Origin of the sequence: Nonomuraea sp. CA-143628, from assembly GCF_050942315.1 — a bacterium.
Lineage (GTDB): Bacteria > Actinomycetota > Actinomycetes > Streptosporangiales > Streptosporangiaceae > Nonomuraea.
In genome coordinates this window covers 1-88,628 of sequence record NZ_CP192073.1, presented here as the reverse complement: position 1 = coordinate 88,628, position 88,628 = coordinate 1, and the positions used below count along the sequence as shown (strand labels likewise).

Annotated in this window: 141 protein-coding genes; 30 read left to right on the top strand and 111 right to left on the bottom strand. The window is 67.4% G+C overall.

The genetic code is table 11. The features are described 5' to 3' along the window. Positions 1–517: 517 nt before the first annotated feature. From ACQP2T_RS64020 to ACQP2T_RS63850, 35 genes are all read right to left on the bottom strand, one after another. Positions 518–727, bottom strand: coding sequence for a DUF6011 domain-containing protein (locus ACQP2T_RS64020; RefSeq protein WP_433520121.1), 210 nt, complete (start codon positions 725–727; stop codon positions 518–520). Beyond that, positions 724–1,125 carry a hypothetical protein gene (locus ACQP2T_RS64015; RefSeq protein ID WP_433520120.1) on the bottom strand — a complete coding sequence of 134 codons (402 nt, stop codon included), beginning with the start codon at positions 1,123–1,125 and terminating at the stop codon, positions 724–726. The genes ACQP2T_RS64020 and ACQP2T_RS64015 overlap by 4 nt, the downstream gene beginning before the upstream one ends. After that, on the bottom strand, positions 1,122–1,367 hold the full coding sequence (locus tag ACQP2T_RS64010) for a hypothetical protein (protein ID WP_433520119.1): 246 nt from the start codon (positions 1,365–1,367) through the stop codon (positions 1,122–1,124). Before ACQP2T_RS64010 ends, ACQP2T_RS64015 begins: the two co-directional genes overlap by 4 nt. Beyond that, positions 1,360–1,635 (bottom strand): hypothetical protein, encoded by a 276-nt coding sequence (locus ACQP2T_RS64005; RefSeq protein ID WP_433520118.1) that lies wholly within the window; start codon positions 1,633–1,635, stop codon positions 1,360–1,362. The genes ACQP2T_RS64010 and ACQP2T_RS64005 overlap by 8 nt, the downstream gene beginning before the upstream one ends. After that, positions 1,628–2,065 (bottom strand): hypothetical protein, encoded by a 438-nt coding sequence (locus tag ACQP2T_RS64000; protein ID WP_433520117.1) that lies wholly within the window; start codon positions 2,063–2,065, stop codon positions 1,628–1,630. The genes ACQP2T_RS64005 and ACQP2T_RS64000 overlap by 8 nt, the downstream gene beginning before the upstream one ends. Continuing rightward, a complete protein-coding gene (locus tag ACQP2T_RS63995; RefSeq protein ID WP_433520116.1) occupies positions 2,062–2,424 on the bottom strand; it encodes a hypothetical protein in 363 nt (120 codons plus the stop codon). Before ACQP2T_RS63995 ends, ACQP2T_RS64000 begins: the two co-directional genes overlap by 4 nt. Next, positions 2,417–2,743, bottom strand: coding sequence for a DUF7701 domain-containing protein (locus ACQP2T_RS63990; RefSeq protein WP_433520115.1), 327 nt, complete (start codon positions 2,741–2,743; stop codon positions 2,417–2,419). Before ACQP2T_RS63990 ends, ACQP2T_RS63995 begins: the two co-directional genes overlap by 8 nt. Beyond that, a complete protein-coding gene (locus tag ACQP2T_RS63985; RefSeq protein ID WP_433520114.1) occupies positions 2,727–3,005 on the bottom strand; it encodes a hypothetical protein in 279 nt (92 codons plus the stop codon). Before ACQP2T_RS63985 ends, ACQP2T_RS63990 begins: the two co-directional genes overlap by 17 nt. Beyond that, positions 2,998–3,318 carry a hypothetical protein gene (locus tag ACQP2T_RS63980; protein ID WP_433520113.1) on the bottom strand — a complete coding sequence of 107 codons (321 nt, stop codon included), beginning with the start codon at positions 3,316–3,318 and terminating at the stop codon, positions 2,998–3,000. The genes ACQP2T_RS63985 and ACQP2T_RS63980 overlap by 8 nt, the downstream gene beginning before the upstream one ends. Beyond that, a complete protein-coding gene (locus ACQP2T_RS63975; RefSeq protein WP_433520112.1) occupies positions 3,305–3,574 on the bottom strand; it encodes a hypothetical protein in 270 nt (89 codons plus the stop codon). Before ACQP2T_RS63975 ends, ACQP2T_RS63980 begins: the two co-directional genes overlap by 14 nt. Next, positions 3,567–3,989, bottom strand: coding sequence for a DUF2493 domain-containing protein (locus ACQP2T_RS63970; protein ID WP_433520111.1), 423 nt, complete (start codon positions 3,987–3,989; stop codon positions 3,567–3,569). Before ACQP2T_RS63970 ends, ACQP2T_RS63975 begins: the two co-directional genes overlap by 8 nt. After that, positions 3,982–4,287 (bottom strand): DUF7701 domain-containing protein, encoded by a 306-nt coding sequence (locus ACQP2T_RS63965; protein ID WP_433520110.1) that lies wholly within the window; start codon positions 4,285–4,287, stop codon positions 3,982–3,984. The genes ACQP2T_RS63970 and ACQP2T_RS63965 overlap by 8 nt, the downstream gene beginning before the upstream one ends. After that, positions 4,280–4,639 carry a DUF4326 domain-containing protein gene (locus ACQP2T_RS63960; RefSeq protein ID WP_433520176.1) on the bottom strand — a complete coding sequence of 120 codons (360 nt, stop codon included), beginning with the start codon at positions 4,637–4,639 and terminating at the stop codon, positions 4,280–4,282. The genes ACQP2T_RS63965 and ACQP2T_RS63960 overlap by 8 nt, the downstream gene beginning before the upstream one ends. A 49-nt stretch (positions 4,640–4,688) precedes the next feature. Beyond that, positions 4,689–5,066, bottom strand: a complete 378-nt coding sequence (locus ACQP2T_RS63955) for an HIT family protein (RefSeq protein ID WP_433520109.1) — start codon at positions 5,064–5,066, stop codon at positions 4,689–4,691. Continuing rightward, positions 5,063–5,302, bottom strand: a complete 240-nt coding sequence (locus tag ACQP2T_RS63950) for a hypothetical protein (RefSeq protein WP_433520108.1) — start codon at positions 5,300–5,302, stop codon at positions 5,063–5,065. The genes ACQP2T_RS63955 and ACQP2T_RS63950 overlap by 4 nt, the downstream gene beginning before the upstream one ends. Positions 5,303–5,305: 3 nt before the next feature. After that, entirely contained in the window at positions 5,306–5,857 is a 552-nt protein-coding gene (locus ACQP2T_RS63945) for an NUDIX domain-containing protein (protein ID WP_433520107.1), read from the bottom strand. Positions 5,858–5,954: 97 nt separating this feature from the next. Then, on the bottom strand, positions 5,955–6,170 hold the full coding sequence (locus ACQP2T_RS63940; protein ID WP_433520106.1) for a hypothetical protein: 216 nt from the start codon (positions 6,168–6,170) through the stop codon (positions 5,955–5,957). A gap of 91 nt (positions 6,171–6,261) precedes the next feature. Beyond that, positions 6,262–6,462 (bottom strand): hypothetical protein, encoded by a 201-nt coding sequence (locus ACQP2T_RS63935; RefSeq protein ID WP_433520105.1) that lies wholly within the window; start codon positions 6,460–6,462, stop codon positions 6,262–6,264. A gap of 67 nt (positions 6,463–6,529) precedes the next feature. Further along, positions 6,530–6,898, bottom strand: a complete 369-nt coding sequence (locus ACQP2T_RS63930; RefSeq protein ID WP_433520104.1) for a hypothetical protein — start codon at positions 6,896–6,898, stop codon at positions 6,530–6,532. Between the two features lie 27 nt (positions 6,899–6,925). Then, positions 6,926–7,096 (bottom strand): hypothetical protein, encoded by a 171-nt coding sequence (locus ACQP2T_RS63925; protein ID WP_433520103.1) that lies wholly within the window; start codon positions 7,094–7,096, stop codon positions 6,926–6,928. Between the two features lie 80 nt (positions 7,097–7,176). Then, on the bottom strand, positions 7,177–7,608 hold the full coding sequence (locus ACQP2T_RS63920; protein WP_433520102.1) for a hypothetical protein: 432 nt from the start codon (positions 7,606–7,608) through the stop codon (positions 7,177–7,179). 115 nt (positions 7,609–7,723) lie between these two features. Then, positions 7,724–7,942, bottom strand: coding sequence for a hypothetical protein (locus tag ACQP2T_RS63915; RefSeq protein ID WP_433520101.1), 219 nt, complete (start codon positions 7,940–7,942; stop codon positions 7,724–7,726). A gap of 7 nt (positions 7,943–7,949) precedes the next feature. After that, complete coding sequence (locus tag ACQP2T_RS63910) at positions 7,950–8,315, bottom strand: hypothetical protein (RefSeq protein ID WP_433520100.1); 366 nt, start codon at positions 8,313–8,315, stop codon at positions 7,950–7,952. Next, positions 8,315–8,662, bottom strand: coding sequence for a hypothetical protein (locus tag ACQP2T_RS63905; protein WP_433520099.1), 348 nt, complete (start codon positions 8,660–8,662; stop codon positions 8,315–8,317). The genes ACQP2T_RS63910 and ACQP2T_RS63905 overlap by 1 nt, the downstream gene beginning before the upstream one ends. 120 nt (positions 8,663–8,782) lie before the next feature. Further along, the gene (locus ACQP2T_RS63900) at positions 8,783–9,058 is read right to left on the bottom strand and encodes a DUF397 domain-containing protein (RefSeq protein WP_433520098.1); all 276 of its coding nucleotides are present in this window, start codon (positions 9,056–9,058) and stop codon (positions 8,783–8,785) included. Further along, positions 9,055–9,528 carry a hypothetical protein gene (locus tag ACQP2T_RS63895; protein ID WP_433520097.1) on the bottom strand — a complete coding sequence of 158 codons (474 nt, stop codon included), beginning with the start codon at positions 9,526–9,528 and terminating at the stop codon, positions 9,055–9,057. Before ACQP2T_RS63895 ends, ACQP2T_RS63900 begins: the two co-directional genes overlap by 4 nt. Further along, positions 9,521–9,763 carry a hypothetical protein gene (locus ACQP2T_RS63890; protein WP_433520096.1) on the bottom strand — a complete coding sequence of 81 codons (243 nt, stop codon included), beginning with the start codon at positions 9,761–9,763 and terminating at the stop codon, positions 9,521–9,523. The genes ACQP2T_RS63895 and ACQP2T_RS63890 overlap by 8 nt, the downstream gene beginning before the upstream one ends. After that, a complete protein-coding gene (locus tag ACQP2T_RS63885; protein WP_433520095.1) occupies positions 9,756–10,658 on the bottom strand; it encodes a DUF5131 family protein in 903 nt (300 codons plus the stop codon). Before ACQP2T_RS63885 ends, ACQP2T_RS63890 begins: the two co-directional genes overlap by 8 nt. Next, the gene (locus ACQP2T_RS63880) at positions 10,655–10,921 is read right to left on the bottom strand and encodes a hypothetical protein (RefSeq protein WP_433520094.1); all 267 of its coding nucleotides are present in this window, start codon (positions 10,919–10,921) and stop codon (positions 10,655–10,657) included. Before ACQP2T_RS63880 ends, ACQP2T_RS63885 begins: the two co-directional genes overlap by 4 nt. Continuing rightward, positions 10,914–11,129, bottom strand: a complete 216-nt coding sequence (locus ACQP2T_RS63875; RefSeq protein WP_433520093.1) for a hypothetical protein — start codon at positions 11,127–11,129, stop codon at positions 10,914–10,916. The genes ACQP2T_RS63880 and ACQP2T_RS63875 overlap by 8 nt, the downstream gene beginning before the upstream one ends. Next, positions 11,126–11,284 (bottom strand): hypothetical protein, encoded by a 159-nt coding sequence (locus ACQP2T_RS63870; protein WP_433520092.1) that lies wholly within the window; start codon positions 11,282–11,284, stop codon positions 11,126–11,128. The genes ACQP2T_RS63875 and ACQP2T_RS63870 overlap by 4 nt, the downstream gene beginning before the upstream one ends. After that, entirely contained in the window at positions 11,281–11,583 is a 303-nt protein-coding gene (locus ACQP2T_RS63865) for a hypothetical protein (RefSeq protein ID WP_433520091.1), read from the bottom strand. Before ACQP2T_RS63865 ends, ACQP2T_RS63870 begins: the two co-directional genes overlap by 4 nt. After that, complete coding sequence (locus ACQP2T_RS63860; protein WP_433520090.1) at positions 11,580–12,158, bottom strand: zinc finger domain-containing protein; 579 nt, start codon at positions 12,156–12,158, stop codon at positions 11,580–11,582. The genes ACQP2T_RS63865 and ACQP2T_RS63860 overlap by 4 nt, the downstream gene beginning before the upstream one ends. Continuing rightward, positions 12,155–13,228 (bottom strand): hypothetical protein, encoded by a 1,074-nt coding sequence (locus ACQP2T_RS63855; RefSeq protein WP_433520089.1) that lies wholly within the window; start codon positions 13,226–13,228, stop codon positions 12,155–12,157. The genes ACQP2T_RS63860 and ACQP2T_RS63855 overlap by 4 nt, the downstream gene beginning before the upstream one ends. 91 nt (positions 13,229–13,319) lie before the next feature. Next, positions 13,320–14,603 (bottom strand): HNH endonuclease, encoded by a 1,284-nt coding sequence (locus ACQP2T_RS63850; RefSeq protein ID WP_433520088.1) that lies wholly within the window; start codon positions 14,601–14,603, stop codon positions 13,320–13,322. Positions 14,604–14,699: 96 nt separating this feature from the next. On the opposite strand from ACQP2T_RS63850, the gene ACQP2T_RS63845 reads away from it, so the two are divergent. Continuing rightward, a complete protein-coding gene (locus ACQP2T_RS63845) occupies positions 14,700–14,876 on the top strand; it encodes a type II toxin-antitoxin system prevent-host-death family antitoxin (RefSeq protein WP_433520087.1) in 177 nt (58 codons plus the stop codon). 46 nt (positions 14,877–14,922) lie between these two features. On the opposite strand, the gene ACQP2T_RS63840 is transcribed toward ACQP2T_RS63845, so the two are convergent. The 28 genes from ACQP2T_RS63840 to ACQP2T_RS63705 all read right to left on the bottom strand — a co-directional run bounded on the left by ACQP2T_RS63840 (position 14,923) and on the right by ACQP2T_RS63705 (position 29,289). Then, positions 14,923–15,744: a hypothetical protein gene (locus ACQP2T_RS63840; protein WP_433520086.1), complete on the bottom strand. Its 822-nt coding sequence runs from the start codon at positions 15,742–15,744 to the stop codon at positions 14,923–14,925. Then, positions 15,744–16,217 carry a WhiB family transcriptional regulator gene (locus ACQP2T_RS63835; RefSeq protein WP_433520085.1) on the bottom strand — a complete coding sequence of 158 codons (474 nt, stop codon included), beginning with the start codon at positions 16,215–16,217 and terminating at the stop codon, positions 15,744–15,746. The genes ACQP2T_RS63840 and ACQP2T_RS63835 overlap by 1 nt, the downstream gene beginning before the upstream one ends. Beyond that, entirely contained in the window at positions 16,210–16,638 is a 429-nt protein-coding gene (locus ACQP2T_RS63830; RefSeq protein WP_433520084.1) for a hypothetical protein, read from the bottom strand. Before ACQP2T_RS63830 ends, ACQP2T_RS63835 begins: the two co-directional genes overlap by 8 nt. Beyond that, a complete protein-coding gene (locus tag ACQP2T_RS63825) occupies positions 16,628–17,035 on the bottom strand; it encodes a hypothetical protein (protein WP_433520083.1) in 408 nt (135 codons plus the stop codon). Before ACQP2T_RS63825 ends, ACQP2T_RS63830 begins: the two co-directional genes overlap by 11 nt. 291 nt (positions 17,036–17,326) lie before the next feature. Then, complete coding sequence (locus ACQP2T_RS63820; protein WP_433520082.1) at positions 17,327–18,160, bottom strand: hypothetical protein; 834 nt, start codon at positions 18,158–18,160, stop codon at positions 17,327–17,329. Beyond that, a complete protein-coding gene (locus ACQP2T_RS63815) occupies positions 18,160–18,459 on the bottom strand; it encodes a hypothetical protein (RefSeq protein ID WP_433520081.1) in 300 nt (99 codons plus the stop codon). Before ACQP2T_RS63815 ends, ACQP2T_RS63820 begins: the two co-directional genes overlap by 1 nt. Then, positions 18,456–18,695, bottom strand: coding sequence for a hypothetical protein (locus ACQP2T_RS63810; protein WP_433520080.1), 240 nt, complete (start codon positions 18,693–18,695; stop codon positions 18,456–18,458). Before ACQP2T_RS63810 ends, ACQP2T_RS63815 begins: the two co-directional genes overlap by 4 nt. Beyond that, complete coding sequence (locus ACQP2T_RS63805) at positions 18,695–19,426, bottom strand: hypothetical protein (protein WP_433520079.1); 732 nt, start codon at positions 19,424–19,426, stop codon at positions 18,695–18,697. The genes ACQP2T_RS63810 and ACQP2T_RS63805 overlap by 1 nt, the downstream gene beginning before the upstream one ends. Next, positions 19,419–20,060 carry a hypothetical protein gene (locus ACQP2T_RS63800; protein WP_433520078.1) on the bottom strand — a complete coding sequence of 214 codons (642 nt, stop codon included), beginning with the start codon at positions 20,058–20,060 and terminating at the stop codon, positions 19,419–19,421. Before ACQP2T_RS63800 ends, ACQP2T_RS63805 begins: the two co-directional genes overlap by 8 nt. Next, a complete protein-coding gene (locus tag ACQP2T_RS63795) occupies positions 20,057–20,632 on the bottom strand; it encodes a hypothetical protein (RefSeq protein WP_433520077.1) in 576 nt (191 codons plus the stop codon). The genes ACQP2T_RS63800 and ACQP2T_RS63795 overlap by 4 nt, the downstream gene beginning before the upstream one ends. Further along, the gene (locus ACQP2T_RS63790) at positions 20,629–20,796 is read right to left on the bottom strand and encodes a hypothetical protein (RefSeq protein WP_433520076.1); all 168 of its coding nucleotides are present in this window, start codon (positions 20,794–20,796) and stop codon (positions 20,629–20,631) included. Before ACQP2T_RS63790 ends, ACQP2T_RS63795 begins: the two co-directional genes overlap by 4 nt. After that, entirely contained in the window at positions 20,793–21,083 is a 291-nt protein-coding gene (locus ACQP2T_RS63785; protein WP_433520075.1) for a hypothetical protein, read from the bottom strand. Before ACQP2T_RS63785 ends, ACQP2T_RS63790 begins: the two co-directional genes overlap by 4 nt. Before the next feature lie 79 nt (positions 21,084–21,162). Beyond that, positions 21,163–21,975: a hypothetical protein gene (locus ACQP2T_RS63780; protein ID WP_433520074.1), complete on the bottom strand. Its 813-nt coding sequence runs from the start codon at positions 21,973–21,975 to the stop codon at positions 21,163–21,165. Then, a complete protein-coding gene (locus ACQP2T_RS63775) occupies positions 21,972–22,703 on the bottom strand; it encodes a BRO family protein (protein ID WP_433520073.1) in 732 nt (243 codons plus the stop codon). The genes ACQP2T_RS63780 and ACQP2T_RS63775 overlap by 4 nt, the downstream gene beginning before the upstream one ends. Positions 22,704–22,789: 86 nt before the next feature. Continuing rightward, entirely contained in the window at positions 22,790–23,272 is a 483-nt protein-coding gene (locus ACQP2T_RS63770) for a hypothetical protein (RefSeq protein WP_433520072.1), read from the bottom strand. Beyond that, positions 23,269–24,348 carry an RNA ligase gene (locus tag ACQP2T_RS63765; RefSeq protein WP_433520071.1) on the bottom strand — a complete coding sequence of 360 codons (1,080 nt, stop codon included), beginning with the start codon at positions 24,346–24,348 and terminating at the stop codon, positions 23,269–23,271. The genes ACQP2T_RS63770 and ACQP2T_RS63765 overlap by 4 nt, the downstream gene beginning before the upstream one ends. A gap of 228 nt (positions 24,349–24,576) precedes the next feature. Next, entirely contained in the window at positions 24,577–25,071 is a 495-nt protein-coding gene (locus ACQP2T_RS63760) for a hypothetical protein (protein ID WP_433520070.1), read from the bottom strand. Then, complete coding sequence (locus tag ACQP2T_RS63755) at positions 25,068–25,412, bottom strand: hypothetical protein (RefSeq protein WP_433520069.1); 345 nt, start codon at positions 25,410–25,412, stop codon at positions 25,068–25,070. Before ACQP2T_RS63755 ends, ACQP2T_RS63760 begins: the two co-directional genes overlap by 4 nt. Then, positions 25,409–25,981: a hypothetical protein gene (locus tag ACQP2T_RS63750; protein WP_433520068.1), complete on the bottom strand. Its 573-nt coding sequence runs from the start codon at positions 25,979–25,981 to the stop codon at positions 25,409–25,411. The genes ACQP2T_RS63755 and ACQP2T_RS63750 overlap by 4 nt, the downstream gene beginning before the upstream one ends. Positions 25,982–25,998: 17 nt before the next feature. Next, the gene (locus ACQP2T_RS63745; protein ID WP_433520067.1) at positions 25,999–26,817 is read right to left on the bottom strand and encodes a hypothetical protein; all 819 of its coding nucleotides are present in this window, start codon (positions 26,815–26,817) and stop codon (positions 25,999–26,001) included. Then, the gene (locus ACQP2T_RS63740; protein ID WP_433520066.1) at positions 26,814–27,134 is read right to left on the bottom strand and encodes a hypothetical protein; all 321 of its coding nucleotides are present in this window, start codon (positions 27,132–27,134) and stop codon (positions 26,814–26,816) included. Before ACQP2T_RS63740 ends, ACQP2T_RS63745 begins: the two co-directional genes overlap by 4 nt. Further along, positions 27,134–27,430 (bottom strand): hypothetical protein, encoded by a 297-nt coding sequence (locus ACQP2T_RS63735; protein ID WP_433520065.1) that lies wholly within the window; start codon positions 27,428–27,430, stop codon positions 27,134–27,136. Before ACQP2T_RS63735 ends, ACQP2T_RS63740 begins: the two co-directional genes overlap by 1 nt. Continuing rightward, on the bottom strand, positions 27,427–27,834 hold the full coding sequence (locus tag ACQP2T_RS63730; protein WP_433520064.1) for a hypothetical protein: 408 nt from the start codon (positions 27,832–27,834) through the stop codon (positions 27,427–27,429). Before ACQP2T_RS63730 ends, ACQP2T_RS63735 begins: the two co-directional genes overlap by 4 nt. Then, positions 27,831–28,277, bottom strand: coding sequence for a hypothetical protein (locus tag ACQP2T_RS63725; protein ID WP_433520063.1), 447 nt, complete (start codon positions 28,275–28,277; stop codon positions 27,831–27,833). Before ACQP2T_RS63725 ends, ACQP2T_RS63730 begins: the two co-directional genes overlap by 4 nt. An 86-nt stretch (positions 28,278–28,363) precedes the next feature. Then, complete coding sequence (locus ACQP2T_RS63720; RefSeq protein WP_433520062.1) at positions 28,364–28,576, bottom strand: hypothetical protein; 213 nt, start codon at positions 28,574–28,576, stop codon at positions 28,364–28,366. Between the two features lie 10 nt (positions 28,577–28,586). Then, positions 28,587–28,715: a hypothetical protein gene (locus tag ACQP2T_RS63715; RefSeq protein ID WP_433520061.1), complete on the bottom strand. Its 129-nt coding sequence runs from the start codon at positions 28,713–28,715 to the stop codon at positions 28,587–28,589. Beyond that, a complete protein-coding gene (locus ACQP2T_RS63710; RefSeq protein WP_433520060.1) occupies positions 28,712–29,050 on the bottom strand; it encodes a hypothetical protein in 339 nt (112 codons plus the stop codon). The genes ACQP2T_RS63715 and ACQP2T_RS63710 overlap by 4 nt, the downstream gene beginning before the upstream one ends. Continuing rightward, positions 29,047–29,289, bottom strand: a complete 243-nt coding sequence (locus ACQP2T_RS63705) for a helix-turn-helix domain-containing protein (RefSeq protein ID WP_433520059.1) — start codon at positions 29,287–29,289, stop codon at positions 29,047–29,049. Before ACQP2T_RS63705 ends, ACQP2T_RS63710 begins: the two co-directional genes overlap by 4 nt. Before the next feature lie 203 nt (positions 29,290–29,492). On the opposite strand from ACQP2T_RS63705, the gene ACQP2T_RS63700 reads away from it, so the two are divergent. The 4 genes from ACQP2T_RS63700 (at position 29,493) to ACQP2T_RS63685 (ending at position 33,784) form a co-directional block, all read left to right on the top strand. Next, complete coding sequence (locus ACQP2T_RS63700) at positions 29,493–30,002, top strand: helix-turn-helix domain-containing protein (protein WP_433520058.1); 510 nt, start codon at positions 29,493–29,495, stop codon at positions 30,000–30,002. A 530-nt stretch (positions 30,003–30,532) separates the two neighbouring features. Beyond that, positions 30,533–31,303: a hypothetical protein gene (locus ACQP2T_RS63695; protein ID WP_433520057.1), complete on the top strand. Its 771-nt coding sequence runs from the start codon at positions 30,533–30,535 to the stop codon at positions 31,301–31,303. A 37-nt stretch (positions 31,304–31,340) separates the two neighbouring features. Then, positions 31,341–33,056, top strand: coding sequence for a hypothetical protein (locus tag ACQP2T_RS63690; protein WP_433520056.1), 1,716 nt, complete (start codon positions 31,341–31,343; stop codon positions 33,054–33,056). A 416-nt stretch (positions 33,057–33,472) separates the two neighbouring features. Next, positions 33,473–33,784, top strand: coding sequence for a hypothetical protein (locus ACQP2T_RS63685; protein ID WP_433520055.1), 312 nt, complete (start codon positions 33,473–33,475; stop codon positions 33,782–33,784). Here the strand turns inward: ACQP2T_RS63685 and ACQP2T_RS63680 are convergent. Together ACQP2T_RS63680 and ACQP2T_RS63675 are read right to left on the bottom strand one after the other, a co-directional pair. After that, the gene (locus tag ACQP2T_RS63680; protein ID WP_433520054.1) at positions 33,777–34,040 is read right to left on the bottom strand and encodes a winged helix-turn-helix domain-containing protein; all 264 of its coding nucleotides are present in this window, start codon (positions 34,038–34,040) and stop codon (positions 33,777–33,779) included. The genes ACQP2T_RS63685 and ACQP2T_RS63680 overlap by 8 nt on opposite strands. Positions 34,041–34,449: 409 nt before the next feature. Further along, entirely contained in the window at positions 34,450–34,860 is a 411-nt protein-coding gene (locus tag ACQP2T_RS63675) for a winged helix-turn-helix domain-containing protein (RefSeq protein ID WP_433520053.1), read from the bottom strand. A 131-nt stretch (positions 34,861–34,991) separates the two neighbouring features. Here ACQP2T_RS63675 and ACQP2T_RS63670 point away from each other — a divergent pair, with 131 nt between their 5' ends. Both ACQP2T_RS63670 and ACQP2T_RS63665 read left to right on the top strand, forming a co-directional pair. Then, the gene (locus ACQP2T_RS63670; protein WP_433520052.1) at positions 34,992–35,279 is read left to right on the top strand and encodes a hypothetical protein; all 288 of its coding nucleotides are present in this window, start codon (positions 34,992–34,994) and stop codon (positions 35,277–35,279) included. Next, complete coding sequence (locus ACQP2T_RS63665; RefSeq protein WP_433520051.1) at positions 35,276–35,863, top strand: hypothetical protein; 588 nt, start codon at positions 35,276–35,278, stop codon at positions 35,861–35,863. The genes ACQP2T_RS63670 and ACQP2T_RS63665 overlap by 4 nt, the downstream gene beginning before the upstream one ends. Positions 35,864–36,013: 150 nt before the next feature. On the opposite strand, the gene ACQP2T_RS63660 is transcribed toward ACQP2T_RS63665, so the two are convergent. The 5 genes from ACQP2T_RS63660 to ACQP2T_RS63640 all read right to left on the bottom strand — a co-directional run bounded on the left by ACQP2T_RS63660 (position 36,014) and on the right by ACQP2T_RS63640 (position 39,325). Then, positions 36,014–36,265, bottom strand: coding sequence for a hypothetical protein (locus ACQP2T_RS63660; RefSeq protein ID WP_433520050.1), 252 nt, complete (start codon positions 36,263–36,265; stop codon positions 36,014–36,016). Beyond that, positions 36,262–36,558, bottom strand: coding sequence for a DUF6247 family protein (locus ACQP2T_RS63655; protein WP_433520049.1), 297 nt, complete (start codon positions 36,556–36,558; stop codon positions 36,262–36,264). Before ACQP2T_RS63655 ends, ACQP2T_RS63660 begins: the two co-directional genes overlap by 4 nt. 67 nt (positions 36,559–36,625) lie before the next feature. Continuing rightward, entirely contained in the window at positions 36,626–37,435 is an 810-nt protein-coding gene (locus tag ACQP2T_RS63650) for a hypothetical protein (protein WP_433520048.1), read from the bottom strand. 128 nt (positions 37,436–37,563) lie between these two features. After that, positions 37,564–38,436: a protein phosphatase 2C domain-containing protein gene (locus tag ACQP2T_RS63645; protein WP_433520047.1), complete on the bottom strand. Its 873-nt coding sequence runs from the start codon at positions 38,434–38,436 to the stop codon at positions 37,564–37,566. A 13-nt stretch (positions 38,437–38,449) separates the two neighbouring features. Further along, complete coding sequence (locus tag ACQP2T_RS63640; protein ID WP_433520046.1) at positions 38,450–39,325, bottom strand: hypothetical protein; 876 nt, start codon at positions 39,323–39,325, stop codon at positions 38,450–38,452. Between the two features lie 254 nt (positions 39,326–39,579). On the opposite strand from ACQP2T_RS63640, the gene ACQP2T_RS63635 reads away from it, so the two are divergent. The 17 genes from ACQP2T_RS63635 to ACQP2T_RS63555 all read left to right on the top strand — a co-directional run bounded on the left by ACQP2T_RS63635 (position 39,580) and on the right by ACQP2T_RS63555 (position 51,831). Next, positions 39,580–40,059, top strand: coding sequence for a hypothetical protein (locus ACQP2T_RS63635; RefSeq protein WP_433520045.1), 480 nt, complete (start codon positions 39,580–39,582; stop codon positions 40,057–40,059). Further along, on the top strand, positions 40,056–40,283 hold the full coding sequence (locus ACQP2T_RS63630) for a hypothetical protein (protein ID WP_433520044.1): 228 nt from the start codon (positions 40,056–40,058) through the stop codon (positions 40,281–40,283). The genes ACQP2T_RS63635 and ACQP2T_RS63630 overlap by 4 nt, the downstream gene beginning before the upstream one ends. Continuing rightward, positions 40,280–40,450 (top strand): hypothetical protein, encoded by a 171-nt coding sequence (locus ACQP2T_RS63625; RefSeq protein WP_433520043.1) that lies wholly within the window; start codon positions 40,280–40,282, stop codon positions 40,448–40,450. Before ACQP2T_RS63630 ends, ACQP2T_RS63625 begins: the two co-directional genes overlap by 4 nt. Continuing rightward, positions 40,447–40,611 (top strand): hypothetical protein, encoded by a 165-nt coding sequence (locus ACQP2T_RS63620; RefSeq protein WP_433520042.1) that lies wholly within the window; start codon positions 40,447–40,449, stop codon positions 40,609–40,611. Before ACQP2T_RS63625 ends, ACQP2T_RS63620 begins: the two co-directional genes overlap by 4 nt. Before the next feature lie 67 nt (positions 40,612–40,678). Further along, positions 40,679–40,828 carry a hypothetical protein gene (locus ACQP2T_RS63615; RefSeq protein WP_433520041.1) on the top strand — a complete coding sequence of 50 codons (150 nt, stop codon included), beginning with the start codon at positions 40,679–40,681 and terminating at the stop codon, positions 40,826–40,828. A gap of 310 nt (positions 40,829–41,138) precedes the next feature. Further along, a complete protein-coding gene (locus ACQP2T_RS63610) occupies positions 41,139–42,689 on the top strand; it encodes a hypothetical protein (RefSeq protein ID WP_433520040.1) in 1,551 nt (516 codons plus the stop codon). Then, the gene (locus ACQP2T_RS63605) at positions 42,686–42,934 is read left to right on the top strand and encodes a hypothetical protein (protein ID WP_433520039.1); all 249 of its coding nucleotides are present in this window, start codon (positions 42,686–42,688) and stop codon (positions 42,932–42,934) included. The genes ACQP2T_RS63610 and ACQP2T_RS63605 overlap by 4 nt, the downstream gene beginning before the upstream one ends. 3 nt (positions 42,935–42,937) lie before the next feature. Continuing rightward, complete coding sequence (locus ACQP2T_RS63600; protein WP_433520038.1) at positions 42,938–43,294, top strand: hypothetical protein; 357 nt, start codon at positions 42,938–42,940, stop codon at positions 43,292–43,294. Continuing rightward, entirely contained in the window at positions 43,291–43,701 is a 411-nt protein-coding gene (locus tag ACQP2T_RS63595) for a hypothetical protein (RefSeq protein WP_433520037.1), read from the top strand. Before ACQP2T_RS63600 ends, ACQP2T_RS63595 begins: the two co-directional genes overlap by 4 nt. Beyond that, positions 43,698–45,845, top strand: a complete 2,148-nt coding sequence (locus tag ACQP2T_RS63590) for a hypothetical protein (RefSeq protein ID WP_433520175.1) — start codon at positions 43,698–43,700, stop codon at positions 45,843–45,845. The genes ACQP2T_RS63595 and ACQP2T_RS63590 overlap by 4 nt, the downstream gene beginning before the upstream one ends. Before the next feature lie 321 nt (positions 45,846–46,166). Continuing rightward, the gene (locus tag ACQP2T_RS63585; protein WP_433520174.1) at positions 46,167–46,925 is read left to right on the top strand and encodes a hypothetical protein; all 759 of its coding nucleotides are present in this window, start codon (positions 46,167–46,169) and stop codon (positions 46,923–46,925) included. Next, a complete protein-coding gene (locus tag ACQP2T_RS63580; protein WP_433520173.1) occupies positions 46,922–49,249 on the top strand; it encodes a DNA translocase FtsK in 2,328 nt (775 codons plus the stop codon). The genes ACQP2T_RS63585 and ACQP2T_RS63580 overlap by 4 nt, the downstream gene beginning before the upstream one ends. Positions 49,250–49,326: 77 nt before the next feature. Then, positions 49,327–50,037 (top strand): NUDIX domain-containing protein, encoded by a 711-nt coding sequence (locus ACQP2T_RS63575; protein ID WP_433520172.1) that lies wholly within the window; start codon positions 49,327–49,329, stop codon positions 50,035–50,037. Between the two features lie 104 nt (positions 50,038–50,141). After that, positions 50,142–50,459 carry a hypothetical protein gene (locus ACQP2T_RS63570; RefSeq protein ID WP_433520171.1) on the top strand — a complete coding sequence of 106 codons (318 nt, stop codon included), beginning with the start codon at positions 50,142–50,144 and terminating at the stop codon, positions 50,457–50,459. Positions 50,460–50,512: 53 nt separating this feature from the next. After that, on the top strand, positions 50,513–50,932 hold the full coding sequence (locus ACQP2T_RS63565) for a hypothetical protein (protein WP_433520170.1): 420 nt from the start codon (positions 50,513–50,515) through the stop codon (positions 50,930–50,932). Between the two features lie 96 nt (positions 50,933–51,028). Then, the gene (locus tag ACQP2T_RS63560; protein ID WP_433520169.1) at positions 51,029–51,541 is read left to right on the top strand and encodes a hypothetical protein; all 513 of its coding nucleotides are present in this window, start codon (positions 51,029–51,031) and stop codon (positions 51,539–51,541) included. 95 nt (positions 51,542–51,636) lie between these two features. After that, positions 51,637–51,831, top strand: coding sequence for a transposase (locus ACQP2T_RS63555; protein ID WP_433520168.1), 195 nt, complete (start codon positions 51,637–51,639; stop codon positions 51,829–51,831). A 13-nt stretch (positions 51,832–51,844) separates the two neighbouring features. Here ACQP2T_RS63555 and ACQP2T_RS63550 read toward each other — a convergent pair whose 3' ends face one another. Continuing rightward, the gene (locus tag ACQP2T_RS63550; protein ID WP_433520167.1) at positions 51,845–53,197 is read right to left on the bottom strand and encodes a hypothetical protein; all 1,353 of its coding nucleotides are present in this window, start codon (positions 53,195–53,197) and stop codon (positions 51,845–51,847) included. A gap of 258 nt (positions 53,198–53,455) precedes the next feature. Here ACQP2T_RS63550 and ACQP2T_RS63545 point away from each other — a divergent pair, with 258 nt between their 5' ends. The 4 genes from ACQP2T_RS63545 (at position 53,456) to ACQP2T_RS63530 (ending at position 57,035) form a co-directional block, all read left to right on the top strand. Then, complete coding sequence (locus tag ACQP2T_RS63545; RefSeq protein WP_433520166.1) at positions 53,456–54,328, top strand: aspartyl/asparaginyl beta-hydroxylase domain-containing protein; 873 nt, start codon at positions 53,456–53,458, stop codon at positions 54,326–54,328. Beyond that, on the top strand, positions 54,325–55,203 hold the full coding sequence (locus ACQP2T_RS63540; RefSeq protein WP_433520165.1) for a hypothetical protein: 879 nt from the start codon (positions 54,325–54,327) through the stop codon (positions 55,201–55,203). The genes ACQP2T_RS63545 and ACQP2T_RS63540 overlap by 4 nt, the downstream gene beginning before the upstream one ends. Before the next feature lie 188 nt (positions 55,204–55,391). Further along, positions 55,392–56,354: an aminoglycoside phosphotransferase family protein gene (locus ACQP2T_RS63535; RefSeq protein WP_433520164.1), complete on the top strand. Its 963-nt coding sequence runs from the start codon at positions 55,392–55,394 to the stop codon at positions 56,352–56,354. 135 nt (positions 56,355–56,489) lie between these two features. Beyond that, positions 56,490–57,035, top strand: a complete 546-nt coding sequence (locus ACQP2T_RS63530; protein WP_433520163.1) for a GNAT family N-acetyltransferase — start codon at positions 56,490–56,492, stop codon at positions 57,033–57,035. Between the two features lie 85 nt (positions 57,036–57,120). On the opposite strand, the gene ACQP2T_RS63525 is transcribed toward ACQP2T_RS63530, so the two are convergent. After that, complete coding sequence (locus tag ACQP2T_RS63525; RefSeq protein WP_433520162.1) at positions 57,121–57,405, bottom strand: hypothetical protein; 285 nt, start codon at positions 57,403–57,405, stop codon at positions 57,121–57,123. 176 nt (positions 57,406–57,581) lie between these two features. On the opposite strand from ACQP2T_RS63525, the gene ACQP2T_RS63520 reads away from it, so the two are divergent. Then, complete coding sequence (locus ACQP2T_RS63520) at positions 57,582–58,034, top strand: lamin tail domain-containing protein (RefSeq protein ID WP_433520161.1); 453 nt, start codon at positions 57,582–57,584, stop codon at positions 58,032–58,034. Between the two features lie 343 nt (positions 58,035–58,377). After that, a complete protein-coding gene (locus ACQP2T_RS63515) occupies positions 58,378–58,971 on the top strand; it encodes a helix-turn-helix domain-containing protein (protein WP_433520160.1) in 594 nt (197 codons plus the stop codon). A 257-nt stretch (positions 58,972–59,228) separates the two neighbouring features. Here the strand turns inward: ACQP2T_RS63515 and ACQP2T_RS63510 are convergent, their stop codons facing one another. From ACQP2T_RS63510 to ACQP2T_RS63320, 39 genes are all read right to left on the bottom strand, one after another. Further along, positions 59,229–59,468 carry a hypothetical protein gene (locus ACQP2T_RS63510; protein WP_433520159.1) on the bottom strand — a complete coding sequence of 80 codons (240 nt, stop codon included), beginning with the start codon at positions 59,466–59,468 and terminating at the stop codon, positions 59,229–59,231. A 157-nt stretch (positions 59,469–59,625) separates the two neighbouring features. After that, a complete protein-coding gene (locus ACQP2T_RS63505; RefSeq protein WP_433520158.1) occupies positions 59,626–59,991 on the bottom strand; it encodes a hypothetical protein in 366 nt (121 codons plus the stop codon). 9 nt (positions 59,992–60,000) lie between these two features. Continuing rightward, positions 60,001–60,552: a hypothetical protein gene (locus ACQP2T_RS63500; protein WP_433520157.1), complete on the bottom strand. Its 552-nt coding sequence runs from the start codon at positions 60,550–60,552 to the stop codon at positions 60,001–60,003. A gap of 319 nt (positions 60,553–60,871) precedes the next feature. Continuing rightward, the gene (locus tag ACQP2T_RS63495) at positions 60,872–61,678 is read right to left on the bottom strand and encodes a CHAP domain-containing protein (RefSeq protein WP_433520156.1); all 807 of its coding nucleotides are present in this window, start codon (positions 61,676–61,678) and stop codon (positions 60,872–60,874) included. After that, complete coding sequence (locus tag ACQP2T_RS63490; RefSeq protein WP_433520155.1) at positions 61,675–61,821, bottom strand: hypothetical protein; 147 nt, start codon at positions 61,819–61,821, stop codon at positions 61,675–61,677. Before ACQP2T_RS63490 ends, ACQP2T_RS63495 begins: the two co-directional genes overlap by 4 nt. Further along, a complete protein-coding gene (locus tag ACQP2T_RS63485; protein WP_433520154.1) occupies positions 61,818–62,465 on the bottom strand; it encodes a hypothetical protein in 648 nt (215 codons plus the stop codon). Before ACQP2T_RS63485 ends, ACQP2T_RS63490 begins: the two co-directional genes overlap by 4 nt. A 3-nt stretch (positions 62,466–62,468) precedes the next feature. Beyond that, on the bottom strand, positions 62,469–62,789 hold the full coding sequence (locus tag ACQP2T_RS63480) for a hypothetical protein (protein WP_393322641.1): 321 nt from the start codon (positions 62,787–62,789) through the stop codon (positions 62,469–62,471). A gap of 98 nt (positions 62,790–62,887) precedes the next feature. After that, a complete protein-coding gene (locus tag ACQP2T_RS63475; protein WP_433520153.1) occupies positions 62,888–63,385 on the bottom strand; it encodes a C1q-like domain-containing protein in 498 nt (165 codons plus the stop codon). 50 nt (positions 63,386–63,435) lie between these two features. Further along, on the bottom strand, positions 63,436–63,972 hold the full coding sequence (locus ACQP2T_RS63470; RefSeq protein ID WP_433520152.1) for a hypothetical protein: 537 nt from the start codon (positions 63,970–63,972) through the stop codon (positions 63,436–63,438). Next, on the bottom strand, positions 63,973–64,521 hold the full coding sequence (locus tag ACQP2T_RS63465; RefSeq protein WP_433520151.1) for a hypothetical protein: 549 nt from the start codon (positions 64,519–64,521) through the stop codon (positions 63,973–63,975). It abuts the gene before it with no gap. Between the two features lie 13 nt (positions 64,522–64,534). Then, positions 64,535–66,412 carry a hypothetical protein gene (locus tag ACQP2T_RS63460; RefSeq protein WP_433520150.1) on the bottom strand — a complete coding sequence of 626 codons (1,878 nt, stop codon included), beginning with the start codon at positions 66,410–66,412 and terminating at the stop codon, positions 64,535–64,537. Beyond that, the gene (locus ACQP2T_RS63455; RefSeq protein WP_433520149.1) at positions 66,409–69,921 is read right to left on the bottom strand and encodes a hypothetical protein; all 3,513 of its coding nucleotides are present in this window, start codon (positions 69,919–69,921) and stop codon (positions 66,409–66,411) included. The genes ACQP2T_RS63460 and ACQP2T_RS63455 overlap by 4 nt, the downstream gene beginning before the upstream one ends. Next, on the bottom strand, positions 69,908–70,243 hold the full coding sequence (locus tag ACQP2T_RS63450; RefSeq protein WP_433520148.1) for a hypothetical protein: 336 nt from the start codon (positions 70,241–70,243) through the stop codon (positions 69,908–69,910). Before ACQP2T_RS63450 ends, ACQP2T_RS63455 begins: the two co-directional genes overlap by 14 nt. Beyond that, positions 70,222–70,719, bottom strand: a complete 498-nt coding sequence (locus ACQP2T_RS63445) for a hypothetical protein (protein WP_433520147.1) — start codon at positions 70,717–70,719, stop codon at positions 70,222–70,224. Before ACQP2T_RS63445 ends, ACQP2T_RS63450 begins: the two co-directional genes overlap by 22 nt. Further along, a complete protein-coding gene (locus tag ACQP2T_RS63440) occupies positions 70,716–71,201 on the bottom strand; it encodes a hypothetical protein (protein ID WP_433520146.1) in 486 nt (161 codons plus the stop codon). Before ACQP2T_RS63440 ends, ACQP2T_RS63445 begins: the two co-directional genes overlap by 4 nt. After that, a complete protein-coding gene (locus tag ACQP2T_RS63435) occupies positions 71,201–71,509 on the bottom strand; it encodes a hypothetical protein (protein ID WP_433520145.1) in 309 nt (102 codons plus the stop codon). Before ACQP2T_RS63435 ends, ACQP2T_RS63440 begins: the two co-directional genes overlap by 1 nt. A gap of 11 nt (positions 71,510–71,520) precedes the next feature. Further along, complete coding sequence (locus ACQP2T_RS63430) at positions 71,521–72,024, bottom strand: hypothetical protein (protein ID WP_433520144.1); 504 nt, start codon at positions 72,022–72,024, stop codon at positions 71,521–71,523. Between the two features lie 15 nt (positions 72,025–72,039). Further along, entirely contained in the window at positions 72,040–72,465 is a 426-nt protein-coding gene (locus ACQP2T_RS63425) for an HK97 gp10 family phage protein (RefSeq protein WP_433520143.1), read from the bottom strand. Further along, positions 72,465–72,926, bottom strand: coding sequence for a hypothetical protein (locus tag ACQP2T_RS63420; protein ID WP_433520142.1), 462 nt, complete (start codon positions 72,924–72,926; stop codon positions 72,465–72,467). The genes ACQP2T_RS63425 and ACQP2T_RS63420 overlap by 1 nt, the downstream gene beginning before the upstream one ends. 16 nt (positions 72,927–72,942) lie before the next feature. Beyond that, positions 72,943–73,782 (bottom strand): hypothetical protein, encoded by an 840-nt coding sequence (locus ACQP2T_RS63415; RefSeq protein ID WP_433520141.1) that lies wholly within the window; start codon positions 73,780–73,782, stop codon positions 72,943–72,945. A gap of 1,094 nt (positions 73,783–74,876) precedes the next feature. Then, the gene (locus ACQP2T_RS63410; protein WP_433520140.1) at positions 74,877–75,197 is read right to left on the bottom strand and encodes a hypothetical protein; all 321 of its coding nucleotides are present in this window, start codon (positions 75,195–75,197) and stop codon (positions 74,877–74,879) included. A 3-nt stretch (positions 75,198–75,200) separates the two neighbouring features. Beyond that, positions 75,201–75,668 carry a hypothetical protein gene (locus ACQP2T_RS63405; protein ID WP_433520139.1) on the bottom strand — a complete coding sequence of 156 codons (468 nt, stop codon included), beginning with the start codon at positions 75,666–75,668 and terminating at the stop codon, positions 75,201–75,203. A gap of 13 nt (positions 75,669–75,681) precedes the next feature. Next, positions 75,682–76,371: a hypothetical protein gene (locus ACQP2T_RS63400; RefSeq protein WP_433520138.1), complete on the bottom strand. Its 690-nt coding sequence runs from the start codon at positions 76,369–76,371 to the stop codon at positions 75,682–75,684. A 57-nt stretch (positions 76,372–76,428) separates the two neighbouring features. Next, positions 76,429–77,328, bottom strand: coding sequence for an NAD-dependent epimerase/dehydratase family protein (locus ACQP2T_RS63395; RefSeq protein ID WP_433520137.1), 900 nt, complete (start codon positions 77,326–77,328; stop codon positions 76,429–76,431). Then, positions 77,325–77,882, bottom strand: coding sequence for a hypothetical protein (locus ACQP2T_RS63390; protein WP_433520136.1), 558 nt, complete (start codon positions 77,880–77,882; stop codon positions 77,325–77,327). Before ACQP2T_RS63390 ends, ACQP2T_RS63395 begins: the two co-directional genes overlap by 4 nt. Beyond that, on the bottom strand, positions 77,879–78,610 hold the full coding sequence (locus ACQP2T_RS63385) for a glycosyltransferase family 2 protein (protein WP_433520135.1): 732 nt from the start codon (positions 78,608–78,610) through the stop codon (positions 77,879–77,881). Before ACQP2T_RS63385 ends, ACQP2T_RS63390 begins: the two co-directional genes overlap by 4 nt. Beyond that, complete coding sequence (locus ACQP2T_RS63380; RefSeq protein ID WP_433520134.1) at positions 78,607–79,362, bottom strand: hypothetical protein; 756 nt, start codon at positions 79,360–79,362, stop codon at positions 78,607–78,609. The genes ACQP2T_RS63385 and ACQP2T_RS63380 overlap by 4 nt, the downstream gene beginning before the upstream one ends. A gap of 5 nt (positions 79,363–79,367) precedes the next feature. After that, positions 79,368–79,622: a hypothetical protein gene (locus tag ACQP2T_RS63375; RefSeq protein WP_433520133.1), complete on the bottom strand. Its 255-nt coding sequence runs from the start codon at positions 79,620–79,622 to the stop codon at positions 79,368–79,370. An 87-nt stretch (positions 79,623–79,709) separates the two neighbouring features. Then, positions 79,710–81,173, bottom strand: a complete 1,464-nt coding sequence (locus ACQP2T_RS63370) for a phage major capsid protein (protein ID WP_433520132.1) — start codon at positions 81,171–81,173, stop codon at positions 79,710–79,712. Then, complete coding sequence (locus tag ACQP2T_RS63365; protein WP_433520131.1) at positions 81,173–82,075, bottom strand: HK97 family phage prohead protease; 903 nt, start codon at positions 82,073–82,075, stop codon at positions 81,173–81,175. The genes ACQP2T_RS63370 and ACQP2T_RS63365 overlap by 1 nt, the downstream gene beginning before the upstream one ends. After that, positions 82,072–83,502 (bottom strand): phage portal protein, encoded by a 1,431-nt coding sequence (locus tag ACQP2T_RS63360; RefSeq protein WP_433520130.1) that lies wholly within the window; start codon positions 83,500–83,502, stop codon positions 82,072–82,074. Before ACQP2T_RS63360 ends, ACQP2T_RS63365 begins: the two co-directional genes overlap by 4 nt. Continuing rightward, entirely contained in the window at positions 83,499–83,738 is a 240-nt protein-coding gene (locus tag ACQP2T_RS63355) for a hypothetical protein (RefSeq protein ID WP_433520129.1), read from the bottom strand. The genes ACQP2T_RS63360 and ACQP2T_RS63355 overlap by 4 nt, the downstream gene beginning before the upstream one ends. 12 nt (positions 83,739–83,750) lie before the next feature. Beyond that, complete coding sequence (locus tag ACQP2T_RS63350) at positions 83,751–85,319, bottom strand: terminase TerL endonuclease subunit (protein WP_433520128.1); 1,569 nt, start codon at positions 85,317–85,319, stop codon at positions 83,751–83,753. Further along, positions 85,309–85,839 (bottom strand): hypothetical protein, encoded by a 531-nt coding sequence (locus tag ACQP2T_RS63345; protein WP_433520127.1) that lies wholly within the window; start codon positions 85,837–85,839, stop codon positions 85,309–85,311. The genes ACQP2T_RS63350 and ACQP2T_RS63345 overlap by 11 nt, the downstream gene beginning before the upstream one ends. A gap of 321 nt (positions 85,840–86,160) precedes the next feature. Then, positions 86,161–86,499 carry an HNH endonuclease gene (locus ACQP2T_RS63340; RefSeq protein WP_433520126.1) on the bottom strand — a complete coding sequence of 113 codons (339 nt, stop codon included), beginning with the start codon at positions 86,497–86,499 and terminating at the stop codon, positions 86,161–86,163. A gap of 58 nt (positions 86,500–86,557) precedes the next feature. Next, positions 86,558–86,725 carry a hypothetical protein gene (locus ACQP2T_RS63335; RefSeq protein ID WP_433520125.1) on the bottom strand — a complete coding sequence of 56 codons (168 nt, stop codon included), beginning with the start codon at positions 86,723–86,725 and terminating at the stop codon, positions 86,558–86,560. 126 nt (positions 86,726–86,851) lie between these two features. Further along, entirely contained in the window at positions 86,852–87,127 is a 276-nt protein-coding gene (locus tag ACQP2T_RS63330) for a hypothetical protein (RefSeq protein ID WP_433520124.1), read from the bottom strand. Between the two features lie 87 nt (positions 87,128–87,214). After that, positions 87,215–87,358, bottom strand: a complete 144-nt coding sequence (locus ACQP2T_RS63325; protein WP_433520123.1) for a hypothetical protein — start codon at positions 87,356–87,358, stop codon at positions 87,215–87,217. 568 nt (positions 87,359–87,926) lie between these two features. Further along, on the bottom strand, positions 87,927–88,628 hold the full coding sequence (locus ACQP2T_RS63320; protein ID WP_433520122.1) for a hypothetical protein: 702 nt from the start codon (positions 88,626–88,628) through the stop codon (positions 87,927–87,929).

Here is an 88,628-nt window from a genome sequence, read left to right as displayed (position 1 = left end):
GTAGTGCCTCCCCGAGGTCGTACGCTGTACGGGAGGCGGCTCAGGGTGCTGTCGAGGCGAGTGGGTCGAGGGCGGTTCTCCATGGCGGTGGAGGGCCGCTCTTCGCGTTCAAGATCAATCTATCGGTATTGTCGCAGGTGGCATTCTAGCGACCTGCGACAACGCGGAGCGCGCACAGCACCTCATGAGCGCCCTCTCTTCCAGTTCCGGATGCGCTGCCGAAACGTCGCGGGACGCCACACCACGCCGAGCGCGTGCCCGCCCAGATGGGGTCGCCGCCACCCACCGAGACGGTCGCACACATCGCAGGCGTCGCCGATGCGCCACAACGCGCCGCACGGGCAGCGCCACAGGTCGCCGAGCCGTCCGTCAGGGCCAGTCGTCCGCCATTCGGTCGCGGGCTTCGCATCGCCTTGCTGCGGGTGGACGCTCATCGATGCTGGCGCTTGGTAGACGAACTCGCGCGTGGGCTGTTCGCAGCGGTGTTCCTGCGAATGATTGGCTCTGTGCACCCAGGTCACGTCTCCTCCAGTAGGTCGGTCTGTCCCTGGCAGTCTCCTCCGTCACGCCGAGAGAAGCGCGGTGGGGAAGGCGGGATGATCCCGAGCTTCTCGGCGCAGTCCAGGCCGAACCCGAGGTCGCGAGACTCCCGCTTCCATAAGGGCTGTCTACAGGCGCCGCAGCGGATCAGGGTGAGGTGCGACACGTCGAGGTTGAGGAGGTTCACGGCTCTTCCTCGGGTGCCTGCTGGAACAGCTCGTTCGCCAGCCCGTGAAGGATGTCGCCCATGTTGAGCGCTACCCTGGCGAGGATGGCAGGGTCCACGTCGGGGAGCCGGTGGCGGAGCGCTTCCACCATGGCGGCCCTTACCCGCCGTTCGGCTATCTGCGCCGGCGTCGGCGCGTCGATGAGCCCGGCCAGGTTGAGCGCCTCGTCCTTGTCGATGCCGAGCACGTCGGCGAGGCGCGTGATGGTCTTGGCGAGCGGGACGTTGACCTGGGTCGCCAGCCGGTCGTAGGTGACTCGACCGATGGTCGCCTTCTCGCACAGCGCCATCTTGGTCATGCCGAGCCGCGCCCGCTCGATTTCGGCGCGTCGGTAAAAGGCTGCCGCTACTGCGGTCACTGCTCCTCCTTCGCCTTGCGTGCTCTCCACACCCTCACACACCAGCCGCAGCAGTCACCGGCCTCCGGGTACAGCCTGCCCGAACCGCGCCTGACCGGGTGGCCGGACCGCTTCAAGCCTGGGCAGGTCGGATAGATGTGGTCGTCCAGATGGCCCACGTACCACTCGTCTACGCCCTCGAACTGTGCCGCGAGTTGGGTGTCAGCGGCGTCGAGGGCGAGGACGATGAGCGAGTCAGCCACGGTCGGCCTTCTGAACGTCGAGCGCCCGCTCCTCCCACCAGAACGGGTCCTGGATGGCGCAGTTCACGAACAGCGGGGGCTGGAGCCGCCGGGCCACCAGGTCCGCGCGGTGCTCGTCGAGCACATGGTCGGTCCCGTTCTGCGCGGCTTTCCGCGAGAGGTTCCACGTGCCGGGGATGATCGCGCCGCACGTGGTGCAGCGCATGATCTCGATGTCTTGCATGACCAGCGGAAGACGCTGGGGCACGGACAGGGGCGGCTCAGCCACGATCGGCCTCCGTAGTGTCGTCGAGAGCGGCGAGGACGGCGCGTCCGGCGTCGGCCATCACCGTGTCCGCCATGCTGTCGCCCCAGTCGTCGTCAGGGGCGAGGGCCCTCCACTGCTCTCCCAGCTCACGGACGCGGGCGTTGCCTGCCTCGGCCTTCTCGGCGCGTTCCCGCCACGACAGGCCGTAGTCGGTGAGGTTGATGATCTCTGATTCGGCGGCACGGATCCGCTGCCACTGCCTCTCATCGCACTCCTTCCAGATGTCGCGCTCGGCACGGTGCTTGAGCCGGTCAGCTTCCATCCGATCGAGCGCGGATTCCAGTTCTCGGCGCAGCGCGGCCAGTTCCTCATCTCGTACGGCCATCACCAGGTCGAGCGTGTTGGTGGCGGCGAGCGCTTCGCGGTAGCGATGGCGGAGGTCATCACTCACGGCTCTACCCCTCGCGCTGAGCAGTAGTTCTTCGCGTCGGCGAGGCAGTCCGACAGATCGCCGTACCATGCCGGATCGTCGTCTAGATCGACAGCGACGCGGAGTTCAGCGCCACCCTGGTGGTCGCAGGCTCCGATCGTTATCTGCACGCCTGCGGCAATCAGCCACGTCAGCGCGTTGGTTATCGCCTCGGCCTTCTCAGCGCGTTCCCGCCAGTAGCCCGGGTCGGAGTCTCGGATGGCGATCACGATGTCAGCGAGGCGAACGGCTTCTCGGCGTGCGGCTTCGCCTGGGTACTGGTCTTTGGGGATGTGCTGGAGAACCACGTCGATGACGCGCTGGCGGAGGTCGTCAGCCACGGCCCAGCTCCTCGGTGATCTCTACGTCGATGCCAACTCCGGCGCGAGCCAGCCAGTAGACACTGCTCACCTCCACGATGGCGTCGGAGTACTTCCGGTCCAGTTCCTGCACGTCCACATCGAGCTGGTCGAACGGGACGATGCTCCTATGGTCCGGTCTGCTGCGTGACCTCCAGACTGCCCAGGCGTCGTGGACGTCCTCCATGCTGGCGTTTACGCCCTTCGTCAGGGCGAGCAGGGTGTACAGGTCGAGCAGAGAGGGCTCCAGGCCGGGGAGGCGGGCTGCGAGCGAGTCTCGGACGTCATCCACGTAACTCATCAGTGGTCCTCTCGGGTCGTGCGGCAAGCATGGAGTCATTACTTGTGGGCGCGACATAGTGGACGAGCCCAGCCATGACGAGGTCGAAGGCGGCGCCCTCCGCGCGGGACGGCGGGAGTTGCTGTTTCAGCACTTCAACCGCCTGCGCGCGGTTCAGGGCGCGTCCGCCTGCCGCGTGCAGGGCTTCGGCGCAGCGTTCGGCGTCCGGCCACGACATACGTCCTTGAAGGACCGCAGCGGTCTGCTCTCGGTCGTCAGTCACGGTGGTCAGCCTCCTCGGGAAGGGCAGCGCGGGCGGCGGCGAGTAGCCGGTCCTTGGCGTGCAGGTGGGCGGCGAACGTCTGCCCTGTGCTGACGGCTGTGACAGCGGACAGGGCGTCGATGATGTCCTCAGCGGAGACGACGACCAGCCCTGCGCCGGCCAGAGCGTCCACCACGATCCGGGCGGCGTCTTCGGCTTGCGCCCCGGACAGGTACAGGCGGTGTCCACGTTGCGCCTGCTCGATCGCTGAGGGCTTCAGGCAGAGCTTGAAATGCTCGCGGAGCGCCGCCTCGATCACCTCAGCTGGAGTCACGGGCTTCTCCCTCAATCTCGTCGGCGACCGCGAGGAGCACGGCCACGACGCTGTCTCCCGCAACGAGCCGCTTGTGTCGGGACTTGAACGCTCGCCAGGCGTCCATCGGGTACGGGCCGCTGTCATCGACGATGGCGCGAATCTCCTCGGCCACCTTGCGGCGTTCGTCGGCTCGGATGTCCTCCTCGTACGACGGACCGCGACTCTCGGCGAGGTCGCCGAGAAGGTTCTTGATCTGGCGAGGTTCCTCAGGCACGGCTGCTCCTCTCGTAGCGGCGGACAGGGATACCGGCTTTCTCAGCGAGATCAGCCGCGTGGGACGCGCCACGAGAGGCGTCGACGATGAAGGCGAGCACCAGGTCGGCGCCGAGCGCGATCATCTCGGCGTTGCGGGCGTACCCGGCGCCGCGACCGGCGGGGCCGTTCCAGTCGGCTGGATGGCGTTCGACGAGAACGGGCGTCCACTCCCCTGCGTTGCGGAAGGCGGCCCACTGGTCGGCGATTCGGTCGGCGCCGCGCGAGCAGTCGCCGTGCACGAGGACGATCGTCTTGTGCTGGAACAGCAGCTCGCTGAGCGCGAGGTGGATGACGCCTTCGTCGTCCCACCTGCGGCTGCCGGTCACCAAGACCCGGAACGGGCGGGCGGCTTCTGCCGGGATGGGGTCAGGCATCGCCATCGCCCGCGTACTCGCGGGCCACCCGATGGATGACGTTCATGTATTTCCGGTCGTACTCCTGCACCTGCAGCGGCAACTGGCCGAACGGCACCAGGGAGCGGTGGTCTCGCCGCCCGTCCCCGGCCTCGAACCAGAGCGACCAGGCGTCATGCACGTCCTCCATGGTCGTTTCGCTGCCCTTGGACAGCACCAGTAGGGCATACAGCCGCGCCAGCAGCGAACTGTCGATGTCCATCTCGGCCTTGAGCGCTTCGATGATGGGAGTCACGTACGGAGTGGTGATCTCAGCCATTGGGGAGTCTCCTCGCGAGTTCGATCAGTACGGCGGCGTGGCAGTAGTCGGGTTCGCCTTTCGCGGGCGCCGGGCACCAGCAGGCGAGATCCTTGCCCGCAAGCTCTCGCCGAATCTCCTCCAGGGACGGGTAGGCGTCGCCGTAGCGGCCGTTGAGCAGGTCCCACTCGAAGAACTTCGCCGCGAAGTAGCGGGCCGTGTCGAGGTCGTTGTAGGCCGGGCCGCCGCTGATGTCCATCGGACTGCCATGGACTCGGTACATGCGGCCGCCGCGTTCGCTGCGCTCGGGCGTGATGCGGATCGGGTTGCCCCAGCGAGTCGGGCGGCCCACATAGGTCGCCCCCTCGGGCATGCGCCAACCGCGCGTCCTCTTGCGCTGGATGCGCTTCGGCTCTCGGGGCTCAGCCACGGCGGGGCTCCCCCTTCAAGATAGGCGTCCACGGTAGGGCGAGCCCGTCGCCCGCCCGACGCGGAACCATGTGGATGTGCAGGTGGAAGACCGATTGAGTCGCCTCCACCCCTCTGGACGTGATGACGTTGCACGCATCGGCCTCACCAGCCAGTTCAGCGGCGGCAGCCATCGTCAACGCGGACACCGCCGGGTTGTCCGCCACGTCCCGTACGTGGACTGCGGGGACCACCAGCAGGTGCCCGTCGGTGACGGGGTTGAGGGGCTTGAAGGCGATCACGCCAGGCCACGTGCGAACGATGTGGGCGGGCGCGCGGTCAGCGACGATCTCGCAGAAGATGCAGCGCTCTCGGGGCTCGGGAGAGGTCACCGTTCCACCTCCCGAACCCGGTACAGCCAGGAGCAGACGACAGCCACCGTGGACATGTCTCCGTACATCGCCAGCCAGTCGACGATGCGGCGGTCGTAGGCGCCCAACTCCACGCCGGCCAGCGCTGCGTACAACGCCTCCTTGCCTGCGCCGGTCAGCGTCTCGGGCCGTTCCACTCGGATCGCCCGCATCGGTTCTTGCTCGATGGGGCCGGTAGGGATGTTGACCTCAGCCACGGGTCAGTCCTCCTTCGGGGAGTCCGGGGAGGCGGCGAGCAGTGCCGTAAGGCGGACGTACATGACCGACACGTGCGGGTCGAGGATGCGGGCAATCTCGGCCGCCTCCACCCAGACGGCCTCGGCTTCCGATTCGAGGCGAGAGCCATCGCCGGGAGGCTCCTCCCCCGCTCGTCCGGTCAGATCGACGCTGTACAGGTCATACAGGGTGTCGGCCGACTTCGAGGCGTACGCCCGCCCGAGGTAGATCAGGTCGCTGCGCCGGATCGCGTAGCCGCCTTCCTCCCACAATTCGCGTACCGCATCGTCGGCGATCTCGCCGCCCTCGTACCCTCCGGTGAGCGCCGACCGGATCGGTTTGAGGCTCCAGCAGGGCGTCACCTCGGACTTGATCAGGTACTCGCGGCCATAGTCGGCGTCTCGGTTGGGCAGGACCGCGACGATCCGCCCCTCGCAGCGGGACTCGTGGCTGTAGACGTAGCCGTTCACGCCCTTGGCGGGCTCGCGAAGGACGCGCAGAGACAGCCACTCGTTTTCGTGCAGGACCTCGATCACGTTGTCTCCTTGATCGGTTGGGGGTCTTGGTCTTGGCGCTTCCTCTGCGGTCTGAGCGCTGTCCCGGCAAGGTCCGGGAAGGAGGAAGCCGGGAGGGTCAGTTGTCGGCGAGATGGCGGTCCGCCGCGAACAACCGGAAGTCGTTCCCACCTGCGGCAAGCCACGCCTTGTACGCGGCGCGGTCGTCACAGGAAGGGCACTCCGGATCGCTCTTGGCTTCCGGGTGGAAATCGCAATAGGCGTGGTTGGCCAGCCGGGCAGCCAGCCGCCCTGCGAGTGCCGCCAGCGCCTGTTTCGTGAGCGACTTCTTCATGTCGGTCTCCAGCGGTTGTCGGCTGTCCCTGGTTCGAGAGACCGGGGACGGGGAGGGGTGGCCCGGCATAGAGAGAACCGGGCCAGGGAGGTCAGACGTCCAGGTCGAGCAGCTCAGCCACCTCGGCGGCGTCCCGGCGCTCGACTTCGGCGAGGTAATCGCGCTCCAAGCACTCGTCACGCCACAGGGCTTCGTCAACGGTTCGGGCGAAGTGCTCGGCATCGTCCTGTGCTCCCTGGATTTCGCCCAGGTCGGTGGACTCGTCGTATCCGTGGTTGCCCATGAGGCCCATGGCGGTCTCCTTGGTCGTCGAGAGGTTTAGGGGTGGCCCCAGGAGAACTGGGGCCGGAGGGGGAAGGTCAGGCGTTGGGCGCGGGCGGGAAGTGTGTGGCACCCATCTGGCATGGACCGCAGCAGCGATCATTGAACGCCTCCCGTGTGGCCAGGCAGGTCGTGAGCGGCGTACCACAGGACCCGCACGTGCCCTCGACGGCGGACGAGTCCGGGATCTCGTTCAGTGCCGTCTGGAGCTCACGGATGAGGCAGCGGGCGGCAAACGGGCGGATCACGCTGCCGATGCTGTGGCCGGGTGTGGTCTCTACCTCGAAGCGGAGCGCGGCGGCATCGTCGGTGCCTGCGAGCGGCGGGACGATCTGGGCGTGCGCGGACGGTTCGCGCCGCTCGGGCTCCGGGTCAACGTCTCGGTAGTTCTCGTGGTTGAAGGCCATCTCGACTCCTTGGTCAGTTGCTGGGGATCAGCGCGCCTCGGCAAGCAGGGCGTGAAGCCGCTCAATGTCGCGCAGCAGGTCGGGCACGTGCTTGAGCGCCTCTCGCGTGTAGACGCCCGGCGCGGGGGCTTCCAACTGCGACGCTTCGTAAGCGGCGTGGATGTGGTCACGCTGGTTTTCGGTCAGGAAGTCGCTCATCACTTCTCCGGAGGTTGACGGTCGGGTGTGGTCGTCAGGGAGAGAGCGACCCGAGGGCCCTCCCCTCGGGCCCGGGATGGTCAGAAGCGGAAGTTGAGCTCCTCGACCCGACTGCCGCACAGCCTGACGATGTTGGCGCTCAGCCAGGTGTCGCAGATTCCGCCGATCGTGGTCTCGTCACAGTCGCGGGCGATCTGAGCGACCAGGGCGCAGAGCTGGTACGGGGTGTACCGCTCCTGGATGAGGTTGGAGCAGACCGCGTTCATCCGGCCGGTGCTGATGCTCTTGTGCAGGGCCATGGCCACCAGGCGGATCCGGGAGGTGACGTCGCTGAGGTCGGATCGCATCAGCGAGCACAGCACCCGGGCGTAGCGGGGCACGTCGTACTGGCCCAGAATGTCCCAGCCCTCGCGGTCCTTCATCACGAACTTGCGGGTGCGGGGGGCAACGCGGATGGCCTTGGCGATCTCGCGGGCGGTCATCGTCTCGCTGGTCTCGATCGTGGCGGTCATCTCGTTCTCCCTGGCTGCTTGTTGTTTCTGTAAGTACAGATTAGAGTTTCTGTAAGTACACCGCAAGAGGCAATCTGGAGTTGATGATGGATTTCTGTAAGTACATCCGCGATGATCAGCTCATGGGGAGACCAGCCACCGGGAAGACGCCCGTCCGCAACCTCCGAGTCCCGGACTCGATCTGGAAGCCAGCCCTTGAGAAAGCCAAGGCGGAAGGCACAACCCTCACGGAGGTCATCACCCGCTTCCTGATCAGGTACATCTCGACGCCCCCGCGCAAGACGCCTCCCACCGGCGAGTAGCGGCGGACGTAGTCGGCGCTGCCCTTGGTCACCGGAACCTCACCCTGCGACCTGGGCCAGCACCCGGCAGCCCACCACCGTGCCGTCGCTGTTGCGGACCTCGCCGTACGGCACGAGCAGGTCCTCACGGCCCTGCTGCCCGAGAGCCAACGCCAGCGACACGACGTAGCGGATGCCCTCGGCCGGCTGCGGAAGGTCGTGTGCGTGCCCGTACTCGACGCCTTCGATCGGCACTCCGCAGAAGATCTCCCACGTGCCCAGGTCGATCGTGGCGAGCCGGGCGACGGTGCCGGACGGTGCGATCTCCTGCAGTAGGCCGGTTGTCAGGTCGTCGATCCGGTCCGGCGTCTCCGGGTGGTAGATGCGGATCGGGTGGGGCGTCAGGTTGACGATCTCGGAGGCCATCAGCGGGACACCTCGCCGTCCTGCTCGGATGCCCGACGCTTTGCGAGCGCCTCGCCGGTAGCCTCCGCCGCCCGCAACGCCATCCGCTCGGCCATGTGGCGCAGGTCGTCCACCGAGAACTTGTCCTGGTCGTTCTCCGGCGCGAGGACCATCACCTCGGGCGGGAGCGAGCCATCGCGCCAACCGTGCGCCGCCTTCCGGCACACCTCGGCAGCCTCCGCCTCCGCGTAGCGGCCCGCCTCCCAGACATCACCCGTGTATCCCGCCCTGTTCGGCCTCCACCAGGCGCCGTGCTCGTTCGACCAGACCAGGTAAATGCGGACTGGCGGCTCTTGGATCTCTCTCACCGTTCGATTCCTCTCTCGATTCTTGCTTTGCTGGATGCTTTCTTGATCGTCTTTCCGTACTGGTGATCTATCTACGAGGCGTTGAGAGCCCCGTAGAACCCGCAATCCAGGGGGTGGGCCCTAGCGAGAGACCTGAGACGGCTCTACGGCCGTCACAGATGCGCCTGAGGCTCGCGCAGAGCCCTTCGCGTCCGAAGCGAGCACCGCCAGATCGAACTCGCCATCCCTTACGCCAGCGAGGAAAACCGCCCACTCGTCCGCTGTGAAGACGTGACAAGGGCCCTCCGGGTCCTTGCCATCCCGCATCGCGACGTCGCCGTCGTCGAGCGGCATAACCTCGACGCAGTTGCTCGCGCCTTTGCAGCGACTGGACTTCCGCCAGACCGGGCGGCTCACGAGGCGGTCCTGTTCAAGACCCGAGCCACAGCCAGGGCGTGATCGAAGCAGTGGCACGCCGACCACCCGCACGCGATGCGGTCATGTCCGGCAGCGAGCCAACGGCCACATTCGACACTGCCGCTGTGGACGAAGCCGCTGCGGCGATGGGTTCCGTCGCCGCACGTGAGCATGGCTTCATGCCACCTCGCCTCGTTGTCGATCCTCTCGGCCGTGGCCTCCAGCCAGGAGGCGAGAGCCTCCCGAGCGTTGAGCAGTGTCGCGATAAGCCTGGCGAGGACGCGGTCCCGGGCGTCGAAGTGGACGCAGTTCCGGCAGATCGCCTCCGACTCCTCGTGGTTTCCGCAGAGGGTCACGATGGCCGTTTGCGGCAGCACCTCAGCAGTCACGTGCGACAGCAGGTGCTCGCGGGCTCGCGCCGCCGCCTCTCGGAGCTCGTCGGCGATCGTCTTCTCGGAGGTGTCAGCCATGCTCGGCCTCCTCGCCAGCAGACGCTCCGCCTGACTCCAGCAGACTCGCGGCCAGGCCCATCGCCGCGGCCTGGATTACCGCGGCGATACCGCCCGTCCTGCCCGCAGAGACGTCGGCGACGGCGTCGTTCAGGCGGGGACTGGCGTAGGCGCGCAACTCGGCGACGCAGCGGGCGCGCTCGTCAGCACGGATCGCCGCCTCGCTGACCGTCGCCGCAGTCTTGGTGTCATCCACGGGAGGCCACCTCCAGGGTCTTGGTGTCGGGGAACTGATCCCAGGTGCGGCCGTCGAGTTCGCGGCCTGCTTCGTGCTTGCTGGTACGCACCATCTCGACGCGGTGGCCAGCCGCATCAACCTCGTCGCCGACGAAGAACGAGCCGGGCAGCGGGCGTCCGATGCCGTGCCAGCCAGACGGGGCCCAAGATCCCCATTGTTTGAAGAAGTACGGGACGCCGGCCGAAACGCACTGATCCCGCAAGTGGCGCGCCCAGTCGGGGGACATCGGACGCGCCTTCGGTCCGGACTCTCCGCCCACGATCACCCAGTTCAGGGACGGCTCGCCGCGCCTGTACGGGTCGAGGCCGATCCAGTCGTCGTGCAGGATGACCTCCCCGATCAGCGGTTCGGCGGAGGCGAACTTGACCTTCGCTGGCGTGGCCAGCAGCGGCGGGATGCGCAGGTCGGCCTGCTCCTGGTCCTCGGTCGAGACGCCCATCCACAGGTTCGACGGCCACGGCAGCTTGTCGGCGACCTTCGGCAGGCGGGATGCCCTCTTCGTGAGCACCTGGTAGGTGTGCTGCGGCGTCGCCTCGATCACCTCGAAAACTCGGCGGACGAAGTCGAGCGGCACCCTGGCGTGGAACAGGTCGCTCATCGAGTTGACGAACACCTTGCGAGGCTTCCGCCACGTGAACGGGTCGTTCAGCGTGTCCTCGTGCACGGCCAGCCCGAAGCCGGGACCGGACGTTCGCGGGTCCCCGTCGGTCTGGTACTTCGCCTGACCCATCGCCTTCAGTCGGCGGGCCATCACGAGGGCGTAGCAGTTGTCGCAGCCAGCCGAGATGCGGTCACAGCCGGTAGTTGGGTTCCACGTGGTGTCGCACCATTCGATGCTGCTGCTGTCGCTCATCGTGCACCGCCCATGGACACGGGCAGGAACTCATCCCGCTTGCTGAGTTCCCCAGCGACCGGAACGCCGGTCACCTCGGACAGGACCCGACACATGTCCGTGGCCCGGTCGAACGAGAGCGGCTCCCCCAGCCGGTAGGCCCAGCGCCGGCCGTCGATCCTCCGGACAATGGCGGCCTGCCAGCCCGCGTCGTAGTGGTTCAGCCAGCCCAGGTACGGCTTGTCCAGGTCGATGACCGTCGTAGCGGTCTTGATGTCAGCCATGGTTCGCGATCTCCTTGTCGATGCTGGTTTCGGTGTGTACTCCTGGGCATTCGGCGAGGGCGTGTGCCTGCCTCTCCCCGTCCGCGTGGAGCAGGTCGTGCATGGGGCAGCCGTCGACGGCGAGGCCGGTGCCGACGCACCCGCACGCCTCCTGAGGGCACGGGCACACGTCCTCGATATCTCGGCCGACGTGGAATCCGGTGATCACGGCGTCTCCTCCCGGTCCGGCGGTCCAGGGTCAGTCAGCAGCCGGTCAAGCGCCCCGATCAGCTCTCGCCACGGATCCGCCGGCTTCTCATCTCGGGTAGAGCGCAGCCGCTCGGCTTCGAGCCGGCGCAGGCCGTCCACGGTCGGGTCGATCACGGCGTCCTCGCGTTCTCGTCGGCCTTGAGCCTGGCGGCAGCCTCCGCGCACGCCTCCCGTGCCGCTTCCAGCTCGTCCGCGTGGCTCTGCGGGTCGGCGCCGCGGGCAACCGGCGAACCCCACGAGATCGGAGCCTGCGCCGGCGTCGGACGCCAGCCGCGCAACCGCAGCGCCAGGACATACTCCTGCGCGAACGGCCCCACGTCGGGCCGGTCCTCTCCGGTCGCCTCGTCACGCTGGCGGAGCCGGTAGACGAGAGCGGCGATGGCCTCTCGCGTGGCCCGGTCCAAGTCGGTCACGACGCGCCACCACTCGAGCGAGGCTGCCCGTCGCCTTCGAGCAGGCCCGCCGCACGAAGCCGCGCCTCATGCGCCGGAACCGACAGGCGGCGACCGTCCGCGTCCACACACACAGCCCCAGGAAGGGCGCGGCACGGCGGCCACGGGCACGCCACCCGGAACGCCTCGATCCGGATCGGGCTGTGATCCTCGCCGCGGGCCTCGGTGTACTCCTCCGACGGCTCGACCTTCGCCGTGATCTGCTTCGGCAAAGCGAAGCCGCGGGCCAGCTTCTTCACCGCGTCCTGGATCGCCTCCAGGTACGGGCCGGGCTCGTCGGCCAGCTCAGCGTCGGGCGCCGGCAGGATCTCCCGCGCCAGCCGCGCCTCGCGGATCGCCTTGACCCGCTTGCGGACATGGGCGGGCATCAGCCACTCGGTGGTCTCGCTGTAGTGCCCCACCACCGCGTCCTGAGCATCGAGGATGTCCAGGTCCGCTATGGCGCGGTGCCATGCGATGACGTCGGTTTCGCCTACCGTGCGGCGGTCGTAGGCCGCGGCAGTCGTCAGTAGGTCGATCACCTCTTCGACGGTCACTTTGCGATCTCTCCTTGGATGGTCGGTGGGGTTCCAGTGCGGAAGCGCTCCTTGAGTGACTGGGCCGCGGCAACACGCTCGTCCGTGGTGGAGCGGGCACTGGCGGGAGGCTGCCTGCGTCCGGCCTGGTTCTTGGCTTGCAGGCGCAGCCGGTCGTACTGATCACGCAGGGTCGGCATGCTGAGGACGTTGGAGCGCCAGAACTCGTCGCTCTGGCACCAGTCGATGGCGAGGTGGATCTGTTCCTCGGTCCGGCCGTCTTTGTCGATCATTAGGCGGGCAGCGTTTCGCCAGCGCTTGCCGATCGTGGGCGGTTTGGAGCCGTTCTCAACGATGCGAGCGGCGAGATGTCGGCAAAGGCGCTCGACGTCTTCGCGGAGCGGCTCAGCTTCGCCCTCGGGGTCGTCGTCGGTTTCGGACGTTTCCTGAGAAGTCGCAGACTTCTCAGCTTCCATTTCCGACGCTCCAACTACATCTACATCTCCTATTACCTCCGTACGTAGAGGAGTAGTAGTAGGAGTGTTCGTGAACGAGTTTTGGGACATGCCTCCGTGAGTCCTCAGTGAAGCCTCAGTGATAACCGCTTGACCTGCGGCTATGAGGACTTCGTCGGCGATTCGCTCGGTGATTCCCCACAAAGTGCCAAGGTCGGCGCAGTCCAGGGCTCTGCCGATGCTGCGAGACGCCTGAATGACGTCTGCGTGCGCGCTCACTGAGTCCTCACTGAGCCCTCCGTGAGTCACCTTGGGGCACGCAGGGAGCTTGCTCGCAACCGGCCTGTTCGGCCTTTGGTGCTCCGCGAAGTTCACGATGTGCAGGTACCGCTTACCGTCGTGCTCGTAGCGGCAGACGAGCCGCTCGCACTCCAGTTCGTCCAGGAAGGCCGCCACTTCACGGGTGGTGACCTCGTCATCCAACGCCCACAGGGCGGCTTTGATCAACCGAGCATCCGCGCGGCCTCGGCCTTCGTCATCTGCGTAGGTCCACAGGCCAGCGAAAGTCCAGCGGGCATGCACCGAGACGTTCATGAGCGTCTCGGAGATGAACGTCTCGGGTTTGATCGTGCGCATCCGCGGCAAGGTCGTGCTCCAGGTGGATCAGTAGGGGTGGGTCAGCGGAGCGGGATACGTCTTCGGTGTCCGGCGCCAGCCGGGGGCGCGCTCACGTGTCGCCCTGAAGTGGCGTGTAGTCGCTGATGAAAAGCCGCCGCTCGGGCCGCTCGTCGTCCATGAGGGCCTCCAGGTGGGCCTGGCACAGCTCATGGCCGCTGCACGAGTCGCCACAGGTTGGGCAGCCCGTAAACGTCACCGAGAAAGCGGAGCGCTCCAAGCAGACGCCAATAGCAGTCGAGGTGCGGCGCCGGCACATGCCTGGCGGAAGGCTCCGGCCCTCGGAGGCGTCAAAGGCGATCCTGGAGGCCTCAATCCGCAGCGAACGTGCACCGAGGGTGTCAGCAAGAGCCTTGCGGGCGTACTCCAGCCATTGGCTTCTCGCGTCCTCGGAGAGGTCGAAGAAGTATCCCCACGCCTGCTGCCCGCGGACTTCATCATTAACGGCGAGGTTGGCCGCGTACTCCCACACTTCGGGGTCTTCGGGCTGCGTCGTCGCGTCTTGTGCACGCCATTCCTCGTAGGCCTGCCTCCAGAACCGCATGCCGTCGTCCGTATACTCTTCGAGGTAGAGCTTGATCAGGTCGATTCGGCGGCCACCTTCCTCCGTCTCGGCCACACCAATGGCGCCCGCCAGCGTGTCCTCATCGACGGCCAACCCCAGCCATTCGCGGATGCTCCTGGCCATACCGAGATAGACCTCGATCTCCGTCTGCGTGAACGAGTACAGGGCGCTCACGTAGTGATCTCGGTTAGGGACTTTGGGCGTCGCGACAGAGGCGCTCACCGTCTGGGAAGCGGCCTGCTGCAGGCTTCGCACCTGCTTCCAGGCCACCCCGCACATGTACTTGAAGACGTCGGCGGCTATGACCTGCCGGGCGTTCATGGCGATGTCCACGCAGTCCAGGAGGACGGGCAGCGGAAGGCCAGCAGCCAGAAGGTTGTCTACCGTCGACCCCCACCCCGAAGGGCGCGGAAGCGGCGGACGTCCCTCGCTCCATGATGTCCATTTGGCGTCGAACGAGGCGCGCGCTTCGTCGCGGGCCTCGCGGGCACTGAGCATCTCTCCCGCGGCGACTTGCATCGCCCGCGCCCAGCGAGCCGCGTCGTCGGCGACCTTCGCGACCGTGGCCGCGTCCGGCGGGGTGGCGGACTTGCCGCCGTTGCAGTTCTCGCAGAGCGTTTGCAGGTTCGATGGATCGTCGGATCCGCCGAGCGCTGTCGGGATGACGTGGTCGGGTTCGAGTTTCACGTCGGGCGCCTTGGCCCCGCAGCTCTGGCAGGTGTGGTTGTCTCTGCGGAAGATCTCGTGGCGGAGGCGCTTGCTGACGGCCAAGGAGGGCTCCTGATTGGGCGGGCCGAAAGAGGGCGTTCCCGCCCCCCATTTGTGTACACCAATGTACACGTGCGAACGCCTAGGTACACTAGAGTCATGGCACAGGCAGCGCAGGACCTCAGCACGCGGGAAGTCCGCGCCAAGCTGGCCGACGTCATCAACGACGCGGCAGCGCACGGCACGGTCACGTTCATCACGTCCCACGGCCGGCGCATTGCCGCCGTGGTCCCCGTCGCCGTTGGAGTTGCCGCGATCGAGCAGTCCGACTCCTGAGGTCTTCACCTCTCCCCCAAACGATCATCAGCGTTCATGGCCGGGGTCATGCCGCCTTCTCCTTGCGCTTCTTGCGCCGCTCGTACTCGCGAGCCGCAGCGACGATCAGAGGCGATCGATCTCCCAGCCGGTAGCAGGCGTCGGCGCAGCGCTGAATCTCGCGGTAGTCCATGAGGTCGACGCGGCGGGCCAGTTCGACTTCAAGCTCGTCGTCGGGCAGGTCGATCAGGTCGTCATCCCAGGCCGCGGCGGGTACCCAGCCGTGCTTGGCGGCGTGACCCTTCACGCGCTGGAAGGCTCGCCGCTCGTCTCTCGTCGAGGCTGGCGAGGGGCGATTCCACAACTCGTCGTACAGGCCGGCGACGAGCCGGGCGGTGGCCACGGTGGCCTGCTGGCGCCGGCCGGACGCGATCTCGCCGAACGTGCTCTGATGCAGCCCGACCCGCGCGGCGAGGCTCTTCATCGACCAGCCGGCCGCGGCCAGCGCCTGAAGTCGGCGGCGCGACCCTGCGGCGTCCACCCACTTGCTGATGTTGTCGACCGTCTTGGTGACGGCCAGCAGCTTCCGTTCCGTCTCCGGGCGGATCTTCCTCGACGGCGGCATGCTCTTGATCGGGGAGCCGAACAGCAGCATGCCGACGACGCTCTTGGACAGGCCGGACAGTTTCGCCACCTGCTGCCAGCCGATGCCGAACGCCATCAACTCTCGTACGTGGCGCCGGGCTTGTTCGGCGTCCACGTAGGGCTGCCAGCGGCCGTAGGCGACCTGCCGGCGCCGGTTGGTCTCGTAGGAGGTCGCCGCCGCCGTGCAGCGCAGGCAGCGGCATTTGCGGTCCACGTACATGGTGAGCGTCCCGTGCTCGGCCATCACGCCACCGCCCCAGCCCGGCGACGAGCTTGCGCGGTGTTGGTGCATTCCTTGCAGGTGGAGTGGAGCCCGTCGCGGCGAGTGGTGTCACGGCCGAACTCGGCAACCGGCTTGACGTCCCGGCAGGATGGGCACAGCTTCTCGGCGGCAGCCGGTTCGGGCCGAGGCTCCGGCGGAGGGGCAGCGCGCGACCCAGAGCGCTGCTGGCGACGCTTGAGGGATTTGCGCTGCTCCTTCGTGGTGCCGCCCCACACGCCGATCTCGCCGGCTGTGAGCGCCCAGTCGAGGCATTCGTCGATGACCTGGCAGTACGCCTTGCAGAAGGCGGTGGCCTTGGCTTCGCGGGCAGGGGCGGCGGAGCTCTTCTCTCCCTCGCGGCCGAAGAACAGGACCGGGTCCTCGCCGCGGCAGGCGGCGTGCCAGCGCCATCCGTTGCTGCCTCGGGGCTTGATGTTGTGGCGTGCGCTAGGCATGGTTCGCCTCCGTTCCAGGGTGTTCAGGGTTGTTCCGTCTCGCTCCGGCCTGTTCCGGTTCCGTCCGGTGCTGTCCGGTGACCTCCGCCGCAGACGGGTCGAGCAGGTCCGCTACCGCCTCGTAGGCGACCTGGGTGATGGTCCGCGGGTCGTCGAGCACCAAGGGCGCGACAGGGTCTCGGCGGCAGGACTCCCAGATCGCCAATGCGAGCGGGTCGGGCTCCTCTCCGTGGGAGGAGCGGATCAGCCCGGCTCGGGCACGTAGGTCGGCTGCAGCGGCGGCCAGAGCCTCCGCGCGGAGGTCGCTCTTGTGCGCGTCGACGTGGCGGGCCGCCTCCCGCCCGATCCGCTCCACGAGACGATCCACGGCGATGTCGTCCATCCGTGCCTGGGCGGGGTCGAAGGTCAGGTCAGGCGCCATCAGGCACCTCCACAGGAGTAGGCCCCAGGGGATGCCGTACGTGGCGACCGTCACTGGGGGAGGCTTCCCCTGCCGCCGCCCTCACCGAGTCGATCAGCTTCACAAGCGCGTCCCAGTCGCCCGGCTCGGGCACGTCTGCGGGGACGAGCTGCCTCACCTTGGCCGTGGACTTGTGGACCATCCCGCCCGAGTGCCAGCAGTCGATGAGGTCCAGAGCGGCCTGGCGGTCCTCGCAGGCCACGTGCACGGTGTCGCCGAAAGCTCCGATGGCGAGGGTGGTGATGCGCCCAGTTCGCTCCATGCGGCTCCGCCACAGCAGCCACCGCTCGGCATCGCTGCCGCCGTAGGTGAGGACTCGCGTCTCGTTGACCTCGACGCCCCAGATGACCTCAGGCATCGGGCACCTCCATGGAGGCCTCTACAGGCGCCTGAACGGCAGGATCAGGAGCGAACCCCGCACACCCGCACGGCTCTGCTTTCGGCCCGGTAGAGATGGAGCAGGCGCCGCGGGAGCCGTTGCCGCGGATCGCGTGAAGCACCTCCACGTGGCCGCAGGTGCACATGGCCGGCGTGGAGCTGCCCGATGCCGCTGTGCGGCCAGAGTTCGCCATGCAGTGCGAGCGGTGCTGCTCTGGCGTCTCTCCGTCCAGGAGGGACTGCTGGCAGCAGGGGCGTAGATCGGGGGTGGTCATGCCGACACCGCCTGACGTTTGGTGGCGCGCCGGGCCTTCTGCACATAACTGATGCCGACTCCGAGCCGGGCGGCGGCCTGCTCGGTCGTGTAGCCCTGGCCAACGATCAGCTCGTGGGAGTTCTCCGCGATCGCCTGTGCCTGCGACGTCTTGGCACCGATGTCAGGTCGCGCGGACGGGTCGTCGATGGTGTCGTCGTCCCACGCCTGCGGCGGAACCCATCCGCGCGCCTTCGCCATGTTCCGCGCCCGGTTGGTGGCGATCTTCTCTCGGTGCCCGTCCTCGGGTGGCGCCTGATCCCAGAGCTCGTCGTACAGGCAGCGCACCTTGCGGGCCGTTCTCACGATCGTCTGCGGTTCGCGCATCAGCGCGGAGAAGTTGGCGGGCGTCCAACTGAGCCGGGCGCCGAGCTTCGCTTGAGACCAGCCGATCGTGACGAGAGCCTGCAGACGTCGGCGGGTGCCGGTCGCGTCGATGACGGTGGTGGCGCCGAGCAGGTCGAAGGACGCCTCGACGGCCAGGATTGCCGCGGCCAGCGCCGGGCGGACCTTCTCCTGCGGGCCGGTGCCGCGCTCGGGTCGTCCGTTCAGCAGCGCCTGGAGCCGCTTGCGGTCCACGCTGGCGGCCTCAGCTATGCGCCGTAGCCCCAGCCCGCACGATTGCAGGTCCCGGACGTGCAGGCGGATTGGCTCGGCGTCCACGAACGGCTGCCAGGTGCCGTAGGCGATGGCGCGCTCGCGCCGCTCGCAGTAGACGGCGTTGGCGTAACCGCAGATGTAGCAGCGGCATCCGTCCAGCTTGTAGCGCGCGTATCCGTGATCACGTGCCATCAGTCACGCTCCTCTGGGAACACGTCGTGCAGGTCGGCGTACGAATCGGCTTCGGCTGCGAGGCTGGCCCGTAGCGCCTCTTCGGCCGCCTCGTGCTCAGCCAGGATCCGGTCCAGCCGGGTGGGTGGGCGGTGGAGTGCTTGCGCGCCGGCCGCTTGCCACTGGTCCATTTGGGCGCGCGCCCGGATCGCGGCGAAGGCTGCGCGTTCGCGGCGGATGCGGCGGATCTTCCGCTCGGCCAGCACCACCCCGGCACACGCCACCAGGACGCCCGCGAGGGCAATCAGTTCGCCCGTCATGCCTGGCCTCTCATCCGCTGGTGCAGGGTGGCGACGACCTCGGCGGAGGCGAGCCTGCCGTTCTCGACGACCAGTTCGGCGCGCTCCAGACGGAGGGCGTGGAGTTCATCCACGTACTCGTCTCGCTGCCGCCGCACACGGTCCAGCTCGACCCCCATGGGGCGGCCCCAGACGACCCAGAGGAAGGCGTTCGCGACGCCGGTGCAGACCAGCACGGAGACGATGAGGGCGCCCATCAGATGGACTCCTCGCCGAGCGCCTTGCGGAGGTCGTCAGCGAAGACGAAACCGCGGCCGTCCTCGTTGGTCCAGACCTGCGTCTTGGCGACCTCCCACAGGCGGTCCTTCGCTTGCCGGAGTTCTTCACCGAGGCGGATCAGCCTCTGGCCTCGCGACTCCCATTCGCTGTCCAGGTGGGCGTTCTCGGCCCGGAGACGCTCCACCTCGGCCTCGGCAGCCTCGGCCCGCTTGGTGAGGGCGCCCTGCTCGCGGATCGAGTCCGCCACGTGATTGGAGAAGTGCGACTCCGTCAACGCGTTCTGGCCGTCAAGGTCGGCGAGCTCGGCCTTGAGGCGGTCTACCTCAGCAGCCGGGGTGGCCAGGTCCAGGGCGTTCGCCCACGGGTCGTTGCCGCTGGAGTGCTCTCCGATCACCTCCTCGGGGGCGATCGTGTAGGCGAACGTGTTGAGCAGCTTCTCCATGTCGTCGCGCTCGCCAATCAGCCTGTCCGTCGTTTGCTCTTCGTTCGCGAGGGCGGCGGTGAGGCGGTCTACCTCGGCCAGTAGGTCCTCAGCACCCTTCAGCGCATCGGAGACGATCAGGTCGGTGTCTCGTGCCGGGTTGGCGGGGATGCTCCACCGCCAGCGGTTGTGAGGGCCTTCAGCGCACACCTCACCGATCTCCGTGTGGGCGCGCTCGAACGCGGCTCTGATCTCGGCGAGGCGCTCGGGCGAGAGAGGCTCAGGCATTGTCGGCCGCCTTCCCGCCCTGAGGGTCTGCCAGAGCGGCGGGGATCTTTTCGTCGTCGAACTCGGCCCCGTCGCTGCACTCGGGGTTGTCGAGGAGCAGGAGTCCCATCGGCTCGGCGTACTCCGTCCCGAGGTCGATGTGCACGGGGCCGTCGGCGGTGTGGATGTTGAGGACGACCTGGCCTGTGGCCTGGGTGGTCGTGGTACCGAACCCGGTCGCCGTGTAGCGGATGGGCGTCCGGCCGGCCTTCTGCTCCGCCTTGATGGCGGCGGCCTCAGCGCACTTGTGGGCGGCGATCTTCTCGGCCATCTCCCCCACGCTCGTTCCTGCCTTGACCTCCATCAGGGGGGTCTCGCAGGTGCCGCACGTCAGCCAGTAGCCGTCATCTCCGTTGACGTAGTCGCCCGCAGCTCCAGCGGGCAGCACGATCGGGGTCTGCTCGCCCTCGACGACGGGAGCCCGGTAGTGGCGGACGATCTCGGTTCCCTCTTCGTCGTCCTCCCACCTGGTGACCGACAGGCTGAGCGTGTTGCCCTCTGCGGTCAGGGACAGCGCAGCCTGGAGGCTGTGCCGCCATCCGGTGATGGTGTCGCAGACGGCGGCTGCGACCTTCTCGGGGGTGATCTCACTCATGCCGCATCGCCGTCCTGGCCGAGCATCGACACCAGCAGCCGCCGCATGTTGCCGTCGAGGCCGACGTGTACCTCACGCCCGTCCTGGTCGATCATCCGGACCAGGGCCGCGCCAGTGTCCACGTTGGTCTCGATGTCGAACACAGTCGGCTCGATCTTCGTGGGCTCCTCGCGGACGGTCGTGTCGCCGATGACGGCCGAACCGACCATCTCCGCACTGCTGGCCGGCCGGATGACGATCTCGCGCTGGTTGTAGTAGTCGCCGCCCGTCGCGGTCAGGAACGCCTCGACCGCCTCTTCGGCTCCCATCGGATGCGACGGCCCCTCCTGGCCCGGGTACGGGGCGGGCTGGCCGTCCACGAGGACCCGCCACTTGCCGTGACCTGTGGAGCGGGGCGCCAGGATCAGGCCCTCGTCCAGAAGGCAGTCCTCCAGGTCGGCGGGCACGTAACGGCCGCCGCCCGGCGCGGGCTCGGACGGGACCACCTGCTCGTGGAACGCCTTGTGGGCGCGGTCCACGGCTTCGGCGCGGGCCTGGTACGGGTTCTTCGTCTCGGGGGTTTCGGTGCTCATGCTGCGTCCTTCGGGGAGTTGTAGGGGTGGCGGTAGACCGCCGGAGAGTCGAAGGGGATCAGGTCGTCACCCTTCGAGGACGCGACAGGTCGCGGCTTCGCGTGGCGCGGAGTGTGGGGCTTGCGCAGCACGTAGTGGTCCACCAGACGCCTCAGCGCGGTCATGACGCGGGCTCCTGCTCGACGGGAGGGAGCAGAGCGGTGTTGTCCTCGCCGGCGCCCATGTCGTTCTGGTGCTGCCATGACAGTTCGGGGCGTTCCGCGTACGCCTCGGCGCGGCGGATCAGGTCGTCCCATTGGGTGGCCCGGTTCATCCACTGCTTGTGGGCTTCCATCGCCTTCTCGGCCTTGCCGACAGCCTCGGCGCGGACGTTCTTGAGGATCTCGATCGTGTCCGGGGTGAACTCCGGAATGGAGGTGGACGGCGGTGCGAACATCTGATCTGCGGTCATTGCTGGTGGCTCCTGGTGCTTGGTGGATCTGTTGCGGGAGGCTCGTGCTCGCCCCCGATAGGTCGAGCACGGAAGAGGTCTAGGAAGGGTCGGGAGACGCTTCTACGTCGGGTCGCCAGCCGGGGTGCAGCCTGTCGAGGTGCGCGATCGCGTCGGCGTGTGCGGCCATCGCGTTGTCGGCCGCATCAGTCCACGTGCCGGTGTGTCTGTGCTCCTTGCAGCGCCAGTGCGCGCCTGGCACCTCGCCCCACCGGCCGTGCGCCGGGTCGAGCGTGATGTAGCCAGGCAGCGGCGCACCCTCGGCCAGGGCGACGAGAATGTCCGCGTTCATGGCCTCGAAGTCGCCGTTGGTGAGGATCTCGTCGGCCTCGAACGCCAGGTCGTGGGCCACCCGTTCGCCGTACTTGCGGGCGTAGCCGAGGATCGCGGCGAGGGTGTAGCCGTAGGAGCCCGCCATCGAGGCAGCAGCGAAAGCCGCAGCCTCGGACGGCACCCGCTCCTTGTCCTCGGGGATGTCCGAGTAGTGCTCGGCGACCTTCCCCCAGTGGGCGTTGCCTTTCATCAGGTCACGCCTCAGGTGGTCTACCGACTCGTGGTAGTTCGTCGCCGGCTCGAAAGGCTCAGGCTCCGGGGTCAGCTCGTAGCGGGCGGTGAACTCGGCGTCCCTCATCACGGTCACCACGCCCGCGCTGTCCTTCACCAGCCAGTCGCCGGGGTGGGCGGTCAGCGCGCCGAGCAGGACCGGCACGAACAGGGTCGAGTGGTCCGTCTCGTCGGCCCATTCGGCGTGGTTCTCGCCGACGAACGCGAACACCTCGTCGCAGTTCTGCTCACCCACCCAGCGGACCGCTTCGACCTCTACAGGGCGGCTACGGAAACGGGCGGTCTTCACGCCTCACCACCAAGGGGCAGCTCGGGCCAGCCGGGAGGGTCCATCGGCAGGGCGCGCTGTGTGGCGATCTCCAGCCGCAATTTCGTCGTCTCGTAGAGGCGGTAGACGGCCTCGATCTGGTGGCCGAACACCTCGTACGCCTTGCCGGCCTCGCCTGTGTGCCAGAACAACGCCTCGTACTTCGCTCGGGGCCGGTCGTCCTGCCGTACGGCGCCAGCCTGGCGGAGCTTCTCCTTCAGGTCTGCGACGGAGATGCGGACGCCGAACCGCTGCTTGATCAGCACCACCACTTCAGCGAGCGGGAATGTCTTCGGCGTGAAGATCTCGGCCGTCTGAGGTGGGGATGGGATCTGCGCGCGGATCTCGGCTTCGCGTGTCTTGGTCGCGAAGTAGGTCTGGGCGGCGGCCACGGCGGGTTTGCGTGGGTCGCAGTTCATGGCGACCAGGTATGCGCCGTAGCGGGTCAGTGTGACGTCGTCTATCTCTCGGCGGGCGCCGCGACTGTTGACCGTGATCTTGCGGGCATCCGCAAAGTGATCTTGGATGTTGGCGCCCACATTCGACGCTGCGGCCTTCGCCCTGTCGATGGCGTCCGCGAACTGACGCCACTGCTCGTAGTCGAGGTGCGGCATCATCTCGCGACTCGACCAGCGCTCGCCATCCTCGTTGATGTGTTTGATCGCATCGAACGGGGACTCAGCCCCCGATGGCTGGATCTCCTGCAGCATCTCCGCTCCTCTCGCTAGCTGGTTGGGGGGAAGCCCCCTCCCCCGTCTGCACCCCCGATAGGCGACAGACGGAGGAGGGGGAAGAACTAGAAGGGCGCCTCGTTGGCGATCGGCTCCCACGGGTGGAGCACGGCGGGATGGGTCATCACGGTCCGGCGCCACGCCTGCCGGCCGTCACGGGCAGCGATCGCCATGGCCGCGTTGGCGGTGTACGGGAAGTGGTTCGACGTCGGAGGGGTGGAGCTGTCGTCGGTGACCGTCCACTCCTCGCGGGTCGGCAGCGCCTCCCATTCGGCGATCCGCTGGAGGGCCTCACGAAGGCGAGCGAGCAACTGCGGCACCGCCTCGTCGAGCAGGAAGCTCTCGGCCTGGTCGGCATCGGACGCCTCGACGGGGTCGAGGCCCTCGCGCGGATCCTGGCCGCGCCTGTAGGCCGCCAGCGCGCCCTCGATCTGGTCGAGGTTGAGTGGCGGTTCCTGGTCGGGCTCGCCTGGCTCGCGTTCGGCCAGTTCGTCCAACGTCCAGTCGCGGTCGTCTCCCGGCTCGTACAGGTCGTCTGCGTGCGTCATGCCGCATCCTCCGAAAACGAGATGGGGCGCAGGTCGCCGGAAGGGCGCAGCGTCTTCCAGATGGATGGGCGCGGGTCGCGGCCGTCGAGCAGGTTGAACAGCCAGGGCCGCAGCGTTGATTTGGCGGCTTCGAGCGCGTAGTCCTTGCGCGTCCATCCGTCCGGCATGCGGGAGAGGATCTTGTCGTGGAAGCGTTCCGTGTCGTACAGCAGGTCGTCCGCTTCGACCTGGAGGGCTTCGGCGAGGTCCTTCACCCACTGGTGGAACTCGTCAGGCAGCGGCTCGCAGATATCCGCAACGCTCCTGCCTTCACCGAGCGCCTCCCACACGCTGCGGGCGTTCAGACTGGTGACGATCTTGTGTAGGGCGAGATAGTCGGCCTGCTTGAGTTTCACCATGTGGCCGGACATCAGCAGCCGGACAACGAGCCCTTCCGCACCGGGCCGCGGCGGCATGGCCAGCGCCTCGCCGAGCGTGCGGACGGTGAACACGGTGGCCTGCGGGCCGCACCAGCCGGACACCCAGTCGGGGCCGACGACCGTCCCGCTGGCAATGTCGACCGCGCCGAGCAGGAACAGGTCGTCAGCGCCGCCGTAGTCGCAGACGATCCGGTTCTCTGGGTAGACGATCTCGAACAGGGCCGTCATGCCCTTCGGCGGCTCGAAGTCTCCGTGCCTGGCCCGGAACAGCGCCGTGGCGTGGATCGCCTGCAGCGAGGTGAACGAGCCCCGAGTCGCTACGGCGTACCCGTCCGGAGTGGGGTAAAGGATCCCTAACGAGCCGTCCATCTTGTCGACGACCTCGGCGGGGGCCGACAGGTCCAGCTCGCCGGCCTGAGGGTCGCCATAGTTGAAGAACTTGGCGAACGGCCTTGCCACGACCACGCCCTGCGCGTCCACGATCAGGCCGCGGCACGTCCTGGTGATCGTGTCCCAGGCGCTCTCGAACTGCGTCTTCTCCGTGTAGTTGTAGATCTTCAAGGACCCGGTGGGGTGCTCCTGGACGCGCACGTACCCGTCCTCGACACTCTTGTCCAGGCAGGTCAGGTCGAACAGGTCCCAGATATGCAGGGTCACGCTGATCTCCTCAGGGGGTGTCGATGTCGGACGGGGAGCCGTACGGGTCTCGCGTGAATTCGGCGGCGAGACCATGCGCCTGTGCGCGATAGCACGCCTGGCAGGCTCCACACGTCGGCCCGTCAGGAGGGTTAGTGATGCACCCGACCGCGCCGGCCGGGCAGTCATGTCCGACCGGTTTCGTCTCGTTGCAGTAGTCGCAGAACCGCATGTCATCCACGGGAGGCATCACGCGACCTCGCTGATCTCGTCGATGACCCGCCAGCTACCGTCCGCCAGGGGGTAGGCCCAGCCGAGCCACGCCACCAGGACCGGCACCGTGGCCGGGTCGGTAGTGCCGTTCGTCGGCAGTACCCACCCGTACCGTTCGGCGTCGATCTCCCACGAACGCAACGTGAGCGACCCATGGCAGCCAGACGTGGGCGAACCGCAAAGCGTCAAGGCGTTCGAGATGACGTTCGCCGCCCTGGAGCCGCCCATCCCCCGATTGCGGCGGTGATGCACGTTGCCGCCGCCGGCCAGCACCACGCCGCAGCGGACGCAGGTGTCCATGTCCCGTGCGCGGGCCTGCCGCTTGAGTGCGTCGAGGCCGCGGTTCGTCTTCGCCTGCCCAGACGTCTTTCGCTTGGGCGGGTTGGCGGCCTGCTTGAAGCCCTTGCCGTGAGCCATGGGCTTGGTCGCCTTGAGCTCGGTCTTCCGCTTGAGCGGACCACCGCGCTTCATAGCTGACCGCCAGCCAGCTGCATCTCCGCTCGGGCGGTGGACTGAATCGTCCGACCGACGTCGATGCGAGCGTGCAATGCCTTGATGTGCTCCTTCTGCAGCCGAACCGCTGCGGCGGCCTTGCCGAAGGTGCGCCACAGCGTGTCGGTCTGCGTGATCGCGATCTGTTTACGGTCCTCGACCGAGCCGACCGCCTCGCGGAAGCAGCCTGCGAATGCCACCTTGAAGTCGCCTTCGGCCTCGACCGCGATGAACTCCAGGTCTGCGAGCTTGTTGACCGCCTCGTCCAGGTCGCGGGAGAGGTGGCCGAGCTGCTTGACGATGGTGAGCATCTCGCTCATGCGCTCTCACCCGCCTCGATGGCAGGCTTGAGCAGGTCACCGATGATCGGCTGAAGCGTCTCGTCCTGCCACGCCTTCCACGCCAGCTCTTGCGCTCCCGGCCCGGCGGTGAACGCGAACTTGCCGGTCGGCTCGCCGCGAGTCACCTCCGCCACCTTGATGCGAGTCCCGGCGGCGTCCTTCAGGTAGCCGTTCGCGTCGATCCGCTTGAGCGTCTTCTTCAGGTAGTCGTCGCGGATCTTCAGCTTGATCAGGTGCGGCATCTGGTCGCGGACGTACGCCAGCAGGTTCTCGTCCGTGAGCGCCTCGTCGGTGAGCGCCTCGACGAACTCCTCAGGCGCGTCGTTGGCGACGATCCCGGCGATCGTCTTCATATTGACCTGCGTCTTGGGCGGCCCGTCGTAGATGGCGATACTGCCCAGCTCGGTGCCGTCCGGGAGCTTCACTGCCAGCGACTTGGCGTCCGTGTTGATCCGCAGATCGGCGAATACGGGCTCGGCTTCCTTGCGGAGCCGCTCGTAGCCTTCGCTGACGATCTCGGAGAGGAGCTTCGCTGCGGCGACCCTCACCGCGTGAGTCTTGGCGTTCACGCCGCCGCCTGACCGTCGAGGTCGGCCTGCCGCTGCTTGATGGCGTCCATGAGTTCGTTGCCGGTCTTGGGGTCGATGGCCCGCTGCTTGAACTTGTCCAGGACCTCCTGCTTGAGCCTGCCGATCTGGTCGGCTTTGGCCTCGTACAGGCGCTTCTGGAAGTCGATGACCCACGCCTCATCGACTTCGGCCGGCTGGACCGCCTGCTGTCGTTGCTGCTGTGCGCGACGCCCCGGAGCGGCGACGGCGTTCTCGGCAGACGGGTCGGCCCGGTCGCCCTTCGCCCACAGATCCAGCGCCACACCGAACCGCATGGCCGCGTTCCGGAGCGCGTCGCCGATGAGGACCTTGGCGGCGTCGGACTGGTTGCCGGGGCAGGAGCCGTACCCGCGCCGTCTGACGCCGAGCACGATCAAATAGATCCACAGCCCGACCGGGTTGCCCTGGCTATCCACGTCGAACTTCGGCGGTGCCGCGTCCAGCACAGCCCGCACCATGTCCGGGTTGCCAGTGGCAATAGCGGCGGCCAAGACCTGAGGGTCCACGTCGCGCTCCACCGGCTCCCAGGACCACTCCGGATCCGTCTCGATCAGTCGCCTGGTCACATCTGCGTGGCCGACATAGTCGAGGTGGATGTGTCGGGGCGTGGTGGTCGCGCCGCACTCGCCGCACTTGGTCTTCTGGTGCTCGTCACAGGAGCCCCGGTTGCGCGAGCAGGCAGGGCAAATGATCCGGGGCAGCTTGCCGACCATCTCCTCGGAGAAGGGCGTCAGCAGGTTGAGCAGCGGGTTCCGCTCGGCTTCGGTCGTGGTCACTGCTCGTCGTCTCCCTCGTCGTTGGGGTTGGTGTCGTAGTCGGCCTGTTCGCGGCTGAAGTCGGGATCGATCCACGGCGTCCACGTCGGCCTGGTCGCGTTCTCGGCTACCGCGCCAGCCGTAGGGCTGGGGAACTTCGAGACGGACCGGATCTGCTCGTCGAGCCGTGTCACCGCGTCTGCGAGTACCTCACGGGCGTTCACTGCCAGCCGGGACGGCAGGATGCCGAGCCATGCCAGTTCCAGCACGTCGTGCTCGCCCAGGTCGAGACGGGCTGCCGCTTCGCTGACGGTCAGCCAGTGGGACGTCTGCGCCATCACCGGAACGCTCCAGCCTGCGTGGCGAGCACGTGCTTGGCGTACGCCTTCAGCCGGATCCCGCCGAGTTGCTCGGCGACCGCCCTGATGGCGCCGTCCATGTGCTGGTGCGTTGCACGCAGCATCTCCGGCCGCCGTCCGGTGCTGCCGTAGGCGGTCACCGCGTACAAACCGTTCGGGGAGAGATCCGGTGCGTGGAAGGAGACCGTGAAGCCGTGGAAACGCAGGGCTTCCAGGCAGTGTCGGAAGTCTGCGTGCTCGATCTTGTGACGGACGAGCTGGGCGGTCGCGCTCATGCCGACACCGCCTGAACCGGGCGGACAACCTCGCGCACCTCTGCGCGCACAGCGGTCCAGCGAGGCTTTCCGTAGTAGTCGCGCTGCTCGTAGCGGACATACACGACGTCCGCGCGGGCCAGCAGCCGGGCGGCGGCGTGCCACGCTTCCCGGTGCATCGCCAGATGCCCGTTACGGATCCCCTTCAGGGACTCGTGCCAGCCTTCAGTACAGCCCCAGTCGATCGTCTCCCGGCATCCAGGGACGACCACGAAGTACGGGACGTCCAGCGGCGGCACGTACTCGCGCACCGGGCCGTTCGGATGGCAGACGCGGGCAGTCGTCCCGACTGGAAGCTTGATGATCGCCACCTCGTAGGCAGACGGGGAAGCCACGATCAGCGAGGGCATTGTCTCGGCGCTCACGCCGGTACCTGCTCAGTGGCCAGGACCGGCCGACACTGCCACTCCACGTCCTCGACGACCTCGGTCCGCGTCACCTTCGGGACGAGGGCGAGCGCCTCGGGGTCGGGCTCCTCGATAACGACCGTGCGTGTGCCGGTGACAACCCGCTCGCACATCTGCGCCCGGGTCGAGATCACCCGCAGGGACAGGCCGTGGAGCTTGAACTTCAGGTAGAACTGACCGGCGCCGTCGCTCACCGACTTGGCGACCGTGCCCGGCATGACGCGGGCGAAGACCGCCGCGTGCCGCCGCGCGTTCTCGTCCACCTCGATCCAGTCGAGCTCCGCAACGTCGCCGTGGTACGGCAGGGGCAGTTCGGGGTGTGCGTCGAGGATGTCGGCGAGCGCACGCAGGCCCTTGGTGTACCCGGCGCGCCTGCTGGTCTCAGGTGAGATAGTGGTCATGTCTCCTGCTCTCTGTTGTTCTGATCAGTCGTGAGCGGGCGGTAGTCGCGGGGTCCGGCCGGGCAGTGGTCGGGCCTTGCGGCGTTTCAGGTGGAGGCGGCCACGGCACTGGACAGGCGGTTCTTGATCCGCTCGGCGCGCTTCGCCTCTCGCACCTCGGCCCTGGCCTGCCGGGCGGTTCGCGCGTTCACCGACTGGTGGCCGCGCTTGTGGTTCCTGCGGCGGCGCTGGCGCGAGGTCATCTCACGGCGGCCGGTCTGCGCCAGGTAGCGGTGCTTGCGGGCGGCGTCATCGAGCACGGGGAACTCCTCAGAGCGTCGGGGTGGTGGTGGCCGCCATCTCGGCGGCAAACTCCAGGGCGTCATCGATGGCGCGCAGGATCCTGTCGAGCAGGAAGCGGGCCTCGACGCGGCGGTTGTAGCGCTCGGCGGAGGTCATGACGCGGCGCCGTTCCGGTACAGCCGCGACACGGTGAAGTCAGCGACGGGGATGTTGACGGTGTCCGCTGAGGTGGTCGGCTTCAGCTTCCGCTGAGCTTTGGGCTTGCCTGGCTGCCTCTTCGTCTTGGCCGGTTCGGGCCGAGGTTCGGACCGCTCGGGCTGTTGGGCGCCGTCACGGATGATCTGTGTGAGTTGCTCGTCGGTCCACCACACGTGGTGACCGATCTTCGTGCGGGGGATCTCGCGCGCCGCGCCCTTCTGGTACATCCAGCTCGGGCTCTTGCCGACGATGGCGCCTGCCTGCTTCGCGTTGTAGCGGGTGGGCGGAGTCATGCCGACTTCCGGTCGGTTTCTTCGGTACGAACCTCGAAAAGATCGTCGAAGCCGAGGCCGTCGATCTGGAGGAGCAGCCCTGCCAGCTTTGGCCCGGGGATGGATTTGCCGCGGACGGCGCGGCTCCATGCGGACCCGCTTACCCCGATGTTCTTGGCTACCTCGCCTGACGTAGAGCAGCCGAAACGCTCCATGAGCAGTTCGTTGACGCCTTCGCGGATGCGGATGGTGGGTGCCACCACGTTTCCTCCTCTCGTTGCCTTGGCGTCACTTTACGCACGCGCATGCGTCTTGCGCAATACGCTTATGCAAATCATTTCAGCATGACAATGCTGTAAGGGAGCGTTGTGGGCGCGACACATTGCAGATAAAGGCCCTGACCAGGGGTCTTGTCTGCCACGCAAGCTAGACAGCGCTTGCGCAAGGCCCTATCGTCATGCACATGGTCAAGACGCCCGACTGGCCAGCCGACAGGTTCAAGGCGCTCATCGACCGAACCCTGGACGAGACTGGTCTCAACAAAGCACAGCTCGCCGCACTGCTGGGCATCAACCCATCCCAGGTGAGCAGATGGATCAACGGCTCAACCCGCCCTAGATTCGACAACCTCGTAGCACTCGGCAACGCGCTGAATGCCCGCTTCCCGAACCTGGATGTCACAGTCGCCGACGTCCTCGCAGCAGCCGGCTACTCGATAGGTGGGCCGGCCACTGAGAGTGCGCCTGCCGTCGCGCACGAGTTCCCCAAGCCGGATTTCTCTGCCCTGCCGCCCAACCTTGCCGACATCCAGGATCCGAGCCCGGCCGAGGCGGCGATGATCGCCGCCATTGCCGCGATGCGGCAGGAGATGGCGAACGAGAGGCAGGAGATGGCGAACGAGATCCGCTCGCTCAACGAAGAGGTCGCCGAGTTGAAGCGGGAACAGGAGCGTCGAGATCGCAAGGGTGCGTAGTGTCCGCCCTTGATACACCTTCGGACATCACAAGCACGCATTGTTACGGTTTGACCACGATTCGATTTACGGTCTGGACCGGTAGCTAAATAAGGCGTCTTGTGGTCTTCCCGACAGCATTAACCCGCGGGGCAGCAACAACGATCTGCGCGCTCACTGGGGGGTGCCGACGTTTTGACGTCCCTATGCACATCCGACCCGTCCCTCGACAACCTCATCGCAAAAGCGCTACGCCTCATACGAGGCCGCACCGCACGAGAGCAAGCCCTAGCGGAGGTCTTCAAGAACTACCAAGCGCAGCTCCAAGAACGCGTGTCAGGCAGGCACCGCGTCATCGCAGGGGGAACACCTCACGAGGTCGTCGACGCCCTACGCGCGCCCGTGGGCGTTGACCGCGTCGTCACCGTGTACGACAACGGAGTAGTGATCAGGGCCGTGCTCCACCCTCACGGCCAGCCCGATCTTGAGCGTGAAGCCGCGGTATGGCAGTGCATGCGTGCACAGGCGGACGCAAAGCGGGGCGACCGGAAATGACCGGTGATGAGCCTCACTCGGGAAATGTTCACCCTTACCGGCGGCAGAAACTCGAACCCGAGATCGCCGCAATGTCCGTCGAAACCGAAGACGACGACCAGCCGACAGTGATCGTCAATATCGACGACCCGGCCGCGAAACCCGCCATTCGGAAAGTGATCATTCTTGTAGGTGCCGCTTTCGGCGGACTCGCAGAACTGATCAAACGGGTGGCGAGTGAGCGCCACCGCACCATAACCGCCATCGCGAGCACGGCGATCGTCACGGTGACCGCCACCACAGTCGTTCCGGCAGTCCTCGACGACAACAAGCACCGTCCACCGCCAATCGCGATCGAACGGGTCGTCACCCTCTCGGCACCGTCTCAGCCGGCTGCGACGGTGACAGCCACCATTACTGAGGCCCCTCAACCGTCCGCGGCAGCCCCGACGAAGCCAGCACGATCGGCCGAGCCAGCTGTCTTCTGGACGCGATTACCGAGCTCGAAACCAACGCCAGAGCGGTCCGCCAGGACGAACACGCCAGTGAAGACGCCCGCACGGAAGACGCCCACGCCCACTCCTCGGGCGAGCGACGACGAGCTGGCGGCAGAGTTCCCCGCGACCATGCCGACACGTCAGTTGCCGAGCGACACCCCGGCACCGGAACCTGAAGCGTCACCCGAACCGCCGAGCCAAGATCCGGCACCGACGGTGGCAGCTGCTGGATGCGGCGGCATCATCCATGTGGACGTGGATCCGCTGCTAGACGTGTGCGTGCTCGGCTAACCTGACCTCCACTTCCCAACCCCCTACTGGAGTCGCCATGGCGTTCCACCAGATACGCAGCAAGGACGGTGCGATCGTCGCCCGGTGGAAACGGGCCGACGGGACATTCGGCACCAAGTCCACGCACCCCGACACCAACGAGCACTGGGCCACCCCCGAAGAGGCGGTGGCGTGGGGTGAGTGGATGGAGGATCTGGAGGAGCGCGGTATCGCCCCCGACTACCGGCGTAAGCGCAAGCACGCGCCGGAGCCCGAACCTGAAAAGGAGGAAGACGACGGAGTCACCGTCAACGAGTGGTTCGCCCGATGGTGGCTGGGTCTCGACGTCGGCCTCAGGAGCCGAGGCAACTACGCCTACCTTTTTAGCCGCCATGTGCTCCCCGAGTGGGGGGAATGGCAGCTGGCAGACATCAAGGCATCCGACGTCAACGGTTGGGAACTGCGGATGATCAAAGCCGGTTATGCCCGTGACGGCGTCGCTGGCGGGGCTCGCACTCGACTTGCGACCCTGCTCGGTGACGCCGTCACGGAAGGGCTGATCGGCTCCAACCCGGCACTCCGGCAGCGGCACCGCGGCCGGCGCTCCGGGGTCGGCACGGGAGGCCGCGGGAAGGAGAAGAAAGCACTCACCCCGTTCGAGGCTCTGGCGCTCGCCGAAAGGATGGGCGTCACGGCTGGCCGCGATGACGAGTTCATCGCGGGGATCCTTATGTCGTGGGGCGCGTTCCGGTACGGAGAAGCCATCGGTCTGCAGCGGAAGTTCGTCAAACTCGGCAAGGTCCGCATCGATGCGCAGCTCGTCGAGGCCGATGGCGACTTCTACCTGCTTCCGCCGAAGGACGACTCCAACCGGGACGTGGACCTGCCTCCGTTCTTGCAGGGCCTGTTGAACCGGCAGCTGGCTGCGTACCCGGATCGTCGGTGTGCATGCCAGCCGAAGGAAATCGAGGGCCAGCAAGAGCAGCCCTGCAAAGGCGGCGGCGCGTTCGTGTTCCTGGGCCCGCGCGGCGGGCACTGGCGGAACTCGAACTTCGCCCGCAGGGTGTTCGATCCCGCCGCTGATGGCCGGCATCCGACGTCGAAGGGCAAGCGTGGCCGAAGCAACAGGCCCGTTCTGGTCGAACTCGACACTCCTTGGCCGGGCCGGCCCATCCCGGCATGGCCCGCTGCGGTCGCTGGCGAGCCTTACGAGGCACCACCGTTGCGGGACTACCGGGGACGCCCACTTGGGCTCGGCGTCAACGCGGCCTCGTCGCACGCTGATCTGGTGGCGTTCGCCATCGCGCAGGGCATTCCCGAGGAGCAGGCGCACGACCTGACACGCGATGCCATCTTGGATCTGTTCGTTCGGTCCCGGTACGTGGCGGAAGGGGCCCCCATCGCCTCGTGGGCGCCGATCAAGGAAGGGCTGACGCCCCACGAACTCGCCAGGCATACGCACTCGACGTGGCTGATGGACCTGAGAACGCCTCTGCAGCTCCGAGACGAGCGGCTTGGCCACGTCTCGCGGGATATGCGTGGGATGCGCAATACATACTCGCATGTGACGCCAGAGTCTCGTGTGTGGCTTCGGGGCGAGTTGGAGCGGTTGTGGGACGGGGCGCTGGCGCGGCGGGCGTGGTTCGGCTTGCGTTCGCCGGTGGCGGCGCTGGACGATCTGCTGACTCCGTTCCGTGACGGCAAGCTTCGTCCGATCGCGCCGTTCGAGGCGCGGGGAGAGGTGCTTGAATTCCCTACCTCGCGTACGGGGTAATGGCCTCTCATCGCGAACTCATCGCGAACCCGGCCCGACAATCAGAAACGCCCGGCTCCAAGTGATCTTGGTCCGGGCGTTTTGCCTTGTCAGTGTGCGAGCCCCCAAACGGAATCGAACCGTTGACCTTCTCCTTACCATGCAGATTCGGCCCGACAGGCGAGCTGCACCAAGAGGCGTAGGCGCAGGTCAGACTATCAATCCTTCACAGTCACTATCAGCCAAGGTAGATCATTATCAGGATCTCATCGCGAACCCATCGCGAACCCGATCGAAGATCCCGAGTGGGCACGGAGCGTACCCGCCCCTCCGCGCGGAGACAGAGGCGCGAGCGCGGCGATAGATACGACGGCCGATCGGCCGTCACACAACACCCGCATGCCCCCCTTCCCGTCCTCGCGCCCATCGCGCATCATGTGACAGCACCGCCAACCGAGAACTCGAACACGAGAGCGGCACGGGGGGACACCATCGCCAGCAGCACGACGGCACGACAAGCACGGCCCGCACCGTCGAAAGCAGAGGCCCAGTTCGCCGTCCTTGAACAGACTTACCCGCGCTGGCGCATCCGGCGGCGCTCCACCGGCATGTGGACCGCCACCCGCGTCGTCGCCCCGACAGCCGCGCAGTCCGCGGCCGGCCTGCAGCGCTACCTCCTGCTGCCCACCCTGGACGCTCTGGCCGCCGCGCTCGTCGAGCAGTTCGTCATCGCCCAGACGGTCAGGTAGCGTCCGGGCGCTCCTGGGGCCACTCCTTGGCCGGGCGGACGAACGTGCCGATGCTCGACACCTGACGGACGTACCCCTGCTCTTCCAAATCGTTGAGCGCGTGCCTCGCAGTGTTCTGGCTGACGCCGAACTCCTGGGTCAGCGATCTGATGCCGGGCACCTTGGCCCGCGGCTGGTAGGTGCCGTCCAGGATGCGCCCTTTGATGATCTCCATGACTTGACGCCACTTGTGCTCATCCGGCACCAATTCGATCATGGAACTGAACGTAGTGCGCCCAGGCAGCGCCCCTCGCGCCGGGATTCGCCCAGGCGCGCCAAGGCGTGTCCATGCGCGACTAGGTGCGGCCAGGCGCGCCTATTGCGCGGAGATGATAAAGAAGAGGACGTGACGGCGGGGTGGCCACCCGCACGGGTTGCTGTCGGGCCCCGCCGTCACGCCTACACCTGGATACGCGGAAAACCGCGATCCGGATGCCTGGAGTGCCCCTCCCGGCGCCGACAACTCGCCAGACAGGTAGGCCTACCGGACCCTCCTGAGGGAAAGCATTCCACCGCAGACGTACTTCATCCACCCGGACGCGAAAACTTCCATACCGTGAGACTCGGAACGCTTGACAAGAGCGACGACTCTGTGGATGCCGGAAAGGGCAGAACCTGGTGAGGCGTCAGGCCTCAGGCCCGCGGATCTCCACCTTGTCGGCGGGCAGGATCTCGACCTCGCCGTCACGCTCAACGACGGTCACCCAACCGTGCTCCGGCAGGTCAAGTTCGGCGATCTCCGTCTCGTGGGCCGGCCGGTTGATGATCCGCGTCCGAGAGTTGGCCACGATGGGCGTGATGAAGTCCGCTCCTGCACGGACGAAGGATCCGCGATTCCGGACCGTATAGATCATTCCGAGGTCTCGCAGCACCTCCAGTGAACGCAAGATGGTGTCGCGTGCGACACCGAACTCCTGCGACAGGTGCACGACGGATGGCAGGCGTCGGCGTGGGGCCCATTCGCCTGCCTCGATACGAGAGCGCAGCGCCTGAACAATCTGCTGCTTCACCGTGAAATCGGAATCATAGTCGACCACATCCTGACCGTAAGCAGGGCTGCTACCAGCCCTGTTTCCAATACAGCCTATATAGATCACTTAAGGTCTAGATATAGGTGACTGTAGGTCAGAGGCTAGGCTACCTGCGGGTAACCAAGTACCTTGCCTACATGGCGACCTCCTCAGATGACGCCGACATCGTCCGGCAAGCGCAGGACCGCATCCTTGCCGCCCTCAGCGCGAGCGGGGACGTCACGTGCTCTGGATGCGGAGCCGCGATCATGCCCGTGTTCAGTGTCTTCAACGACTGGATGCGGATAGCGGTGTACGGGCAAGAGACGGTGCCCGCCGTGCAATGCCCGAAGGCGCCCGGCCTCCACGACATCCGCTACGGCCCACACCAGCCGAAGGTCGCCGCCGCCACGGAGATCCCGTTCCGCACAGGTGATCCGAGATGACCCCAACCACAGTGGAGGCGCCGTACGTCGTCGCCTACAGCGAGGAGACGGTCTCCCTCAACCTCGCAGTCGTCCGCGACGTGTGGGCGCTGGCCGGGCGGCGGCTGGCCTACTCAGACCCCAGGGCGAGCGACTGGGACCTGGGCGTACTGTGGGCCCGACAGGAGACGCACCGCGGCGGGATGGTCCGCTACGACGAGATGCACACCCTGCGGCAGAAGGAGTGCATGCTCGGCCGGCTGTGCCAGGTGTGCCGAGAGCCTGCCATGGATGCCCGTACCGGGAGTCTCACGTGGGTCTTCCACGCCGAGCCGCCCGCCGCCACCGGCCGTCTCAGCAAGCCGCCCGTTTGTCTGGGCTGCCTTCCTGGCGCCATCGCCGCATGCCCGCAGCTGCGCCGCGAGGCCCACGTCTACACCTCGGCCGACTACGACGTGTGGGGCGTCAAAGGCATTCTCTTCTCCCCCAGAGAGGGACCTGTCCGCAAGGACGTGCCGCTGACCGACATCTACGCACTGGAGTGGACGCTCGCCAGGGCCCTGGTCGTCCACGTGCGGGACCTGCAGCCCGCACCCCACCCCTAGCCAGCCCGGCCATCGCCGAGCCCCCGCGAGCGATGGCCGGGCATCCAAAACGCCAGCAGCGCCCGCCGGGCAGCTGCTGGACAGGGCAGGCCCCACTCCCGAACTGGAGGGGTAAGAGAGTGGGGCCATCGCCCGAAACCAGGCCCGTCGTCAACCCGCCCAGACAATGTCGACGATCCGCACGACGCCTACCTGATCCAGGACGAGAAACGTCACGAAGCCATGTCCGTCGCCGAAGTCCGCCCGCCGCACCTGAGGGTCATCGGTCGCCATCGTGGCGAGCGGATCGTAGGGGTCCTCACACACGTCGGCCATAGCCTGCGTCAGCGCGGTGAGCGCCCCGGTGGGGAATCCGCCGAGCTGGGATAAGGCCCGCTCGGACAGATCCGGACGGTAGTTCAACCGCGGCGGGCCAGCTCGGCGGCAACCGCCTCATCCAACGGGATCGACTGCCCAGCGCCACGCTTGGCCTCTTCGATCGCCTCGTAGTAGCCGGGCTGGTTCGTGGCAATCACAGCCAAGCTCCAACGGTGCAGCAATCGCCGCAGCGCCCTGTACTGGGAGACGTCTCTCAAGGCCGCCTGCGCAGCCTCACGGTACTGGCGCAGAAACTCGGGACGCTCCCTCGCCGGCAGGCTGGCCAGGATCACAGCAGGGTCCTGCGGGTCATCCTCGAACACCGGCTGGGCAGACATGACGGCTCCTCTCGGGCTATCGATACGAGACTACAGACTCACATTGATATGGAGCAGGGGAGGCGGTCTACGGGACAGCCCCTGCCCCATCCTCATGGCCGTCACCGTCGGGAGGCTTTGCGGTGATGTCTGGTTTGGGCGCCTTCCCTCCCCGCGTCTTCCTGGACAGCAGCGTGCTCGCGGCCTCGGCCAGCAGGTAGGTAGCTGGGTGAACGCCGGGGATCTCCGTCCCCCTGAGCAGTTCGCGGATACGGCGGACCTTCAGCGGCTGCTTCTTCAGGTACTCGGCAAGCTGCCCGGCTGTAGCCGTCGGAGCGGCTGGCCCTTCGACCTCGCCGTCCGGTCGCTCTCGTTCAGATGGTGCGTCACTCGGCCGGTCGACCGGAGACACGGCCGCGTTGAGCAGCTCCTGGCGGACCGCCACCAGCCACTGCTCGATGCGCCTGTCGACCCGGTCGGCTAGCTCGTTAGCGATACGAGCCCGAACCTCGCTGTCGAGCCGCTCCCCGAACATCGTTGTGAAGCGTTCGTCGAAACGCTCATCGAAGCGCTGCTGGAAGTGAGTGCTGTCGCCCCACGTGTCGGCATAGACAGTAAACAGGGTGTCGAAAAAGTTGTTCGCCCACTCGTCGACACCGGGCATTCCCTCGTCCTGCCATGCCCTGAACCGGTCGTTGAACCGCGAGTCGAATCGGCTGGCGAACTGGGAGTCGAACTCTTCCCGGAAGCGGCCGTCCACCCTGTTGGCCCACGCCGGCATCCGCTGATTCAGCTCGGCTTTGAGCAGTTCCCCGAAATGCTCGGCGATCCACTGATCGAACCGGGCGTGGAACCACTCCTCGAATTGCTCCTCTGTCCACCGTGCTCTGAACCCCATGCAGCGCCCTCGCCAAGAGCAGATGAAATGGATCAGTCAAGTGGACGATACGAAAGAACATGCAGGCCGGATAGAAGATGATCAGGCACCATTGCGTCTCTCAAGAGAGACAGAAACCGGCCGTTGACTCAACTGGTCATGGCAGCACCGACAATGCCACCTGCCGCGGCGACCTTTAGGTGGCCGGGAAGGTATGCCGCCGCGATGTCGTCCTGCCGCTTAGCCCTCGGCCACCGCGCACCCGCCGGATCGCTCGCCTCTGCCTCGCGGACCCGGTCGAAGAGTCGTCCAGGCGCAGCTGAGCCGAGGATGTCGAGCGCGTCAGCGAACGAGCCCAGCCCGAACTCGACAAAGCGCGTCGCGCCATCCGACAGCAGGGCGACCCGCCGAACCTCCCTGGTGGAGAAGGCGCCTGTCAGCGACTCGTACGCCGCATCCGGATCGTTGGATGCGATCGGGTAGCCGCCGACCCGTTTGTTACGCATGCGCCGCTGGTTCTCGACGAACGCGATCCGCGCGGCCTGGTGCTCAGGCGTACCCGTTGGCAGCGCGGCCATCGCCTGCCAGAGATCCGCGCCAACTTCGTCGATCCGCTTGTCCGTGACGGTGATAATCTCGCCGTTCACGTCGGCGACGAAGGTCGAGTCGCCCAGCACCAGGTATTCGACGCGGTCTCGGACGCGCCGCGCCATGATGACGGTGCTCGACGGGGTACCGGGGTTGTTCAGATCGCACCAGACGCCGTGTGACTCCGCCACCGCGTCGAGGGCCAGCGCGAGGGCGGTCGTCAACGGAGTGGACGGGTTTCGCATGTTGAACATGAGGTGGTCGCCGAGCTGGTTCACATACCAGGGTGTGCCGTGATTGCAGCCGGTAGGCAGTTCCGAGGGTCCGCCAGCGCCGTCTAGGAGTACGGCTCTGGCCGAGGTGCTGTTGACCGTGGCGGCCACGTAGTCCTCGTTGAGCTTGTCTTCGCGACCGGGGCGGGTGTCGAGGTACATAGGGCGCCCTCCTTCAACGCTTGGTGTGGACGTACACGCGTGAGGCTAGTTCGACATTCAAGATCTCTTTGCCTCTTGCCGTGGCGGTCGTCTTCACTACCGCAGACCAGAGATTCCGGTGTGCCTCTTCCCATAGGCCGACCACGTTGTGGACGAAGTACTCGACCGCGCCAGCAGTTCCAGCCCCGTGCGCGCCTCCGAGGTACAAGAAGCCACCTTCGCCGTCCGGCCGGCGGATGCGCCCTATGTGGGCATAGCAGGTGCGGGGCTCGTCCGTGTCGGGTTCGTCTTCGTCGAAGTCGGACCGGTATTCGACTCCCTCACGCGTATCGATCAGCATCCAATTCCTGCTGTCGCCGATCCTGCGCCACTTGATGATGGGGTCAGCTGTGATCGCCTGGGCGATCAGCGGGGAGATGCGTGGACCCACGAGCACCGCCAAGTTGTCGCGGTTCAAGTCGATGTAGCCCATCTCCGGGATGCGGTCGACCTCGGTCTCCAGCCCCATCTCGCGGGCAAGCCGATCCAATTTGGTGACGGCGTCTTGCGTGGTCGCTAACACCGACGGGCGGGCGCGCTGGTCCTCTCGCTTCTCCACTACTGCAACGGTCAGCAAGGCCCCTGCTCGCGGCTTTGGGACGAGTAGCGCCCTCTCCGGTCCGGGGCCGGTCGTGACGAGTTTGTTGAGCCGCGAACGGGTCACCCCGAGCTCCCGAGCGATGTCGGCCTGACTCAGCCCGCCTCGGAGCATCTCATCAATTGCCTCCCGCCGGATGCCCGCCAGTTCGTCAACTTGACCCGCGAGCCGCGCCTGCTCGATGCCCACGGCTCGGGCTCGTTCGGCCGGGTTCTCTATGCGGCGGATGCGCTCCACCTCTGTGTCCTCCATGGACTGACCACCTCCTCCTGGCTCTCACTTATGTCCAATGTAAACAGGGGGTGACAACTAATCCGTACCTACCTGTTGACGATATCCCGTGAGGTGGGTACCGTCCATGACGTAAGTACGTTAACGCGGGTTGACACCCTTGGGAAGTAGCTCGCGTTCACTGCAAGACCGCTAAACGCAAGCGGGCTCGTCCGGTGCTACCAACACCGGACGAGCCCTTGATCTCACGTCCTGATCTACGCAGGAGGAGACCCGTGGGCCATCTTTCCATGGCCATTGGAGTGGTCGATCAGCCGGGGGTAACCAGATGCCCGCCTAACGGCGCAGGCCAGCCCCCCGAGTCGACGTTCGGCATCCCTGTCGGAGTGTTCTCCTGTGCCCGGCTGCTGTTCGCGATTGTCAGCGATCACGGTTCGGCCATCACCTCAGACATGCAGAAGCGGCCCTCGCCTGCCGAGACCTGGGCCGCCCGCATGTCCTCTACACCGCCGATAACGGAAGGGACACGCCCCACTATGACACATGCCGCCTTCAGCAACACCCTCTCCGAGAGCGAACTGGACCTGATTCAGGCGACGGCCGACGTCTGGCGACTGAGGGGCTACGGCCAGACCGCGGACAACCTCCTCGCCGTGGCCGGCCTCACACTCCCGACGCCCGAGCCTTCGGTGCTGCCCCCGAACGTGTACCAGCTCTCCGCCTACCGCGCCCGCAGTCAGGCGGCTGCACGATGACCGCATCCACCCTCGACGAGCTCCTGTCGATCGCGGGCCTGCTCATCTGGCTGGCGATCCTGGCCGTGGTGGTCGTCACCGCTTACCGCCAGATCCACCCGTACAAGGTGGTCGGCCACAGCCCGTCCATGGGCCTGATCGGCATCCGCTGGCGCGACGAGCCCGACCGCACTCACTGGCTCACCCCGGCCCACCTGCAGCAGCAGGCAGGTGAGCACCGATGAGCCCCGCCCAGATGAAGGCCACGCTCGCGAAGGTCAAAGCCACCACCCGCGAGAGCATCCAGCACGCTGCGGATTTCCGCCGCTCGGAGCCCGCCTTCGCGATCGACGAGTCCCGCTGTACCGACTCCCGCTGCTCCAGCGGCTGCTCCTGCGGGAGGACACGATGACCGCCACCCTGCTCACCCACGATGCGACCACCAACGCGCTGGCCCGATTCGCCGCCGCCATGGGCCTGCTGGCCCTCATCGACGAGGAACTGGCCGCCGCTCAGAAGCTTGTGGACCACTCCGTCGAACGTGCCGTCGCTGAGGCACGAGGCGCCCGATGAACCCGCCCGGCTGCCGCCTCCCACACCTCCCGCGGCAGCCGGGCATCCCACCCCTCTGGAGATCGATATGACCACCTACGTGGACGCCTACCACCAAGCCCGCCAGTACCTGGCCGCCGGCGTCACCCGAGCCGAGCTGCAGGCGCTTTCCAGGCGCTACGACAGCGACGGTGAGCACGCCACGGCCACCGCGTTCAATGCGGTCGCCAACGAGTAACCCGTAACCCGCCCCCGGCCCGACCAGCAGACACCCCGTCTACCCATAAGGAGATCGACATGAACGACAACCCTCAGCCCCAGCCGTGCCCCGGCCACGTCGTCCAGTGCGGCTCTTGCCAGGGCAAAGGACGTGACCCGGTTCTGCCCCTGTCCCAGCAGTGCAAAGTCTGCGAGGGCGTTGGCAGCGTCCTGCTCCAGCCCAAGAGCTGACGGTCCGTGAGCCGCCCGCCCCGTCCTTCCCGAGTCGGGCGGTTCACGAATCACCAGCCCACCACGCCCCTAACGACTCGCAACGAAACGGACCCGTCATGAAGCCCCCGACCGACCAGCCACCTCCAGGCCGCCGCTGGTTTCGCTCCGGCGCCGAGCGCGCCGCAGACAAGGCTGCCGCTCAGGTCCGCCGGGAGCGCGCCCTGATCGAGCGGCAGCGTGCCCGTGACCAGCGCGACGTCGAGCGCATTGAGGCCAAGCAGGAGAGGCGGCGCGTACGCCAGGAGTCCGCGAACGCCCGCGCGGGCAAGCCGCGGCTCATAGCCGGCCGTTCGATCGAGGACGTCCTGACCGTCGTGGCCGCGTCCATCGCGACCGGTGTCTCCGCCCAGGGCATGTGGCGCTTCTCCGGTGACGTGCTCGGCCTCGACGGGCCGCTGCGGCTGTTGCTGTTCGCGTTCATCGAGGTCGCGATCATCACCTCGGCCGTACGCGCCCGCCGCAACATGCGCGAGAAGTACTCCGCGGGCATCGACGGCCTCGCCGTGTGGGCGCTCACCTGCCTTACGGCGGTGCTGTCCACCATGGACGCCCGCTCCGCTCCCGAGGCCGTCTTCCGGCTCGCCGCGCCGCTGGTCGCCGCCTGGCTGTGGGAGCGCGGCATGGCCATCGAGCGCCACCGCGTCCGCGGCACGTCAGGCATCAACTGGCGCCTCACCCCCGAACGGCTACTGGTCCGGATCGGCCTCGCTGAGGCGACGGACCGCACGGCCGGGCAGGTGGACGCGCACCGCAGGCTTACCCGGATCGCTCTCGCGGCCAAGCGGGTGCACCAGTTGCGGGCGGAGAACGCCTCCGACCGCAAGATCCGGAAAGCCGTAACCAAGCGGGACCGGATGCTGGATCAGGCGGTCGAACACACCGGCCTGGCCAAGGACAAGCAGATGCAGTGGGCGCTGCTCGACCAGGTGTCCACGCTTGGCGGCGCCGAGAGCCTGTCCGATGTACTCGACACGGCGACCGGGCCCTGGTCGCTGCTCGACCACCCGGCCATCACTGGCGCGATGCGCCACAGCGAAGCGGCCCAGCTGGCGGAGGAGACCCGCCGTCTCTCGGACGCGGTCCTGTCGGCACGCGATCCCGAGGCCGCCGCGATGATCGAGATGCTCGCCGCGATGGTCACCGGGCAGCGGGTAGCGACACCTCCCGCCGACACTCCGCAGCGAGTGTCGCCCGGGGTGGCGGATCTGGTGGCGGGCCGGGTGTCGCTGCGCCCCGTTCCCTCACCGTCGAGCGACACCCTCAACGACACCTCCGGCGACACCCGGAGCGACACCTCGAAGTGGGTGTCGGAGGAAGTGTCGCCCGAGGTGTCGGACGACGAGGTCGACGAGATCTTTGCGCGTCTGCGTGACGAAGAGGGCGACACCGGCGACGACACCGAGACCGCCACCCCGAGCGCCACCGAAGCGATGCGTAAGTACTGGGATGCCGCCATCGCCCAAGGGCGGGTGCCGAGCGGCCCCGAGCTCGCCAAAGTGGGCGGCTGCGGCGACTCCTACGGTCGGCGGATGCGCCGTGAATGGCTGGACGCCCTCGACGGCCGGACGCGCCGCCGCCTGGCTGGCCCGAAGAAGGCGACGGCATGACCTGGCCTGAGCGGCTGCTGGAGTACGCGACTCTCGCCGCCCTTGTGGTGGTCGCGCTCGTAGTCACCTTCTGCGCCGAGGACGCGGCCAGCTTCCGTACTCGCCTGTGGTCGACGCACTGCCGGTGGACGTGGGCTGCCTGGGACACCACCAAGACGTCGACCGTACTCAGCAAGAGGGTCACGGTGACGTCCACCCGCGAGACCGCTTTGCGGCTGCTTCGCGACGTGATTGGAGACCTGTAAATCATGGGCGAGTTGACGCGACGCATCACCGATTTCGAGTCGAGTACTCCGGTCGCTTCCCACGAGGCTCACGCCAAGTACTTGGACAACTTGGAGGAGATGTTGCGCGCCGCCGCGATCATGTTCGGACAGGACGGACAGATCGGCGGAACCTGGCTGCGCAAGAGACGGCCGAGCCGGGGCCGGTTCATCCATCTACGGGAGCGGATCGCCTTCGGGAGGCGCACCAAGGCGCACGGCCGGCACGGCTCCAAAGCGCTCGCCGCGGCCGCCGACAAGGTCAGGGATCTTGCCGCATTCCATCGGGAGTTCGTGGAACGCGAAGGCAAGACGCCGCGAGGAGGCGAAAAGCAGTCATGACAGCTGATCGGAACCGAGCGGCGAGCATGCGCGTACGGGCTTCCACCTGGGAGAACGCAGACTTCACCACCGGCCACCGGGCCTACCGGCAGCACCTGGAGAACGTGCGCGTGCTGCTGATGCACGTCGAGTACGTGGTCTCGCGGGACACCGACGAGGCGGCCCGATGGCTGCGCCAGCACGGCAAGAAGAGCAAGGGCGCCGAGTCACGTGCGTGCCCGCGGATGCCCTGGCTGGAGGCGTTCTTCCAGTCGGTCCGCTACCGCTTCAAAGGCAAACTCGTCGCCGAGCTGGTGCAGGAGGCGGCGAAGGACGCCGTGCTGATGGCCTCGGTGCACGCCGAATATCTGCTGATGGAGGGCGACGGGGCGATCCCGAACGACCGGTATCGAAAGGACAAGACGTGATGGCCCGCCGTATGCGAGTTGTCGAGCAGGAGCAGATGCCGCAGGTGGGTGGCGGCTTGTGGGTGACCCACGGCCTGCCGTCTCTCTTCCCGTTCATCATGGCCGTGGTGTGGGGTGTGCTGGTTGAGGGCGCCCACCTGGCGTGGGGCGGCAGCCCGTTGGTCACTCCGCTGGTGGCCATCGTGTTCTTCGCGATCGGCGGGTGCCTCACCGTGTTCGGCTACGTGTCGGCGGGCCCGCGCAAACATCTGCGGATCGCGGTCACGGCGAGCGGCGCGGCCATGACGATCAACCTCCTTCTCGGCTTGGTATTCGGGTTCGTGACCAGGGATTTCACCACCAATTGGTGGCTGATCTCCGCGTACGTGATCTGCATGCTCGGAGTCTGCCCGCTGTGGTTGATCTGGCGGTGGACGAAGTACGCTGGCTCGACCACGCCGGCTATCACCGCCGGAGACGAGACGGGCGCGTCCGTGCTGGTGGAGATGGCCCGCGACGCTCGCACGAAGATCCACAAGCCGAGGATGGACGAGCGTGGCGTGATCCGGGCCAAGGTGTCCGCGCAGCCCGGCGGCACCATGGGCGACGCTCAAGCGCTGGTGGAGCCTCTGGCCGCCGCCGCCCGAGCAGTGCCCGGCGGCGCGAGCCTGATCCGTAACCTGGACGTCGAGGGCGAAGGCGAGATCGAGATCGCCACCCGCGACAACCTCAAGGCGCCGATCCCCTGGCCTGGCCTGACGCCGGAGCTGCGCGGCATTCTGCCGACCGATTGGTTCTCTCTCGGCGAATACCAGTCCGGCCCGGTGCGGGTGCGGATCGTCGGCGACGTGGATAAGGACCGGTCCGCGCCAGACGTGTCCCACCTGAAGGTGGGCGGCGTGACCGGGTCCGGCAAGTCCACGGGCGCCCAGGCCATGATCGGCTCCGTCATGGGGATGCGCCGGCTCACCACCATCGGCGTGGACGTGTCCACCGAACTGCAGATCCTGGGTCCCTTCAAGGACGGGTTCACGATTCCGCCGATCACCGACTACGAGCTGGCGAAAGCGTTCATCCACCGCATGAACAAGGTGGTCATCCCCGGCCTCAAGGCGCACTTGGCGCGGGAAGGGCTGAAGCGCTGGTCGCCGAAGTCGAGCCTGAACCTGATGATGGTGGTGTTCGAGGAGTCGAAGGCGTTCGGCCGGCTGCAGAAGGCGTATCACGACATGGTCGCGGACGCCCGCGCAGCCGGGGTGTGGATCGTGTCGTCCACCCAGTCGTGGCTGTGGCGCAACCTGTCCACTGACGTGCGTAAACAACACCCGTCCGGCTGGTGTTTCGGCATGAGCGAGCCTGACGACGTGGCCACCGTGCTCCCGGAAGAGGCGGTCGCGGCACTCGGCGACAAGCTGCCCACGTGGGGGGACCGCCGACCTGGCTACAGCTACCTGGCGTGGCGGGGTGTGCCGGAGCGGATGTGGCCGAAGATGCTGCGGGCTTACGACCCGCTACGCGAGCAGCTGCTGCAGGCGGTCGAGCTGGGGGCGCCGTACCGGGACCCGATGGACTCGGTGACGAAGGAGCTGTTCGGCGACCTGTTCGCCGATCATGTGCGGCAGCGAGGCCCGATGCCGGTGTTGGTGGGCCGCCCCGTGCCGAGGGACGTCGCGGCGGAACATCAGTTCGACGGGGACGACGACGAAACCAACGCAGACGATCTTGAAGCGGAGGTTGCCGAAGAACACGAAGAGGACCGCCGGGAGGTCTTCGACGACCTCGCCGAGGTTCGTCGCCGCGACCTCGGCGACCTCGCCACCCCGGCCGATCTTGAAGATGTGGACGCCGACCAGCCCATCCCCGAACTCGGCGCCGTCAACGATGAGGAGTCCAACGCCGACGAGGTGGCGCTGACGACGGAGCAGGCGCAGCGCGTGTGGGACGAGAAGCTGGACGAACTCTGGCGCTCGGGGGGCCGACGCCTGACGACCGACATGCTGACTACGTGGCTGGAGGCGGCAGGCAGGAAGCGCCCCTTCCTGTACCGGCAGCGCGACCGCTGGCAGGCGGCGGGATGCATTGTTCCGCGCTCTGGTGCGGACGGGTGGGACCTCATCGCGTCGCCGCTTGAGGCCGCTCTGGTCGGCCCGCCTCACGGGGAGTAGTCGGCGCTCCGTTCTGCCGGACATGCTCTGCGGTCGCCTCCTTTTCCTTAGGGGATTCGACGGCGTTCGTAAGGAGCGAACAAGAGCCGGACACCTTACGAACATGCCCCGGACAAGATCGTCGGACACGCCGGACATCGACGGAGAGTGACCGAACACGTCGCCGGACATGCCGGACAAGATCAACGAACACTGCGGACAAGATCGTCGGACATCGAACACGTGCCGAACATGAACTGTACGTAACCGAACGCGCACGTAGTGCGCCCGAACGAGATCAACGGACACGCCGGACATCCCAAACCACCACCGGAGACCACCATGACAACCATCCCCCCAACGCTCCTCACAGCCCTCCACGAGACCACCGACCCGCTCCGACGGGCAGCCCGACTCGACGACCTCGCTGACGCCCACGAACTCACCGGAACCCCCAACCGGGCCCGCCTGCTCCGCCTCATCGCCGCCACCGAGACGATGCTCGCCCACCCCGACAGCGACCCCGAAGACGACCCCGCGTGGGACGAAGGGATCTGGTGGCGGCTCGCCAGCACCACCCACCGGCTCATCCGGGCCGAAGTGCTGGAGGAGATCTGGCGAGATTGGGCGCTGGCCGAGGTCGGCGACGAGGACGCCGACATCCTCCTGGAGATCGCCGACACCGAGCGGCACGCCCACGAGCTCACAGCCGACCTGGACCTGTCGCTCAAGAATGCCCACGAAACGCAGGTAGCCGACCTGGACGCCGGCTTCGACTTCGAGGCCGGTCTCGCGGACGTGTACGTCCGCGCCGCTAGCCGCCGGCCAGTAGCAGACGCGAGGCGAGAGGACGTCGACGAGGTCGTCCAGGCGGACGGCCCCGATCGGATCGTGTACCGCCCGGCGCCGTCAACAGCGCTGCGTGACGCCGTGGCGCGCTCGGCGAAGGTCTTCGGCGCCGCCCTGGCCATGGCCGTACCCGTCCTGCTGGTCGTCGCCCCGCAGGCGCCGTGGCAGCTCAAGGCCGCCAGCGGGGCGGCGGCGTTCCTAGCTGTACTGGGCTGGGTCGGCTGGACGCTGTGGAGAGGACCGGACCGGTGACCGCCCGACGCCGCACCGCGCGGCCTCAGACGCGCCGCAAGCCGACCCGCAAACCCGCGGCTGCCCGCACCGTCTCGCCGCCACGCGGCCGATCCAGCTCAGGCGACCTGTCCAAACTGACCCGCGCCGCCTACCGCGGGCTGGCGCGCGGCATCGGCAACCTGATCCGCGCCACCGCCGGCGGCCCCGAGAACGTCGACGAGCGTCAACGACACGACAGCGCCGCCCTCGGACTCGCGCTCACCGCGGCAGCCATGCTCGCGCTCGCGGACGGCCATGGCGTCGACTGGCTCCAGACCGTCGCCTACGGCGAGGCTCTACCGTTCGGCTCCGCCTACCGGCTGGCCCCACTGCTGCTGCTGTGGGCGGCCGTGCGGATCTGGCGCCGACCAGACGACCATGTGACCACGATGCGCCGCGGCGTCGGCCTGATGCTCGTGGTGGCCGTCGTGCTCGGCATAGTGCACCTGGCGCACGGGACGCCGACACCCGGTGATGCCGCGGCATGGGATCGCGTGGCGTCGGCTGGCGGCCTGATCGGGTTGGGCGCGTCCTGCCTGGTGCTGCTGATCCCCGCCGTCTTCGTGATCGCGGCGCAGCTCGCCGCGGCCGGGTACGGGATCGTGCTCATCATCGGGCGGGGCGTCCTGCGCACACGCAAGACCGCCGACTCAGGGCCGGCGGAGCAGCCGCCAAGCCGCTACCGAGTCGACTCTCCCGCAGAGTCGTACGAGGAGGAGGCGGAAACCCTCGCCGAAGCGCCCGCCCACGCGGACGACCCCGAAGGCGAGGTCGTGGAGGCGCCGCCCGAGCAGACGAAGACGACCACACCCGAGACAGGCAGCAAGGCCGACCAGCCCAAGACGGACACCGCCTACACGCTGCCTGACCTAACGCCGCTCAAGGCCGGACCACAACCCAAAGCGCGCAGCAAAGCCAACGACGTAGCCGCAGCCGCGATCACCAAAGTGCTCGCCGACTTCGACCTCGTCGCAGACGTAACCGACCTGATCCGCGGGCCTCAGGTGACCCGCTATCTGATCACTCCCGGACGCGGTGTCGCCGTCGCCAAGATCCTGGCGCGTAAGGACGATTTCGCGCTCGCGGTACGCAACGAACACGTCCGCATGCTGGCGCCCGCGCCCGGCCGTGCCGCGGTCGGACTCGAAGTCCCCAACGCCGACCGGGACCTGGTGCGGCTTGGCGACATCCTCCGCTCAGACGAGGCCAAAGCACGCCGCCATCCACTCACGGTCGGGCTGGGCAAGGACATTGAGGGCGGTGCGATCGTCGCGAACTTGGCCAAGACTCCGCATCTGCTGATCGCCGGGGCGACCGGCGCCGGCAAGTCGGTGTGCGAGAACGGGCTGATCTGCTCGGTGCTCGTCCGCGCCACCCCCGACGAGGTTCGCCTGCTGCTCATCGACCCGAAACGGGTCGAGCTCGCGGCGTACGCCGGCATCCCGCACCTGATCACCCCGATCGTCACCGAGCCGAAGAAGGCCGCCGAAGCCCTCAAATGGGTGGTAGGTGAGATGGACCGCCGCTACGACACGCTGGCCAAGTACGGGTTCAAACACGTCGACGACTTCAACAAGGCCGTCCGGGCGGGCAAGTTGAACGCCGCCTACAGCGAACCCGAGATCAAGCCGCTCCCATACCTGCTGGTCGTCATCGATGAGCTGGCCGACCTGATGATGGTCGCCAAGAAGCTCGTCGAGGACTCCATCGTGCGCATCACCCAGCTCGCCCGCGCCGCGGGGATCCACATGGTGATCGCGACCCAGCGGCCGGAGAAGAAGGTCGTCACCGGCCTGATCAAGGCGAACGTGCCATCGCGGCTGGCGTTCGCGGTCTCCTCTCACGTCGACTCCCAAATCATCCTCGACCAAACCGGCGCCGAAGACCTCATCGGCGAGGGCGACGCCCTCTACCTGCCGATGGGCGCGAGCAGGCCGATCCGTCTGCAGAGCCCGTACGTCACCGACGAAGAGATCACGCAGATCGTCGCCCACTGCAAGAAGCAAGGCGGCGGCTACATCGACGCACCCGCGTTGCCCGACGAGGCGTCGGAAGAGTTGGGCGACGAGGAGCGTGCGCTCCTCGTCCAGGCCGCCGAGCTGATCGTGACCACCCAGTTCGGCTCCGCGTCGATGCTGCAGCGCAAGCTCCGCGTCGGCTTCGCGCAGGCCGGAGCGCTCATGGACTTGCTCGAAGCGCACGGGGTGGTTGGGGAACCCGACGGATCGAGGGCGCGCGAGGTGCTCGTCAAGCCCGACGACCTGCCCGCGCTACTCGCCGACCTCCGCGGCGAACTGCCGTAGAGCGGCCGTTGCGGGTGCTCGCCCGGCCATCGGTCGGGCGGGCTCCCGGAAGGTCCGCTCACACGAAGGAGATCACCGTGATATCAGCACCCGACCAGATCGGCGTGGACATCGCCTACGACGATCCACCGATCCGCACCTACACGCATCCCGAGGTGCTCGCCGCAATCGCACGCGGGGAGAAGTGGGCGGACCCGTGTATGGACCCCGCTCTGATCACCGACTGGCCCGCCCGCCAGGCCGCCGCCGCGATCCCGTTCAAGGTGGTCGACGGCCGGCCCGTCAACCCGCACACTCCGACCGGCATCGAACGCGGACGCAACGAGCTCGGCCACTGGGGCGAGCAGCTCTGCGCGGACGCCATCGTGACCGCTTTCACCGAAGACGGCCGCTGGCTGGTCATGGTGGAGCGGGGCGACGGCCACGGCTGGGCGCTGCCTGGCGGCACCGTGGAGCGGGGGGAGCGTCCGGAGGTGGGGGCGCTTCGCGAGTTGCGGGAGGAGACCGGCCTGGCCCTGGGCCGGGTCCTGTGGCATGTGCTGCCCGCGCTCTACGTCCCGGACCCGCGTGCCTCGGATGAGGCGTGGATGGTGACGGTGCCCGTACGGACCCACCTGGGCACCGTACGGCACGCCGAACTCCCCGCCGTAACAGGTGCCGACGACGCCAAGAGGGCTGCGTGGGTGCGGGCTGACAGCTACGCGATCCTGACCGGCTACCTGACCGAGACGTATGCGGGCCGGGTGTTCATCGCACATGAGGCGATGCTGGCCGAACTGCTCGGCTGACCCACAGACGGGCAGCCACAAGCGCTGACGCTGCGGGTGCTCGCCCGGCCATCCGTCGGGCGAGATGCCCGGAAGGTCCGCTCTACGAAACCCAGGAGGCAGACATGAGGACGTTACCGCTCAGGCTCGGCGTGGTCGCACTGGTCGCGACCGCACTGGTCGCCTGCGGGCAGGTTCCGCAGAAGGCACAGCAAGCAGATGCGACTCCCACGCCCACCACCAACATCGGCACGGACCAGGAAGCCTCGCCGGACGATGTGCCGGGCGTCGTCATGGCGAAGCTCGGCGACGACGAGGGACTCATGATCCTCCCGATCCAGGACGCGCCCGCCTACAACCGGAAGGCCACGGCCGAGCAGGTCAAGGCGTGCCCGATGGACGCGCGGTACCCCGACTGCCTGCCAGCGAAGCAGACGTCATGACCGAGACCGCCAGTGAGGTGCCAGCGTCGACACTCCGCTTGGTACCAGCCGACATGGACTGGCCATCGTACGAGGCGGAGATCACGAAGGCTCTTGCCGAGCGGGACCCGGGCGAGGCGTGGGTGCTGCTGTTCGACTGCCAGGCCCTGCTGTTCGAGTCGATCCGCCGCGAGCAGGACATGGCCCGCTGCCGCCTGCTGGCTCTCACCGCAGAGGCTGAGCATCGGGTGCACGTCTGCGACGGCGAGCCAGAGCCGCCCGTGGCCACCCTGGAGGACGTTGGCCAGGCTGTGGCCGCCGGCGACTACAGCGGGGTGCTCGGCCACGCTTTCGGCCTGTGGCTGCACGTGTGGCGGTGCGCCGTCCGCGCCGAGGACTACGCGACGCTCGCCAGGCTGGCGTTCACGATGTTGGCGCATGTCCGCTTCTACCCGGCCGCGCAGCTCATCCCAGCCGTACCGCTGCAGTTCTGACCCCCGCACCCGCATGGGTGTCCACATATACGACGCCCCGGCCGCCCTCATCGCGCGGGCCGGGCACCCCTTCCCCTTCTACGAGGAGGTTCTCCCATGTCGGAGGACAGCGCCATACGCCTGAAACCACCTGCACCCACACCGGCCCAGCTCGGAAATGTCGATCTCGACTCGTGGCGAGCCGTCCCCGGCGAAGACAACCCAGAGAAGCTCGACTGGGGTAGATGGGCTGTTGCCGGAGGCGACGAGGTCCTGGAGCCGTACATCGAGATCGTCGGAAGCGACACCGCCAAGCAGATCGCCGAGTTCATCGTCGACGCCGTCCAGCAGCACGCGCGCAAACTGTGGGCCGAAGGAGCCATGGCGGACGTGCTGGAAGCCCGTCAGCAGGTCGGAGGCGAGGACAGCTGCGCCCTGTTCGCTTGGGGAGCTGTCTGCGACCTTGTGCAGCAGGTTTCCGTCATATCCGCCGTGTTCCAGGACGGGCTCACCGCCAGGGCTGGCGACCGCCCCGAGCGGCTGTACCCGCTGTACGCCAGGCTCGCGGCAACGCTGCTGATGCACATGGAGCAGATCCGCGCCAACGACAGCAACTACTCGCACTGGTAGCCCAGTGTCCACATAGATCGACGCCCCGGCCGCAGGGTTTCGGCCGGGGCGTCTTCGCGTTGTGCCCTTATGCCCGGTTTGCATAGATTTTAGGCGTGGCGATATGGCGCGGACCCGATGGCATCCTGGTCGAGACCATCGTGCTCGACCGGCGCCCCTGCCTACGTGTCTCCCAGGTCGTGAATGGACGCCGCTACCACCAGGCGTATTGCGGCCTCGCCGAGTTGGCCCAGTACGTCGACCTGGCCGACCTGGTCGAGGTGATCCTCTTCCCTCGCGTACCGGCGTGAGCCTCTCGCCACCTCAGACGGTGACGGGCATGGCCTGAGGCCGGCTGATCGCCGTAGCAAGGCGGCCTACGCCAGCGGCACCTGAGTGATGTTCCACCAGCTCGGCGGCGATCTTCCGGATCGATGGCCTGTCGCGCACCTCCGAGGGTGCATGGCGGTGTGCCGCCAGCAGCTCTGCCGTGGCCTGTTCTGGTTTGCCCCACTGCCACCAGATCCGAGCGAGGTCGGTGTGGAGTCGTCCGCGCCGTTCAGGCGAAGAGAAGCTTTCATCCCGCAGGTCCCGGACGGCGTGCAGTGCCGTTCGGGGATCGCCGAGGGCGTAGTGGATGTTCGCGCGGTAGAGCGTGGCGAAGGGGACGGCTGTGGGGGCCATGGCCGGTATCCGGGTGGCGGCCTGCTCGGCTTCGGCGATCCCCTCCAGGGCGCGCGACTCGTCTCCGCCCCAGGCGTAGGTGTAGGCCCTCGCGCACAACAGCCGCAGGTGCATGTCGGCTTGAGCAGTCGTGCGCAGGCCGGTTGCCGTCAGCTGGTCGATGCCCCTCGACATGACGGCAGCGGCAAGGTCGGGGCGGCCTCCGATGCGGAGCATCATGCCCAACGCCCGCTCCGAGGCGGCCTTGGACACCGCGTCTTCGGACCTGTCGGCGTACAGCAGCGCGCGTTCCGCCGTGATCCGGGCGGAGTCCTTGACGCCGACCTTGTTGAGTGCGTCAGTTGCCAGGTTGTAGCTCGCCGACACCAGCGCCCACCCCGCGGGGGTCTGGGCGCGCTCGGCCGCGTCAACCGCCGATGCGAGCAGGCCGGGCAGGGTGGCTATCAGGCCGGTCAACTCGGCGGCGTCGAACTGGCGGCGCGCTGCCCTCAGCTGCTGGGCGATCTGCGCCGGAGCGGCGGAACGTTCCGGTTGCTGCGGAACGGCCAGAGCGTCGTCGAAGCGTTTGAGTAGCGGTAGCGGGATGCTCAGCCCGACCGCAGTGAGTAGTGTGCGACGCCGCATCGGATCGGTCCCCTCATCGTTACGACTCCTACCCGATACTGTAACCGCGCCGTTGCGGTGCGTAACGGGTTGGGGGCGGGGTGTTTCGGCGGGCGCCGGGGCACCCGGGCGTAACTGCTCCGGCGTCACGTAGTAGAGGCGGCACAGCATGTGCTCGTAGTCCGGCGACATCGCCACAGCGCCGTGCTCCCACCGGCAGAGCATCTCTGTGTTGACCCGCGGCGGGGGCCGTTCGTCAGCCTCGTACAGAGCGACGAGCGCGGCCACCGCCTGTGACCGAGACCAGCCCTGCGCCAGCCGCCACACCTCCAGCGGCAAGATGTCCGGCAGCCGCTGAAGAATAGCCGCAGCCACCTGCCCGGCCTCCATGCATTGATCGACACATGCCCGGCGGATGGCACGGGCCTGGCGGGCCAGCTCGGCCCGTTGCGCTCGGCTCATAGCGACCACGGGCTCAGGGTAACGTCCGGCCCCGCCGGCGCACATTGCCGCCGCGGCAATGTGCCGGATACCCGGCATTGATGCTGCAGGGGCGGAGCGAGACCGTGTCAGCACGCCAACGGCGTATCTCCCCCGCTAGTCCCTACGATCACGGCCAGCTGGCCGTAGCAAGAGAGGGAGCGCGTCATGTCCACCGCAACAAGCGCCCTGGCCGATCAGGTCGCGTGCGCCGACACTCTGGATGCAGCCCTGCTGGAACGGGTCCGTCACGAGGTGCTGACCATCCCCGGCGACTGGGTACGCGGCTACAGCCGCTTCCAGTCCGGCGGGTGGGGCACGCTGTCCCTGCTCAACGACACCGGCAACGCCCGCGACGTCACAATCGGCGACACCGAGCCTGTGGCCACCGACCTGCTGGCGCGGATGCCGACCACCCAGGCGTTGCTGGACGAGCTCGGACTGCAGTACATGTGGGCGCGGCTGGCCCTGCTGGAGGCCGGCTCCTACCTGTGGGAGCACCGCGACTACCAGGAGGCCGAGCTCGCCGAGACCGAGCGGCACCGCGTGCACATCCCCATCGTGACCGCTGGCTCGGCGGTCCTGATCCTGGCCGGCAACGCCGTCCATCTGGCGGCCGGCCGGATCTGGCGGCTGACGCCGACATTCGTGCACGGCGCGTGCAACGCCTTTGGGCCCGCGCGCATCCATCTCATCCTGGACTGCTACGCCGACCCCGCGCTGCAGGCCCTGCGCGGCGGGGAGCACCTGCCCGAGGCGTGCGTGCGCGAACTACCCGCCGCGGAGGAGGAACTGCTGGCCGATTACGCGCTGACCGCCCGCCGCCTGGCCCGGCTCGGCTACGTCGAGGCGGCCGAGGAGCATCTGCTGCGCCTATTCTTCCAGCACCGCCTGCCCGAGGGGGCTGTCTACGACATGGTGATCGCCCTGCACCGCGAGCGCGGCGACGCCGCGGCGGTCGAATCCTGGCGAGAGCACAAGACGATCGTGCTGGGCCCGCACAGCCTGGCTGATGAGCCCCAGCCGGAGGTGATCCGGTGAACGCCACCGACGCCGCACTGGAAGCACTGGCCGCCGCCAACCGGCCCGAACAGTTCACCATCATGGAGCAGGCCATGCGGCTGCTCACAGCCAGCCCCGCGGTCACACACCTGGCGGTGCGCGGCTCCTTCGCCGCCGGTACCTCCGATCGGCTGAGCGACGTGGATCTGGTCGTCGGGGTGCGCCAGGCCGACTACGCCATGTTCGCCACCGCTCACAACGCCCTCATCGCCGCGCGGCTTGGCCAGCTGCTGCCCGCCTGGCCCGACACCATCGTCCCCGACCTGGGCGGGCTCGGGTTCGTCCACCTGCTCGTGCACCGCCACATGCTGTACCAGCTCGACCTGTACCTCGCCCCGGCGGGCCGCGTTGATCGCATCATGACCGTAACCCGGGGGCGGCTCCTGTACACCGCGCCCGGCCACACCTCCGCACCCGACAGCCATCCGCAGGTGGATGCGTTCATCGCCGCCGGGCGCCAGACCCCGCCGAGCTGCACCGATCTGCTGGTCGAGGTGCTGGTGCTCGCCTGGCTCATTCGCAAGCGCATCGTGCGCGGCCAGCAGTTCATGGCCTACAAGGAGGCCCACCAGCTCACCGCCGCCGCCCGAGGGCTGGCGCGCACCGCTCTGTCCCCGCACACCGCCTACCTCGGCTGGTACCACCTGGAAGACGAACTCGGGCGCACACCCATCGGACGGGCGTGCCTATGCGACCTGGCCGAGCTTGCCGCAGCCCCGCCCATCCCCACTCAGGCGTCCCTGGCGCGCACGCTGGCGACCGCGTTACGTCTGGCTCGCCGAGCCGCACCAGACGCCGTCGCGGACATGCAACAGGCCATCGACGCCTACATGCACTACCTCGACCTACGCTGACCAGCAATCGTGCGGGATGACCCACCCCTTCCCGCACAGACGGCTACCCTTGCAGGTGTGACCCCGCACGTAGCCAGAAGGCGAGCTACCAGCGCCGGACCTCAGGAGCACGCGAGCCGATAGATCGGCTGCGGCCCTGGTTCCGGCGCTTCGCGCTTCCCGCCTTCCGCTACCTGAAGGGTTCACCCATGTCCGACCTCACGCCTCATGGCGTCGTGCCGTCTCTCGGCCAGACTGCCGTCCGCCCTTCCTGGAACAGCCTCCCGCCTCCCGTCCGTCGATCCATCGCTGGCCGGCTCGGCTCGCCCATCCAGTCGGTCGCCGATCAGCGCGGCGGGTTCACGCCCGGCGTTGCCGCCCGCCTGACCCTCGATGGGGACGCGGTGTTTATCAAGGCCGTCCTGTCCGATCACCCGCTCGGGGACGCCTACCGACACGAGGCCCGCACCGCCGATCAACTACCCCATGCTGCGCCGGCGCCGCAGCTCCGCTGGCATGACCGGATCGGCGACTGGTTCGTCCTCGTCTTCGACGCCGTTGCCGGTCGTCACCCCGATCTGTCGCCCAGCTTGGCGGATATCCCCCATGTCATCGCCGCGATCACGGCGATGAGCCGCGTGCTGACGCCTTGCCCAGTCCCTCTGCCGCCGTCAGCGGCTGGCCGCGGGTCATGGCTTCATGGCTGGAGCGACCTCCTGGACGACCCGCCTGAAGACCTGACTGTCTGGGAACGGGACCACCTGATCGAGCTGGCACAGATTGAGCGCGTCTGGCCCACCCACGCAGATGGCGCCACTTTGGTGCATGGGGACATCCGCCCCGACAACATGCTGATCACCCCGGCTGAAGAGGTGGTCATCGTGGACTGGGCGCACGCCTCATGCGGAGCTGCGTGGCAGGATACCGCCGACCTGATTCCGCACATGATCATGGCTGGGCATGATCCCTGCACGGTGGAAAAGCACCTCATCGGCGCACCGGCCTGGGACACCGCTCACTCCGAAACGATCACCAGTTATGCGGCGGCCTATGCCGGCTACTGGGCACGGATGAGCCGCAAACCGGCCCCCGCAGGAGTGCCGCACCTACGCGGCTACCAGCGCCGAGCAAGCCGCGCGGCGCTCGCCTGGCTCCAGGCCAGAGTGTCGTAACAACGATAAAGAGCCCGATCCGGGGTTTCTGTCCATCCCGCAAGGGGGGGAGGGGCCAACCACAACGTGGGTCACTGGGGCGTGGCGCGGCGAAGATGTCGGGGGCGCTGGCGCGGCCTGCTGTTGACTACCTGAATGAACGTCGATTCGACAGGCACAAGCACGCGGGAATCAGTCCAGGTGCGGCGCTTCCACGAGGGCGATTCGGTGGAGGAGCTGACCCTCCTGCTCCACCGTGCTTACGCGGACCACGCCGCAGCCGGGCGCGTCTTCTTCGCCTCCTACCAGTCTCCACAGGACACCCGGCATCGTCTGGGCAAGGGTGAGTGTTGGATCGCGACGAAAGATGCCGTACTCATCGGGACCGTCACCGTTTCCGCCCCTTACTCCCCTCCCGCCGGGTACCCCGCTCCCGAAGGAGCGGGATCGTTCTGGCAACTTGCAGTGGATCCGTCGCAGCGGGGAAGCGGGATGGGACGCATGCTTCTGGCACTGGCGGAGTCCAGGATCGCCGCCCTGGGTTCGACACACGCTGTCATCGACACCTCCGCAGGAGCGGAAGACCTTGTTGCCTGGTACCGCCGACGTGGATACGCACCGATTGGCAGGTGGCGGTGGGATGTCACCAACTACGACAGCATCGTCCTCGCAAAGATCCTGACGAAGCAGCCGGATACCTGACATGGCCAAGGAGAGGCTGGGTGACGGCGAACCCCCACGCCGGAAGCAATCGGCACCTTCACCCTGGACTGCGCGCAACAGCGGATCATTCCGAGTTGACGACGGCGTCTTCCAGCGCCTTCCGTGCCGCTTTGGGGTCGTCGACCTCGCGCCAGTACGGGTGCTCCTGGATCTCTACGGCCAGGCGCCGGCACTCGCCCTGGAGAGTCAGCCACGCTTCCCGCTGCTCCTCGGTGGCCGGTTCAGCCTCCAGCGCGGCGACGGCGGCAGCGGACGGCATGACCCGGCCGAGCGCGGACAGCCGCTTCTGGGCGGCGACGAAGTCGACCCGCTTCTGTAGCAGGTCGGGCGGAATCTCGTAGTCGGCCATGGTGGATCTCCCCTGGTGCGCGGTGTCGGAGGGATCCTAGACCGAACGCGTGTGCGATCTAGAAGCGACTCGCCCAAGAACTGGCCCCATCCGGACATCACCGCGTGACAACTCGATCCCGGAATCCGACGTCTCACCGTTGCCACGTTCCACATCCCCTACCGAAGGGCTCAACGATGCGTCCTGCCCCGCTCCTCGTCTCCGCCACACTGGCGTCATTCGCTGTCCTGTCGCCGCCCGCCTACGCCGCCACGCCGGCCGTGCAGATCGTGAAGGTCTATTACGACTCCCCTGGCAAGGACACGCGCTCCAGCAGCAGCCTGAACGCCGAGTACGCCTCACTGAAGAACACAACCGGGAAGGCGATCCAGCTCGAACGGTGGATCCTGCGGGACGCGTCGGGCCACAAGTACCGGTTCGGTTCGTTCCTGCTCAAGCCCGGCAAGACCGTGACCGTGCGGACAGGGTCCGGGAACGACGGCCCCTCCACCGTGTACTGGGGCAGCGGCAACTATGTGTGGAACAACAGCCCTGGCGGCGACACCGCAGGCATCTACCGGGGCTCTGACCTGAAGAAGATCGACACGTGCTCGTGGGGGCGGTCCAGCAAGGCGTACACCACCTGTTGAGGGACTGTCGGAGCCGCCGCCTATGCTGGCCTCGGCCCGAAGGGGCTTCCCCGGCATGACGAAAAAGCCCGCCGCACCCGTACTGGGTGCGGCGGGCTCCGTGTTGCTTGAGGGGCACAGGTGTTCGGTTCGGAGTAGGCTGAGAGACGACAAAACCCCGGTTAGTGGCCGGGGTCGTCGTGAAGTCCCGAGAGATCGAAACCTGCTTTGTCCATCTTCATCGTACAAGAAGCGTGTGCGGTGTGAACCCCCCTATGGCGGATGGCTTCGCTCTCTCGGACCCCCTGTGAGAGATCGGAGACGTGTTGCACACCTACTTACCGCCCGCCATGCTGGCCTGCTCATGATGCGGCCAGACGACGAAGACAAGCCGTTCATCGCGCGCTGGAACGTCTTCATGCGGATCCTGCTCCTCGACCCGTCCGTGAAGCTCGTCGGCCGGACGCTGGGCGACTATGCCGACTTCGGCGACGGCAGCGACTGCTTCCCGAGCAACGAGCGCCTGGAGCGTGACACAGGGCTCGGCGACAAGACCATCCGGAATGCGCTGGCTCTCCTGCGAGGTCTCGGCGCGGCACAGCGCGTCGCCACCGCCGTCCCCCATCGCGGCAGAGCAGACGAATACCAACTCGCCATCCCTGACCACTGGGCAGGCATGGCGGTCACCGGGCCGAACGGCCACAAGTTCACCTGCCTGTGGTGCGGCAGCCAGATCAATCCGCAAGGCGGCGGGTCCCTCGGGCCTGACGGCCGCCCTCGCTGGCACCTCTACAAGGCGGTGTTCTGCGCACCTCCCCGCAAGACAAAGGGGCGGGAGGGTTCGTGCTGCAACGAGGAGTGGAACCGAGCCCGGCGAAAAGCTGGCCTCAAGACGTGGGGTTCCGACAACACGGAGTCATGGAATCTGTTCCGGACGGCTCGCGGAGACGACTGGTGAAACCGGTACTGACTACCGGTGGCGGTACTCACTTCCACTAGCACCGGTAATCAGTACCGCCATATACCGGTAGTCACTTCCGTCAACAGCGGTAGTGACTACCGACCACCAGTCCATAGCACCACCCCATATTCACCAGCCCATGGTTACCGTCGCCCGCGCTGCCGCGCGGGCACGCTTGAGGGACATCAAGACTCCACAACGCGAAGAAGCCCCGCCCGCCTCCCGAAGGAGACGAGCGGGGCTTCGACGTTTGATCAGCTCTCTTCGCTGCCTGTAGGGCTGATCAGGCGGTCCTTGGCGGCTTTCTCTGCCTTGAGCCGCTCAAGCTTGGCGCGTAGCTCGTCGAGGTCATCGACCTTCAACGGCTGCTTACGCCGCTCCTCAGCGCCAGCCAGCATGGCGTGGACCTCGTCGGCGTAGAAGCGGTCCCCGTTCGGATAGACGTAGATCTCCCGCCCGTTGGCGTCTGTGACGGTGGTGCGTTCTGTCTCCATCCCACCCCCCAGTCTGCTCCCAGCATCTCCCAGGTCTGGAAGCAAGCGGAAAAGGGGCCGGGCGGCCATGCCTGGCGACCCGACCCCGTACGTGCCTGCCGCTGTACCACCGTCGTGGGTGCCAGGGTTTCCCGTGGCAGAGGCAGGCGACACCAGCCTAGCGAGCCAGGCCGACACCCTTCGGCGACGACACCTGACGGACGAACATGCTGACGCCCATCGCGACGAACGCCATGATGGCCGCAGTCTGGTCACCGGACAGGGCCAGGCCGAACACCAGCGCCAGCGTGATACCCGCCTGAGCGAAGCCGAGCACGGCCGACTGGATCGACGAGCCGCCATCCGCGGCCCGGGTGACGAACGCCGTCCACACGCCGATCGCCGCTGCGGCGACCGCGTTGATGGCGCCGGTCTGCTCCGACGTCAGCGGGATCACGAACGCCGTCAGCATCTGCAGCGCGGCGGAGACGAAGCCCAGGATGACCGCGGGCTCCCTGCCGAACAGGGTTGGGGATGAAGCCATGTCTGCCTCCTACGGCTTGACGGTGTAGCCGCCGTTCCAGTCCCACGACTTGCTGGAGTACACGTCGGTGCCGTTGGCCTTGGTCACCCACGCTGTGTCGGCGTCGTTGTTGTAGAACTGGCCGAACGTGCCGCAGTCGGTGTCGCTATTGGCGAACAGCTGGTATTCGGCGCCGACCTTGCGGTTGCCGCCCCAGCGGGAGCCGTTGAACACGGTCACGTACTCGCCTGGCTGAACCATGGTGGTGGCATTGGACGGCAGGTCCACGATCTTGTACGTGTTGCAGGTGTGGGCGTCGCCCGCCACCGTCCGCGAGTGGGCCCAGTTGTCCTCCACGAGGACGCCGGCGACGTCGACCGGGGCGCTGGACACGTTCTGGAACTTCACGAACTCGCGGTTGCGGTTCGCGTAGCTGTCCGCGCCCATGGCGTCGGTACCGACCTCAACGATCCGCAGGACGTCACCGGGGGCGACTGCAGAGACAGCCGAAGCAGGGACGCCGAACAGCGCCAGAGCGACGAACACGGCGGCCAGAAGGGAAGCGCTCTTGGAGATGCGCATCGAGGGATGCTCCTCAGAGATGGGGGACATACGAAAGGCGCACCACATCGGGTGGTGCGCCTCGGTGAGGGTCGGAGCCCTCGTTAGTTACTCTCGTCGATCCAGCCAGGGACCAGGCCATCAGTCCAGCCCACAGCTACAGACGTTTCAGCGTGATCCAGGAGCTCGGCCTGGTCCACGGCTTCGAGGCCGAGTTCGTGGAGCGGAAGGCGCTCTTGGTACGGAAAGTGCTTCAGCCAGATACGGTCCACAGTCAGCGCTCCTGCCGTCCGGGTCAGGTAGAGCAGGACGCCGGCGTGCAGAGGGTCCACTGGTCGGTCTACTTGCCGACTTCGAGGTTGATGCTCACGTTGTCGAGCGCGGTCCGGATCTGGTCGATCAGAGCGTCGACGTCCAGGTTGGCGTTCTGCGCTGCGAGCGCTTCAGCGAGCGCCTTGATGGTGGCGTCCTGAGCGGCGAGCCGAGCCAGGATCTCCCGGTCGCGGGCGTACCCGTCCTTGGTGTACGCCCAGATCTGCCGGAACGCCGTACGCGGGTCGATCTTCTGGCCGGGCTCCAGAATCTTCTCCTTGGCCGCCCACACATCGTCGGTGACAGTGTGGGTGAACCGGTCGTAGACCGCGTCGGCGATCTCCTTGGCAGACGGCATGTCTTCCCCCTCGTAGTCCGGATTCCAGAAGTAGGCGACAACGTCAGAGCCTCTGACTCGCCTCTTGCAGGCGTCACCCGTATTGCCCTCGATCGTCTGGACGCGACCGTCGCCGAGGTTCACTTCGACGACGCCGACATGGTCGATAGCGACGATCGAGTTCGTGCCAGCCCAGTCGAAGAACACGATCGCGCCCGGCTTGGCGTGAGCCTTGATGTTGGCTGTGGTGCCCGAGTAGCCGCGGCCTGCGTCCCGCCCATCCTCGGCGTGATAAACGGTGTAGGCGCGGTCTCCCCGCGGCAGGACGGCGTCGGCGTTGTCAGACTTGCGCGCCCAGTAGGTGACGCTCATGTCACACCATGGCGCGCTCAGGTAGTCAGCACCGTGCCGATTGGCGTAGTCCCTGGTGATGTAGTTGGGGCGGCCGGTCAAACCAAGGCTCTTGCGCGCTTGAGTGAGCATCTTCGCAGCGGTCACGCCCCCTCCCCGCGGTAGATGCCGTTCTCGTCGGGCTCGCCGTACAGATCCCGCAGGACGGCCTCCTCGTCGTCCTCGGTCGGCCCCCACTCGCGGATGTCCACGCCCCCAGAGGTCAGCTCTGCTTCGGTCTTCTCGGTCACGGGCCCTCCGGCTTGCATGAGTAGGTGGTGGATCCGGTCTCGGTAGGCGTGCACTGGTAGGTGATGCCGGCGATGGCGAATGTCCAGGACGTCGGCGCGGGGCCGGTCTCTCCGCGGGGGCCTGGCTCTCCCTGCTCACCCTTCGGGCCGGCACTGCCGTCTTTCCCGTCCTTGCCGTCGGCGCCCGCCTCGCCCTTGCCTCCTGGCGGGCCGGGGTCGCCCTTCTCGCCCTTCTGGCCGGGGACTCCCTGCAGCCCTGGGACGCCGGTGGCGCCTACAGCGCCGTCCTTGCCCGGCTTCCCGTCCCGTCCCGCCGGCCCAGGCGGGCCGCTCGGACCGGTCAGGCCGCGAGGCCCCGTCACCGTCTGGCCGGCCGGACCGACAGGACCGCGCTCCCCTGGAGGGCCCGGAGACAGCGACACCAGCGGCACGCCGCCGAGTCGCTTTACCTGCTCCGACAGAACATGACCGTCCGACTCAGCCTTGCGGAGCTGACTACGGACATCGCCGATCGCAGCCATCCCCGCGGCCATCAGCCCCGCGAACGCGACCGCGGCAGCCAGAGGCAGCCACCACGCCCGATGCCGCGACGGCTTCTCAGTGGCGCCGTCTTCGTCGAGCCCGTCGTCTTCATGGCGGCCCATCGCTCACGATCCCTTGCTGGTCAGCCACAGTTGGATCAGGAGGATCACCAGAGGGGAGACGAACGCCGTAAACACCGCTGTGACGATCAGCTTGCGGTCGCCGGAGCGTTGGGCTTTTTCAGCGTCTCGTTCCGCTTTCAACGCGGCGATTTCGCTCTCGTGGTCGTCGAACTGGCGTTGGACCGCTGCCTGGTATGCCTGAAACAGGTCGTTGGTGACGACTCGGTCCAGTCGCGTGTTCAGCGCGTTGAACCCCGCCTCGACAGTGCGCCGGAGAGCCTCCACCGTTCGGTGGAGCTCCCATGGGGTGGGCTCATCGGCCACGTCACTCCTCGCCGTCGGGGAAGTGGGGTGCCGCCCACCCGGCACCCTCGGACGAGGCGGGCGGCACGATCAGAGGGTCCGATCCGGACGCGGCACCGCTAGAGCGCGCTCAGCCAGCGCGCGGACACCTGGCAGCCGTACTGGCTCTGCGAGGGGTCGTAGCCCACTATTTGATTTTCAAACGAATCGAAATTAAAGCAGTAGAACACTACGTAGTCTGACGCGTTGAGCCCCAAGACCGCAGTTCCCGAGTACGACTCGTTGGATAGTTGTACCCGATGGTCGGTCAATATCAATCTGTCAACCACGGTAGCGCTTGTGTTGAACTGCTGCAGAAATAGTGCGCGGGCCTGAGTTCCAGGAGTCGACTTAGCGAACAACTGGAACTGCCAGGTGAACATATAATAGCCTGGCGTTTTGCAGGTGAACCGGCTGGCATCCACGCCGAACATGGCATCGTTGTCGTACACCACAGTGTCCAATTCGATGCTCACGGTAGACTGCGCCGGAACCGATTGCGGATTCCTATCCTTGCGGACAATGCACATCGGCGGCTTGAGGAAAAAACCGAGGACGTCGCGCATCTCAACGTTCATTTCGGCAGCGGACCAGAGGCCGGGAGACCAGGTCTTAGGCAAGGGTATGTTCATAGGTTGGACACCCACTCAATCTCAAACCGGGCGTCCTGATTCGAGACCACGACATCTAGCGAACTGCCCGAGTTCTGGTATCCCCAGACCTCGACGTAGTCTCCAGCCTGTAGACCGAGCACGACGGAAGCGTTCATACAGATCTGCGCACCGCTTACTCCAAGAACGGGCGTATGGGCCATTCCGTACCTGTGAGTCGTGTCGCCGTTCTTTGCCACGAAGATCTGCCGATAGCCCGAACCGTTTGTGGCCCAGACAACAGTTGGAGTGAGCTGGTAGTAGCCTGCCGTCTGCACTGTGTAGCGTGAGGGATTGGTGACGTTGCTGTGTCCGCCGTCTGTATCCAGGTCCTCGCCGTTCCAAAAGATCGGCGTATTCGTGTTGTTGGACACGGCTTGATTGGTGGTGATGCGCCGGAGCACCGCGTGAGGGCGGTTCTTCAGGAAGTTGATGGCATCGCGAATGTTGGCGTTCAGGATTGTCGAAGTCGGATTTACTCCGACGTCCCATGATGTCAGCGGCGGTGCGGCCATCTACGCCGACACCCACTCGACTTGCAGCCTGCTGCTGTACCACGGCGCGAATAGTTCGTGAGCAACTACGTTTCCGTTGTTGCTGCTACCGCTTAGCATGATGATTGTGGCCTCGACATAATCATTTACGGCAAGCTGTACGTAGCCTGCAGTGGCCATCACGGTGAAGTCGCCACTGCCCTTCGTCGGGATCAGCGTACTTCTGCTCTGTTGAGTTGCGCCGTTCTTGCGGATAGTTAGGTCCGCCCAGCTGAAGTCAAACCTGATGAGGTAGGCGATACAGCGCACGCTGTACCAGCCTGCCGTCTGCGCCGTGTAGCGCGTGTTGTTGGTTACGTTGCTGTGCCCGTTGTCGCTGTCCTTGAGTTCCACATCCCATGGGATGGCGGTGAGGGTGCTGATGGTGATGGACGTATCCGCAGTCTTTCCCAGCAGGCAGAACGGCCGAGCCTTGAAGAAGTTCCAGCTATCGCGGATATCGGTATTGAGCTTCGCCGCTGTCACCTGCTCCGATGACGTCCACGTTCGAGGGTTCGGTACGGTTGCCATCGCTCCCCCTTCCTCAGAATGTCATTGGGACGCCGTTGCCGAGCACACCGTTGGTGGCGTCGTCGAGAGTGAAGAACGCGGCGAATTGGCGGGCGCTCTGGAGCTGGAAGATCGTGATCCACTGCTCGGTGGATACCTCGTGGGCGATGCCGCGAATGAATGCGTCCCGCGTGATCGTGCCTCCACCAGGAGGGCGCCGCACAATCTGGATCCGGTCGCCGATCTCGCGCGCCAGCACTGCTGGGAAGAGCACTGATGGATTGGCGTGGCAGTGAATCCGCAGCTCGTCGAACCGGGTCTCGGGGTCCTTCGACACGTACACCACCCACTGGGCCCAGGTCAGGGCCTCACCATCGGTCTGCAGCTGCAGGTTCGAGCCGCTGAACGTCCTGGTCAGGTATTCGAGCTGGCTCGCGCTGTCGCCGGTCGTCTGCGCGACGCCGCCCTCGCGCTGGGCGATGACCTCGTTATAGAGGGTCGCGTCGTCCGTATTGAGCTTCGTCTCGAAGGGAGCGATGGATGTGCTGGGATTGCCAAACGTCGCCTGCACCGCAGTGGACCGGGCATCGGTGAAGATCGCGCGCCGGTTGCGGAAAACGAGACGGCCTTGGCCGTCGATGTAGAGCTCGCCCACCTCGGAGTCCGTGACGTTCTGCAACTCCGAGAGGGCGTCGCCCTCAAGAGTCGTCGCCTGCATCGGGCTGTTGCCCGTGGCGATCTGCCGATCGGCCGCGGACCAGCCCGCCGAGTCGAGGATCCGGGTGACGCGCGCCCCCGAGTCCTCGCCCGCGCCGTACGTCTGCGGCACCTGCTGGCCGTTGACGGTGATCAGAGTGGGCGCACGCTTTTTGTTGGCCAACACCTTGAAGCCATCGGTCGCGACAACGGTCACCTCGGAGTAGACGTTGGCGACCCAGTCCACGTCCCATTGATCAACGAACCCGCGGAACAGGTGGTAGGTCACGCCCGCCCAGGTGCAGCGGATGCGGATCGGGCGCATCGGGGTGACCCGGCTGACGCCGCCGGTCACGTACGGACCCGACGTGTTGGTCGGATCGAAGCGCCGGTCGCTGTTGTTCAGGTGGACGGTGGCGGTGGCTGCCTCATAGTGGATGATCGGACTCTGGACGCGCCCGGAGCCCCGCTTGGTGGTGATGCCGCGCTTGGCGTACGGCGTCAAGTCCGTCCACGTGCCCGCTGGCCCGATCTTCGCGGCGGCGAGGGCAGCGCCGTCCATGAACCAATAGCCGCCCGCGTCCCGCTGCAGGTGGAACTCCACGTTCGTCGGCTTCGGCCCATTCGGCCAGGCCAGCGTGCTGGAGATGGCGTAGTCGGTGTGCGTGGAAGATGCAGGGTCGGTGTACAACCACACCTCGCCGGTACCGTTCCCGGACCCGTTGATCGTGTACCGGAGTTCGACCCGCACCCACTGACCAATCGGCACCGGAGTGGTGAGCTGGGCCGCCAGGGTGGTGCTGAACCCCAGGTACAAGCGCAGGATGCGGTCGTTGAACAGCCACAGCGCTGACACCACGCCGGAACTCGGCCCGAGCGCCACGAAGACGCGCTGCGAGCCGCTCGTCGCGGACACCAGGTACATGTAGAGCCGAACACAGAACACGTCGCCCGCCTGGGCGACGCTCGACCAGTCCATGTGGGTGTCCACGCCGGAGCTGGGGTTGAACGCTGCCAGGCCGCTGCCGTATGCCTGCGTGTTCGTGAACTGCGGCGAACCCGCGATGCTGTTGAACGCATTGCCGCTGCTCCCGCCGGAGTTGGCGGTGGAGATCGTCACACCGTTCGTGCCGCCGTCGAAGGTGTTAGTGCGGACGACGCCGGACAACGCGGTGTTGTCGAACATCGACTCAACCGTGATGAATGGCAAGGTCACTTGCGCCACCCCGGCCCAGAGCGCCGCTCGTACTCCTGAATCGCCTTCACCGTCGCTGCCCCGGCCGCCGCCATGTCCGCGCCCGGCGCGACCTGGACGGTGATGCTGTAGCTGTTGCCGCCCCGGCCGAGCACCATCGTCGGCATGCCAGCCATGCCGCCCGCGGGCCGCTGCTTGGTGTAGGCGCCGCCGAACCTGCTGGCCACCTCCGACAAGATGTCCTCCGACCTGCCGCGCTTGCTCATCGCGAGCGGGATGTACGCCTCACCTTGAGTCTCCGGCTCGTTCCAGAGTCGGATCGTGCCGGGCCGGGCGATCTGCGCGACGTGGTTCTCGCCACCGGACGCGAACGCCGCGATCCCGCCGCGGGCGTAGGTGAGGATGCCGCCGTCCGCCTGCTGGGAGATCTTCGCGGCGAACTCCTGCACCTCGGTCCTGATGGTCACAACCCGGTCGCCCTGGATGCCCTCGTTGATCGCGATGCCGATCCTTCGCGCGGCCTCGGCAACCCCCACCCGGCCGTTGTCCATCGCCTCGCGCACCCGGTCCGCGACGGACCGGCCGTGCGTACGGGCGATTTCGGCCAGCGCGGGGCCGGCGTCCTGCAGGTTCTTGGCGAAGGTGTCACCCGCGCTCTTACCTGACCGGCCGTACAACGAGATGAACTTGGACAGCTCCGCATCGCTCATCGACGCCGCCGACGCCACCAAACCGGCCGAGCCAGGCCCCAACTTGGCCAACTCGTCGAGCATCGCCGGCGGCACCCGCCCCGCGAGAGTGATCAAGTTGTTGGCCCACGCCTCCTGGTCGCGAACCTGCCTTTCCAGCTCGGCGAGCAGCTGCTCGCTGGTGAGCTTGGAGTCGCCGCGCATCTTCGCCCAGGATTCGAGCACGCTGTCGTTGGCGGAGCGGGTGTCGCGCGCCACCTCCTGCCTGGTGTCGCGGACCCGCTGCTCCGCCTCGGTGATCTCGCGGGCCGCGTCACGCACCGCGCGGGCGGCCTCGGCCTGGGCGTCGGCGACCTGGCGGGCGGAGTCCTTAGCGACCTGCGCAGCGTCCTTCTGGGCGCTGGCCACATCCTTCTGCGCATCCCGCACCGACCGGGCCGACTCGATGCGCGTACGGTCCAGCTCGGCCTCAGTGTCGGCCAGATCCCGCGCGGCATCCGCCTGCTGGCGCGCCGATTCGGTGTGTGCGTCCGCCAGAGCCCGCTCAGCGTCAGCGATCGTCCGGGCCGACTCCTCGCGCTGCCGCGCCGCCTCCGCGGCGGCCTCGGACTCGGCCCGGCGGGCCTCCGCGATCCGGCCCAGCGCATCCACAACCTCGCTCGAACCGTCGATGCCCGCCCGTCGCGCTTCGTCCAGGTCCTCGCGCAGCTCGGCGTTACGCCGCCGGACCTCCTCCAGCCGCTGGATCGCCTGCCGGAGCGCCAGATCCGCCTCGCGCCGATCCAAGTCGCTCGACTCGGGATCGGCGTTGACCTCGTTCAGCCTCTGCCGGGCCCGGTCGATCGCGATCGCCGCGCCCTCTTCGTCGAGGGCGGCGCCGGACTCAGCGGCGATCAGATCCTCAAGCCGCTCCTGCGCCCGCTCACGGGCGGCGGTCAGATCCTCGACCGCGTCCTGCGTACGCCGGTGAGCGTCGGCCACGCGCCGGTCGGCGTCCACCTGCCGCGCCGCCGCATCAGCCTGCGCGTCAGCCAGCCGCCGGGCGGCCTCCTCGATCCGGCGGCCAGACTCCTCGGCCACCTGCGCCACCCGCTCGCGCGCGTCCTGCACCCGCTGCTGGGCGTCCGCCTCCCGCCGGGCGCCCTCCTCGACCGCCGCGGTGAGCGCCTCCTGAGCGTTGCGCACCCGATCCTGGGCGGCCTCCACTGCCTCGGCGGCCTGCCGGTGGGCGTCCTTGACCCGCTGCTTGGCCGCGGCCACCCGCTCCGCACCCTGCTCGTGGGCGTCAGCCAGATCCCGCTCCGCCCGCGCGATCTTCTCAGCGCCCTGCCGCTGCGTCTCGGCCGCGCGCTCCTGCGCCTGGGCAAGAGCTTCCTGCCCAGACGCCCACTGCCGAGCTCCAGACAGCAGCTGACCCAGCTTCGCGAACTCGGTGTAGGCGCTGGCCCAGCCCTCACGCATCTTCACACTGGCCTCGTCGGCGGACTCGCCGATCGCCTTGACGTCGACAGCGGCCCCGCGGGTGGCCTGGCCCAGGTTGAGACTCTGCCGCTCGGCCTTGCCCGCCTCGACTGTGAAGTGACCGAAAACCGCGGCGGCAGGGTTGACCGCAGCCGTCATCGCCTGGATCGCCGTCGCGTTCTCCTGCGCCCACTTCACGAACCGGGTCAGCGCCGCGATCGCGTTGCCGGTCCACTCGGCGATCTTGGCCATGTTGACGGCGAAGTCCGCCAGGATCTGCGGGTTCTCCTCGACGGCGGCGGTAACCGCGGTGATCGCCGCCGCCAGATGCTGCATGATCTCCGGCATGCGCGGACCAAGCTGGGACAACACAGCCTCGAAGGCCCGCTCGACACCATCGATGGCCGGCGTCAGCTCCGACAGGCTGTCACCGGCATCGTCGACGAACTCCTTGACGTCCGGGGCGAGGTTCGCCAGGTTGCGGCGGATCACCGGCGACAGCTCGCCCAGCTCCCGCTCGGCGACCTGAACGATCGTGGTCCAGACGGACTCGAACGGCTGACCCATCGCGGCGGCCTCGCGCTTGACGGCCTCCTTCAGCTCGCCGATCGCGTCCTGCGCGGCGTCCGATCCTTGCGCCGCGGCCAGGCCGAGCCCGGCCAGCGCGCCGCCGAGCCCCACCACGATCGCCGACGAAGCCAGCGCCGCCGCAGCCGGAAGCGCTCCCAGCCCGGCCGCGACCGCCGCCCCGGCCGCCGGGCCAGACGAGCGCATCATGGTGAGCGCCGACTGGACCAGGCCGAGTGCTGCTCCCGCCGCCGAGGCGCCATCCACGTCGACCTTGACACTCACGCGACGGTCAAGGTCGCGGGCTTCCCGCTCCACCTTGTCCAGGTCGCGGATGGCCCTTTCGACGTTGGCACCTACGAAGATCTCGGGGTTCATCGCGGCCAGCTGCGTGAGCTCCCGGCGAAGCTTTTCGGCCTCGTCCGCCGCGGCGCGGGCGTCGAGGTCGATACCGATCCGCTTGCCCGACAGGTCCTGCAGCCGCCTGGAGAGGTCCGCGACCTGGCGTTCGGCGTCGCTCGTGTCCGCCGTCACCTCGATCTCTGGCAGCCGCTTGGTCGCGTCCTCCAGCAGCCGGCGGGTTTTGATCGCGGTCCGGCCGACATCCTCAAGTTCCCGCTCGAACCGGTCGGCCTGGGCAGCGCTCTGCGTCATCGCCGCGCCCTGCTGCCGGGCCTGCTTCTCCAAGCGCTCCAGCTCTCGCGTGACCCCCTTGCTGGCGTCCTCCGTCCGCTTCAGACCCTTCGCGGCATCGGTGGCCCCGCGGTCGTCCCACTTGGTCTTGAGGGCGATGATCAGATCACGAGTCGGCACGACGGAGCACCTCCTCGTTACGGATCATCACGATGTGGACCCCTCGGCCGTCCTCGGCCGTCCTCGTCTCCTCGGCCTGCTCTCGCACCTCGCAGCCGCGGCACCGCCGCTTCTCGGCCACGTACGCCCAGCGGTGGCCGCCCCGGGACTCGTCCCACTCCTCCTCGCGAGTGCCGCAGCTCTTGCACTCCTGGCGCTTCCAGATGTGGTGCCAGATCGCCTTGTTCCGGTCATCCTCTGACCAGCGCAGAAACTCGCTGTGCCGGATGCGGTAGGCGGCGCAGACGTCCAGCTCAAGCGCTAGCCCTCGATCTGCGCCCAACCTTTTGGGAGCGACTCGTCCGGCGTCCGCGCGTTCACCCGGATGGCCGCGTTGCACAACTGGACCTGCTCCGGGCCCGACAGGACGCTCTTGAAGATGTGCTCCCAGTCCGCCTCCGACCGGCCGGACTCGTCAGTCGCCAGCAGGCAGGCGCGCGGGAAGGTCTCGTTGTTCCAGATCTCGTCGCTGGTGTCTGGCCGCGGCTTGTGCTCGCCAATCAACGCCTCGAAAAGGTCGGCCTCCATGGCGCGCAACGGAATCCACTCGTAGCAGGCCCGCAGCTTCTTCTTCGCACGGGTGAGGGCACCCTTGGCCGTTTGCATGGCACCTACGCGCACCTCGCCCTGCGTCTGCAGCAGCGCCAGGGCGAAGCGCGCCTGCTCAACCTCCTGCCGCGCCTCGGTGTCGTCGACGATCCGGATCGGATGCTCGGCGAACAGACGCGGCCGGTTGAGCAGGCGGTCGGCCTTCGTCATGCCGGGATGGTCACGTTCTCGCTCGGCTCGGACGTGATCGCGAACTGGATCACCAGCCGCGCCGCCTCAGCACCCATCGACCTCGTCTTGCCGACGCTGAGCACCCGGACGGGGAACACATCCATTTTCCGGCCGGCGACGTCTCCGCCGTCGAGCCAGACGATGTTCCCAGCGGCGTCACGGGGCATCAACGACCGCACGTCAACGCCGGTCTCACCCGCGTAGAACGTGATCGACGATTCATCTGCGGAAGTCAGGCCAGGGATGTTGGCGACGAAGCGGCTGTTGAGGTCGGGCGTGTCAATCTTCTGGCCCGAGACCATCCACCCGGAAATGTCGGCGACGTCCTTGGACAGGTCGGAGCCGGCGTTCAGCTCCAGCCGGGTCGGTGCCGCGATGTTGGCGATGCTGACGATCCACGACACCTTCGTGATGCCGGGCCGGAAGAACCTCGAAGCCGGAGTGATCGGCGTTGCGGGCATTAGCTATCCCCCTTGGTTGAGCGCCGAGCACGCGGCGTTTCGGGCAAAGAAGAAGCCCCGGAGGTGTCCTCCGGGGCTTCGCTGGTCTGATCGCCGTCTGGCGGCGGATCTGGCATCGCCGCGTCGACGGCGGCCCGAGCCTCATCGGGGTCCCAGCCGCCATCGATCAGCGCCTGAATGGTGGCGGGCCTGGTGTCGGGCGTGGCGGTCAACTCCCAGCCCGCCCGCTGATGCTGCGGCAGGCTCTCGGCTGGCACCTCGACCTTGCGGTCCGGCAGCTTCGGGTGCGAGATCCACACGGTTTCCATGAGCGTCCCCCTCAGGCACTCGCGCCGACGATGGCCACATCGCAGGTGACCGGTGTGCCGCCGGCGCTGTTGACGAGGTTCAGCAGATCGCCCGTACCCGCCGTCACGACGACCCCGGCGGCCGACGGGTCGAACCAGATGAAGCCGCCAGCGGGCTTGACCGCGATGCCATCACCGGCCGCGAGGAAGAGCGGGGCGCCGTTCGAGGCGGGCTGCACGATGTTGACGTTGTTGGTGTTGCCAGTCGCGGCGAAGACGACGACCATCTTGATCCGCGCGAACGTGAGCGTCGTCCCGAAGGGCCCCGTCAGTGACCCGGCCAGGTCAACGGCCTGCGTGCCGGAGGCCGCGATCGTGAACTGATCGCTCCAGATCATGTCCGCCTGGCCAGCGCCCGTCCCCTGCGCCAGGATCAGCTGGCGGGCCACGGCCAGCGGAGCCGACACCGTGGTCAGGTCCAACGGATTGGTGATCTCCGCTTCGAGCTCGAAATACGACTGCAGCCGAAAGGCCATATCAGTCTCCCTTGATCATCGGAAGCCCTGCTCGCGGGCCACCTGGTCCACAACCTCGACGGTCGCTGCCAGCGCGCCATCCATCCCGGCCTCGGCCGCAGGGACTAGGTACGACCTGGTTTCCTGGCTCACCCACCGGTCGCGGTGGCCGAACACGGGGTGCCGGAATGCGGCGTTGCCCGTGATGCCCTCGTACGGTCGGCCGTGCGGCGCCACCTTGCTCCGAACCCGGATGGACACCCCGGGGTCGCGCTGGCTGAATCGCACGCTCAATGAGATCGCGCGCGGGATCCGCGTCGACCAGGACGCCCGGCCCTTCGCGTCCGCCACGATCGGCTCGGCGGCCACCTTCAAGGCGGGCCGGAGCCTCTTACGCAGCTCCTTCGGGATGCCGTCAAGCTCCTTGGCCAGCTTGCGGATCTCCTGCGACGGGTCGGCCATCACGCCGCCGAGAACGCGTCGATGTGGACGACGAACCTGATCGTGCACACCGGTCCGGCATTCGTCTGGTCGGCCACCACGTCCAGCGTGCTGAGCCGGGCCATCATCACCGTGCCGCCCAGCCGCGAATCGTCGGCCAGCTCATTGCGGAGTCCGGCCAGCAGCTCGAACGCGCGCGCTCGAACCGTCTGCGAGTCCGGCTTCCCGCCGCGGTGCGCATCGCCGCGCCAGGCGCTGGCCATGCACATGACGTCGTAGCGCTCCAGATCCGGCTCCATGTCGAGCTGCTCGCGGCTCAGCGTCGAGCGGACATCCGCCTCGCTGGGGCTGCCGCTGTACCCGATGGCGATCACGTCGTCGCGCACCTCGACCGTCGGGCCGCCGTCGAGGACCTGCACGTCGGGATGGGCGCGTTCAGCGAGCGCCACGAGCGCGTCGAGTGCCGCGGGGATCGTGGACATGGACTATGCCTCCTGCTCAGCCGACGAGCGGCTCATCGCGCTCCTGGTCCTTCTTCAGGCCCAGCAACTCCATCACCCGGTAAGGCATCGCGAACGGGCGCACGGAGGCGACGATGGCATCCGAGTCGCCAAGGGCCGGACGGCCACCCGCCTGGTTGTGCTGCGAGCCCTGCCACAAGTGCTTGATCAGGTCCAGGCCGGCGAGCCTGAAGTTCTGCGGCAATGGGCTCCGGCCCAGCCGAGCGGTCACCCGCACATCGCCGCACCAGGCCGGCACCCGCAGGATGCCCTCCGAGTTCACTAGCGTGTAGCCGTCAATCCCGGCCAGCGCGTCGGCCAGCGGCACCACCTCGCCGCCCGGCAACCGAACCACACTGATCACCGCGATGACCGGCCGCTCCGGCAGCACGATCACGCCCCGGCGAGCCGACACGTCCATCACCACGCTCTGCGGCGATACGTGGCCCATGCGATCCTCGATCATCTGGCAGCCAGCGCCGACGAACCAGCGCAGCGCCTCATCGTCCTCGGTGCGCGATGGGTCCATCCGCAGGTGGTGTTTCTGGTCGGCCAGCGAGATGAACGGAGCACCGTCGGCCGGCTCGACGTCGAAGATTTCGGCGTACGCGCTGGCGTTGGCGCCGGTGGCTAGCCACCGCACCAGGTGCAGCCCGGCCTGGACTGTCGCGTAGTCGTAGTGGTAGACGCCGGCCGTGCCAGGCAGGGACGCCTCGATATGCGTCGTGCCGTCCGGCAACGTGATCGTCAATGAGACGCTGCCCGCGTTCTCCGGTGTGCCAGACGCGTTGGTGATGGTGACCGACAGGGGGACGGGGTCTCCGAGGTCAAAGCTCACGTGGCCTCCATCTCTGACGTCCGTCGCGGTCGTTCATGCATCGATGGGCCGGACCGGGTCGTCCCTGCCGCCGAGGGTGCGGTCCTGTCGCGCGGGCTGATGTGCCCGCGACTGCTCTCCGGCTGCGGTGTGACGGTGAGCTCCATCCAGCCCAGCCACATGCGGCCGTGGACGCGGTAGGCGGTCGGTGCCGCCCGACCCCGCCGGACCATGGGCACCAGCGCGGGAGGCGGTGGTGCTACGGCCTGGGGCCACGCAGGCTCGACGTACTGCCCGCGCCGCGTCGTACAGCTCGACCGCCGGGCCCGGACCGGCTGAGGGATCCAGGCCATCGGCGGCGGGTACGTGGTGAAGCGGCCATGCCGTGGTTGTGCTCCCGGACGTCCGCTCGATTGGTGCGGCGGCGGGATCGGCGCAGTGGCCGGACAGTCGGCGAACCAGCCGCGGCGGACCGTCAGCATGCGGCGGTGACCGGATACCGGCGACGGAACCCACGGAGGTGGCGGAGCAGCCTGCGCCGCCCACGGCGGGCAGGTGAACTCGCCGCGGCGTACCGCGACGAACTGGGCCCGGCCTCGTACCGTCCGAGGCGGGAACGCGGGAGGCTGCTGGACGATCGCTGGCAGCGGCGGGGCAACGAAACGGCCGTCGCGTTGCACGGCCAGCCGAACGCGGCCGCGCACCAGACGCGGGGCGAATAGCGGCGCGGACGAGACTGCAACCTGGGCAGGTGGAGAGGAGAAGCGGCCGGGGCGTGTCCTGGGCGGGCCAGCGTGGATCGCGCCGCGCTGGACCGCTGGCAGCATCGCGACCGGCTGCGGAACGATGCGGAACGCGCCCCGACGTACCCGCACCCCCAGCCGGTATTCGCCAGCCTGCCTGGTCAGTGGAGGGATGAACGCTGGCGCGGTGACTGCGGCCAGCCGGGCGCCCGCGAAGAACTGACCGTGGCGAGGCGCCACACCGAATCGGAACCTCGCCCGCGAAACCCGCGGCACCAGCGAAGGTTGCTGCGCTACGACGGCACGAGGCCCCTGGAAGAACTCGCCGCGACGCGCGTACGGGTGCCTCCAGCGCCGCGACATTCAGCCCCCTCAGTCGAGCACGGTCACGCCCGCACAGTCCGACCAGACCGAGTTCACGGTGAACTGGACGTCGCTGTCCGTGCTATCCGAAGAGATCGCCGAGTTCTGGGCGACCGCCCAGGCGAACATCTCCAGGATCTCGCCATGCTCGCCGTAGCCGGCCGCCGCCAGCACCTTCGTAGCGAGCCCCTGCCGTTTCAGATAGGCCGTCGTCGACATGGCGTTCTGCGCTTCTCCTGCGACCAGGACGGCGGCGGTCATGATGGCCATGCGGACCCGCGACCGAAACGCCTCGTCCTTGGCCAGCGTGATCTGTTCGACAAACGCCAAGATCTATTCCTCCCACTCGCAGCTCAAGACGTACTTGTGGCTCGCAGGGAGGGCATTGTCCCTGTTAATGAACGCGAGCCCGTTGCTCGTACCGAGCGTGACCGCCCACTCCTCCAGAAGCTCCCACGGCAGGTCCGCGCTGCTCTGCGTGTTGAACGGGATCCGCCACTGGTCAGCGCTTGTGTTCGTCGGCGGCGTCGCGTACGCGGAGTTCCAGACCGCGCCTGCGGCCGCCGAGTTCGGGTCGAGCTTGGCCGGGGTCATGCCCGCCGTCGGCGTGGTGCCGGCGGAGGTCACCCGGTTGATGCCGACGACCACCTGCTGCGAGGTCGGCACACCGGCGCCCGCCACGACGCCGATCGTCACCCGCCTGAGCTTGTAGCCAGTGGAGGCCGACGACATTAGCCACGCGAAGCCGGTATCGACCGCGAGGGCCGCCGCGCTCTCCACCTGGGCAGCAAAACGAGCCATGATCACATCCCTTTCAGAAGAAGCCGCCGTACTGGGAGAGCGCACGAGGGGCTCGCCCGCCCGAACTCGCCGCAGGCGCGATCGCCAGCGACAACGAGGTGTAGTTGTTGGAAGAGCCGATCGCGCACGTCGCCGTACGGCTGCCGGTAGAGCCAGCCGCGCCCAGGACCTCGGTCGCCAACGCGCCGAACGCGAATCCCGCCCATCCGGAGTCGGCCTGCTCGGTCATCCCTCCTGGTGGCGTGTAGGAGGGAGCGGGCGTGCCGGTGCCCACGGTCGACGCCCACGCGCACACCAGCAGGCAGCCGCCCACCGAAGGCGAGATGCTGGGCGCAACCTGGGCGGTCTGGTTGGCACCGCCGTCGCTCCAGGTCGCCGTGACGTCGAAGGGCGTGAATGTGTTGAAACCGGTGATCGCCAGCATCATCACGACGGACGTGTCTGGGTTGCCGAACGAAAACGAACTGCCCTCGGACCCGTCTGCCTGGCGCTGCCACAGTTTCCCGAAACACGATCCGGTACCCGAGTAGGTGGACCCCTCCTGTGTGAAACCGCTCGCGCCGGTCATGCCCGCGGTGTTGCCGAAGACGTCCGTCATGTGGACCGCGGCCAACAAGTCGCCCGCCGCGGTGCCCGCTGGTTTCGTCACCGACACCGCGCCCCCGGAGCTCACCCCGAAGGACGGAGACCGAACCGAGATCACGGCACGACACCTCCCGGCACGTCGAAGAAGGCCGCCTGCTCGGCCTCGTCGGTTGAACTACTGACCCACCAGCGCCCGCATCGCGCGCCGGACCCCCTCGGCGAGCGACACCCCCGGCCGGTAGACGTCGAGCATCCGAGTCGGGTCGCCCACTCGGCACGCCACTCCAGCGGGGGCGTCCTCGCGCAGGTCGAAGGCGGCCCGATACCCGGCCTCGGCGCACATCATCGCCGCCAGGTCCCTCATGGATGTGCCCACGCCGGTGCACAGATTGATCGGCTCGCGAACGTCGGCGTCGACCACGGCGAGCGCGCCGGTCACCACGTCGTCGATATGGATCCAGTCGCGCACCTGCTCGCCGGTGCCCCAGATCAGGAAGGGGTCTTCTCGGCGCCGGGCCCGGTCCAGGAACGCGCCGAACGGCCAGTCGACGCCCTGGTCTTCCCCGTATCCGGAGAACGGCCGTACGACGTGCACGGGCAGCCCGGCCAGCACCGCAGCGGCGGCCATCCGCTCGCCTGTCAGTTTCGCCCAGCCGTATGAGGCGTCAGGGGTGCCGATGTTGTACCGGTCGAACCGGACCATCGCCTCGGACAGCGGCCTGGCCGTGGCGAAATCGCGCTGGTAGTCGATCGGATATGCGGCGCTGCTGGACAAGTAGAGCACCCTGCGCTGGCCGGTGCGCACCGCCCATTCGAACATTGCGGCGTCCAGGGCCAAGTCGAGCGCCATGTTCATCGGCAGGCCGTCGATTGCGGCTCGGTGCGGGGCGGTCGCCGCCGCGTGCACCACCAGGTCGTAAACGTCGCGGCAGGCGCGGAAGATGTCGTGCGCATCGATGCCGCCCGCGTAGTCATCGATGTCGCACACGTCGACCGACCACCCGCGACGCAGCAGTTCGGCCTCCATGTGGCGGCCGACGAACCCGGCCGCCCCCGTGACAAGGGCGGTCTTCATCGCAACCCCCAGATCCCGAAGCAGTACGGCAGGCCCATTGGGCGGAAATCTGCGGTCGCGTAGACGTGCAGGCGCCAACCGGCGGCCGTGAGCATCGCCTCGACATCCTCGCGCGCCCACGCCCAGTAGTGCTCGGGGTTGGAGTCGTTCCAGGCGTCCACGGGCGTGGACAGCACCAGCATCCGCGAGCGCTCGCGAATCCTGCCTAACGCCAGGTCCGGCTCGTCTAGGTGTTCGAGCGTCTCGGAGCACACGAACAGGTCCACGTCCGGAATCTCGTGAATGGTCTTCTCGATCGGGCCGCAGTGCTGATAGCCGGCCGCGAAATCGCCGTAGTGCTTCACGGCGGCCGGAATCGAGGTGAGGATCGCGCCGTTGCCGCACGACAGGTCTGCTGCGGCGGCCACTCCGTCGCCGGCGAGCCAGCGGGCGACAGCGATGGTCACGTCCACGCGCAGATGGTGGTCGTACCAGCGCCGATGGTCATGGGGCGTCCGGTACAGGCCTGCGAGTTCGTCGTCCGTGTAAGCGGGACGAAGCCGCTGCCGGGTCACCGTGGACTCCTCGCGAGCGCCTCGCGCACCGCCAGGACCTCCGTTGGCCCATGTTCGCGCATGTACGCCTGGAACGCTTCGCGGTCCCTCTGGTACATGTCCGGGGCGTTGACTCGACGGTAGCCGTCGTCCCATTCGGCGGTGCCGGCAACGGGGTGGAGATGCTCGACGACGACGTGCGGCAGGTAGGTGATGCAGCCTGCTGACCGGCCGAGCGTCAGCCAGTAGTTGTCTACGTACAGGTGGTGCAATGTGGGCGGCGCCATGTGCCCGAGGCTCTCAATCACCGACGTGCTGACCGCCACCTGCGTGGGCAGGCTGGAGCGCTGCACGAGGTCATTGCCATACACGAAGCCAGGCAGCGAACGGAGCGCATCCACGTACGCCTCATCCCAGTCCGGCGTGCGCGGCCGGTGGTCGTCGCCCATCATCCCGATGGCCTCGACGTCCGGCCATGTCGCGAGGACGTGCGCGGCGCCGAAGTTCAGCGCGGTCACCATGGTCCCGGACGGCTGCGTAATCAGCGTGGTCAGGGGCCCCCAGTGCTCCAAGTCGGCCACAACCTGCCGGTACTCCCCCGCATTTGGGTCGTCCGCGTCGATAACCAGCAGCAGCTTCGTGTACTCACCGCAGGTCTCGGTGAATGCGCGGGCCAGTTCGGCGACCGCACCGGGCCTGCCGCGCGTCGGCACGACCACGACCATGCTGCCGGTCCCGTCCGGCGTCACGAGTCCACCTCCGCAACGGGCGGAGAGTAGACGTCCTCACCGATCCACACCTGCTTGAGGTGTGTCGTCTTCACTCTGGTGTCCACAAAGATCGGGTATCCGCAGGCGACCGCACGCGCGCAGAACGACAGGTCCTCCGAAAGCACCAGGCCCGTGGTGGGGTTGGCCATCCGGCCGTACCAGTTCTGCCCGTACTGCTCGGTCACCTTGCCCAGGACGTCGCGGTGGATAACGATGCACGCCGAGCCGGTCGCGGCCACCTCGACCAACTGCTCGCGCGGGTAGTCCAGCCAGGCAGTGAACCCCTGGCGGCCGTCGCCGACCTCCGCCCAGCGGAACAGCGTGGGACACGGCCTGGTGCGGTGCCCGCCCATGCCGTCCAAGGCGTATTCCTGCTGGGAGAAGCACAACGCGCCGACGATCGGCCTCTCGGCCGGGTCTGCGGCGGCGACGAGCCGGTCCAGCGTGTCCTCGGTGAACCCCATGTCGGTGTCCGTCCAGAACAACCACTCGCCCTCGCCCTGCAGGAACCGCGCCACCGTGGCATTGCGGGCATCCACGATGCCGCCCGTCCCGTACCGCATCCCCAGGTAGCCGCCCCGCAGCACCCGCCGTTCCTTGGCCAGGTCGTAGCCCAGCAGACCCACCACGCTCTGGTGCCAGGAGTAGGCGACCTCATGGCCGTGCACATACGCCAGGCAGGCGCTGCCGTCCATCGATGCAGGCACCACATCGACCGACGCTTCGGTCATAGCCGTCACTTCTGGGCTCGCGGCCGGCGCGTCTGACTCCGTTCGCCGGGCGCTCTGGTGGCCCGCTCGACCGGCGGTTCATCCGCCGCCGACTCCACGCGGTCGACCGTCCGGTTGACGAACCGGTTATCTGCCGAGAACAAGCCCGGGTTCGCCTTGACCATCGGGTCGGAGGCATCCCACGCGGTGCCGCGAGGGATGTGCATACGCTTACCCTGCCAGGTGATGTTGACGGTGTCGGTCGCGATGACGACGTCCATGATCTGCACCTCTCCGGGCGGTGTGGGTGGTTGGGTTCCCGCCAGCCGACCACCCAGGCGGCCGGCGGGAAGCGAAGGGATCTTCCTCTACTGGTTCTGGAGCAGGCGGAAGCCCAGGTCATTGATGGAGTTTCCGCCGTGGCGAGCCCACGCGAACCAGCCGCGCTGACCGGTCGGCCTGTTGTTCGTGACGTCGAAAAGGTGCGGCACCAATTCGACGCTCATCCCGGCCCTGTCCGCGATCAGGTAGTTCCGGAAGTCGCCGACAACCAGGATGTTCGAGGCGCCCGTGGTGCCGGTGAAGTCCGGGAAGTAGGACGCGAACGCGATCGGCCGCATCCGGATCGTCTCGATGACGCCGGTCAGGTCGACCGTGACGAACGACAGGTTGTTGCCGTTGCCGAAGGATGCGACCTCGTTGCCGACGTCGTGGTTCATCACCCAGGTGGCGTTCTGCTTCCACCGGTCCGGCAGGGCTCCCCACACCTTGTTGATGTCAGCGCCGCCGAACGCGCCGTCCGTGGTGACGACGACCTCGACGTTGGTGTTGGCGTCCAGGGCGGTGATGATGCCGCGCGGCTGGCCGGAGCCAGTGCCGGTCGCGAACGACTGCGCCTGCAGTTCGTCATAGCCCTCGCTGAGGAGACGGGACATCTCCTCAGCGAAGCCTGGGTAGTCCATCCCGACCTCGATGCTGTACGGGATGAAACCACGAGCGGTGTTGATCGGCACGTTCGGCTGAGCGAGCGTCGGCGAGTCATCCGACACGGCAGAAGCCTCAGCGTCGTACGACCAGGTCACACCGGCCGAACTGACGCCCTTCCACTCGTCGGTCGTGATCGTCACCTGCCGGGCGAGCCCGCGGAAGGGGTTCAGCGATCCCTGCGCGGTCAGGATGATGGTCGGGTCGATCAAAACCGGGACGCCGTAACCACCCGCGTTGTCAGTGCCGCCGGCCATCGCCCGAAACTCGGCGACCGCCCGCGCCTCTTCGTCGGTGAAGCCCGGCTGAGAGTAGTGCATGGCCTTGACGAACGCGCTGCGGTACGCCTCATTCTCCGAGGCGAGCAGGCGCCGCCCGATCGCGCCGCCGTCAGTGTCGTCGGTGCGCGTCCGCAGCAGCCGCTCCACCTTATCCAGCTGGTCGCTGCGCAGATGCCGGGCACTCTCCCGACTCTCCAGCACCTTCAGCGAGCGGTCGCGGACCTCCGTACGAGACAACGCCCGCAGTTCGGAACCGTCCCACGGGTCCACCCGGCGCATCACCTGCACGCCGCGGGCGTCGAGGTTGCCGTCGCCGGCCTCGGTGTTGCCGCGGGCGGCGAAGCCTGCGACAAGGTTGCGGCGCCGCTCGCGCTCGGTCTCGCGGGCGCGCTCCTCCTGCTGGTGGGTTTGCGCTTCGTCGCGCAGGCGCACCTGCTCGGCGCGCTGCTCCTCCAGTTCGGCCCAGCGGACCTGCTGCTCTTCCGTGAAGTCCGCGTTGGCCGCGGCCTCGTGCAGTTCGCGCATCTCGGTCTCGATCTCACCGAGCCTGCGCAGAATCTCGTCCATCAGGACGTCTCCTCGCTCAGGAATGGGTAGCGCTGCGCCCTCAAGCGGGCGGCGCGCTGGGGATGGGTGAGACCTGCCGCGTGGTGCACTACCGGGGTGTCCGGCGCGTCGGTCGGGGTGTCTGCGGCCTCCTGCTGCGCGGTGTCCGATGGCTCGTCGAGGATCGGCGCCTCGACTGCTCGGGCGGCCTCGCCGCTGGCGGTGCGGAGTCCGTGCTGGGCACGGAAGTGTGCGAAGGATCGGGCGATCGCTTCGTGCCGGTCAGGATCGCGGGAGCGGAGTTGCTCTCCGTACCAGTCGGTCATGCCGACGGAGCGGAGGCCGGCCGTGGCGGCGTGGCTGGCCGGCCAGGTGACCGGGCCTGCCTCGAAGAGCCGCACCTGCAGGATGGACCGCTCGGGCAACCCTTCAGGGTTGTGGGCGCTCGCCTCAGGCTCGTGATTCCACAATTCGTCGGTGACGTTGAACATGAAGCTGGAGCCGTACCCACCGGCCCTCAGTCCCGGGATCAGGTCCCGGTTGTAGGAGGTGTCCAGCAGTGGCACTTCGGAGTAGGCGCCGTCGGTCCGCTCCTCCAGCGTCTCGGGCACGCCGAGGATCTTGTCGCCGACGAAGAAGTCCATCCCGTGGTTGAACAGGATCTTCACCTTGTCGCCGCGTTCGGCGATCGTCTTGGAGAACGAGCCCGGCAGGACCCTCTCCAAGAAACGCCCCTCATACCAGGAGTTGATTTCGTACCAGGCGCCAAAGGCGGAGAACCGCAGCACCATCACAGGGCTGTCGCTCTCCGCGCGGACCTCGGCACGTTCATCACCTTCCGGCGGCTGGTTCCCAACGGCGGCGCTCGTCATCAGGTCCACGGGTGCGGTGAACGCCCGGACGGTGATCAGGTCACGCTTCACGGCTGCTCTTCCTCCTCATCAAGGACGGCGCCGTCGGGCACTTCCTCGTCAGCGGGTTCGTCGTCGTTCTTGTCTTCCGGTCCCGTCGTGCCGGCTCCCTGCGAAACCTGAGCGCCGGGCGGCTGGAGTTGCACCGACAGCAGTCCGGTGTGCACGAGCAGGCTGGAGTCCTGGGCAGCAGTCGCGGCCTGCGCCGACTTGGCGGTGAAACCCTCACGCACCAAGCTCGCGATCGTGGACGCCTCTACCTGAAAGATCTCCGCGGCGTCCTTTTTGTCCTCACGCAGAAAACTCACGTCGCGGTCGTCATACCAGAGTTGGGCATTCGGCCTTGACGGCAGCAAACTCGCCAGCGACCCGGCGGCATTCCGCCACAGCGGCCTCAGCGTCCCGTCGCCGAACCGGCGGCGCGCCTGCGCATAGTTGGAGTACGTCGCGGACGCGAGCCCTTCCGACAGGCCCACGATGACCGGCGGCACACCCAGAGCCGCGGCTATCCTGGTCTCTCCCAGCGCCTGGATCGCCTTGTACGACATCTGTTCGAAGCTGTTGCCGACCGTCTTCACATCGGCCCCGCCGCCCAGATACAAGGTGCGGTAGGCGTTGACGGCCCCGCGGTGGTTGGTCTCCATCTTCGCCTTGAAACGCTCGAACACCTCGGGTGTCACCGAAGCGTCCATGGTGACGACCATGTTGGGGCTGGCGCCGTTCTCAAAGAACTTCAACTTGTGGGTCGTGGCTGCCTGGTCACCTTCGATGTCCCGGATAACCGCCTGTAGCAGCGACATGCCGCGGAAGGAGGCCGCCGGGTCCGGGATCGGCGCGTAGTGGCACACCTCCTCCGGCAGCAGCACCTCCGTGCGGCCAGTCGGCGGCTGGTAGATGTAGCCGATCAGTTCCGCGTCCAGGTCGAACGCCTGCAAGTCCGGGTCCTCGTACGAGCCGAGCACGATGGTCACCCAGTCCGGCCGCAACCGTACGATCCGGTCCCGTCCGTCCCGAGACCGTCGCCGAGTCGCGAAGAAGGCGCCCGCCAGGCTGCTGTCCTGCTCCATCCGCGCCAGCAGGTCGCCCGTCGTCGCGCCCGGCCATGGCCGCTCCAGCAGGGCGAGGTCCTGCCCGCCGAACAGGTTCCCGGGCCGGCCGCTGTTGAAGCCGCGCCACTGAAACCGCGCCTCGGAGAAGACGAGCAGCCGCGACAGCAGACACGCGAACACAACGCCCGACCGCTTGTAGACGCCGTTGACGATGCCGTCGAAGTTGCCTTCGACGCGCTCCTGCGACCCTGTGATCGTCTGGTAGAAGCCCTGTCCGAACGGATCAGCAGAGAACAGGTTGAGGTAGTCGTCCCATCCGAACCTCGACAGGGCGGCGGGGCGCTGATAGCGCTCCGCGTGCCGTCCGGTGATCCTCTCCAGCAGGCTCATCGGATACGCGACCGCCCGCCACTACTAGGCCGCGCCCGGGCGTCACGCCAGCCCTCACCAGCCGCCACCCATGCCACTGTCAGCCCGAGCCACAGTTTGCCGACGAGCCAGCCGAGCACATATGGAAAGCCCACCAGGAGCGTCGCCAACAGACGAAGCAGCGCGAGCAGGCCCTTGCGGACGTCCACCCGGCGTGACCGTTCTGAGATCCGCTCCAGCGGCACCGTCAACGCCACCCGTCCGCCCTCCTACGCCCACACCGCGAACGGCTCATACGGTTGGTCTTCCGGCTCGGGGGCAGCGATCCGCCACAGCACGATCACCATCGCGATACAGCCGTCGATCTTGCGTTTCGACTTGCCCTTGGACAAGGTGAAGCCGCGCTCACCGGGCCTCATGGCGGCGGACTTGACATGTGCCCCCAAGTCGGGGTCCCCGTCCTGAACGACGTCGCCGCCCACGATCATCTCCAGGGCGTGACCACACGCCGGCGCCATCCGCTCGGGCGACTGCGGGAACTCCACCATCAGGAAGCCCTCATCTTCGAGCTGGCGGGCGGGCACCTCGAAGAACCGGGGGTCGTAGGTGACCTCAACGACCGTGTAAGCGTTGGCCAGGTCGAACCGGATGTAGTCCACCACCGCCTGATGGTCGATCTTCCCGGAGCCGTCGGGGTTCCAGATCTTCGGCTTGACCGCGACCTTGCCGTCCGGCCGCTGCCAACCGGTCAGCACGGCGACGGAGTCACGGCGCAACGCCATGTCCACGGCTACCTTGACCTCAGCCTTGGCCGGGATCGTGGCCTCGCCGGCGCACTTGTCCCACGCGCCCGGGTAGTCCTTCAGCCACGAGTCCTCAGCGATGTCGACCCAGCGGTTCGCGAAGTAGCGGAGCCACTCATGCCGCGGCATCGACGGGTTTCCCCAGTCGTTGACCCGGTCGGCCACGTTCCACAGCACTCCGGCCGCCTTCGATGCGGCCCGCACGGCGATGGCGCGCTGCTCGGGATCCTCATAGTCGAGGTCCTCCGGGGCTTCCTGCCAGTCGAAGTACAGCCTTGGTGCGAGTGCGGGGTTCTTCAGCACCCGCAGGCCGCGTTTGTACATGGCGCCCAGCAGCGAATGGTCCACGTCGAACCCGGCCGTGCTGAGGTTCAGCACCCGACCGGACCCGCGGGCCGTCTTACGCTTCTTCGTGGACTTGGAGATGACCGTGTGCACGCGGGCCTTGTTCGAGCCGACGTCGCCCCACTCGTGGAGTTCGTCGCAGATGAACAGGTGCGGGATGCCGCCCTCGTTCGTGCCCGCCACCGCGGCCACGCGCCGGATCTCGCCCGGCCGCCCGTCGCGGAACTGGATAACACGCTCGTAGACGGCGAAGAACCCGCACAGCGGCGCCTCGGTGATCTCGTCGTCCCGGCCGCCGACCATCTGGCCGGCCTTGGCGAACAGCTCGTCGGCCTGGTCGTACGACGCCGCCGCGATGTTGATGATCGGCGAGATCGGGGCGATCTGTGACGGGCCGGCGAACTCCAGCAGCGCAATCGCCGCGATGAACGTGGTCTTCCCATCGCCGGTGGCCGCGCCGCGAACGCCCTCGTCGTACCGCCACTGATCGCAGCGCGGACAGTACTCATACCAGCGGTACAGGAACTCCTTCTGGTCCTGCCGGAGCCGGAACGGCTGGCCGAACGTGTCCCCCTCGGGGAAGATCAGGTTGTCCTGGATCCACCGGACGGCCAACCCGCCGAGAGACGGCCACAGCTTCCCCGGCTCAGGAGCCCACCCGCACGCCGTACAAGGCTGGTCACGCGTCATCGACGACCCCGCTCACAACCTTCAGGTGCGGATCGCGCGGGTCCGGCTCGTCCTCGTCCTCGACATCGTCCGGGCCGCTGTACCGGGCGTTCATCGAGGCGAGCGACCGCTGTTCACTGATCGCGGCCAGGCCCAGCGACGCTGCGTTCAACCCGCCGATGCCGAGCTGCTTCTCGCAGTCCCGCACGACCGTCATGGCCTGCTCGGCGACCTTGTACAGCGGGTTGATGACCTCCTGGCCCTGCGACCCCGTCACGAGGGGCTGCGTGTCCGCCTCCGCGATCGTGCGCAGGTAACGGTCCAGCGCATCAATCCAACGCAGCAGCACCACCTTGGCCGCCGGCGTCACCAGGAGCGCGGGCCGGTCATCCCAGAAGGCGCCCCACGCGTCCTTCGCCGGCTTCGACAAGCCGCGCGGCGGAGCGAACTTCTCCACCTTCGACCCGGCGACCACCCCGAGGACCTGCTGGCCATTCCGAGCGTCGACCGCGGTCCCGGCGACCTTCTTAGCCCGAGGCATCAGATGCCTCCCTCAGCGAAAGCCGTCACAGGCAAATCCCGGGCGGTGGTACCAGCGAAAAAAGGCGCAAGGGGGACGGGTCAGGAGCCGATGATCCACATTCGCGCGATCATGGTGCCCCCCTGGTCCCTCCACGGTCCCATCGGTGCTGGCTGGAAGCGTTGTGTTCGTTCTGTGGTGATGTTGGTGTTGATGTTTTGTTTCGATCAACGTTTCGTTTCGTTGTGTTGCTGCTGGGTGGAGTGGTCAGGGGGCACTGGTGGGGGGGCACCTGGCCAGGGGGTAGGGGGAGGGGGCAGGGGGAGGGCGGGGTCCCTTGCCCTACCCGGTGTGCCCCGTCGTTGCGCCTTTGCTGTAGTTGCAGCGGGCGCACTCGGGCTGGTAGTTGCTCAGGTCGTTCGTTCCACCACGAGCGCGTGAGAGGACGTGGCCACCAGTGAGCGGGTTGTCGGGCGTGGGTGGCTGTCTGCACTCGGCGCACACGGTGGCGTCGGCGAGGATCTGCTCGCGTGCTTGCTGGTGATCCCACCCAAGGCCGCGCTCAGTAGTGGTTCCACGCTGCTGGTCTCGCTGCTGCTGGCGCTGGCCGGCACAGGCCCGGCAGCGTGGCCCCGTCCCCGAATGCAGACGCCGGCAGTCGAGGCACTCCCTGCTGGGCATGTCCTCCCCAATCCGAGAGGGCCCCGAATGTCGACGCCCGAACGGTTGAATCGACATCTCAGTCTGGCCACTCCGCGAAGAAGGCGTACATGTCGGGGACCTTCTCGCCGATGCGGTAGATCACGGTGCGGTTGGACGCCTCGATGCGTATGACATCGCTGTTAACGGTGACCTCGGGATCGCCTTCGCCGCGACGCCACTCGTCGAGAAGCTCTGCGGACACCATGACGCGCGGGTCGGCCCGGTCGACGGTGAGCAGTCCGCTGTCCCCGTGGCGGGTCAGGATGCACTCTCCGACGTTCTCCCACGGCCGTGCCCTCGCGACCCTGGAGGGAGTTGTAGTTCGGGCATGTCAACAACCACCGACGCACGCGCCTGGCGGGGTCCAGCCGAGGTCGATGAGCGCCTGCTGTACAGCGTCGCTCATGAAGATGACGACGCCAGAGTCCTTGACGTCAAGGTGGGTCACGTCGATCTCGTGGATGGCGAGCTCTGCTTCGACCTTCGGCAGGCTGCCCGCCTCCAAGTGGATCGTGAGGGCACGCAGTGCCGGGCTCAGGTTGTGGCCGTCGAGGTCCACGTTCGGGCTGAAGGGCGGGCCGGAGATGGACAGCTTGCGGTCGGTCATGGTTTCTCCCGGTTGGCGAGAGCCCCGAGTCCGGGAGGTCTCGGGGCTCTCATACCTCCAGTCGCGCACTGGAGGATCTCGGGTAGGTCAGGTGGGGATGAGGTTGGTCTGGGCGAGTACGGCGAGCGTCAGACCCAGGCTGAGCAGCGCTACCGGCCACGCCTTCTGGACGCTGGCGATGACGGTACTGGACAGGAGGCAGACGATGGCGATGAGAAGCAGAACGTCCATGCGGGGTCTCCGTTCGTGCCGGAGGTGGGGCGTACCGGAGGTTCCAAGCGGGGATCCTTGGACAGGCTGGTGGTGCGGCCCGGTCCCCAACCCCCCAGCAAAGGCTCGGGCCGCACGTCTCAAGGGGAGCGGCGGCCTGGTCCTCCGACCCGTGGACGTTGGTCCCTTCGGAGGCCAGGCCGGCACCCTGGGTGGGGCTCCGGGCAGCCACGGGGGAGGCTGCCGGGCCGGGCGCGCACTCCGCCTGGATGCGCGCGATTGGAGGGTTCGCATGTCCCGGAAACGCGAAGGCCCCGCTCAGAGAGGCGGGGCGCGGTAGGGCGTTTCGGACATGCCGAACACACCTGGAATCATGGGTTATCCACAGGCCGGGTGTCAAGCCAGGTCACGGGCGGTTCGCTCGGGTCGTTTAAAAGATCGCGGAGTGCTCTGCGTTGGTCCGGCGACAGCCTGATCGTCAACTGGCCGCGCGGCACGATGATGACGTCGCCACCAGGGCAGGGCAGCACGTCGCAGGGCAGAGGAGGGGATGCAGCCATGATCCCCCCATCATCCCAGATCAGTACCGTTATGCGGAGATCTTCACGCTACGCTCGGCCCGTTCGACACGCTTGGCCAGCCAGTCCCACTCGGACAGCGGCCACACGGGGCAGCCCTTCCACCAGGTGCCGATGTCTTTGCTCGGGGGCTCGCACACGTTCTCGCAGACGATCGCGATCAGGTTGCCGGGAAGTTCGCGCACCCGCCACGTTCGCGCACCGCCGGCGGGGGTGTCGGGGGTGACGCCGCGGCACCATGGGCATTCAACGTCGAGGCGTTGCCCGTCGAAGGTGAGGGCGAGTGCGTGCGCCATCTGGACGACCATGGTCCGTGCGATGGGGGCGGCGTAGGTGGCGAGGTCGTCGGTGAGGTGCTTGGCCGCGAACTGCAGGTAGGGGCGGGCGTCGGTGTCGCCCAGGCGGGGCGGGGCCGGCGGTTGGAGTGCGGTATGTGCGGCGACCGCTGCGGCGAGGTCGTCTGCGCGGACGAGGACGTCGTACATGGTGTCGAGGACGCCGAGGTCGAGAGGGGCGGGGTGTTCGCCGGGGGCGATGCTGTTGCGTTCGAGCCGCTCCTGCCAGGCCAGGCGGTCGCGTTCGGTCCGCTGGTCGAGGGTGAGCGTCTGGTGCCGCCAGGGTCGGGGCGTGCCGGGCATGCGGCTTTCGACGAGGTCCTCCCAATAGGAGGCCACCCATTGAAGGTCATCTGTGACGAGCTGGACGTATGACAC

Bases quoted from the DNA above. Each gene is read 5' to 3' on its own strand.
- ACQP2T_RS63990 (WP_433520115.1), bottom strand. From the start codon at position 2,743: ATGAGTTACGTGGATGACGTCCGAGACTCGCTCGCAGCCCGCCTCCCC.
- ACQP2T_RS63970 (WP_433520111.1), bottom strand. From the start codon at position 3,989: ATGCCTGACCCCATCCCGGCAGAAGCCGCCCGCCCGTTCCGGGTCTTG.
- ACQP2T_RS63965 (WP_433520110.1), bottom strand. From the start codon at position 4,287: ATGGCTGAGATCACCACTCCGTACGTGACTCCCATCATCGAAGCGCTC.
- ACQP2T_RS63960 (WP_433520176.1), bottom strand. From the start codon at position 4,639: ATGCCCGAGGGGGCGACCTATGTGGGCCGCCCGACTCGCTGGGGCAAC.
- ACQP2T_RS63940 (WP_433520106.1), bottom strand. From the start codon at position 6,170: ATGAAGAAGTCGCTCACGAAACAGGCGCTGGCGGCACTCGCAGGGCGG.
- ACQP2T_RS63935 (WP_433520105.1), bottom strand. From the start codon at position 6,462: ATGGGCCTCATGGGCAACCACGGATACGACGAGTCCACCGACCTGGGC.
- ACQP2T_RS63930 (WP_433520104.1), bottom strand. From the start codon at position 6,898: ATGGCCTTCAACCACGAGAACTACCGAGACGTTGACCCGGAGCCCGAG.
- ACQP2T_RS63925 (WP_433520103.1), bottom strand. From the start codon at position 7,096: ATGAGCGACTTCCTGACCGAAAACCAGCGTGACCACATCCACGCCGCT.
- ACQP2T_RS63920 (WP_433520102.1), bottom strand. From the start codon at position 7,608: ATGACCGCCACGATCGAGACCAGCGAGACGATGACCGCCCGCGAGATC.
- ACQP2T_RS63910 (WP_433520100.1), bottom strand. From the start codon at position 8,315: ATGGCCTCCGAGATCGTCAACCTGACGCCCCACCCGATCCGCATCTAC.
- ACQP2T_RS63895 (WP_433520097.1), bottom strand. From the start codon at position 9,528: ATGGCTGACACCTCCGAGAAGACGATCGCCGACGAGCTCCGAGAGGCG.
- ACQP2T_RS63885 (WP_433520095.1), bottom strand. From the start codon at position 10,658: ATGAGCGACAGCAGCAGCATCGAATGGTGCGACACCACGTGGAACCCA.
- ACQP2T_RS63880 (WP_433520094.1), bottom strand. From the start codon at position 10,921: ATGGCTGACATCAAGACCGCTACGACGGTCATCGACCTGGACAAGCCG.
- ACQP2T_RS63855 (WP_433520089.1), bottom strand. From the start codon at position 13,228: ATGCGCACGATCAAACCCGAGACGTTCATCTCCGAGACGCTCATGAAC.
- ACQP2T_RS63845 (WP_433520087.1), top strand. From the start codon at position 14,700: ATGGCACAGGCAGCGCAGGACCTCAGCACGCGGGAAGTCCGCGCCAAG.
- ACQP2T_RS63840 (WP_433520086.1), bottom strand. From the start codon at position 15,744: ATGGCCGAGCACGGGACGCTCACCATGTACGTGGACCGCAAATGCCGC.
- ACQP2T_RS63835 (WP_433520085.1), bottom strand. From the start codon at position 16,217: ATGCCTAGCGCACGCCACAACATCAAGCCCCGAGGCAGCAACGGATGG.
- ACQP2T_RS63830 (WP_433520084.1), bottom strand. From the start codon at position 16,638: ATGGCGCCTGACCTGACCTTCGACCCCGCCCAGGCACGGATGGACGAC.
- ACQP2T_RS63825 (WP_433520083.1), bottom strand. From the start codon at position 17,035: ATGCCTGAGGTCATCTGGGGCGTCGAGGTCAACGAGACGCGAGTCCTC.
- ACQP2T_RS63820 (WP_433520082.1), bottom strand. From the start codon at position 18,160: ATGGCACGTGATCACGGATACGCGCGCTACAAGCTGGACGGATGCCGC.
- ACQP2T_RS63815 (WP_433520081.1), bottom strand. From the start codon at position 18,459: ATGACGGGCGAACTGATTGCCCTCGCGGGCGTCCTGGTGGCGTGTGCC.
- ACQP2T_RS63810 (WP_433520080.1), bottom strand. From the start codon at position 18,695: ATGGGCGCCCTCATCGTCTCCGTGCTGGTCTGCACCGGCGTCGCGAAC.
- ACQP2T_RS63805 (WP_433520079.1), bottom strand. From the start codon at position 19,426: ATGCCTGAGCCTCTCTCGCCCGAGCGCCTCGCCGAGATCAGAGCCGCG.
- ACQP2T_RS63800 (WP_433520078.1), bottom strand. From the start codon at position 20,060: ATGAGTGAGATCACCCCCGAGAAGGTCGCAGCCGCCGTCTGCGACACC.
- ACQP2T_RS63795 (WP_433520077.1), bottom strand. From the start codon at position 20,632: ATGAGCACCGAAACCCCCGAGACGAAGAACCCGTACCAGGCCCGCGCC.
- ACQP2T_RS63790 (WP_433520076.1), bottom strand. From the start codon at position 20,796: ATGACCGCGCTGAGGCGTCTGGTGGACCACTACGTGCTGCGCAAGCCC.
- ACQP2T_RS63785 (WP_433520075.1), bottom strand. From the start codon at position 21,083: ATGACCGCAGATCAGATGTTCGCACCGCCGTCCACCTCCATTCCGGAG.
- ACQP2T_RS63775 (WP_433520073.1), bottom strand. From the start codon at position 22,703: ATGCTGCAGGAGATCCAGCCATCGGGGGCTGAGTCCCCGTTCGATGCG.
- ACQP2T_RS63770 (WP_433520072.1), bottom strand. From the start codon at position 23,272: ATGACGCACGCAGACGACCTGTACGAGCCGGGAGACGACCGCGACTGG.
- ACQP2T_RS63760 (WP_433520070.1), bottom strand. From the start codon at position 25,071: ATGAAGCGCGGTGGTCCGCTCAAGCGGAAGACCGAGCTCAAGGCGACC.
- ACQP2T_RS63755 (WP_433520069.1), bottom strand. From the start codon at position 25,412: ATGAGCGAGATGCTCACCATCGTCAAGCAGCTCGGCCACCTCTCCCGC.
- ACQP2T_RS63740 (WP_433520066.1), bottom strand. From the start codon at position 27,134: ATGGCGCAGACGTCCCACTGGCTGACCGTCAGCGAAGCGGCAGCCCGT.
- ACQP2T_RS63735 (WP_433520065.1), bottom strand. From the start codon at position 27,430: ATGAGCGCGACCGCCCAGCTCGTCCGTCACAAGATCGAGCACGCAGAC.
- ACQP2T_RS63725 (WP_433520063.1), bottom strand. From the start codon at position 28,277: ATGACCACTATCTCACCTGAGACCAGCAGGCGCGCCGGGTACACCAAG.
- ACQP2T_RS63715 (WP_433520061.1), bottom strand. From the start codon at position 28,715: ATGACCTCCGCCGAGCGCTACAACCGCCGCGTCGAGGCCCGCTTCCTG.
- ACQP2T_RS63710 (WP_433520060.1), bottom strand. From the start codon at position 29,050: ATGACTCCGCCCACCCGCTACAACGCGAAGCAGGCAGGCGCCATCGTC.
- ACQP2T_RS63700 (WP_433520058.1), top strand. From the start codon at position 29,493: ATGGTCAAGACGCCCGACTGGCCAGCCGACAGGTTCAAGGCGCTCATC.
- ACQP2T_RS63695 (WP_433520057.1), top strand. From the start codon at position 30,533: ATGACCGGTGATGAGCCTCACTCGGGAAATGTTCACCCTTACCGGCGG.
- ACQP2T_RS63690 (WP_433520056.1), top strand. From the start codon at position 31,341: ATGGCGTTCCACCAGATACGCAGCAAGGACGGTGCGATCGTCGCCCGG.
- ACQP2T_RS63680 (WP_433520054.1), bottom strand. From the start codon at position 34,040: ATGATCGAATTGGTGCCGGATGAGCACAAGTGGCGTCAAGTCATGGAG.
- ACQP2T_RS63670 (WP_433520052.1), top strand. From the start codon at position 34,992: ATGGCGACCTCCTCAGATGACGCCGACATCGTCCGGCAAGCGCAGGAC.
- ACQP2T_RS63665 (WP_433520051.1), top strand. From the start codon at position 35,276: ATGACCCCAACCACAGTGGAGGCGCCGTACGTCGTCGCCTACAGCGAG.
- ACQP2T_RS63655 (WP_433520049.1), bottom strand. From the start codon at position 36,558: ATGTCTGCCCAGCCGGTGTTCGAGGATGACCCGCAGGACCCTGCTGTG.
- ACQP2T_RS63650 (WP_433520048.1), bottom strand. From the start codon at position 37,435: ATGGGGTTCAGAGCACGGTGGACAGAGGAGCAATTCGAGGAGTGGTTC.
- ACQP2T_RS63645 (WP_433520047.1), bottom strand. From the start codon at position 38,436: ATGTACCTCGACACCCGCCCCGGTCGCGAAGACAAGCTCAACGAGGAC.
- ACQP2T_RS63640 (WP_433520046.1), bottom strand. From the start codon at position 39,325: ATGGAGGACACAGAGGTGGAGCGCATCCGCCGCATAGAGAACCCGGCC.
- ACQP2T_RS63630 (WP_433520044.1), top strand. From the start codon at position 40,056: ATGACCGCATCCACCCTCGACGAGCTCCTGTCGATCGCGGGCCTGCTC.
- ACQP2T_RS63625 (WP_433520043.1), top strand. From the start codon at position 40,280: ATGAGCCCCGCCCAGATGAAGGCCACGCTCGCGAAGGTCAAAGCCACC.
- ACQP2T_RS63620 (WP_433520042.1), top strand. From the start codon at position 40,447: ATGACCGCCACCCTGCTCACCCACGATGCGACCACCAACGCGCTGGCC.
- ACQP2T_RS63615 (WP_433520041.1), top strand. From the start codon at position 40,679: ATGACCACCTACGTGGACGCCTACCACCAAGCCCGCCAGTACCTGGCC.
- ACQP2T_RS63610 (WP_433520040.1), top strand. From the start codon at position 41,139: ATGAAGCCCCCGACCGACCAGCCACCTCCAGGCCGCCGCTGGTTTCGC.
- ACQP2T_RS63605 (WP_433520039.1), top strand. From the start codon at position 42,686: ATGACCTGGCCTGAGCGGCTGCTGGAGTACGCGACTCTCGCCGCCCTT.
- ACQP2T_RS63600 (WP_433520038.1), top strand. From the start codon at position 42,938: ATGGGCGAGTTGACGCGACGCATCACCGATTTCGAGTCGAGTACTCCG.
- ACQP2T_RS63595 (WP_433520037.1), top strand. From the start codon at position 43,291: ATGACAGCTGATCGGAACCGAGCGGCGAGCATGCGCGTACGGGCTTCC.
- ACQP2T_RS63585 (WP_433520174.1), top strand. From the start codon at position 46,167: ATGACAACCATCCCCCCAACGCTCCTCACAGCCCTCCACGAGACCACC.
- ACQP2T_RS63570 (WP_433520171.1), top strand. From the start codon at position 50,142: ATGAGGACGTTACCGCTCAGGCTCGGCGTGGTCGCACTGGTCGCGACC.
- ACQP2T_RS63565 (WP_433520170.1), top strand. From the start codon at position 50,513: ATGGACTGGCCATCGTACGAGGCGGAGATCACGAAGGCTCTTGCCGAG.
- ACQP2T_RS63560 (WP_433520169.1), top strand. From the start codon at position 51,029: ATGTCGGAGGACAGCGCCATACGCCTGAAACCACCTGCACCCACACCG.
- ACQP2T_RS63550 (WP_433520167.1), bottom strand. From the start codon at position 53,197: ATGGAGGCCGGGCAGGTGGCTGCGGCTATTCTTCAGCGGCTGCCGGAC.
- ACQP2T_RS63545 (WP_433520166.1), top strand. From the start codon at position 53,456: ATGTCCACCGCAACAAGCGCCCTGGCCGATCAGGTCGCGTGCGCCGAC.
- ACQP2T_RS63535 (WP_433520164.1), top strand. From the start codon at position 55,392: ATGTCCGACCTCACGCCTCATGGCGTCGTGCCGTCTCTCGGCCAGACT.
- ACQP2T_RS63530 (WP_433520163.1), top strand. From the start codon at position 56,490: ATGAACGTCGATTCGACAGGCACAAGCACGCGGGAATCAGTCCAGGTG.
- ACQP2T_RS63525 (WP_433520162.1), bottom strand. From the start codon at position 57,405: ATGGCCGACTACGAGATTCCGCCCGACCTGCTACAGAAGCGGGTCGAC.
- ACQP2T_RS63520 (WP_433520161.1), top strand. From the start codon at position 57,582: ATGCGTCCTGCCCCGCTCCTCGTCTCCGCCACACTGGCGTCATTCGCT.
- ACQP2T_RS63515 (WP_433520160.1), top strand. From the start codon at position 58,378: ATGATGCGGCCAGACGACGAAGACAAGCCGTTCATCGCGCGCTGGAAC.
- ACQP2T_RS63510 (WP_433520159.1), bottom strand. From the start codon at position 59,468: ATGGAGACAGAACGCACCACCGTCACAGACGCCAACGGGCGGGAGATC.
- ACQP2T_RS63505 (WP_433520158.1), bottom strand. From the start codon at position 59,991: ATGGCTTCATCCCCAACCCTGTTCGGCAGGGAGCCCGCGGTCATCCTG.
- ACQP2T_RS63500 (WP_433520157.1), bottom strand. From the start codon at position 60,552: ATGCGCATCTCCAAGAGCGCTTCCCTTCTGGCCGCCGTGTTCGTCGCT.
- ACQP2T_RS63485 (WP_433520154.1), bottom strand. From the start codon at position 62,465: ATGGGCCGCCATGAAGACGACGGGCTCGACGAAGACGGCGCCACTGAG.
- ACQP2T_RS63475 (WP_433520153.1), bottom strand. From the start codon at position 63,385: ATGAACGTTGAGATGCGCGACGTCCTCGGTTTTTTCCTCAAGCCGCCG.
- ACQP2T_RS63470 (WP_433520152.1), bottom strand. From the start codon at position 63,972: ATGGCCGCACCGCCGCTGACATCATGGGACGTCGGAGTAAATCCGACT.
- ACQP2T_RS63465 (WP_433520151.1), bottom strand. From the start codon at position 64,521: ATGGCAACCGTACCGAACCCTCGAACGTGGACGTCATCGGAGCAGGTG.
- ACQP2T_RS63445 (WP_433520147.1), bottom strand. From the start codon at position 70,719: ATGACGAAGGCCGACCGCCTGCTCAACCGGCCGCGTCTGTTCGCCGAG.
- ACQP2T_RS63440 (WP_433520146.1), bottom strand. From the start codon at position 71,201: ATGCCCGCAACGCCGATCACTCCGGCTTCGAGGTTCTTCCGGCCCGGC.
- ACQP2T_RS63435 (WP_433520145.1), bottom strand. From the start codon at position 71,509: ATGGAAACCGTGTGGATCTCGCACCCGAAGCTGCCGGACCGCAAGGTC.
- ACQP2T_RS63430 (WP_433520144.1), bottom strand. From the start codon at position 72,024: ATGGCCTTTCGGCTGCAGTCGTATTTCGAGCTCGAAGCGGAGATCACC.
- ACQP2T_RS63425 (WP_433520143.1), bottom strand. From the start codon at position 72,465: ATGGCCGACCCGTCGCAGGAGATCCGCAAGCTGGCCAAGGAGCTTGAC.
- ACQP2T_RS63420 (WP_433520142.1), bottom strand. From the start codon at position 72,926: ATGTCCACGATCCCCGCGGCACTCGACGCGCTCGTGGCGCTCGCTGAA.
- ACQP2T_RS63405 (WP_433520139.1), bottom strand. From the start codon at position 75,668: ATGGCTCGTTTTGCTGCCCAGGTGGAGAGCGCGGCGGCCCTCGCGGTC.
- ACQP2T_RS63395 (WP_433520137.1), bottom strand. From the start codon at position 77,328: ATGAAGACCGCCCTTGTCACGGGGGCGGCCGGGTTCGTCGGCCGCCAC.
- ACQP2T_RS63380 (WP_433520134.1), bottom strand. From the start codon at position 79,362: ATGACCGAAGCGTCGGTCGATGTGGTGCCTGCATCGATGGACGGCAGC.
- ACQP2T_RS63375 (WP_433520133.1), bottom strand. From the start codon at position 79,622: ATGGACGTCGTCATCGCGACCGACACCGTCAACATCACCTGGCAGGGT.
- ACQP2T_RS63370 (WP_433520132.1), bottom strand. From the start codon at position 81,173: ATGGACGAGATTCTGCGCAGGCTCGGTGAGATCGAGACCGAGATGCGC.
- ACQP2T_RS63360 (WP_433520130.1), bottom strand. From the start codon at position 83,502: ATGAGCCTGCTGGAGAGGATCACCGGACGGCACGCGGAGCGCTATCAG.
- ACQP2T_RS63350 (WP_433520128.1), bottom strand. From the start codon at position 85,319: ATGACGCGTGACCAGCCTTGTACGGCGTGCGGGTGGGCTCCTGAGCCG.
- ACQP2T_RS63345 (WP_433520127.1), bottom strand. From the start codon at position 85,839: ATGCCTCGGGCTAAGAAGGTCGCCGGGACCGCGGTCGACGCTCGGAAT.
- ACQP2T_RS63340 (WP_433520126.1), bottom strand. From the start codon at position 86,499: ATGCCCAGCAGGGAGTGCCTCGACTGCCGGCGTCTGCATTCGGGGACG.
- ACQP2T_RS63335 (WP_433520125.1), bottom strand. From the start codon at position 86,725: ATGGTGTCCGCAGAGCTTCTCGACGAGTGGCGTCGCGGCGAAGGCGAT.
- ACQP2T_RS63330 (WP_433520124.1), bottom strand. From the start codon at position 87,127: ATGACCGACCGCAAGCTGTCCATCTCCGGCCCGCCCTTCAGCCCGAAC.
- ACQP2T_RS63325 (WP_433520123.1), bottom strand. From the start codon at position 87,358: ATGGACGTTCTGCTTCTCATCGCCATCGTCTGCCTCCTGTCCAGTACC.